The following is a 112,831-nucleotide window of genomic DNA, read 5'->3' as shown; positions in this document are numbered from 1 at the left end:
CAGCAGCATCGGCCGCCATGGCATCGCCGCCTGCTGCGCTGGCCGGCTCTCGTTCCCGCCGCAAGCCTCGCCTGCTCCGTGATGGTGGGCGTGTGGCTGGCGGGGGCGATTCCCTATGTTCATCCGTCGTCGGACCCCTTGTCCGTCGTGAGCGGCGTCTTCGACGTCTACGCAATCGGTTTTGGATCGGTGCAATGAAGTTCTGGCGAGAATCGTCCACTCCCTTGCGAGCGCTCGTGCTGCTGTCGCTCTGCCTCAACGTCATCCTGCTCACCTATGTCTCGGTGCAATGGCTGCAGCCCGGCGGCCTCGTGCCGGGCGCGGGCCTGCCGCTCCGGATGATCGAGCGTGTGGCCGAGAGATTGCCGAAGGAAGACGCAGAGATCCTGTGGAGCATCTATCAGGGCAAGGAGGCCGAACTGCTGCCTCTCCAGACCGAGTACCGGCATGCGCTGATGAAGGCCATGAAGACCGCGGCACAGACGAATCTGGACAGGGCCGAGCTGGAAGCGGCCGTGAAGGACGCCCGCGACAAGCGGCTGAAGATAGGTGACCTCGTCGTCGCAACCTTCGTCGAGATGCTGGAGCGAATTTCACCGAAAGGACGCCGCCAACTCGTCGGCGGCTATTTTCGCTGAGTCTGGCAGGGTGAACGAGGGATTCGGTCCGTCCAGACGTATCACCTACATCGATGTCTGCGAATTGGTGGAGATGACATGGTGCAACGATTTGGCAGGACGGCAAGCGGACCGGCGGTGAGTTTCTCGCGGCGAGCTCCCGTCTATGTGCGTGCGGCTCTTGCGGCCGCGAGCTTGATCGCACTTCTGGTGCTGTTTCTTTCGCAAGCTTCCGCGCAGGACGCGCGGAGCGAGGCAAAGCAGGCCTGCAAGGCGGACTATTCGCGCCTCTGCGCGGGAACGATGCCAGGCGGCGGCCGCATTCGCAAATGCCTCGGGGACAATTACGCGAGCTTGTCGGCGGCCTGCAAACAGGCGTTCGACGCGAACCCGCCAAAATAGGGTGGCGGGCTGAGCATGATCCGGAAGAGTGCGCAGCGGTCGTCCGAAAGGATCATGCTCGAACGACGACCCAAGGCGCGATCACGATCCGTCCCGATCGCATCGCGCTTCAGGCACGCGCCGGCACGCGCGTGATCCTCGCCCCAAGCGTGTTCAGCCGTTCCTCGATGCGCTCATAGCCGCGCTCGATCTGGTCGGCGTTGTTGATGGTCGAGGTGCCCTCGGCGCACACCGCGGCGAGCAGCATCGCCATGCCGGCGCGAATGTCCGGCGACGTCATCGTCGCGCCGTGCAGGCGGCTGGGGCCGGCGATGATGGCGCGGTGCGGGTCGCACAATACGATGCGGGCGCCCATCGCGATCAGCTTGTCGACGAAGAACATCCGCGATTCGAACATCTTCTCGAACATCAGGATCACGCCCTCGCATTGCGTGGCGGTGACGATCGCGATCGACATCAGATCGGCCGGGAACGCCGGCCAGGGCTGGTCCTCCAGCTTGGGCACATGGCCGCCGAAATCGTCCTGGATCTTCAGCGTCTGGTTCGAGGGCACGATGAGATCGTCGCCCTCGACGCGGCAGACGATGCCGAGCCGCTCGAAACCCATGCGGATCGAGCGCAGATGCTCGATGCCGGCGCGCGTGATGCGCAGCGGCGAGCGCGTCACCGCGGCAAGGCCGATCAGCGAGCCGACCTCGATGTGGTCGGGCTGGATCCGGTAAGTCGTTTCCCCCAGCGTCGCCGGCCCGTGCACGATCATGGTGTTGGTGCCGATGCCTTCGATCCTGGCGCCGAGCGCGACCAGGAAATTGGCGAGGTCCTGCACATGCGGCTCGGAGGCAGCGTTGCGCAAATAGGTGACGCCGTCGGCGGCGACCGCCGCGACCAGCGCATTCTCGGTCGCGGTGACGCTGGGCTCGTCAAGGAACACGTCCGCGCCAGCGAGCTTGGGCGCGCGGAATTCCAGCCGGTCGGTCGCGGTGACCTTTGCTCCCAGCTGCTCCAGCGCCAGCACATGGGTGTCGAGCCGGCGCCGGCCGATGACGTCGCCGCCGGGCGGCGGCAGCATCACTTCGCCGCAGCGCGCGAGCAGGGGCCCCGCGAGCAGGATCGAGGCGCGAATGCGCACGCAGAGCTCGGGGTCGAGATCGGCGGCGCGGATGCTCTTGGCGTGAATCACCAGCGTGTTGCGGGCGGTCCATTCCGCCGACGCGCCGACCGAGCGGATCAGCTCGACCAGCGTCTCGGTGTCGCGGATCCGCGGCACGTTGTGGAGCGTCACCGGATGCTCGGTGAGCAGCGCGGCAGCGATGATCGGCAGCGCCGAGTTCTTGTTGCCGGACGGCTCGATTGAGCCCGAGAGCCGGTGACCGCCCTCGACGATGTATTGGATGGGCGCCACTTGGTCTCTCGCTGTCCTGTCGTGGTGGGTGGGCTGCTTCGGGGGCGGAAACTACCGAGAATTGAGCAGGGTAGCAATTCTGCACTTGTCGCGGCCGTGGGTCGCTGCTGGGCCGAAGAGGCCCGCTGCACCGGCGTTTAGAACAAGCCGATGATATTCGCCACCACATAAAGGATCACGATCAGCATCAAGACGCCCATCGCCAGGAAGGAGATCTCGATGGCGATGGCGCCGGCCCCCAGTGCGGCTGCCACGCCGGGCAGCAGCCTCTCTTCGCGAAACACCAGGGCGAGAACCGAGAACAGGATGGCGAGCAGGCCGAGCGAGATCGCGCCGATGGAGGATGCCTCCCTCAACTGGCGCCCCGTCGATTTCTCGCGCGGCGGCGCTTGATATTCGACGCCTTTGACACGCGCGATCAGGCGGTCCTTCAGGCGGTGACCGGTGTCGACAATCACCTTGTCGGCCGGCGGCGGCGGATAGAGCACCGGCACGACCCAGTGCGGCAGGACGGCCGCGATCAGTGCCAGCATCCCGACGATGCTGCCGATCACGCCGAGACGGCGGGAGGCCGGGGTGGAGCTGGTCGCTGCGGAGATGGTCATGACGTGGCGCTTCCCGGCCGGAACTGGCGCTGCGGCTTCATGCCACTTCGTCGCGACGGCGGCGGGTGAGGTTCAGCCGAAGTGCACCCACATCGTCATGGCCGGGCTTGTCCCGGCCATCCACGCCTTGCCGCGCGGATTGAAGAACATGGATGCCCGGGACAAGCCCGGGCATGACGACCATCCAATTCCAAAGGCCTCAGATATCGATCGTCGCGCTGAGCGAATGCTCCTGGATGAAGTCGCGGCGCGGCTCGACCACGTCGCCCATCAGCTTGGTGAAGATGTCGTCGGCCTCGTCGACCTCCTTGACCTTCACCTGGAGCAGCGAACGCGCGTCGGTGTTGAGCGTGGTCTCCCAGAGCTGCTCCGGGTTCATCTCGCCGAGACCTTTGTAGCGCTGCAGCGTGACGCCCTTGCGGCCGGCGTCGGTGACGGCCTCGAACAGATCGACCGGACCGTAGACCATGTGCTCGACGTCCTTCCGCCGCAGCTTGCCGGGGCGGGCATAGACGTCCTGAAGCTTCACTGTGTACTCGTCGAGCTTGCGCGCCTCCGCGGACCCCAGGAAGGCGGCGTCGATGACGGCGGCTTCCTTGACCCCGCGCACGGTGCGTTCGAACTGGAAGCCCTGGCCTTCCACATATTGCCCGACCCAGCCGCGCTCGACCTCCTCCGCCTGGTTGTCCAGCCGGCCCGCGATGTATTGCGCGGCCGCCGCAGCCTTCTCCGGATCGCCGTAGATCGCCTTGTTCAGCACGCCGGTGATGGCGGCCTGCTCGATCACCTTGCGGTTGTAGCGGCTGTGCAGATTGCGCAAGACGCCGCGGACGGAGCGGGCATCGTCGACCAGCGAACGCAGGTCGCGGCCGGTGCGATCGCCGCCGGTGCCGGGAACGAAGACGCAGTCGTCAAGTCCGGTGTCGATCAGATAGTCTTCCAGTGCCCGTTCGTCCTTCAGGTACTGCTCGGACTTGCCTCTGCTGACCTTGTAGAGCGGCGGCTGGGCGATATAGAGATAGCCGCCGTCGATGATTTCGCGCATCTGGCGATAGAAGAAGGTGAGCAGCAGCGTGCGGATGTGGGCGCCGTCGACGTCGGCGTCCGTCATCACGATGATCTTGTGATAGCGCAGCTTCTCGATCGAGAATTCGTCGCTGATGCCGGTGCCGAGCGCGGTGATCAACGTGCCGATCTGCTCCGACGAGAGCATCTTGTCGGGACGGACGCGTTCGACGTTGAGGATCTTGCCGCGCAGCGGCAGCACCGCCTGGAATTCGCGGTTGCGGCCCTGCTTGGCGCTGCCGCCTGCCGAGTCGCCCTCGACGATGAAGAGTTCGGACTTGGCCGGATCCTTTTCCTGGCAGTCGGCGAGCTTGCCGGGCAGCGAGGAGACGGAAAGCGGGCTCTTGCGGGTCAGCTCGCGCGCTTTTCGCGCAGCTTCACGGGCCGCCGCCGCCTGGATCACCTTGCCGACGATCATCCTGGCTTCGCTCGGGTGCTCCTCGAACCAGGCCTGAAGCGCCTCGTTGAGGACGTTCTCGACCACGGGGCGCACTTCCGAGGACACCAGCTTGTCCTTGGTCTGCGACGAGAATTTCGGATCGGGCACCTTCACCGACAGAACGGCGGTGAGACCTTCGCGGCAGTCATCGCCGGTCAGCGCGATCTTTTCCTTCTTGGCGTTGGCCTCGGCATAGCCGTTGACCTGGCGCGTCAGCGCGCCGCGGAAGCCGGCGAGATGGGTGCCACCGTCGCGCTGCGGGATGTTGTTGGTGAAGCACAGCACGTTCTCGTGGTAGCTGTCGTTCCACCACAGCGCGGCCTCGACGCCGATGCCGTTGGCTTCCGAGCGCACCATGATCGGCGCCGGCACGATCGCCTTCTTGTTGCGGTCGAGATATTTGACGAACTCCTCGACGCCGCCGGAATAGTGCATCTCCTCGCGCTTCTCGACCGCATGACGCATGTCGGAGAGGACGATGTTGACGCCGGAATTGAGGAAGGCGAGCTCGCGCAGGCGGTGCTCGAGCGTGGCAAAATCGTATTCGATGTTCTTGAACGTCTCGGTCGAGGCCAGGAACGTCACCTCGGTGCCGCGCCTGCCCGGCGCGTCGCCGACCACCTTTAGCGGTGCGACGGCATCGCCATGGGCGAACTCGATATAGTGCTCCTTGTTGTCGCGCCAGATGCGCAGGCCGAGCTTGCTCGACAGCGCGTTGACGACGGAGACGCCGACGCCGTGCAGGCCGCCGGAGACCTTGTAGGAGTTCTGGTCGAACTTACCGCCGGCGTGCAGCTGGGTCATGATCACCTCGGCCGCCGAGATGCCTTCGCCCTTGTGGATGTCGACGGGAATGCCGCGGCCGTCATCGCGCACGGTGACGGAATTGTCGGAATTGAGGATCACTTCGACTCGCGTGGCATGGCCCGCGAGCGCTTCGTCGATCGCGTTGTCGACGACCTCGTAGACCATGTGGTGCAGGCCCGAGCCGTCATCGGTGTCGCCGATATACATGCCCGGGCGCTTGCGGACGGCGTCCAGACCCTTGAGCACGCGGATCGATTCCGCCCCGTATTCGCTCGCGGTAGAGGGCTCGTTTTCGGCAGCAGGCTGCCGAGCAGGTTCTGTCATGAGAGGCCTTCGAGATGTCGCCCGAATCAGCGGCGCAAAAGGCGCTGATTTGCGGGGCTATTTGTGCCACGAAAGACCGCTTGCGCCTAGCGCAAAGTATCTCCCGGCAACCCTTTGAACAGATGGGGTTTTTAGGCCGATTTTCAAGGCTTTTGAAGGGCGATTTCCGGCACTGCAAAAAGCGCGATTCGAGGGCTCGTTTCGGGTCTTGCAGGACGTGGATTTTGCGGGTCGGGAACGGTGGTTCCGGGGTCTTGGTGAAGTTGGTCGGGTCACCCGGCTCGGTGCTTCCTCTCCCGCCTGCCAGCGGGAGAGGGAGCGCGCCGGCTTGGTGCAGCCTCAGTACATCTGAAGCGGCAGCACGTCCCCGCTCGGCCCCACCAGGAGGCCCCAGGCCTCGCCGGCGGCGACGGTCAGCGCTTCGGTGCGGGCCGGCCGTCCAGGCAGGCGCAGCGCGTATTGGTACTTGCCGGGCGGCAGGTCGAGCATCGGGCCTTTCGGCGATTGCGGGCCGCCGGCGCCGGCCACGATCTTCACCGTCTGCTTGTTGATCGTCAGCGAGGCTTCGCTGGATCCCATGTTTCCGAGCATAAGCCGCGCCTGGCCTGCCTTCGGCATGATGTCGGCCTTGGCCGCGGCATCCGAATTCTTCTGCGCCAGATTGACCGTGGTCTCGCCTTTGGCGCGGCCGAGCTTGAGCACGGCCGGGCCTTGTGGCGAGGTGAAGTCGATCTGCGCGCGTTCTGCGGACACAGTCGCGCCGTCGGTCTTCTCCTGCCAGCCGAGCCTGGACAGCTCCGCACGGTAGAAGGCGAGGACGTCGCCGAGCGGTGCCGGGATGCTGGCCGTCAGCTCGCGGCGGAACGGCGCCTCGTTGCCCGGCATCTTTGTAGTGGCGAACGATTTCGACGAACGCTGTGTCGGCACGGGCAGTTGGGAGTCGGGATCGGGCTTGAGCGGCTCGGACGATTTGGCCTGCACCTCCACCTCTGCGCCGGGCGCAGGCTTGGCCGCTTCCGTCACCAGGCCCGATCCATTGGCGCGGACATTCACCTTCGGACCCATCTGCATCACGGTCATCGAGATCGACTTGCCGCCCCTGGAGAACGTCATCACCGCCATGTTGGGCTGGTTGATGACGGAGGGCTGCTCCTTCCAGCCCGAGCTCTTCAGCGTCGTGCGGTAGAACGTGCTGAGCGCCTTCACGGTCGACGTGGACGAGAATTCGAGCCGGCCGCCGCCGCCCTCGAACGTCACGCCCTCGGCGGTCTCGGGCAGCGGCACCGGCGTCTTGTTGTCGGCGCGCGCATTGGGCGGCGCATCGGACAGGGAGGTCGCCTGCGCCTTGCGCCGGGCCTCATCAGCGGCAATGAGCTGCTGGGCCGCGCCCAACGCATCGCCAAGGAATTTTTCGTCGGCCTCCTTCTTCGCCTTGGCGCGGGCGGCAAGCGCGGAGTCCTTCACCTGCGCGGTCAGGCTGATCATGGTGAAATCGTACTTGCGGCCGAGCCGCAGCACGGCGGTTTCCTCTGCCGAGGAAATCCTGATCGCGACCTCGTCGCCGGGTGCGAGCGGCGCGCTGCCATCCTCCTGCCAGCCACGCGCGGCGAGCTCGCGACGATAGAAGGCGAGCACGGCAGCCAGCTCCGCCATTGCGGACGCCGACATCTCGCGCTTGTCGGAGCTCGCGCTGCCGAGACTCCTTGCCGATTTGGTCGGCTTGGGCCGCGGCAGCCCGGCCATGTCGTCGTCGGCCTCGAGCTCTTGGGGCAGCGCGAACGGCGCCACCCTGATCTCGACATGGGTGCGGCCGTCGTCGCGGCGCATCAAGGTCAGCATCACCGGCTTTTGGTAGAGGTGCGTCGCGTCGCGATCGGGGTGGTCGTAGAACGCGCGCACGCCGTTCGGGATGGTTTCGCCGAGATCGGCGTTCGGCCAGCGCGCCGCCGTCGCGGGCGTGAGCTTGCGCCAGCCGATCGCCGCCATTTCCTTCGCGAAGAACTCCGACGTCGCATCGAGCGCGCCGGGCGCGATGCAGCCGAGATAGGGCCGGGTCTCGTCGAACACGAGGTCCGTCGCGCCGTCCGGAAAGGGTACGTTCGCATAGATCCGGTTCGGCGTGTAGAACACCGCGGATTGATCGGGGCGCCCGCGCTCCTGCGTGAAGGAGACGCGCAGCCCCTGCCGTCCCTTCTTGAAGGTCAACGCGGCGCTCTTCTCATCCAGCGGATACACATAGGGCACCCAGCCGTCCGCGCTCAGCAGCTTCTTCGTCGCTTCCGCCGCGGCGGCAACCCCGGTCGGCACGGTGTACGTCACACGGTAGGTGTCCGGGCGCGAGGTATCCTCCACCGCGCCGTCCAGCCGCGGCAGGGTATGGACGTCGACGATGCCTTCGTCGGCTGCGCTCGCGGGATGTGGGGCGCTCGCCATCGCGAGAACGCACGCGAGCAGCAGCCATCTTGCCGGGGCTTGCGCCCCGCGCCGGATCATCGGCATCGTCAAAGCTCCGGATTTGGGCGCGGCTTCATGTCCGCGCAATTGCAGGCGGCGACACCATCGGCGCGGCCTCGGACAAGAAGTCGCTGCAGGAACTGGCCAGGTTCAACGGGCGGCGCAGGAGCTGCGCGGTGTGCGCAGGCAGGTCTCAATACAGCTGGAGCGGCGGCCACGCCTCGCCGTCGCGTCCGACCGTGAGCTCCCAGGTATCGCCAGCCGTGACGGTGAGCATGTTCGTGGTGGCCGGACGGCCCGGCACGCTCAGTGCGTAGGGATATTTGCCGGGCACGAGGTCCAGCGCGACGGCGTTGGCGCCGGCGGGGCGCGGGATGGTCCGCTCGCTGATCTCGAGCACGGCTTCGTTCTCGCCGATGTTGCTGAACACCAGCTTCGCCTGGCCGGGTTCGGGCAGGACGTTTGCCCGGGTCGCGACATCGGAATTCTTCTGCACGAGATGCACCGCGGTGCTGCCGCCATTGCGATCGAGCTCCAGCGTTGCCGGCCCGATCGGGGAGACGAAGGCGAGGCGCGCGCGATCGGCGGTGACCATCGCGTCTTCCTGCCGTTCCTGCCAACCGAGCTTTCGAAGCTCGGTTCGATAGAAGGCGAGGACGTCGCCGAGCGCTGCGGGCACGCGGGCTTCGAGCCTGGTCCGGAGCGGCTCTTCAATGCCGGGCATCACGGTGGTGTGGATCCCGCGATAGCTGTAGCGGGTCGGCGCAGGCAGCCTGGCAGCGGGATCGAGCGTGAGCGCGGCCGAGAACAGCGGCGGCAGATTCGACACGAAGGCGCCGGCGCTGGCCGCGAGCAGGCAGCTCGCGAAGAGAGCGAGGCCGCACGCAACAAGCTGCCATCGTGCCGGAGCTTGCGCCCCACGCCCCACCGTCGCCATGCTCATGCTCCAAGGATATCGCGCGCGTCTGAAATCCTGCGCGATGGCCGCCTCTGGCAGCCACATGCAGCTAGTCGCGGCCTGAAACGGGCGGGTTCAATGTGGCGGCCTACCTTCGCGCCGAGACTCGTCCGCTCTCGACGTCAAAGACTTCGCCGCCCGCGCCGATCTCGGCGAACGCGGCAGGATCCGCACCGGTCAGCCACACCTGCGCGCCGAGCTTCTTCAGCTCCTCGAACAGCGCCGCACGGCGGCTCGGATCGAGATGCGCGACCACCTCGTCGAGCAGCAGCAGCGGCACGATGCCGGTCATCTCGGCGACCAGCGTCGCATGTGCCAGCACGAGGCCGATCAGGAGCGCCTTCTGCTCGCCGGTGGAGGCATCGCGCGCCGGCATGCTCTTGGGCGCATAGACGACCTGCAGGTCGGTGAGATGCGGGCCGTCGGTGGTGCGGCCGGCGATGGCATCGCGCGGGCGGTTGTCGCGCAGGATCTGGCGGTAGCGATCCTCGACCGAGGTCGCGGTCTCCGTCAGCAGTGCGTTCTCCATCCAGCCGTCGAGCGCGATCTGCGCCGAGGGAAAGGCGGATTCCTGCGCGCGCGCGTTGAGCATGCCGGTGAGCCTTGCCGCGGTCTGGCCGCGCGTTGCCGCCACCGCGACCGCGAGCTCCGCGGTCTCGCGCTCGATCGCGTCACACCAATGGTCGTCGTAATTGCGCGTCTCCAGCAGACGGTTGCGCGAGCGCAGCGAGCGCTCGAGTGCGTTGATGCGGCTGGAATGCTCGCTGTCGATCGCGAGCACGAGGCGGTCGAAGAAGCGCCGCCGTTCGGAGGCTGCGCCCATGAACAGCCCGTCCATCGACGGCGTCAGCCACACCATGCGGATGTGGTCGCCGAAGGCGCTGGCAGAACCCACTGGCTCGCGGTCGATGCGGCAGCGCCGGCTCACCGAGCTGTCAGCGCGCGGCGCGTCGATGCCGGTGCCGAGCGTCGCAAGCCCCAGCGCGCCCTCGACCTGCACCGACACCGCCCATGAGCCGTCGCCCTGGTTGTCGGCGACGTCTTCCAGCGTCGCGCGGCGCAGGCCCCGCCCCGGCGACAGGAACGAGATCGCCTCGATGCAATTGGTCTTGCCTGCCCCGTTCGGCCCGACCAGCGCCACCATGTCAGCCGCCGTCTCGAGCCCCGCCGCCCGATAATTGCGAAAATGCGTCAGCGTCAGGCGATGAATGCGGGAGGGGGTCATGGTCTCTTCGTCATGGACGCGACTCTTCCCCTCTCCCCTTGTGGGAGAGGGTGGCGCCTCACGCAGTGAGGCGACGGGTGAGGGGTATCTTACCGCGCGCCGAGCTTTGCAAGGATATCCTCCAATACAGAAGCGGGCTGTTGCAGCACGTCGTTGTTCCAATAGCGCAATGTCCAAAACCCGTCGGCAGCAAGCGTCGCTTCGCGCGTCGCATCTCGCTGCGATTCCGCATGTTGGCTTCCGTCGATCTCGATCACGAGGCGTCTCTCGAAGCAGACGAAATCGAGGATGTAGTTCTTGAACGGGACCTGTCGGCGAAACTTGAAAGTGGAGAGCCGACGATGCCTCAACACGCGCCACATCGCAGCTTCAGCATCCGTCGGCTCATGTCGCATGTTCTTCGCGAACTGGCGGAGACGCTTGGCGACTGGTCGATGGGATGGCTCCTGCGGCACGAACCCCTCACCCGATTGAGCTTGTATCCGCCAGCGGAGATGCCCTCTCCCACAAGGGGAGAGGGTACAACAACCTGCGTCGCGCTTGTTGCGACAGGGAAAGCTGTAGCTTCACCCTCTCCCCTTGTGGGAGAGGGTGGCTTCGCGTAGCGAAGCCGGGTGAGGGGTTGTCTCCGCGCGCAAGGTGTCGCGAGAGGAGCAACATGTTCCTCACACCCGCATCGGCATCAGCACGTACAGGGCGCTCTTGTCGTCGCGGTCCTGCACCAGGGTGGGCGAACCGGGGTCGGCGAGCCTCAAGGTTGCGACGTCGCCTTCGATCTGGGCGGCGATGTCGAGGAGGTAGCGAGAGTTGAAGCCGATATCGAGGGCGTCGGAGGCGTATTCGACCTCGAGCTCCTCGGTCGCGCTGCCGGAATCCGGGTTGGTCACCGACAGCACCAGCTTGCCCGGCGACAGCGACAGTTTCACCGCCCGCCCGCGCTCGCTGGAGATCGTGGAGACGCGGTCGACCGCGTTCTCGAAATCCTTCTTGTCGACGACGAGCTCCTTGTCGTTGTTCTGCGGGATGACGCGGCCGTAATCGGGGAAGGTGCCGTCGATCAGCTTCGAGGTCAGCACGACGTTACCGATGGTGAAGCGGATCTTGGCCTGCGACAGCTCGATCGTCATCTCGGCGTCGGTATCCTCGATCAGGCGCTGCACCTCGCCGACGGTCTTGCGCGGCACGATCACGCCGGGCATGCCCTCGGCGCCCTTGGGCTGCACCAGGTCGAGCTGGGCGAGGCGGTGGCCGTCGGTGGCGACGCCGCGCAGGGTGGCGGCCTTCGGCGTGCCGGCGGCGTGCAGATAGATGCCGTTGAGGTAGTAGCGTGTCTCCTCGGTGGAGATCGCGAACTGGGTGCGGTCGATCAGCCGCTTGACGTCCTTGGCGGCGAGCGAGAAGGAGTGCGACATGTCGCCTGCGGCCAGATCCGGGAAATCGTTCTCCGGCAGCGTCTGCAGCGTGAAGCGCGAGCGGCCGGCGCGGATCGCCAGCACGGCGCGGTCGCCGTCGGCTTCCAGCACGATCTGCGAGCCATCGGGCAGCTTGCGCACGATGTCGTAGAACATGTGGGCCGGCACGGTGGTGGAACCGGCGGTCGCGGTTTCCGCCGGCAGCGTCTCCGTCACCTCGAGGTCGAGGTCGGTCGCCTTCAGCGACAATTTCGCGTTCTCGGCGCGAACCAGCACGTTGCCGAGGATGGGAATCGTGTTGCGGCGCTCGACCACGCGGTGGACATGGCCCAGCGACTTCAGGAGTTGCGCGCGTTCGACCGTAACCTTCATTGCACTACTCGCCCGATCCCCAAGGAAAACACAGCGTTGAGACGGCCGGGCGGCAGGACGCGCGCCACGGCACCGAAGACCCCGAGAAGCCGGATCCAGCCGATATGACCAAAGCCTTCAGGGTCGCGCAAGGTGGCTCGGATGGCCCCCGGATTCAAGGGATCGGAGGCAGTTCCCCACGATTTACAGGCAGTTTCGGCTGTCTCAAGCCGTCATGCCCGGGCTTGTCCCGGGCATCCACGTTCTTGGTGCCGCAGGGAAGGGCGTGGATGGCCGGGACAAGCCCGGCCATGACGCTGGGGCCGCCGGTGTGCGCGAGCCTCCTCGACGATTGACCCGCCGCAGGCGGGGAGAGGCCAAAGAAGTAGGCCCTTACTCCTGGAGCTGGCGCTTCAGCGACTCGACCTCTTCCGACAGCGCGGTGTCCTTGGAGACCAGTGCCTCGATCTTGCGCACCGCGTGCAGCACGGTGGTGTGGTCGCGTCCGCCGAAGCGGCGGCCGATCTCGGGCAGCGAGCGCAAGGTCAGCGTCTTGGCGAGATACATCGCCACCTGGCGCGGGCGGACCACGTTGGCGGTGCGGCGCGAGGACAACAGGTCGGAGCGGCTGACATTGTACTGCCGCGCCACCACGCGCTGGATGTCCTCGATCTTGATCCGCTTCGGCTCCTGCGGCCGGACCAGATCGCGCACCTCGTGCTCCGCCATCTCCAGCGTCACCGGCCGGTTGTTGAGCTTGGAATGCGCGAGCAGACGGTTGATCGCCCCTTCGAGGTCGCGGCCGTTATGAGTGATGGTGCGCGCAAGATAGTGCAGCACCTCCTCGGGCACTTCGAACGTCGCATGATGGGCGCGGGCAGCTGCGACGCGCGACTTGAGGATGCCGTGGCGCAGCTCCTCGCCGAGCGAGCCCATCTCGACCACGAGCCCGCCTGCGAGACGCGAGCGCACGCGGTCATCGAGGCTTTCGAGGTCGGACGGCGGACGGTCGGCAGCGATCACGACCTGGCGGCCGGCGTCAATCAGCGCGTTCAGCGTGTGGCAGAATTCGGCCTGCGTCGACTTGCCCTGCAGGAACTGCAGATCGTCGATCACGAGCACGTCGATGCCGCGCAGCGCTTCCTTGAAGGCCAGCGCCGTCTGCGTCTTCAGCGCGGCGACGAAGCCGTACATGAATTTTTCGGCGGTGAGATAAAGCACCTTGCGCTCGTTGCCGGAATTGCCGGCCCAGGTTACCGCCTGGAGCAGGTGCGTCTTGCCGAGGCCGACGCCGGCATGGATGTAGAGCGGGTTGAACATCACGGGGTCGCCGCGGCGACCTTCGGCGACCTGGCGCGCGGCCGCATGCGCCAGCGTGTTGGAGCGGCCGACGACGAAGCTCGCAAAGGTCAGGCGCGGATCGAGCGGCGAGCCGCCGAGCGCGTCGTGATTGGCCGAGACCGGCGCGGTCGCGGTCGAGCGCAGCTCCGGCGTCGGCGCGCGGCGCGCCTCGACCGGCGCGGGCACTTCCTTCGTTTGCACCACCGGGCGCACGGCGGAGCGAACGGTGAGATCGATGCGATGCACCTCCGGCATCTCGGCCTGCCAGCACGACAGCACGCGCTCGGCATAGTGGGCCTGGATCCAGCTCTTCAGGAAACGCGTCGGCACCGAGAGCCGCACGCTCTCCTCCTGCACGCCCTCCAGATCCATGCGTGCAAACCAGCTCGTGTAAACGTCCTCGCCAACGCTCGAGCGCAGCCGACCCTTCACGCGTGACCAGCGATCCTGTTCCATTGTCATCGTCAGAAAACTTCTCTCGAGAGATATAGTTGCGTTGTGAGCGCCATGCAGGGTTCCTGCCACGGTCCCTGAAGTGGCGCGACCTCAAGCGAGTCCATCGTCAGGCACAGCTCGACCGTTCGGCGCGGACGCCGCAAGTCAGATCAGCGATGTCTGGGGATGGAGGGGTCGCGAGGTCAGCGCGTACTCGGCGCTTCGTCACACGCGGGAGGCTGGAGATCCGACGGAGCTGGAACGGCATCGTTGGAATAGAAAACGTGCTTCAATACCGCGTTGAGTCCGTAAGACATGATACCTCCCCGTCCTGCCGTGATCACTCACGACAAGGTCCTGCGTGTCCTTAAGACAACCGCGCCGTACTCCTGTCGCGGATGCCTGCCCAATGTTCTGGTCGTCCGCTCGACTTCGCCCCCTTGCGTGCCGGGGTAGCATTGCGATGTCTCTCATATTGTGCGCCGGGCGCGAGCGAGAAGATCCCGCTTGGAGACATTCAGACAAACAGCTACCATTCCCATACTGCTATGGGTTTTGAACCGACATCGCTTGTTGAAGCGTCGCCTACGTGCACACCGCCGCCGATTTGCACGTTCGCCCCGTTTCCTAAACCGCACTGGTCTGAAGATCGTGGGCGCCGCTGACGGCTTAAGGAATACACTAAGCGGAAAGACTCGCAACGAAATTGATTCACACTTGAGGCGTCAAAAAACTTGACCTCGGTTAACGCCGCGCGAGAGTTGTTCACAGGCTCCGAAGCAAGTTTTTGAATCCGTGCACAGAATCGAGAATGTCGCGCATCGTGTGACAATTTTCGGCCACCGCCAAAATTTTTTTACAAATTCGTCACGCGCCCGACGTGCGAGCGAATTTTCCAAATGCTTGTCGCTGCTATGTTGATAAGTGATTATTGGTGCATCGCTTTTCGAGACTGGTTTTGCAGGGTAACTCCAAGGCACACGCGGCCCAGTGAATCTACGGTGTGCAGAACTCTCGTTCGCGCCAATTCAATTCGAGCCCGCGGCGCAGGGGTTTTTTGCAACGCGGTGAAGCTTCCGCCGTTGCAACTCGTCGGCAAGATAACGCAGACGATGCGTCCACGGTCGAACTTCGCATGACCGCTTGCGTGAATATGACAGTCAACAAAAAAGCCCGGCGTGATGCCGGGCTGTTTGACGCGCTGACCGGATCGACCGATCAGATGATGTCGCGAGATTACTTCGCGAGCTTGGCGATCTGCGCGGTGAGGCGCGAGACTTTGCGGCTGGCGTTGTTCTTGTGAATGATGTTGCGCTGGGCGGCACGCATCAGAGCGGGCTCGGCAGACGCGAGTGCCTTCACGGCAGCGGCGCGGTCGCCGGTCTTGATGGCTTCCTCGACGGTGCGCACGGCGCCGCGCATCTGGGTGCGGCGCGACTTGTTGACGGCGGTGCGGCGGGCGATCTTGCGCGTCGCTTTCTTGGCGGAAGTGGTATTGGCCATGGTCTCAATGTCCTTTGCGGGTACCGGTCGCGTCTTGGTCGGGTAGCGCCGGCTTGCTTGACCGCGTAATCGACGCTCGGATTTAGGGTGTTCGGTTGCTGGGCCGTTCCCGGAACATGAGCGACGGCCTTGCGGCTGTCTCTGAGGCTCCAAAGAGTCTTCAAGCTCGAGAGAGTCTTCAAGCTCAAGGTGCCTGCAACTGCTCAAAGAACAGCGGCGGCAGGATTGCGCCCACCGCCAATTGGCGCCCTTATAGAGAGGGTCTTTGGCACCGTCAACGCTTTCGGGAGCTGGAAATCCGGCCTTTGGCGGCCTGGACGGAGCCGTAACGCCCTGAAGAGGTTGAATTTCTGCCGTCGTCCGGCTATTGGCTGGCAACGTTCCAGGAGGTCGTCCGATCGGACGACCATCGTAGGTGAGGCATGATCCGCGGCTTTTTCCGACTGATTGGGCTGTTGCTGCTCGCCGGCGGGTTCATCTTCATGGTCTATGACGGCGCCCGCTGGGTGGCCGACCAGACCCTCAGGTTCACCCGGTTCGGCCAGTTCTGGAACGATATCAATCAGGCCAGCCAGGCGGCGTTCCGCACCTGGGTCGAGGCCAAGGCGCCCTGGCTCTGGACCTCGGTGATCCGCCTCGTGCTGGATCAGCCGGTCTTCGCCGTGCTCGGCATTCTGGGCATTCTCCTGATGATCCTGTTCCGGCCGCGCAAGCCGTTGATCGGCTATTCCCGGGATTGATCTTCAATTCCCGTGGCGCAGGATTTCAGGTGCGTCGCTATCGCGAAGCCTCGGAATGATAGCGCGGCGGCCCTGCAACCAAAGCCCCCGTTCAACGCTTTATTAACCATAACCGGTGCATCACTGGGGCCGTCTCGTTTCGAGGGATAGGTCCGGTGCCGGTTGCACGCGCGTTTCGATGGTCGATCTTGGCAGCGTCCCTGGCCGCGTCCGCCGCGCTTGCCCTTGGCGGCTGCATGCAGACCGCCGGTCCCGTCGCGGTGATGCAGCCGCGCGCCGATCTCGACTCCATGGCCTATGGCCAGCCCTACAGCGCGCCGCAGCCGGTCGTCGTCGCCGACGGCGGCGGCGGCGCCATCGACGCGCTGCGCAACTCCTTTGCCTCGACGCCCGCACCCATGCCGGTCGGCTACGCCGCGCCGATGATGATGCGCAATGGCACTTCCTACCATCTCGACGCCGGCGACAAGCTTCGCGTCGTGGTCTACGGCCAGGAAGGCCTCACCAACAGCTATGCGATCGACGCCGGCGGCTCCATCACCATGCCGCTGATCGGCGCCGTGCCGGCGCGCGGCCGCACCACGGCAGGTCTCGCCGGCGAGATCGCCGCGCGCCTGCGCAACGGCTACATCCGCGAGCCGTCCGTGGCGGTCGAGATCGAGGCCTATCGTCCGTTCTTCATTCTCGGCGAGGTCCTCGCGCCCGGCCAATATCCTTACGTGCCGAACATGACGGTCGAGAGCGCCGTCGCCATTGCCGGCGGTTTCTCGCCGCGCGCCAAGCGCGACCTGGTCACCATCACGCACACCGAGAACGGCGGCGCCATGCGCGCCGTGGTGCCGCTCGGCACCCCCCTCAGCCCCGGCGATACCGTGTTCGTCGGCGAGCGCTGGTTCTAGCTCTCTCCCTCACTCCCGTCATTCCGGGGCGCGCCTCTTGGCGCGAGCCCGGAATCCATCGCGCCACCAACTCCGTCGCCGGATGGATTCCGGGCCTGCACCGCTTCGCGGCGCATCCCGGAATGACGCCCGAGACAGTCGCGCGATCTATCCCAAATGCTTCGCGAAGAACGCCATGCTGCGCGGCCATGCGATGTCGGCGCTGGCCTTGTCGTAGCTGGCGCGCTCGTCGCAATGGAAGCCGTGCTGGGCGCCCGGATAGATGAAGACCTCGACGTCCGGCCGCTTCGCCTTGATCGTCTCGACATCGGTGAGCGGAATGCCGGCATCCTTCTCGCCGAAATGCAACTGCGTCGGCACCTTCGGCGTCTCGTCGGCAAAGCGCACGACGGCGCCGCCGTAATAGCCCACCGCGGCCTTCAGCCCCGACAGCCGCGTCGCCGCGACGAAGGCGACGCTGCCGCCGAGACAGAAGCCGATGATGCCGACGGGGCCGACGCTCTTCACGGCATCGATCGCGGCTTGCGTGTCGCGCAGCATCGCGGCCCAATCCGGATTGGCGACGAACTTGCGCGCCTCCGCGATCTCGTCGGGCGAATAGCCCGACTGGAAGTTCGGCGACGTCCGGTCGAAGATCGACGGCGCGATCGCGACATAGCCTTCTTTGGCGAGGCGGTCGCAGACCGAGCGGATGTGGTGATTGACCCCGAAGATCTCCTGGATCACCACCACCGCGCCCTTCGGCGTGCCGGAGGGGTCAGCCCGATAGGCGCCGAGCTGGAAATTGTCGGAGGCGGTCAGTCTGATGTCCTGTCCCACGCGAATTGTCCTTCTTGATTGGTCGTTAGTTGGGAATTCTACTCGCGCCACAATCTCGTCATGCCCGGGCTTGTCCCGGGCATCCACGTTCTTGGCGCCGCACGAAAGATCGTGGATGGCCGGGACAAGCCCGGCCATGACGATGTGGCAACTTCAATGCGCGACAGCACGGATACGATTTCTCTGTGTCATGAAGGGCCGCCATCATTCCCACATCCAGTTCTCGCCGTAGTCCTCCTTCCATCCCGCCAGCCGTCCGTGACGGAATTGCAGGAACAGGCGGTGACGGTAGGGGATCAGGCCGCTGCCGCCGATGTTGCGAAGCGCGAGATAGATCTCGTTGCCCGGACGTCCCCGGACATATTGCAGCGGCTGGCCGAGGGCGCGCGCGGTCTGCTCGGCATCCATGCCGAAGGCGAGCGGCGTGTTGTTCGACAAGGTCGCGACGAAAGGCTGGCGCGGCGGAACCACGCCGAACGGCTCGGCCTGCGCAGATATCGACAGCAACATCGCGCCCGCAGCCAGCATCGCCCGCTTCATCGCCTACGTCCTTGCCTGATCGACCTGTGCCGGCAAGTTCTTCAGGAAAGGCTCGACCGCGTCAACAAAAGCCTCGGGCTGATCGATGTTGACCGCGTGTCCGGCCGCGGGGATCACGACCTTTTGTGCGCCGGGGATCTTTGCCGCCATGTAGTCGGACGCGGCGAGGAACGGCGTGTCGTCGGCGCCGACCACGATCAGCGTGGGCACCTTGATGTCGGGCAGCAGCTCGATAACACGCGCATCGCGCTGGGTCAGCATGCCGCGCGCGGCAAGCGCCAGCCCGCTGGCGTTGCGATGGCTGGCGGTGGCGCGCTCGCGCGTCGCCGATTTTAGCATCTCGAGGCCTTCGCGGTCGAGCCTGTCGGCGGTGGCAAGCGCCCGCGCGTTCCAGGCTTCGCGCGCGTCGTTCTTCTTGAAGCCAGGGCCAGTGTCGATGATCAGCAGCGCGCGGGTGCGCTTGGGATGCGCGCGATAGAACGCGAGCGACATATAACCCCCGAGCGAGAGACCGCCGATGATGGCGCGCTCGGCGCCGATCGCATCGAGGATCGCCGCCATGTCGCCGACGGTCAGCGCTTCGCTGTATGCGCTCGGATCGTCGGGATAGTCGGACTCGCCGTGGCCGCGCATGTCCCACAAGACCAGCTTGTGATCCCTCGCGAACGCTTCGACCTGCCCATGCCACATCGCCGAAGTCGAGGAATAGCCGTGGGTGAGCAGCAACGGGGGACCTTCGCCATGAACCTCGTAGTAGATCCCGACGCCGTCCCGATTGATCCTTGGCATGTCTTCCGCCTCTTCTTGTTTTCTCACTAAACCTAGCCCGCCGGTCTGTCTGGAGGAAACGACATCGCGGCGATGCCACGCGGCGGGGCGTCCTAAAAGCCCAAGTATTTACAATGGGATTCTACTTTGCATGGGGTTGTTTCGCTATTTCGGTTCTCAACCCTGCCAGGCGAATGCCTAAAATCCTATACATTCTCAGAAGGTTCCATTGAGCACGCCTCTTAAGGGCCAGAGAACCTGATCCGGCTTAGGCTGACGCCAAATTCCGTCCCGTGCCTTGGGGAAGTCATGAACGCCTCAGCGAAACCCGCCGCCAAACGTCGGCTCCTGCTCGCCTCCGATCGCAGCGACGAGAGCAGCGAGCTCGCCAGCATTCTGAAAGCGGTCGGCGACGTCTCGACAGTGACGACGGAGGCCATCCCCGCCCAGCCCGCGCGCGATCTCTCCGGCCTCGTGGTCGACATCAACCTGCGCTCGCCCGAGAGCGTGCAGCGGGTCCGCAACAAGCTGCGCGGCGATGCCTACCGTTCGATGCCGCGGCTGTTCGTGCTCGCGGATGCCCTGCATCACGGCACCATGCAGGCCTGGGCGTTGGGGGCCACCGACACCATCTCGCGGCCGCTTCAGCCCGAGGCCATCCTTCAGCGTATCCGCGCCGCCTTCCCGGACACTGCCGCCTATGATGCGACCGATCGCGGCAAGACGCTCAACCGCGGCGTCGAGGCGGCGCACGCGGTGCTGGCCAAGATGTTCGAGAAGATGCCGCTCGGCGTGCCCCTGACCTTCGACGACGTCATTGCGGCCGAGAGCAAGATTCTGAAGGCGATCAAGCATTCCTCGCTGCGCGAATGGCTGACCACGGTCGGCTGCCACCATGTCGGCAGCTATCGCCATTGCCTGTTCGTCACCGGCTTCGCCGTCGCCTTCGCCCAGCATCTCGGCATGCGCGAGGACGACCAGCGCCGCCTGACCCGCGCCGCGCTGTTGCACGACGTCGGCAAGGCCTTCGTTCCCGCCGCGCTGCTCGAGAAGCCCGGCAAGCTCACCGACGAGGAGATGGAAGAGGTGCGCCAGCATCCGCGTCGCGGCTATGAAGCGCTCGCCGCACAAGGCGGCTTCCCGCCGGAGATGCTGGACGTGGTGCTGCATCATCACGAATTCCTCGACGGCTCCGGCTATCCGAACGGCCTGTCGTCGAACCAGATCAGCGACATCGTGCGGCTGACGACGATCGTCGACATCTACGCCGCCCTGGTGGAGAAGCGCGCTTACCGCATGCCCTTCACCCACTCCCGCGCGTTCACGATGATGGAAGGCATGGGCGGCAAGCTCGACCAGCAGCTGCTGCAGGCATTCAGGCCGGTGGCGTTGGGATCGTTCTAGGGCGCCGATCGCTCCGACCTCGTCATTGCGAGGAGCTCGCGACAAAATTGCGTAGCAATCTTGCGCTGTAGCGACGAAGCAATCCAGACTGCCTCCGCGGAGAAAAATTGGATTGCTTCGCTTCGCTCGCAATGACGGGTCGAACAGTGTTTGCGCCTAACTCACCATCTTCCTCAACTCCGCCTTCGCCACCTTCTCCAGCGTCGAGCGCGGCATGTCGTCGACGAGCCTGAGCTCGCGCGGCACCTTGAAGTCGGCGAGGTCCTTGCGGCAGGCGGCCATCACCCTGTCATGCAGATCGGGCGCGGCGCCCGCGACGCCGCCCTGCGGGATGATGAAGACGACCGGCACCTCGTCCAGCATCGGATGCGTCTTCGCCACCACCGCCGCCTCGCGCACGCCGGGGACCAGCGCGATCACCTGCTCGATCTCGGAGGCCGCGACGTTCTCGCCGCCGACCTTCAGCATGTCCTTGGCGCGATCGCCGAACTTGATGTAGCCGTTCGCAAGCCGCTCGACGCGGTCGCCGGTGAGAAAGAAGCCGTGCTCGTCGAAACTCTCGCGCGTCGCCTTCTCGTTGTGCAGATATTCGGCGAACAACGACAGGCCGGGGATGCCCTTGATCGCGAGATTGCCGGTGCCGCCGACTTCCGTGGGCCGGCCATCGTCATCGGTGATGCGGATCCGGTATTCGGGCGCGGCGCGGCCGATCGACATCGGGATGTTGGGCTGATCGACCTCGCCGACGATGCCGTGGGTGATGGTCTCGGTCATGCCCCACCAGCCGATGACCTTGACCCCGAACGCGGCGAAGGCCGGCGGCTCGTTGATCGCCGTGCCCCACAGGCGGAATTTGTGGTCCTTCGGGATCTCCTGCTCGAGCAGGGCCTTCATGCAGAACGGAATGGTCGAGGTCCAGGTCGCGCCGTGCTCGCGCGCGACGCTCCAGAACCGGCTGGCGGAGAAGCGCGGCTGGATCACGCAGGAGCCGCCGACCCACAGCGTCGCCAGCATGGAGTAGGCCAGCGCATTGGTGTGGAACAGCGGCAGATAGGTCTGGTGCACGTCGCTTGCATGCAGATCCTCATGCGCGGCGTTGATCTTGGCGCCCCACAGCGCATTGGCATGGGTCCACAGCACCGCTTTCGGCCGCGACGTGGTGCCGGAGGTGTACTGCACGCTGCAAGGCGCCAGCGGATCGGCCGTCCGTTGCGGGCGGTCGGCGCTGTCGGCGAACACCGCCTCAAAACTGTCGCCGCGCGAGACGGCCTGCGCAGGCGCCGTGCCGGCGTCATGCGATGTCACCGCCATCCAGCGAATGTTGCGGCAGTTCTGCGCGACGACCGCCGCATAGGAGGGCTGCGTGATCGCGGCGACTGCGCCGCAATGATCGGCGAAATACTCGATCTCCGCCGGCGCCGAGCGGGTGTTGGTGGTGACCGCGATGGCGCCGAGCTCGACACAGGCAAACCAGGCCAGCATCGCCTCGATGCAATTGTCGAGATGGATGAGCACATATTCGCCGGGCTTGACGCCACGCTTGGCCAGCCCTGCCGCGAGCGCACCGACTCGCTCGTGAAATTCGCCATAGCTCCAGTGCCGCGCCGGCTCCTCGAACGGCGCCCAGATCAGGAACGGATGGGAGCTGCGCACCTCGGCGCGCATCCTCAAGAGCCAGGGCACGTCGAGCCCGTCGAAGGGGCTCACGATTCCGGCGGCGGTTTTCTGGATAGCCATGGGTCCTCCCGTGCAGCCTGCATCTTGCTGGCGGCTGCTTCTTGATGATTGCGTCTTCCTGCCATCCGGTGGCGCGGGAAGCAAATCTGGGGGCGTATGTCGTCCGCGCTCCCTCGGCCGTCATTGCGAGCGAAGCGAAGCAATCCGGACTGTCTCCGCCGAGCCAGTCCGGATTGCTTCGTCGCTACAGCGCAAAATTGCTACGCAATTTTGTCGCGCGCTCCTCGCAATGACGGTGTTTGGGGCGGGCGGTGCGGTCCTGTCGGCCTCAATCCTCGTACGACGAGATCTCGATCAAGCTGCCATCCGGGTCCCTGCAATAGACCGAGCGCAGCGTGCCGCGCGCGCCTTGCCTCGGGCCTGGGCCTGCTTCGATCGCGACGCCATGTGCCTGCAAATGCGCCACCACCTCGTCCGGTGTGGCCGAGGTGAGAAAGCACAGATCCTCGCTGCCGGCGGTCGGGTGGCTGGCGGTGAACCACTCCACTTTATCTGCATCGCGTTGCCGGACGTTGATCTTCTGGTTACCGAATTCAAGCAAAGTGCGGGGCGGCTTGCCGCCGCCAGGATCGAACAGCTTGACTTCCATGCCGAGAATCTTGCGATACCACTCCGCGGTCACCGCGACATCGCTGACATTGATCACGAGATGATCCAGGGCGTGAACCTTGACCGGCATGTCTCATCCTTTCGTCGTGATGCGCGCTGCGCACTTTCCGCCTGTGGCAAGCTTTGTTACAACCGACGCGACTTTCAAGCTATCCGACTTTCAAGAACAACACTGGGAGAACCCTTGAGATGATCACTCGCCGTACCGCGCTGGGCCTGCTCGCCGCCAGTCCGCTTGCAGCCACCCCGCTGTCGAAGGCCCTTGCCGCCGATTACCCCGCCCGTCCGGTGAAATGGGTGGTCGGCTATCCGCCGGGCGGTGCCACCGACATCCTGGCGCGGCTGCTCGGCCAGCGGCTTTCGGAAAAGCTCGGCCAGCAATTCGTGGTCGAGAACAAGCCGGGCGCCGGGAACAATATCGCCACCGAATCGGTCGTCAATGCCGAGCCCGACGGCTACACGCTGCAGCTGGTCAATCCGGCCAACTACATCAATGCCTCGCTCTACGCCAACCTGAAGTTCAACTTCGTGCGCGACATCGCGCCGGTCGCCTCGTTCCAGCGGGTGCCGAACGTGATGACCGTCAACAAGGACGTGCCGGCCAAGAACGTCGCCGAGTTCATCGAATATGTGAAGGCCAATCCCGGCAAGGTCAACATGGCCTCGTCAGGCAACGGCACCTCGGTGCATCTGTCCGGCGAGATGTTCATGGCCATGACCGGCTGCAAGATGCAGCACGTGCCCTATCGCGGCGCGGCGCCCGCGATCACCGACATGCTCGGCGGCCAGGTGCAGGTGATCTTCGACAACATGCCCTCGATCATCCAGCACATCCGCTCCGGCTCGCTTCGTGCGATCGGCGTCACCACGGCGGAGCGCTCGCCGCAATTGCCCGACGTGCAGACGGTCGCCGAGACCGTCAAGGGCTACGAGGCCAGCGCGCTGTTCGGGATGGGCGCGCCGAAGAACACGCCAAAGGAGATCATCGCCAAGCTCAACGCCGAGGTCAACGCGCTGATGAAGGAGCCCGACATGGCCAAGCGTCTGGTCGAGCTCGGCGGCGAGCCGAGGGTGCAGACGCCCGAGGCGTTCGGCGAAGAGATCAAGGCCGAGACCGAGAAGTGGAAGAAGGTCGTCGAGTTCGCCGGCCTGAAGGTCGAGTAGCGATCTTGTGATGATCGAGATGGAGCCCTGCCGTTCGGCAGGGCTTTTTTCTTGCGCGCTCAATGCCAGTTGATCTGGAATAAAAGGCTGCAACGAAACCTGATGATATGTGGGGCCGTATCTCGTGTCACAGAGAGAGGAATTGGTATCATGCGCATGATGCAATTGGCGCTGCCGGCGCTGGCCGCCATGGCTCTCGTCGGATTCGCCGCCAGCACCCCCGCCACCGCGCACGATTATCCCTGGTGCGCGCAGGGCGGCGAGTACGATTATCCCGGCGAATGCGCCTACAGCACCTATGAGCAGTGCCAGGCCAGCGTCTCCGGCCGCCTGCTGTTCTGCGATCGCAATCCTCGCTTTGCCTACGGCCAGCAACAGGTCCCTCAACCGCGGCCGCACCGGCGCGCGCGGCCTGTCACTCCGTACTGATCGCGCTTCGCACGCTCGCCCGATCACGCAGTCATGCGGACCCGTGCGAACGGGTTCCTGCTTGACGCCTTTCCGTTCGAGTCTATACTAAACCACATGGTTAAGTATAAGGACGAGACGCTGGACCGGACCTTTGCGGCGCTGTCCGACCCGACACGGCGTGCGCTGCTCGCACGCCTCGGCGAGCAGGACGGCCTGACGGTGAGCGAGCTGGCGGCCCCGTTTCCGGTCTCGCTGCCGGCGATCATGAAGCATCTCGACGTGCTCACGGATGCCGGCCTGATCATGCGGGAGAAGACCGGACGCACGGTCGCCTGCCGGCTCAGCGCGCAGCCGATGGAGCAGGCGATGAACTGGCTCAATCGCTATGCGCAGTTCTGGTCCCACAATTTCGATCGTCTCGCCGCCTTCGTGGAGGATGAGAAATGGCCAACCCAGCCGCCAACGTCGCCGAACGCCCGGCAGAACGTCCAAGCCTCACGCTCACGCGCCGGCTCCGCGCGCCGCCCGAAAAGGTCTACGCCGCCTGGACGCAAGGCCCCCAGCTAGCGCAATGGTTCGGGCCGCCGAACATGAAGCCGGCGACGCTTCAGGCCGAGCTCGACGTCCGCGTCGGCGGCCGCTACCGCATCAGCTTCATTCGCGACGACGGCGAATATTTCGAAGCCGGCGGCCTCTATCGCGAGGTGGTGCCGAACGAGCTGCTCGTCTTTACCTGGGCCTGGCACTCGACGCCGGAGCGTGAATCCCTGGTGACGATCTCGCTGAAGCCGGACGGTGCCGGCACCTTGATGGTCTTCCATCACGCCCAGTTCTTCGACGAGACCGCACGCAACAACCACCAGCGCGGCTGGAGCTCGTTCCTCGACAAGCTCGACGCCTTCGTCGCCTGACGCCAGGGAGAACGCCATGCAGCACCATCAGATCGTCTCGCGCGAGCAATGGATCATCGCGCGCAGGGCCCATCTGGCGCGCGAGAAGGAGCTCACGGCGGCCCGCGAGCGCCTCGCCGAGGAGCGCCGCGCCTTGCCCTGGGTCAAGGTCGACAAGGCCTATCAATTCGACGGGCCGAACGGCATCGTGTCGCTCGGCGACCTGTTCAGAGGCCGTCCGCAGCTCGTCGTGCAGCATGTGATGTTCGCACCCGACTGGGACGCGGCCTGCAAGAGCTGCTCGTTCTGGGCCGACGGTTTCGAACGCATGGTGCCGCATCTGGCCGCGCGCGACACGTCCATGGTTGCGGTCTCGCTGGCACCCAGCGCAAAGCTCGAGGCTTTCAGGAAGCGGATGGGCTGGACCTTTGACTGGGTCTCCTCAGGCGGCACCGACTTCAACCACGATTACGGCGTGACGTTCTCGCAGGAGGAGATTGCGAGCGGCGAGCCCACGTACAATTTCGGCACGACCGCGATCCACGGTCCGGAGCTGCCAGGCATCAGCGTGTTCTACCGCGACGAGGCCGGCGAGATCTTCCATACCTATTCCTGCTTCGCCCGCGGCCTCGACATGATGAACGCCGCCTATCAGTATCTCGACCTCACGCCGCTCGGTCGTCACGAGGAGGGGCTGCCCTATCCGATGGACTGGGTTCGCCTGCGCGACCAGTACGAGCCGCAGGCGAAGGCGGCGTGCTGTCAGGGGTGAGGGAGCACGCTGGAGCCCCATCAGAAAGTGCCATCGCCCGGCTTGACCGATCCAGTACTCCAAGACGGGCGTCGTTGAATCGCGAAGCCGCGGCGCACTGGATTCCCCGCCTTCGCGGGGAATGACGGCGGTGATTGAAGCGCAGCTCACGCTACCGCTTCGCGTCCGCCTGCTCTGTCCCGTTGCATGAGATCAGCATCGTATAGGGCCGGGCGTTGGCGGCGATGTCGGTGGTCTTGAGCTCGCCCTTTGGTTCGGCGGTCTGATAGGGCACCACGGAATTGTCCAGGAAGTCGCGCAGCACGCCGGTCTTGATGGCGAAGTTGATGTTCTCGGGAATGTTGCCGGTCGCAGCGGCAATACGCAATGCGGGGATCTTTCCGGTGACCACGCCCACGACATGGCCGGTGCTATCGAACAGCGGCCCGCCGCTATTGCCGGGCTGTACGGGTGCACTGATTTGCAGGAAGCGCGAGTCGTTGCGCATGCCGCTGAGCGAGCTCACGATGCCGGTCGTCACGGTGAAGTCCGAGGTCAGCAGTCCGTGGTAGGGAAAACCGATCGCGACCACGGAATCGCCGGAGCGGATGGAGCGGTCACGAATTCTGGCGAAGTCCTTGAATGTCGTCGCCGACGGTGCCTGCAACAGGGCGAGATCGTTGTTGGAGTCGCTCGACACGACGCGCAGCACCATTGCGGCCTCGCCGGTGAGATTGCCCTTGATGTCGCCGGCGCAGCCGTCGACCACATGGTGGTTGGTGACGATGTGCCCGCTCGCGCTCACCACGAAGCCGGTGCCGCTCTTGGACCGCGCAGGTTTGCCGCCAGCTGGCGGTGACGCCTGTCTCTCCGACGTCGCTGCCGGCTTGGCCGCACCTTTGGTGAAGTCGCCGGCCTTGTCGAGCCCGTCGGCTTTCACCTTGCTCACACAATTGGCCAATGCCGAGATGACCGGCCCGGTCGATGTCAGATCGAAATTCAGAACGGCGCGGCCGGCTGTTGCCACCATAAGGCTCGCCTTCTGAAACGTACGCACGACCTTGAGCGGCATGATGGCCGTGAGCATGTTGGACTGATACGCTGTAGCGTACAGCCTGGCTTGCTCCTGCCCGTCAAAGGTCACGTCGATCGCGGCGCTCTCGCCCTTGTTGAAGCGGTAGCTGGGACTCGCAAAGGCGAGCGACCAGGTGCCGGCGGCATTTTGGCTCACGACGAGGATGACACCGTTCGCATAGGGCGTTGTCGCGGCGCAATGGGAGAAGGCGCCCGTCTGATCGTTGCTGAAGGCGCCGCCGATCCAGTTGCCAACATTGACGCTACCGAACGGTCCCGCCGCATTCGCGCCGACAACACTCACATGCAATACAAACGCAACGACGAACGACCTCAGCCACATACCAGCCCCCTGGAACGCTTCCGGGTCCATCTTATCCGCCAGGGTATGTGGCGCGCAACCGCCAGTTGTCCGCTCGCGTCCGGTCGGGCCGCCGCGACATTCGGGCTTGCCTTTGCTTTGCGGCGCCATATACTTTGCAACACAAAGTAACGGGACATCACGTCCCGAAACGCCCCGGGTGGAACGAGGATTTACGTTGCCGATGCGCGATCTCGACAAGGCGCTGGCCGACATCGTGGCGATCCGCAGCCAGATTGCGGCGGGCACCGCCTTCCGCGGCTACGGCCCGGCGACGATGGTGGCGACCGGCGCTGTCGCGCTCATCACCGCGGTTCTGCAGTTCTGGCTGCTGGATGACCCCACCGGCGAGCCGCTCGGATTCTTCATCGGCTGGCTCAGTGCCGCCGTGCTGTCGGGGCTGATGATCGGCATCGAGATGCGGGCGCGTTCGCGCCGTCACCATTCGGGCCTGGCGGATGCCATGATCCACCAGGCCGTCGAGCAGTTCCTGCCGGCAGGCGTTGCCGGCGTGCTGCTCGCGGTGGTGATGTGGAAGTTCGCGAGCGAGACGCTGTGGCTGCTGCCGGGCCTGTGGCAGATCCTGGTGTCGCTCGGCATCTTTGCCTCGGTCCGCTCACTGCCGCGCACCGTCGCACTCGCCGGCGCCTGGTATTTCGTGTCCGGCTTTGCGGTGGTGGTGCTGGCAAGCCGAACCCATACGCTGTCGCCATGGACCATGGGGCTGCCCTTCGTGATCGGGCAATCGGTGATGGCGGCCATTCTGCATTTCGTGTCTGGAGACAATGATGTCGAAGACTGACAGCGCGCCCTTCTCCTATGAAGGACTCGACCGCGTGATCCACGAGAAGGCGAGGCTCGGGCTTCTGACCTCGCTGATGGCGCATCCCAAGGGGCTGGCATTCGGCGATCTCAAGCAGCTCTGCGGCCTCACCGACGGCAATCTCAGCCGGCACCTCGCCGTGCTCCAGGACGCGGGCCTCGTCGAGATGACCAAGGGCTACGAGGGCAACCGCCCGCACACGACCTGTCGCCTGACCAAGGCCGGCCGCCGCCGTTTCCTCGACTATCTCGCCGTGCTCGAGCGGCTGGTGCGCGACGCGGCGAAAGCCGCCGGCCGCGAGGCGCCGCCGCTCGGCCGCCTCGGTATCGCCTCGACCTGATTCTCCCCTTTTATTGACCGGAGACTTTGCAATGCAAAGCGAATCCACGTCGCGCAACGAGAAGCTTCATGTCGGCATCATCATGGACGGCAACGGCAGATGGGCGACGCGGCGCGGCCTGTCCCGCGTGCGCGGCCACGAGGCCGGCGTCGAGAGCATCCGCCGGATCGTCGAGGCCGCGCCCAAGCAGGGCATCGGCACGCTGACGCTTTACGCCTTCTCGGCCGACAATTGGCGGAGGCCGAGGGCGGAGGTCGCGGCGCTGATGACCTTGCTGCGCTTCTATCTCGCCAACGAGGTGCAGAGCCTGGTCAGGAACGGCGTGCGTCTCACCGTGATCGGCCGCCGCGACCGGCTGCCTGACGGCATCGCCACCGCGATCACGCGCGCCGAAGAGACGACCGCCCGCGGAAGCGCGCTGCATCTGCGCATCGCCGTGGATTACTCGGCTCGCGATGCGATCCTCAACGCGGCGGCCAAAGCGGCCGCGCTCACCAGCCTCACCCGCGAAGCGTTCTCGCAGCTCGTCACCGGCGAGGCTGGCCTTCGCGACGTAGATCTCATCATCCGCACCTCGGGCGAGAAGCGGCTGTCGGACTTCCTGCTGTGGGAGGGCGCCTATGCCGAGCTGCATTTCACCGAGCGGATGTGGCCCGAATTCGATGCCGGCGATCTCACCGAGGCGCTCGCCGCCTTCCACGGCCGCGAGCGCCGCTTCGGCGGGCTTCGGGCGATCGTGCCGGAGGAGGTACCCTCGCTCTCCCGGGTGTGACGCACGGCACGCGAGAACGCGCTGTTCGTTTTCAGCCGCAAGGTTGGCAGCATAGACGATGCGGCCGGTGCGCGGCCTCGGACATGCGAGGCCTGGCGACGGAGGCGGGTTTTGGGGATACCGGCCCTGGAGACTGGCGGTTGGTCCACCTCGCCAAGTGCCGCCGCGCCCGTCATAGGCGCGTTGATTTGTCGTGTGGCACGGATCATGCTCTGGTCTGGGGGGATAGGGTCCGCAGCGACGGGAGCTTCTGCGATGCGCGCAGTCCTGGACTATTGCACCGGCGGAACGGAGCGGCAGGTCGCCGCCGGCACGCTGATTGTCAGCGAGGGTGGCACCAGCGGCCACCTCTATGTGCTGATGCAAGGCAAGCTCGAGGTGCTCAAGGGTGAGATGGTGGTGGCTACCGTCACCGAACCCGGCGCCGTGCTCGGCGAGATGTCCGTGCTGCTGGGCCAGCCGCACACCGCCACCGTGCGGGCCTGCACCGACGCGATCGTCTATGAGTTCGAGGACGCCGCCTCGTTCCTCGAGAAGGAGCCGGGTGTGGCCCTGCTGATCGCAAAGATGCTGGCGCAGCGGCTCAATGTCGCCAACACCTATCTCGCCGATCTCAAGCGGCAATATGCCGGCCAGGGCACGCATCTGGCCATGGTCGGCGAGGTGCTCCAGAGCATGATCAACCTGCCGCCGCTTGAGGTCTCGCCAGGCTCGGATCGGAAATCCGATCCAAGAATGTGAGCCAGTCGGGCGGCGCCTCGATGGGGGCGGCGGGGCGCTTCAGCGGCGCATTCAGGTCGATCCACTGGGCTTCGCCGGCCGCGAGCCAGAACGCCTTGTCCGCGTCGAGGTCGAGGACGATGCAGGTCGGCGGCCGGCCGGGTTGCAGGCCGGTGTTGAAGACCCAGGTCTGGCCCAGCCGGTCGAACCACGAGCCGCCGGTGATGAACGGCGACTGGTGCACATGGCCCGAGATCACCATCGACGGCTGGTATTGCATGATCCATTGCACCAGCTCGACGTCGCCGAAGAAGCGCTTGCCGCCCCAGCTCGTCGGTGAATCGGCCGGCGGCGCGTGATGCGCCCAGATCCAGCGCCGCAGCCGGCCGGTGGCGGCATCGTGCAACTGTTCGACGATGCGCTGCTTCACCAGGGGCCCGTCCCACCACGGGCACACCGTGAACAGGGTGTCACCGATGACGAGGCTGTCGCCGTCGCAGGCGATGCCCAGCTCGCGCACCTCCGAAATCCAGCGTGCGACCTTCTCGCCTTCGGCGTTGCGCTCATCCAGGTCGTGATTGCCGGAGCAGAGGATCACGCGGGTCTGCGCGGCCAGCAGCGCGAGGTACTTCTTCACCACCACGATCTGGGCGCGGAAGTCCACGATCGAGCCGATGTCGAGCGCATCGCCGGCGAAGATCACGAGGTCGAATTGCGGCGCCGCGCTGACCAGCCAGTCGAGCTGGGGCAGCGAATAGTGCAGGTCGGCCACGACCAGGCAACGCATCGAAAATCCGTCGGCGAGAGCTCGATAATGTCTGGGAATTCCAGGCGTCATGAAGCAAGAAGCGGACCAGCAGGGCCGCCCCTGCGCGTCATCGTCGCGGGGCTGGACCGGTTGATCGAATTCTGGTGTCGTGGGCACCGTAACGCGGATGCCCGTATGACCCCCTTCAAGACCATTCGCGCGCGGGCCGAGAAGCGCAAGGGCGGGCCCAAGGCGCTGGAGAAACTGATGCCGGCCAAGCCGGACCTCGAGCGGCTGGCCGGGCTCGGCGATGACCGGATCCTCGCCGAGATGACCAGGCGGGTGTTCTGCGCCGGCTTCGCCTGGAGCGTGATCGATTCGAAATGGGACGGCTTTGAAGACGCCTTCCTGCATTTCCAGCCCGCCAAGCTCACGTTCCAGCCCGAGGACTATTGGGAGGGCCTGCTGCGCGACGCGCGCATCGTCCGCAACGGCGCCAAGATCATGTCGGTGCGCGACAACGCCGCCTTCGTGCAGGAGATCGCGAAGCAGCACGGCAGCTTCGGCAGGTTTCTGGCGAAGTGGCCGTCGTCCGACGAGATCGGCCTGCTCGATCTGCTCAACAAGCGCGGCAGCCGGTTAGGGGGCAACACCGGCCAGATGCTGCTGCGCTTCGTCGGCTGGGACGGTTTCGTGACGTCCAAGGACGTGGTGGTCTGCCTCCGCGATGCAGGTCTCGACATCGCCGAAGAGGTCAAGTCCAAGGGCGATCTCGCCAAGGTGCAGGCGCAGTTCAATGCCTGGGCCGAGGAGACCGGCCTGCCCTACACTTATCTGTCACGCATCTGCGCACTGTCGGTCGGCGAGAACCGCGGCGAGTAGCAATTCGCCCCAAACGTCAGGAGAAGCGATGGCCAAAGCCTACTGGGTTGCAACCTACCGAGCGATCAGGAATCCCGATGCCATGGCGGCCTACGCCAAGCTGTCGCGTCCGGCGATCGAAGCGGCCGGCGGCCGTGTGCTCGCACGCGGGATGCCGGCTGCGGCTTTCGAGCTCGGCCAGATGGAACGCGTCGTTCTCATCGAGTTCGACAGTGTGGAGCGCGCCAGGGCGGCGTATGCGAGCCCGGCCTATCAGGCCGCCCACGATCTGCTTGGCGACGGCGCCGACCGCGACATCCGGATCGTCGAAGCCGCCGACTAAAGCGGACAGATCGTGTGCATCCTGTGGCGAACTCGTGCCGCGAGCGCGGCAGATGCCGCGCGCGATCACGAAATACATTTTGCGGGAACATTTGTCCGCAGCGCCTGTTCGGGACTTTGAGCCAGGCGGACAAGGGCAGGGAACGCATGCTCCCGCCTGGGTCAATGAAACCGCAGACAAAAACGGAGCAGCTCATGAAGCTCACATCCGAACAGGTGAAGCAGACCGTCAACCAACTCGGCGCTCAGGTGCTGCCCGACGAACATCCCGCGATGCCGCAGCTCAACAGCATGTTTGGCGAGCACACCTTCTTCGTCGACGAGACGGGCCTCAAGGTCCTCGAGCCCACGCCGTCTCCCGGCGCCGATCGCCAGAGCGGCGAAGTCGTCAGTCTCGCCGATTGGGGCGATTCCGACCTGACGCGCCTGATGGCGCATGAGCCCGAACCGACCGGCGTGATCGTGGTGTTCGAGCACGTGAGGCATTGAGCGGCCCGAGCAGATCGACTTTCATCGGTGGCGGGCCTGAAAATCCGTCACCGACAGTCGCACTTGCCGGGCGCTCTGTTTTCGCCTTTCGAGGCGGCTCCAACATGGCCGCCGGAGTCATGTCTGGAGCGGAATCTCGATGGCGATCTGAGTCCCCGGACCCGTCCTGCTGTCGAGCCGAAGGCGCCCGTTCAGCGATGAGGCCACCAGATTAAAGGCGATGTGGAGCCCCAGGCCGGCATGGCCGCTCTCACGACGGGTCGTGACGAACGGATCGAAGATCTGCGCCTTTAGCTCTTCGGGAATTCCGACGCCCTCATCAGCGCAGACGAGGCGGACGGATGTCGGGTCCGGCTGGCTGACCGTGATGACGAACCGGCCGCCTCTCTTGTCCGGATAGGCATGGCCCGCGCTATTGAGAGCGAGATTGCTGATCACCTGAGCAAGCGCTCCGGGATAGCTGTTGAGCTTGATCCCCGCCGGGCATCGGACCTCGACCGTCAGGCCATGATGCGACAGCAAGGGCCCGAGCTTGGACATCAACTCCGACAGCCAGTCCTTGAGCTCGAAGGTCCGCCGGTCCTCGTCGGCCTGATGGACGGCGACCTGCCTGAAGCTGTGCACCATCTCGGATGCGCGGTGCAGATTGTCGAAGGTCAGATCGAGCCCCTGCTTGAGCCTGTCGATGCCCTTGGTCAGGTCGGAACGCCGGACCGAGGCTCCGCCCAATGCATCTGCCATCGTCTGCAGATCGGTCTGCATGGCGGTCGAGGTCGTCAGGGCGAGGCCGAGCGGGGTGCTGACCTCGTGCGCGACGCCAGCCACCAATTGGCCGAGCGAGGCGAGCTTTTCCGCCTGCACGAGCTGCTCCTGGGTTGCGCGCAGATCGCGCAGCGATTTTTCCGAGCGTTCCTTTTCCCGTTGCAGCGCCTCCGACGTCCGGAATTGTCTTCGCGCCCGGTACTCGCGCGCAGCCACGGCGTAGAGCGACAATGCGTAGGCGTTGCCGACGAGAGAATGATTGATGAAGCTCAGCCCGGTCGGCATCGTCGTCGCGAACGACTCGGCGACCAGCAGCGCCACCCATGAGAGCAGACAGAAAATCGCCAGCGAGCCGATCCGCAACGGCAGCATGGTCGAGACGAACAGGATGATCATCATCATGCCCGGCGCGGCAAAGGTGAAGCCCGACGGCAGCACGTGATAAATGCTGGGCAGGATGCAGCCGGGAATGACGCAATAGACGAGGAAGATCGTCTCTGCCCACGGCTTCATCCATCGTCGCGACAGCAGCGCTGTCAGCGGCAGCAGGATAAAGACGGCCGTGCCGCCGCGGATTGCGAGCGTGATCGGAACCACTTCGGGGTACAGCACCCAATCCCAGAGCGTGTAGCCGGCATAGGTGGCGGCGCCGAGCAGCATTGCGATCTGCGTCCATCCGAGGCTGCCCCGGACATATTGGTCGACAAATCGCCGCTCCTCGATGCGGTCTTCGAAGCGCAGTCCGAGGCGTATCAATAAGGCAAGCATTCCAACATCAATCGCGAAAAGACCTGTTTGACGTCTCTACGACAGGTTTTGCGGCGCGTCGCCGAAAAAGATGTCGCGTTCGCCGAAGCGGCCCTCCGGCCGGATTCAGATCCCGAGCGTCAACTGCGGCTCCGAATCGCCGCCGACCTGGAGCGAGGACAGCGACACCCCGAGCAGCCTGACGCGCTTGGGCAGCGGCATCTCGGCTTCGAGCAGGCCGCAGGCCAGCCGCTCCAGTTCGTCCCGTCCCGCAACGGCCGCAGCGACGGACCTGCTGCGCGTGATGATCTCGAAGTCGGCGAACTTGATCTTCAGGGTGACGGTGCGGCCACGATTGCCGGTCGCCTCGCAATGGCGCCAGACCTTGTCGACGAGAGGCCTGAGTTCGGCGGCCAGCGCATCGAATGCGTCGAGGTCGATCGAGAACGTGTTCTCCGCGCCGATCGACTTGCGGATCCGGTTGGCCCGCACCGGCCGCTCGTCGACGCCGCGTGAGATCCAATAGTAATAGGCGCCGGACTTGCCGAAATTCGCGTTCATGAACTCAAGCGCCTGGTTGCGGATATCGCGGCCGGTGAACAGGCCGAGCGCGTTCATCTTCGCAGCTGTCGCCGGGCCGATGCCGTGGAACTTGCCGACCGGCAGCGTCTCCACGAAAGCGGGCCCCATCTCCGGCGAGATCACGAACTGGCCGTTGGGCTTGCGATGGTCCGAGGCGAGCTTGGCCAGAAACTTGTTGTAGGAGATGCCGGCCGAAGCGTTGAGGCCCGTCTCGGCCTTGATCTTCTCGCGGATCTTCAGCGCGATATCCCGCGCCAGCGGGATGCCTTGCAGGTTCTCCGTCACGTCGAGATAGGCTTCATCCAGCGACAACGGCTCGACGATGGCCGTGTGCTCGGCGAAGATCTCGCGGATCTGCCTCGAGATCGCCTTGTAGACCTCGAAGCGCGGCTTGACGAAGATCAGCTCGGGACATTGCCGCTTTGCCGTCACCGATGGCATGGCGGAGCGAACGCCGAACTTGCGGGCCTCGTAACTGGCAGCCGCGACGACGCCGCGCTCCGCGGAGCCTCCGACCGCGACCGGCTTTCCGCGCAGCTGCGGATTGTCGCGTTGCTCCACCGACGCATAGAAGGCATCCATGTCGATATGGATGATCTTGCGCACCGGCGAGGCTGCGCCGGTCACCGTGTCGGATTCGCTCATGGAAAGATGATACAATCGGGCCAGGGGAAGCGCGAGGTGAGGGATGTTTCAGTTGTTGGCTTTCGTCGTCGCCGTGGTCGGCACCGGCTGGCTGATCGGCGCGACCAATCTCCCCGGAGACTGGTATGCGGGCCTGGCCAAGCCGGATTTCGTGCCGCCGAACTGGGCGTTTCCGGTGGCCTGGACCATCCTTTACGTCATGATCGCCGTTGCGGGCTGGCGGACCTTTCGTCGTGCTCCGTCGGGAAAGGCGATGCTGGCCTGGGCCGCGCAACTCGCGCTCAATTTCGCCTGGTCGCCGGTCATGTTCACGATGCACCAGATCGGCGCCGCGCTCGTCATCCTCGTCTGCCTGTTCGCCGCGATCGTGACCTACATCGGCCTCGAGATGTCACGAGACAGACTGGCGGCCGCATTGTTCGTGCCTTATGCGGCCTGGATCGCGTTTGCCGGCGTGCTCAATGCGGCGATCTGGCGTTTGAATTGAGACGATGCTTCTCAATCAATCTCAAACAGCAGTCCCGGGCTTGTGAGTGGCAGGCATGAGCCCGCGCTCTAATATGAGCCCGCGGAGGACATCCAATGCAATACAGCTCCGAGCTCATTCAGACGATGCGTCAGGCCCTGGAAACCGTGATGGCGAGCGTGCCGGCCCATCAATCCGTGTTCGGCCTGAAGGCGGCCGTCGCCGAATGCATCCTGAAGGCCGCCGCACACGGCCAAACGTCCTATGACGGACTGGTGACGTCCGCCTCCGATCAGGTCCAAGCGATCGTCGCGATGCTGACGTGAGGTCCGGCCGGAAAAACGGCTGGCAGCGCTGGCGCACCCGACACGATTCGAACGTGTGACCTTTGCCTTCGGAGGGCAACGCTCTATCCAGCTGAGCTACGGGTGCAGTGGGATTTCATTTAGCCGATTGGCGAGGGGCGGGCAACCGCTTCTCGCCGCATGCGCTCAAGCCGATTTGCGCCGGACAGGAGCCGGAACCGTCGCCGCTTCCCGGCCGAGGGCGGCGAATTCGGCCAGCACCCGTTCGGCGCACATGACGCGGTTGCGGCCGAGGCGTTTGGCCACATAGAGCGCCTCGTCGGCCGCGCCCAGCAGCCGGTCGGGGCCGCCGTCGGCACCGCCGGGGATGCGGCTGGCGACACCGACGCTGAGAGTGACGTGGTCGCCGGCGCCCGCGGCGCCGTGGGCGATCTGCAAGGCCGTGACCGCGCAGCGGATCTCCTCGGCCACTTTGCAGGCGGTGTCGCAATCCATGTCCGGCAGGATCAGCGCGAACTCCTCGCCGCCATAGCGGCCGGCGAGGTCGAGCGGGCGCACCGCGTGCCGGCTGACGACGGCGGCAACCGCGCGCAGGCACTCGTCGCCGCTCTGGTGGCCGTGGCGGTCGTTGAACAGCTTGAAATGGTCGACATCGACGAACAGCAGCGCCAGCGGCTTCTGCGTGCGCTGGGCGCGCGCCCATTCGTCCGACAGCATCTGGTCGAAGGAGCGGCGGTTCGCCAGCCCGGTCAGCCCGTCCTTGGTGGCGAGCTCCTTCAGCGCCATCTCGGCGCGCTTCTGGTCGGTGAGGTCGCGCAGCGTCTCCACCACCGCGATCAGCCGGCCGGCCTCGTCGTGGATCGGGCCGGCGTCGATGGCGAGATAGAGCTGGCTGCCGAGCTTCGGCATCACGCACCAGTTCTCCGCGGAAAAGCCGAGCCCGTTATGGCCGCGCGCGGCATATTCCGAATAGTATTCCGGCAGCTGCTCCGGCCGGTCGAGCGCGACGAGGTCGGCAAGGCAAGGGCGCCTGGTCTCGTAAAAGGCCTGCCAGTGCTTGCCGGTGCCAATCACCTCGGAAGCGGCGACGCCGGTCAATCGCTCGCAGGCCCTGTTCCAGATCACCACACGGCGCTTGGGGTCGATCACGAAGGTGGGCACCACCAGGTGCTGCATCAGCCGCACGGCGTAGGAATCCGCAACGTCGACGGCTGTGGCCGGAAGTGTCCTCGACTTCCCCATCAGGCCACCGCAGCCACGGGCGCGGAGTCGCCGGGGCCGAACAGCTTTCGCACCTCGCTGGCCGGCTTCGGGGCGCTGAACAGATAGCCCTGCATCTGGGTGCAGCCGAGCGCGCGCAGCATGTCGCGCTGTGCCTCGGTCTCGACGCCTTCGGCGACCGTGGTCATGCTGCTGGCGGCCGCAATGTTCACCACCGCCTGCACGATCACGGGCGAGCCGCTCGCCTCTGCGATGTCGACGACGAAGCAGCGGTCGATCTTGATCTTGTCGAACGGGAAGCGCTTCAGATAGCTCAGCGAGGAGTAGCCGGTGCCGAAATCGTCGAGTGCGATGCGCACGCCGATCGAGCGGAGCTGATGCAGGATCGAGAGCGCCGCCTCGTCGTCGCGGATCAGCACGGCCTCGGTGATCTCGAGCTCGAGCCGACGCGGGTTCAGGCCGGAGGCGGCGAGCGCGCCCGCAATCCGCAGCGCCAGCGTGTCGCATTTGAGCTGCACCGGCGAGACGTTGACCGCGACACGCACATGCGCCGGCCAGGTCGCGGCCTCGTTGCAGGCCATCCGCAATACCCAGTCGCCGATCTCGTTGATCATGCCGGTGTCCTCGGCGACCGGGATGAACTCCGCAGGCGACACCATTCCGCGCTCGGGATGCCGCCAGCGCAGCAGCGCCTCGCAGCCGGAGACTTCGTTGGTGCGCAGGTCGACCAGCGGCTGATAGTGAATCTCGAAGCCGCCATTCACGAGGGCCTGCCGCAAATCCAGCTCCATGCTCAGGCGTGCCTTGGCGCTCGCATCCATCTCCGGCTCGAAGAAGCGGTGGGTGCGGCGTCCATTGGCCTTGGCGCCGTACATCGCAAGGTCTGCGTTCTTGATCAGCTGATCGAGATCGGCGCCGTCCTGCGGTGCCAGCGCAATCCCGATGCTGGCATCGGTGGAGAGCTGATGGCCGAGACAATGATAGGGCTGCCGGATCGCCTGGTAGATCCGCGCCAGGAAGGACAGCACGTCGGCGGAGGATCCGATCCCGGTCTGGATCACCGCGAACTCGTCGCCGCCGAGCCGCGCGATCAAATCGCCCGGCCTGAGGCAGCCGCGGAGACGGTCCGCGATCGCCTTCAACAGCTCGTCGCCGACGTGGTGGCCGAGCGAGTCGTTGATGCCCTTGAATTCGTCGACGTCGATGTAGAGCAGCGCGAACTGCTTGCCGTTGGCGACCTTCGCCAGCTCGCATTCGATCTGCTCGCGGAACAGGGTTCGGTTCGGCAGGTCGGTCAGCGCATCGTAATGCGCCAGATGCGCGATCTGCTCGTCGGCGCGGCGGCGCTCGGTGACGTCCTCGATGACATGGATGAGATAGCGCGGTTCGCCGGCTTCATCGCGAATACCGATCCGGCTCGACGTGATGTAGCGCGGCCCGGTGCCCGGCATTTGCCAGGCGTGCTCGTCCTTGAACAATCCCCTGGCCGATTCCAGCGCGCTGCTGTCGTCTTGGGTGATGCGAGCGGCGAGCGCCTCGGGGAAGATGTCGAACGCCGTCTTGCCCACGACATCCTGACGAGACTTGCCGAACAGCTGTTCGGCGACACCGTTGAGCAGCAGATATTGCCGCGTGCGCGCATCCTTCACGGTGATCTGCGAGGGGATATGGTCGATGATCTCGCGCAGGAAGGTGTAGTTGCGGTCGCGCTCCTGTTCCAGGTTGCGGCGATCGGTGATGTCTTCGATCGTGGCGACCCATCCGCCCTGTGCGAGCGGCGTGTTGATGACCTGAAAGGCGCGGCCGTTGGCCAACTGATGAATTCTCGTCGAGACCGTGCCTTCGGCGACGATCCTCATCACGTCGGCGCAGAATGTCTCCACATTGCCGTCGAACGCGTTGCGCTCCTTGCGATGATACATCGCCTCGCGGATGTGGCAGCCCGGCTTGATGACGTCGTGGGAGAGGCCGAACATGTCGGCGTAGCGGCGGTTGCAGGTGACGATGGTGCCGCTCGCGTCGTACAGGATCAGCCCTTGCGACATGTTGTTGAGGGCGGTGTCGAGCTGAAGCCGCTTCGCTTCGATCCGCTCCTGCGCCTCACGGTTCTGCCGGTTGATCTGGCGGATGATCAGATACAGGATCAGCGCGATGACGGCGGCTGAAAGCGCGGCGGTCGTGACCATGAAGCCGGTCTGCTGCCGCCAGTCCGCAAGGGCCGCCGCCGTGGTGTTGGTGCCGACGATGACCAGCGGGAAATGCGTCAGCGACGCCGCCGAGCCGAGCCGCTCCTCGTCGTCGATGAGGCCCCTGACGCGGAGAGTCTGCTGGCCGCCATTGGTGAGCACCTTCCGCATCAGTGGCGCATCCCTGAAGTCGCGCCCGATCAGCTCTTCGACATGCGGATGGCGTGCCAGCATCTTGCCTTGGCGGTCGAACAGCGAGATGGCCGTGCCCTCAGCGAGTGCGACAGACGCGAAATACTGCCGGTAGCTGTCCGGGTCGATCCGGCGCACCATCGCGCCGAGGAAGGTGCCGTCGGCGCCGGTCAACCGGCGTGCGACGATCGTGGTCCATTTGTTGATGATGAAGCTGCGGACGGATTCCAGCAGCACCGTTTCGGACTGCGGATTCGTCTTGAACGTCTGAAAGTAGGCCCGGGACGAAACATTGATCTTGGGCAGCGGGTGGGCCCGCGACCAGTTGATCAGCTCGCCGTCGGCATCATAGATCGCGATATCGCCCAGATGGGACACGGAGCTGATCTTGCTGCGCAGCATCTGGTTCGTGGCGGGACCGGACATGCGCTCGCGGAACATTGCCGGGGAGCTGATGTCGGCCAGGTTCATCTGCCCGATCAGATCGGCGGCGACGACATCGGAATCGTCGAATTGCTGATCGAAATGCCGCGCGATCAGCTGCACCGTATTTTCCAGCTCGCGTTCGCGGTTGGTGAGGGTCCGCTCGCGGAATTCGCCGACGGCCATGGCCGTGACGGCGAAGATTCCGGCGACCAGCAGCACGCCGCAGAGCGTCAACCATAGGACGGGACTACGTCGCGCCAATCCCTCCCAGCCGTTCCTTGCGGCTAGAGACATTCCGGCTGCCACGTTGGAAAAGACCTGGCGCATTCCCCCTCCTCGTGGGAACAGGATTACACCACACAAATGGCGCAAACCTTAGGAAAGCCAGTTACCTAAGCATTAATCCGGTTGCGTGATTGCGTCCGTATGTGCTGCTGCGGGAATCGCGTGCCGGTTGTGCGGTGCGCGTAGCAAACGCCGCGCTGCATCATTACTAACGGCTTAATGCGAGCTGCCGGCGCTCTTGTCGCCGCCGGCCTTGCGCAGCCGCCCGACCACGCCGGTCGGGAAGAAGTAGACGCTGGCGATGAACAGCAGCCCGAGCCACAGCAGCCAGCGATCGGGATGCAGCAGCCCCGGCAGCAGCGGCAGGCCGGCTTCGCCCGCCGCGTTGGAGGCAACGCCCATCAGCGATTGCAGATAGTTCTGGGCGAGGATGAAGATGGTGGCGCCAATGAGCGCGCCGTAGATCGTGCCCATGCCGCCGATCACGACCATCAGCAGGATGTCCAGCATGATCGAGAAGCTCAGCGAGGTATCGGGGCCGGCATAGCGCAGCCACAGCGCGTTCAGGATGCCGGCGCTGGCGGCAACCAGCGCCGCTAGGCAGTTGGCGTAGGTCAGGTGGAACACGGTGCGGAAGCCGAGTGCCTCGGCGCGAAACCGGTTCTCGCGGATCGCCTGCAGCACGCGGCCGAACGGCGAGTTCACGACGCGCAGCAAGGCGAGGATCATCAGCGCCGAAACGGCGAACACCAGATAGAAGGTCAGGATCCGGCCGTTGATCTCGAAGCCGAACAGGCTCTTGGAGATCAGCACGGTGCCGGGGCGCAGCAGCTCCGGCAGCTGGAAGCTGCGTCCGTCCTCGCCCCCTGTGAGCCAGGACAGCTGCGAGGCCAGCACCTGGAAGGCGGACGCCACGGCCAGCGTGATCATGGCGAAGAAGATCGCCGCGACGCGCAGCGAGAAGAGCCCGATGGCCAGCGCGAGCAGAGCTGCGAGCGGCAGGCCGGTGACGATCCCGGTTGCGACCGCGGCCCAGTTCGGGCCCATCCCGTACAGCGCGATCGCGATGGCGTAGCTGCCGATGCCGTAGAACATGGTGTGGGCGAACGAGACCGAGCCGGTATAGCCGAGCAGGAGGTCGTAGGAGGCGACCAGCGCGGCGAAGACGCAGATCTTGGCCGCGACGTTCAGCGCCTTGGCCCCCGGAAACAGGAACGGCGTCGCCGCCAGCGCCAGGATGATGACGACGAGAAGGAGCGTGAGCACGCGGCTCTTCGGCGGATCGCCTGAGAGGATCATCATCGGCTGGTCACCGCATAGAGGCCGCGCGGCCGCCACATCAGAATGGCGACCATCAGCAGGATGTTGGACACGAGGGCGAGCTTTGGCACCAGGAAGCCGCCGTAATTGGCGACCATGGCGACCAGGATCGCGCCGATGAAGCAGCCGCCGATCGACCCCAGGCCGCCGATGATGACCACGATGAAAATCAGCACCGTGAGGTCGTCGCTCATGGAGGCGTGCACCTGTTCGCGATAGAGCGCCCACATCACGCCGCCGAGGCCGGCCAGCGCCGATCCCGTCATGAACACGCCGAGGAACAGGCGGCGGATGCGATAGCCGAGCGCCTCCACCATCTCGCGGTTCTCGACCCCGGCGCGGATCAGAAGGCCGACCTTGCTGCGGTTGAGCACGAGCTGGATCGCGATGAAGATGGCGAGGCCGATCAGCATCGCCAGCACGCGGTACTTGGCGATCGCGACGTCGCCGAGGATGAACGAGCCGCGCAGCGACGTCGGAAGCGGCATCGGGATGATCTGCGGCCCCCACAGCGCATAGAGCGTCTGCTCGGCGACGATCAGGCCGCCGGTCGTCATCAGGATCTGCTTCAGATGCTGGCCGTAGACGGGCAGGATCAGCACGCGCTCGACCACCAGGCCGAGCGCGCCGGAGACCGCCATCGACAACAGCGCGGCCGGCGCCAGCACCGCGAGGTTCATCCAGAGCGAATCCGCCTGGATGGACGCCGCGAACGGCGCCAGCACCAGGGTGGCGACATAGGCGCCGACGGCGATGAAGGCGCCGTGGCCGAAATTGAGTACGTCCATCAGGCCGAACACCAGCGTCAGCCCGGAGGCCATGATGAAGATCATCATGCCCATGGCGAGGCTCGCGGCGGTCAAGGTCAGCCAGGAGGAGGTCGAGCCGATCAGCGGGATCATCAGAAGGGCGAGCGCGACCGGCAGCAGGATCGGTGCGAGATCGCGCTTCGGCTTCGGCAGCGGATCGGTTGCGGCAATGTCACTCACTGATGCGCCTCCAGACTCAGGCCGAGCAGCCGCTCCTGCAGCGACACGTCGGCGGCGAGCGCCGCCATCTCGCCGCGATGGACGATGGTGCCGTTGTCCATGACCAGCACGTTGTCGCCGAGCTCGCGGGCGGCGAAGAAATTCTGTTCGACCAGCAGGATGGTGGCGCCCTTGCGCTTGATCTCCTTCAGGCACTCGATCAGCGCCATCACGATGGCGGGCGCGAGCCCCTTGGTCGGCTCGTCGACCAGCAGCAGCTTGCGCGGCTCGATGATGGCGCGCGCGATCGACAGCATCTGCTTCTGCCCGCCCGAGAGGCTTCCCGCGCGCGACAGCCAGAAGCGGCGCAGCGCCGGAAAGAAGCCGAAGATCCAGTCGAGCTGGGTGTCGTCGAGCGGCCCGTCGCGGGCCGCGAGCACGAGGTTCTCCTTCACCGTGAGATCGGAGAACACCGCCATGCTCTCCGGCACGTAACCGACGCCGCGCCGCGCGATGTCGGGCGTGGCAAGGCTCTCGATGCGCTCGCCGTCGAGGGTGATCTCGCCCTTCGAGGCCTGCCACAGGCCCATGATGGTGCGCAGCGTCGTGGTCTTGCCGGCGCCGTTGCGGCCGAGCAGCATCGTGACCTGTCCTTGCGGGACTGCGAGATCGATGCCCTGGAGGATGTGATAGCGGCCGATGTGAGTGTGCACGCCGGAGAGCTTCAGGAGATCGGTCATGCTGCACTCTCTGCAGCGTTCTTGGGGGCGACGCCGAGATAGGCTTCCTGCACGATCGGCGAGGCGATCACTTCCGCGGGCGGGCCGTCGGCGACGAGCTGGCCGTTATGCAGCACGATGATGCGGTCGGCGAGCGAACGCACCACGTCCATCTTGTGCTCGACGAGAAGGATGATCTTGCTCCTGTCCTGCTTGAGCTGCGCGATCAGGTTGAGGACGACGGGCACTTCGTCGATGCTCATGCCGGCGGTCGGCTCGTCGAACATGAACACCTTCGGCTCCAGCGCGATCATCAGCGCGACTTCGAGCTTGCGCTGGTCGCCATGGGACAGCGCGGTCGCGGCGACGCCGCGGCGGCTGCCGAGCGCGACCTGGTCGAGGATGGCGTCGGCGCGCGCGATCAAATCGCGGCGCACCATCCAGGGCCGCAGCATGTCGTAATGGGTGCCGCTCGCGGCCTGCACTGCGAGGCGGACGTTCTCTTCCACCGACAGGTTCGGGAACAGATTGGTGAGCTGGAAGGCGCGGCCGAGGCCCGCGCGGGTGCGCATCGGCGCGGACTGCCCCGTGATGTCGGTGCCGTCGAACAGGATGCTGCCGTGTGAAGCGCGGAGCTGGCCCGAGATCAGGTTGAAATAGGTGGTCTTGCCGGCGCCGTTCGGCCCGACGATGGCGGTGAGCTCGCCCGGGCGAAACGTACAGGAGACGTTGTTGACCGCGACATGGCCGCCGAAGCGAATGGTGAGGTCGCGGGTTTCGAGGGTGAGCGGCATTGGGTATCTGGCAATCGATGAAACGAGATGTATCCGCGGCTACGCTGTGCCCCCTCCCCCGCTTGCGGGGGAGGGCCGGGGAGAGGGTGTTTCCGCAAGCGAGAACCCCTGAGAGGATAGAGCCCTTTCCCGGCCTCTCCCGCATCCGCCTTCGCCAAGGCTTCGGCGGACAAGAGCGGGAGAGGTGAAGCAAGAAAACCTCAGCGCTTGTTGCGGATGGGAACGTCCATGTCCTCGATCTTCAGCTCGCGCACCGGCTCGAGCACGGCCCAGGCGACGTTCGGATCGACCTTGACCTTGAAGTGATACATGCTCTGCAGCGCCTGATGATCTTCCTTGCGGAACACCATCTTGCCCTTCGGCGTGTCGAACTCCAGGCCTTCCATCGCCGTGATCAGCTTCTCGGTGTCGGTCGACTTCGCCTTGGTGACGGCGGCGACGACGGACATCGCGGCGGCGAAGCCACCTGCGGTGAAGAAGTCCGGCGGCGCGTTGAAGCGCTTCTGGTGCTCGGCGACCAGCCAGTCGTTCACCGGGTTCTTCGGGATGTCGTAGAAGTAGTAGGTCGCGCCTTCCATCCCGGGCAGGCCCTTGTAGGCGGCGAGCGCCGGCAGGATGTTGCCGCCGGTGGAGAGCTCGATGCCGAAGCGCTTCGGGTCCATGTCCTGCAGCTTGGAGGGTGGGTTGCCGGCACCGGCCCAGATGATCCAGATGATCTTGCGACCCGGCTTGTCCTTCAGCGCGTCGAACAAGCGCTGGCCGACGGCAGTGAAATCGGTGGTGTTGGCCGGCGCATATTCCTCCGCGACCAGCGTCGCGCCGGTCTTGGCGAGCGCCTCCTTGAAGGCGGCGACGCCGTCGCGGCCGAACGCATAGTCCTGCGCCAGCGTCGCCACGGTGACGCCCTGCTTGCCGATCGCGACCGCGTTCGAGATCGCGTCCTGCGACGAGTTGCGCCCGGTGCGGAAGATGTAGCGATTCCACTTCTCGCCGGTAATCTGGTCCGCGACCGCGGGCTCGACGATCAGGATCTTCTTGTTCTCCTCGGCGACGGGGAGCATCGCAAGCGCTGCCGCCGACGAGGTCGTGCCGATCGCAATGTCGGCCTTGTCGTCCTGATAGGCCTCCGCGAGCGCGGTCTTGGCAAGGTCCGGCTTGCCCTGGTCGTCCTTGGTGATGACGACGATCTTGCGACCGTCGAGCGTCATGGTGCCCTTGGTGGCGTATTCAAAGCCCATCTTCAGGCCGGTCTCGGTCTGCTTGGCGTAGGCCTCGAGCGGACCGGTCTTGCCGTAGATCAGCGCGATCTTGAGATCGTCGGCCTGGGCGGAGGCGCCCGCGGCGAGCGCGACAATGGTTGTTGTTATGATGAGTGATCGACGCACGATGGTCCCTCCTGATTTGAAGTTTCTCGGTAACAGCGATTTGCACAAGCTTGCGAACATTGCAATTGAACCTTCCGCTGGAGCGGGCTGGCCTTTGCGGGCATGCATCATTTTTGGGCCTGCCTCGCTGCGCCGGCCTCGACCTGGCGCCAGTCCGACTGCGCCTCCTCCGCGCTTTCGAAGATGTGCGGCGCGACGCCGCGTTTCTCCAGGGCCTCACCAAGCTTGATGCGCAGGAAGCCCGACGTGGTGTAGCGCGACACGCCGGAATAGAAGCGGTCGACGAGGCTGCGCACCATCGCTGAATAATCGTCCATCAGCTCCGGCAGGATGGAAAAATTGTCATAATTGACGATGGCGTAGACCCGGCGGCCGAGCGGCGCCAGACGGGCCTCGACGAGGGACGCGATGGTGTCGATCTCGGCCTTGCTGCGCAGCGGGTAGCGCTCCAGATTGACGAAGAACAGGTTCTGCTGCTCGTCCAGCGTGAAGCGCTGATCGAGCGGGATGGTGAGCAGGCGCTCGCGCAGATCCATCAGACCCTCGCCGAAGATGCGCGCGTCCATCAGCGCCGGGTCGCGCGGGATCAGCGGCTTGAAATCCATCAGGCGCAGGATGTCGCGCTCGATGTCGATGCCGGGCGCGACCTCGGTGAGCTCGAGCCCCTCGCCCCTGAGCTCGAACACGCAGCGCTCGGTGACGTACAGCGTGCGTTGCCGCCGCGCGGCGGCAAACGGGCCGCTGAAGGTGACGTGCTCGACGCGATCGACGAACTTGCGCGACTTGGCTTCATCGAGGATGACGAGTCTCCCGTCGCGCACGGCGACGCGCTGCTTGCCCGCGCCGAACGTGCCGACGAAGACGACTTCCTTGGCATTCTGGCTGATGTTGATGAAGCCGCCGGCGCCGGCAAGCTTCGGCCCGAACTTGCTGACATTGAGGTTGCCGGCGCGGTCGACCTGGGCAAGCCCGAGGAAAGCGGCATCGAGACCGCCGCCATCGTAGAAGTCGAACTGGTACGGCTGGTCGATCACGGCCTGGGTGTTGATCGCGGCGCCGAAATCGATGCCGCTCGCCGGGATGCCGCCGATCACGCCCGGCTCCGCCGTCAGCGTGATGAGATCGATGATCCGCTCCTCATTGGCGACCGAGGCGATTCCCTCGGGCATGCCGATGCCGAGATTGACGACGCTGTTGGCTTTCAGCTCCAGCGCGGCGCGCCGGGCGATGATCTTGCGCTCGCTGATCGGCATCACCGGCAGAGAGGCGGCGCGGACCCGGATCTCGCTCGAAAAGGCCGGATTGTATTGCGTGCCGAAAGTCTGCCAGTGGTTCTCCGGCCTTGCCACGACGACGCAGTCGACGAGGATGCCGGGAATCTTGACCTGGCGCGGATTGAGGCTGCCGGCCTCGGCGACGCGCTCGACCTGGGCGATGACGATGCCGCCGGAATTATGCGCCGCCATGGCGATGGCGAGCGCCTCGAGCGTCAGCGCCTCCTTCTCCATGGTGAGGTTGCCGTCGGGATCGCCGGTGGTGGCGCGGATGATCCCGACCTGAATCGGAAACGTTCTGTAGAGCAGGCAGTCCTCGCCGCGCAGAGTGATCAGCTCCACCATGTCCTCGGTGGTGCGCGCGTTCAGCTTGCCGCCGCCGTGCCTGGGGTCGACGAAGGTGCTCAATCCGACGCGGGTGATGTGGCCGGGCCGGTGCGCGGCGATGTCGCGGAACAGATGCGTGATCACGCCCTGCGGCAGGTTATAGGCCTCGATCCGGTTCGCGATCGCAAGCTGCTGCAGTTTCGGCGCAAGGCCCCAGTGTCCGCCGATCACGCGCCGGACCAGCCCTTCATGCGCGAAATGATTGAGGCCGCGCTGCTTGCCATCACCTTGTCCGGCCGCATAGACCAGCGTCAGATTGCGCGGCTTGCCCTGCGTGTAGGGCGCATCGCCCTCATGGGACAGGTAGAGCTGCTCCAGCGCGATCGCGATCTCCTCGGCAAAGCCGATGCCGACGAAGCCACCGGTCGCCACGGTGTCGCCGTCGCGGATCAGCATGACGGCCTCAGTCGCCGAGACGACCTTGCCCTTCTCCGAATTGCGCAAGTAGGGCAGAGCTGGGTGCTGGCTCACGGCGTTCCTCCCGATCCCTTCGACCGCATGCCGTTATTGTTTTGCGTTGATCTTATCGCGGGGATCGGCCCTGGAACAGCTTGCTCCCCACGAGAGAAGGCAGACGAGAGCAAGGTCCGCGCCAGAGGCCGTCAATTCGCGGAAAGTGGCCAAAGCTGCGGTATTTCCCGCATGTCTGCAGCCGAAGAGTAGCCGGGCACCGTGTCCGGAATCCGAGACTCCGGACACGGGGAGTCTCGAAACTCAGACGGCAGCGGGTCCCGTGGCGAGACCGAACTTGGCGAGCTTCTTGTAGAAGGTTGCGCGCGAGATCCGCAGCATCCTGGCGGCCTCGGTGATCTGGCCGTTGCTGGCGGCGAGTGCCTGTTCGATCGTGTGCTTCTCGAACTCCGCCTCGGCTTCGGCATAGGGCACCACCGCTCCGGCCGGGCGCGCGGGCGGCGCAAGCCTGACCTCGGTGTCGACCGGGAGGATGCGCGCGACGTCCTCGCCGGTCAGCCGCCCGGAATCGCTGAGGATCAGCGCGCGCTCGAGGATGTTGCGGAGCTCGCGGACATTGCCCGGCCAGTCATAGCGTGCGAGCGCGGCGAGTGCGCTCGGCGTGATCTTCGCCTTGACGTAGTCGCCCGATCCGCTGATGTCGTCGAGCAGCCTGGCGCAGATGTCCGGGAGATCGTCGAGGCAATGGCGCAGCGGCGGCAGCTCGATCGAGAGCACGTTGAGCCGATAATAGAGATCGGGCCGGAACGCGCCGTCGCTGACGCGCTTGCGCAAGTCCACATTGGTGGCGGCGATCACGCGCACGTCCACCTTCGAGATCTTGTCCGAGCCGAGCGGCTCGATCTCGCGCTCCTGCAGCACGCGCAACAGCTTGGCCTGCAATTGCAGCGGCATCTCGCCGATCTCGTCGAGGAACAACGTGCCGCCGTCGGCAATACGGAATTTGCCCTCGCGCCCCCTGCGGTCGGCGCCGGTATAGGCGCCCGGCGCAGTGCCGAAGAACTCCGACTCGATCAACGTTTCCGGGATCGCCGCGACGTTGACGCTGACGAACGGCTTCTCCGCACGCGAGGAGGCGTTGTGAATCGCCTGCGCCAGCATCTCCTTTCCCGTTCCGGTCTCGCCGGTGAGCAGCACGGTGACGCTCTGACGCGCGGCGCGGCTTGCGAGCTCCTTGACCTGCGCCATTCCCGGCGTGTTGCCGACGAAATCGGCGAAGGTGAAGCGCGCGGCGCGGGCGTTGGACAATTGCCGCCGCGCCAGCCGCAGATCGCTCTCGAGCTGGGTGACGCGGGCGAGCAACGGCTTCAGGCTTTCGAGATGATCATAGAGGACGAATCCGATCGCGCCGATCACCGTCCCGTTCTCGTCCTCGATCGGCATGCGGGTGACGACGAGCTGCTCGCCGCCGAGCTCCATGATGTCGAGCAGGATCGGCTCGCCGGTCTCGGCCACCTTCCGCATCAGGCTGTTCGGGATGACCTCCTCGATCGGCCGGCCGATCGCCTCGCTCGTATGCTCGAGACCGAGCGCGGCGAGATATTTTTCGTTGACGTAGACGACGTGCCCGCCGCGGTCGATCGCGATGGCGCCCTCGCAAAGCTTTTCCAGCCGTTCGAACAGCGTCTCCATCGCGCGTGCGCGGAGATAGGCAGGGTCGCGGATCGAGGCGGAAGCGGACATGACATATCCCAGCGGAAGTCCGCCTGTGTATTAGCAAAAGGCCAGCAATTTCAAAGGGGGAAATGGCGGGGCGAATCTATGTCACCCTGAGGTGGCCGCTTCTTCAGCGGCCCTCGAAGGGCGACGGCCCGGTTGCATCTCGGCCGTGCATCCTTCGAGGCTCCCGGCGCGCTGCGTTGCATCGCGCCGCTCGCACCTCAGGATGACGGAATAGGGAATTCGTTGGGCGCGAGGAATGCAGCCCTACCGCCGATACCCGCTCGCGCGCGAATAGCCCTGGCGGTTCTGCTGCATCGGGCGGCTCGCCACGCTGACCCGCGCCTCGCTGGAGGCGGGTGTTGCGAGCTTCAGCTCTTCCAGGAAGATCGGCCGCGAGAAGTAGTAGCCCTGCGCGTAGCGGATCTTCGTTGCCGCCTGGAGATAGGCGAGTTCCTCGTAGGATTCGAGGCCTTCGGCGACCACCGTCATGCCGAGCGCTTCGCTCAAGGATTCGATCGCGCGCAGGATGCCCTGGCTGCGCGGGCGCTTATGGATGTCGGTGATGAAGGAGCGGTCGATCTTGATCTCGTCCGCGGTGATGTCGGCCAGCGCCGAGAGCGAGGAATAGCCGGTGCCGAAATCGTCGATGGAGATGCCGACGCCGAGCTTGCGGAACATCGGCAGGATCTCGGCTTGGAAATGATTCTTGGCGACGAAGGCGTCTTCCGTCACCTCCATCATGAAGCGCTGGGGAAAGCCGGTGTCGTCCAGCGCCCGCGCGAAGCTGCGCATGAATTCGGGATTGCCGGCCTGCTTGGCGGCAACGTTGATGCTGATGGTCCCATCCGCGCCGAACGTGTCGTTGATCAGGTCGATCGACTTGACGATCTCGGCGAGCACGAGATGGGTCAGCTCATCGATCAGCCCGAGCTCGCCGGCAAGATTGATGAACGAGCCGGGGGCCTGGATCACGCCTTCGTCGTCGCGCAGGCGGACCAGGGCCTCGATGCCCTTCACCGCCTGTGTGCGGATGTCGACCTTGGACTGGAAGGCGCAGCAGAAGCGCTTTTCCAGGATAGCCAGCCGCAGCGACTGCTCGACCTTCATCCGCGCCTGCGCCTCGCGCTCCATGCTGGTGTCGAAGAAGGTCGCCAATCCCTTGCCGTTGTTCTTGATGCGGTACATCGCGATGTCGGCGTTCTGCCGCAGCGTCTCGAAGCTGCTTCCGTGGTCGGGATAGAGACTGATGCCGACCGAGGTCGAGGCGAAGACTTCCGAATTGTCGATGAAGAACGGTGCAGTCAGCCGCTCCAGCGTCGATTGCATGAACTCGGCGACTTCCTCCTGGCTCTGGATCGGGGAGAGCAGCAGCAGGAATTCGTCGCCGGAGATGCGCGACAGTATGTCGGAATCGCGCAGGTCGCGCCCGAGCCGCTTCGACAGCTCGACCAGCAGCGCGTCTCCCACGGAGTGGCCGTAATAGTCGTTGATGTGCTTGAAATTGTCGACGTCGAGAAAGGCCAGCGCGAAACGCTCGCCGCCATGACCCGCCGCGAGCAGACTGTTGGCGCGGTGCTCGATCACGCGCCGCGAGGGCAATCCGGTCAGCTCGTCGAAATAGGCCGAGCGGAACAGCTGGTCCTCGAAATTCTTCTGTTCGGTGATGTCGGAGGATGCCGAGATCAGGAGCTCGCGCCCGGCGAGGCGAACGGGACGATGCGTGGTGAGCAGCACCTGGCGCGCGGCTCCGACGTGAAGCGCCTCCTCGGTCACGACCGCCTGGCCGGCGCTCAGCGCCTGCCGGCAGGCTTCCTGTCGCGGGGCCAGATCGGGTGAGGGACGGCTGCCGTCCATGCCGAGCTGGGCGGCGGCGGTATCGTTGACCAGCAGAAGCTCGCCATGCGCGTCCTGCACGGTGAGGCCGGCAGGTAGCATTCTAACGATTTCCTTGAGAAAACTGAGCTCGGCTTCAGTCGCGCCGGAATATGTATTGTCGTTCATACAAGTCATGAATCTTGTTGTTTCGGCGCGCCTTTGCAATGGGCGCGATCTTGCGCAGTTCCCTCTTAAGTTTGGTTAAGGGGCCAGGAGAAATACGGGGGTGTTTTGGAGAAAACTTGCGACGATGCGACGCGCGCTGACGATCGTCATTAACAGAGGGTCAACGCGCAAAGTGAAACTGCGAGAAGGGCGTGGCTGCGCTTTCGCTTCTATCGAGTCCGGCTGCGTTTAGGCCTCGGTCGAACGGTGCGAACTGCAGTCGACACTTTTCTTTGCCCCGGAGAAGTGATGCGCGAGCGGAGCTGGTTCATCATTCTCTATTCGCTTCGCGGGATTCGGCACTGCATGATGCAATGCAGCCCGGTCTTCAGATACGAGATCTCGGTCCTGCCATCGAAGGACGACAATGCCGATTTCAGCAGCTTGGTGCCGAAGCCGGGCTCGGACACCTTGTCCACGCTCGGCCCTTCGGTTTCGTCCCAGGTGATGGTCAGGCGGTCGTCGCTGATGGTCCAGGACACCTGCAACAGGCCGCGCGGTGAGGAGAATGCGCCATACTTGCCCGCATTGGTGGCAAGCTCGTGAAACATCAATGACAGCGTGACCGCGAGCTTCGGCGGCAGGAACAATCGGTCGCCATTGAGGGTGAAGCGGACATGGCCATAGGGGCCGAGCTCCGAGATCAGGAGGTCGCGGATATCGCAGCCGCCCTTGTCGATCCGCGAGATCAAATCGTCCGTTGCGGCCAGCGAGCGCAGCCGGGGATCGACCCGGGCCCAGACCTGCGGGTGATCGTGCAGCACCTGATGCAGCACGGCATGCACCGTCGACAGCTTGTTCTTCAGCCGGTGCTGGAGCTCCTCGACCAGCAGCTTGCGATACTCTTCCTCCTCGATCAGGCGTTTGGAGATCCGGCGCTGCTCTGCCAGCATGGTGCGATAGTGTTCGACACCCCAGATGGTTATCGCGCAGACGGCCCAGTAAAGGGCCAGCAGGGCAAAGCGCGCGCGGTCGGCAAAGGCATCGCCGAAGTTCAGGACGACTCCAAGCACGCCGCCGATCAGCGCCGTGACCACGCCGATCCGGAATCCTCCCAGGGCAGCTGCAAAGAACACGGCCGGAAAGTACGGCGTGAAGTAGATGTCGGGGCGAACCTGAGCGAGGCCCCAGCGGACCAGGGTCGCGGCCAACAGGCAGACTATCGCAAACGAGATGCTCAGACCGAGCGAGGGCGGCGCCGCGCCCTGCCAGCCCTTGCGGAACTCGTCGATCAGCTTCCCCATGCGCAGCCCAGTTGCGATATGCGTTCGAACATCGAGCGGCCCGTGAGAACGTTACGCATGCCGCCCGCACAAGCATAGCTTGCCTTGTCGGAAGCGGGCAGGGATAGTGGCCGCTCCGGCGACGGCGGCGGCCGACATTCGCCATTTGGCATCAAATCACTCGAAAACAGGAACATTCCATGGGCAGGCTGGACGGCAAGGTTGCGGTGATTACGGGGGCAACGAGCGGGATCGGATTGCGCACTGCGGAAGTCTTCGTTGCCGAAGGTGCCAAAATTGTGATCGCGGGGCGACGCGTAGCGGAAGGCGAGGCGCTGGCAAAGCAACTCGGGGCCAACTGCATCTTCCGCCAGACCGACGTGACGGTCGAAGCGCAGATGCAGGCGCTGATCGCGCTCGCGGTCGAGAAATTCGGCAGGATCGATTGCCTATTCAACAATGCCGGCGGGCCGGCGCAGACCGGCGGCATCGAGGGCCTCGAGGCCGAGCGGTTCGATGCGGCGATGGCGACGCTGGTGCGCAGCGTCATGCTCGGCATGAAACACGCCGCGCCACACATGAAGAAGCAGGGGGCGGGCAGCATCATCAACAACGGCAGCATCGCCGGCCGCCTCGCCGGATTCTCGTCGTCGATGGTCTATAGCGCGGCCAAGGCGGCGGTGATCCATCTCACCAAATGCGTGGCGATGGAGCTCGGCGAATCCAACGTCCGCGTCAACTCGATCTCGCCCGGCGCGATCGCAACGGGCATCTTCGGCAAGGCGCTGGGGCTCTCGACCGACGCAGCGGAGAAGACGCCGGCGGTGATGCGCGAGGTCTACAAGACCGCGCAGCCGATCCCGCGTGCCGGCCTTCCCGACGACATCGCCCATGCCGCGGTGTTCCTGGCCAGCGACGAATCCAGCTTCGTCAACGGTCACGACCTCGTCGTCGACGGCGCCATCACCGGCGGCCGCAACTGGAGCCAGCAGCAGCAGGGCTACGTGGCTCTGCGCAAGGCGTTCGATCAGGCGTAGCGGATAGGTCTCGTGCCCGGACGCGGTGCGGCGCGAAGTGCCGCTCCGCAGAGCCGGGGCCCATCTCTCCTGGTTGAATGTGACTCTCGATTCTGGGTCCCGGCTCGCGCTGCGCGCGTCCGGGACAAGAGAGGCTAAACCGCCTTCACCGTCACCCGCAGCCCGTCCCGCGGCTTCGGGATCGGCCACATCTGCCAGTCCGGCTTGTAGCCGGGCGCCAGCGTCACCTCGATGTTCTGCAAAAAGTGCCGCGCGAAACATTTCGCCTGCATGTAGGCGAAGTGCAGACCGAGGCACATATGCGCGCCGCCGCCGAACGGCACGAAGGCGAAGCGGTGGCGGTTGCGCTGCGCTTCCTCGGTGAAGCGCAGCGGATCGAAGCGGTCCGGCTCCGGCCAGATGTCCTTCATGTGGTGCGTATAGAGCGGATTGATGCCGACGGCCGTGCCGGCGGGGATCGCAAAGCCCTTGAAGCTGAAATCGCGCATCGCGCGGCGCGGCATCGACGGCACCGGCGGCCTGATCCGCAGCGCTTCCTTGAACGCCATCTCCGACAGTGGCATCTTTTCGAGATCGTCGAAGCTGCTCGGCGCCCCCGGGGCAAGCCCGAGCGCGAGCACCTCCGCGCGCAGCCTGTCTTGCCAGCCCGGATTGGCGGCGAGCTCGCCGATGAAGGACGTCAGCGACGAGGTCAGCGTGTCGTGCGCCGCCATCATCAGGAAGCTCATGTGGTCGATGATGTCCTGCTCCGAGAGCAACGCGCCGTTCTCATGGGTGGCGCGGCAGAGCTGCGAGAACAGATCGTCGCCGCCATGATTGCCGCGGCGGAGCGGAATCTGCTCCCGGAAATAGGCGACGATGCGCTTGCGTCCCTTCACCCCTCGCGCCATCTGGGTGCCGGGCAGGGGGCGGCGGACCGGCGAGACGGAGGCGGCGACCATATCGACGAAGGCGCGGTTGATCTCGTCGACCTCAGGCCCGATATCGGCGCCGAGGAACGAGGCCGCAGCAAGATCGAGCGTGAGCTGCTTCATCGCCGGATAGAGCTGCATCTCGCCGGGTTTTGCCTTCCATTGCGCGACGCGCGCAGAAATGCCGCGGTCGAGATCGCCGAGATAGGACTTCATCGGCCCGGACTTGAAGGCGACCGACAGCGCCTTGCGATGCAGGCGATGCTCGTCGAAATCGAGCAGCATCAATCCGCGCGGAAACAGCAGGCCCAGAACCTTGTTCCAGCCATGCGTCGAGGAGAACAGCTTTTGCTGGTCGAACAGCACGAGCTCGTTGGCCTCGGGCCCGAGCAGCACGACATTGGTTTCGCCGAAAAAATGCGTACGGTAGACCAGGCCGTATTTGGCGCCGTTGGCTTCGATATGGCCCTTGGGATCGGCGAGCACCTGAAACGTCTTGCCGATGATTGGCCAGCCTTCGTCGCCGGGGATGTGGGTCAGCTCGTTGCGTCTGGGCGGGGTGAACTGAAACGCGGGGGCGGCCACATTCTGCATCGACATGACGATTGCTCCGGTTGGCTGACCGACAGAATCTGCGCGACCGACGGCAATATTGCGGCCCGCGCCAGGCTGATGCGATCAGCTTAGCACGGGCCGATATCACCTGCTTGAGATCGTGGCCGCAGGTACTGCGCAACGCGCCCCTACCGCTTCGCGGCTTCCTTCTGCAGATCCGGGGCGTTGACGGCGGGAATGGCGACGCGGCCGGGGCCGGTGACCTTCAGCGCCTCGGCGGCCTTTTCGTTCTCCATGATCTTGGCCATCACGGCCTGTCCCGCGCGCTCGAAGATCGCGCGGTTCTCGATCACGAACTTTTGCGATTTGCGCAGGCCGTCGATATAGCCGTTGATCTCCGGCACGACGTAGCGCGCCACCATGTCCCAGCTCCGCCGCGTCGCTTCCGGATTGGCCCAGTCGTGCACGAAGCCGATGATGGCGCCGACGCCGCCGGAGACCTGCATCACGTTCTTGATGGTTTTGACGAGATCGTCGGGCGTGCCGATGGTGGACGCGGCTCCCTCGACGAAGGCGGTCTTGTCGACAGCCTCGTCGGGTGAGGAGAATGCGGTGAGGCCCGGCCGCTGCAACGTGCCGACATTATATTCGTTGTGCCAGCGCATCAGCCCGGCGCCCGCTTCGCGGCGCGCCTGCTCACGGGTCTCCGCGATGTGGAAGGTCAGCAGCACGCGCCAGTCGGCACGGTTCACCTTGGTACCGTGCTTCTTGGCGGCATCCTCGGCGAACTGCCATTGCTGCTGCAGCGACATCAGTCCCTGCGTCGTCATCGAGCCCAGCGAGATGATGCCGATGCCGTATTTGCCGGCGAGCGTCATGCCGGAGGGCGAGATCTGCGAGGCCACCACGAACGGCATCTCCTCCTGCAAGGGCAGGATCTGCAGCGCGGCGTCGTTCATCGTGAACCAGTCGCTCTTGGCGGTGACGCGCTCGCCGTTGAAGAGGCGGCGGATGACGCCGATCGCCTCGTCCTGGCGGTCGCGCTGCGTCATCGGGTCGATGCCGAGCGTGTGCGCGTCCGAGGCGAGCGCGCCCGGGCCGGAGCCGAAGATGGCGCGGCCGCCGGTCATATGGTCGAGCTGCACCATGCGCTGGGCGACATTGAAGGGATGGTGATAGGGCAGCGACACCACGCCGGTGCCGAGCTTGATCCGCTTGGTGCGCTCGCCGGCCGCGGCCAGGAACATCTCGGGCGAGGCGATCATCTCCCAGCCGGACGAATGATGCTCGCCGCACCAGAACTCGTCATAGCCGAGTGCATCCAGCTGCTCGACGAGGTCCAGATCGCGCCGGAACTGCAGCATCGGATGCTCCCCGATCGGGTGATGCGGGGCAAGGAAGGCTCCGAACTTCAGGCGCGCCATGGCGGTCTCTCCGGCTTTGATTTTCTGCTTGTTGAGACGGCAAGGCTACGTGCCTGATGGCGCGAACGCAATCGCGCGATGTCCCGCGCAGCGGAATGCAGGCATGCGAGGTGAGGCGAGGTGGGCATCGCGGCGCCGTGTTGCTGATCGAGCGCTGCGCGATCGCAGGCCTTGCTGCGCTCACGCTCGTTACATTCCATGTCGATGCGCCGACGTCGTCCGCGCCTGCGCTCATCATGATCATCTTCGATGAGGGGCGGGACTCCTCATGGCGCGGTGTTGTCCACCGCCCGAGCCGTGCAATCAGCGCGCGCAGGATCTGTCGTCTCGCTCAGGCCGTTTGTGACATCATCATGATTTGCGCCGCATTTCCGGCGTGCATGCCCGCGCATCTGCACGATGTTGAGGCATTGCGGTTAATACGTGGGATTCCTGCAGGAATCCGGGGCCTTTTCGCGAGATTGACAGCGCACGGTCTTTTTATTTTGCAATGCAGCAACTATCTGGTTGGACTGGACGTTGAACGTCGCCCACCAGGAAGTTGCCGTGTCGCTAGCCAAAAATATCGATCTGTTGAGACGTCTGCCGAGGCTGGACGGACTGCGCTTTGCCGAGCTCGGCCGCAGCGCTGATTCATCCAGCCCCTTGGAGGAGGTCCTTGGTTTCGGCGACAATCGCGGAGCCTTGCGCATGTTCGCGTTCGTGCCGGCGCAATTGCAGAAACCGCGCGCGCTCGTCGTCGTGCTGCATGGCTGCGGCCAGACGGCAGCCGCTTACGATCTCGGCGCGGGTTGGTCGACACTGGCACGGCACTATGGCTTCGCGCTGTTGATGCCCGAGCAGCAGCGCGTCAACAACGGCAACACCTGTTTCAACTGGTTCAGTCCGGAAGACACCGTGCGCGGCAGCGGCGAGGCGCATTCGATCCGCGAGATGATCGCGCACATGGTCGACACGCACCGCATCGATTCCAGGCGCATCTTCATCACCGGCCTGTCGGCCGGCGGCGGCATGACGTCGGTGATGCTCGCGACCTATCCGGAAGTCTTCGCGGCCGGCGCGGTGATTGCCGGGCTGCCCTATGGCATCGCCTCGAATCTGCGCGAGGCGCTCGAGGGCATGTTTCATTCCCCAGCGCGTCCCGCGCGCGAGCTCGGCGATCTCGTGCGCAGCGCCTCGGATCATCGCGGGCCCTGGCCGAAGGTCTCGGTGTGGCACGGCAGCGCCGACCGCACCGTCAATCCCGGCAATGCCAACGAGATCGTCAAGCAATGGCTCGACCTGCACGACCTTCCTGACGCGCCGATGGCGGAGACGGTCGTCGACGGCCATCCGCGCCAGGCCTGGTGGAACAAGGACGGCGAGACGCTGGTCGAATCCTACGCCATCACCGACATGGCGCATGGCACGCCGCTCGGGCTGGCCGACAACGATCAGCGCTACGGCATCGAAGGCGCATTCCTGATCGAGGCCGGCATTTCCTCGTCCTACCACATCGCAAAGTTCTTCGGCCTCACCGGCTGGATTCCGGACGCCGCGACGAGGAAGGCGGAAGCCAAGCCTGCCATGAAGCCTGCAACGAAGCCGGCGCTCTCGCCCGCGCCGCATCTCGCGCGCTCGATCCGTGCAGCAATTGCCGAAGAGCAGGCCGAGCCGCAGCCCGAGAAGGCTCGCCGCTTAGATCTCGGCCAGATCATCACGCGCGCGCTCACGGCCGCGGGGTTGATGAAGTAGCCGGGCTCGCAGAATGCGCTGGCCGGAAGGCCACAGAATAAACCAGCTACATCTCGCCGGTGATGAATGGATTGGTCATGCGCTCCTGGCCGATGCTCGAGCCGGCGCCATGGCCGCAGATGAAGCCGACATCATCGCCGAGCGGCAGCAGCTTTGTCTTGATCGAACTGATCAGCGTGGCGTGACTGCCGCCGGGCAGATCGGTGCGGCCGACCGAGCCCGCGAACAGGACGTCGCCGACATGGGCAAAACGTAACGCCTTGTTGAAGAACACCACGCTGCCGGGCGAATGGCCCGGGCAGTGCAGGATGTCGAACTTGAGATCGCCGATCGACACGGTGTCGCCCTCATTGAGCCAGCGGTCGGGCGCGAAGTTGCGTACGCCGGTCATGCCGAAGCGCGCGCCGCTTTCGACCACGTTGTCGAGCAGGAATTTGTCCGCTTCATGCGGGCCCTCGATCGGCACCTTCAGCGCATCACGCAAATCGGCCGCGCCGCCGACATGGTCGATATGGCCGTGGGTCAGCCAGATCTTCTCCACGGTGACGCCGGTCTGCTTGATCGCGTCCAGAATCTTCGGCACGTCCCCGCCGGGATCGATCACCACCGCTTTCTTGGCGGGCTCGTCCCAGATGATGGTGCAGTTCTGCTCGAACAGCGTCACGGGAACGATGATCGCGCCCGCCTTGGGTGGCGAGGAGTCCTGGGTGTCGGTTTGCTCAGTCATGGCGCCACAATGCCGATTTTTGTCAGTCCGCCAAGCAAAAGATTCGGGCGAGAGCTTCGGGAACAGGAGCGGCCCTCGTCACACGGCCGTCCCAATTGGTCTGCCAATTTGAACCGGGGCGATGCTGTCGCGTTCTCCCGCGCGAGGCGCAGATTTGGGTGGTCTTCGGCATGGCTCGAGGCAACGAGAATTGGTGGCGCGACGGCATCTTCTATCAGATCTATCCGCGCTCGTTTCAGGACTCCGATGGCGACGGCGTCGGCGATCTCGCCGGCATCCTCAGGCGGCTGCCTTACGTGAGATCGCTCGGCGTCGACGCGATCTGGCTGTCGCCGATCTTTCCCTCGCCGATGGCGGATTTCGGCTACGACATCTCGGATTATGTCGGCATCGAGCCGCTGTTCGGCACGATGGCCGATTTCGACGCGTTGCTCGCGGCCGCCCACGACAACGGCCTGAAGCTGATCCTCGATCTCGTGCCGAACCACACATCGGACCAGCATCCCTGGTTCATCGAGAGCCGGTCGTCGCGCGACAATCCCAAGCGCGACTGGTACATCTGGCGCGATCCGGCCCCCGATGGCGGCGCGCCCAACAACTGGCTGTCCGAGTTCGGCGGCAGCGCGTGGCAATTCGACGAGACCACGGGTCAATATTACTACCACGCCTTCCTCGCCCGGCAGCCGGACCTGAACTGGCGCAATCCGGATGTCCGGGCCGCCATCTATGATGTGATGCGGTTCTGGCTCGACAAGGGTGTCGATGGCTTTCGTGTCGACGTGATCTGGCACCTGATCAAGGACGCCGAATTCCGCGACAACCCGCCCAACCCGCATTATGTCGAGGGCCGGCCGCCGAACGAGAAGATCCTGACGCAGTACTCGACCGATCAGCCGGAGGTGCACGGTGTCATCGCCGAGATGCGACGCGTCACCGATTCCTACGGCGCCCGCGTCCTGATCGGCGAGATCTATCTGCCGCTGCATCGCCTGATGGCCTATTACGGCAACGATCTCACCGGCGCGCAGATGCCGTTCAATTTCGCGCTGCTCTCGACCTTCTGGAGCGCGCGCTCGATCGAGAAGATCGTCGAGGACTACGAGAAGGCGCTGCCGAAGGGCGCCTGGCCGAACTGGGTGCTCGGCAATCATGATCGGCCGCGCGTGGCGAGCCGCGTCGGCCCCGAGCAGGCCCGCGTCGCGGCCATGCTGCTGCTGACGTTGCGCGGCACGCCGACGCTTTACTACGGCGACGAGATCGGCATGCATCAGCTCGCGATCGCGCCGGAGGACGTGCGCGATCCATTCGAGAAGAACGTGCCCGGCATCGGCGTCGGCCGCGACGGCTGCCGCACGCCGATGCAGTGGGATTCGTCGAACTTCGCCGGCTTCTCGGAGGCGAGGCCGTGGCTTCCGCTGCCGGAGGATCATATCCGCGAGAATGTCGCCAATCTCGAAGCCGATCCGCGCTCGATCCTCAATCTCTACAAGGGCCTGATCGCCCTGCGGAAGAGCTGTCTCCCGTTGGTCGCCGGTGACTACCACCCGATCTCGGCGCAGGGCGATCTCCTGATCTACCGCCGCGACGCCGGCGGCAGGGCGGTGATCGTGGCGCTCAATCTCGGCCCCGAGCCGGTCGCCGTGACTACCAGCGCCATCCGGTTCGGCAGCGAGATATTGCTGTCGACGTTCCTCGATCGCGAGGGCGAGCGGCTGGAAGGCGTGCTGGATCTGCGCGCCAATGAGGGCGTGGTGGTGGCGCCGCCCGCCTGACTGTCGTCCCCGCAAACGCGGCACGGCAGTGGAAAATGCAGCCGCGACTGACCTCAACGGGCCGTGTGCACACGACCGGAATCGGCTAAGCTCGGGCCATGGACAACACCGCCCGCAACATCGCCCTCGTGCCGCCGCCGGACCGTCGCCAGTCTGAGACCGCGCTCGCCATCGCGCGCGGCACGGCGCGGCTGCTGCGTTCGCTCGGCTTCTCCTGCATCAGCGAATTGCCGCTGCCCTCGGGCCGCCGTGCCGATCTGGTGGCCCTCAATGAGCGCGGCGAGATCTGGATCGTCGAGATCAAGTCGTCGGTGGAGGATCTGCGCGCCGACCAGAAATGGCACGAATACCGCGCCCATTGCGACCGGCTGTTCTTCGCCTTCACGCAGGATCTGCCGTGCGAGATCTTCCCTGATGACACCGGCCTGATCATCGCCGATGCCTATGGCGCGCACATGCATTGCGAGGCGCCCGAGCACAAATTGCCGGCACCGACGCGCAAGCAGATGACGGTGCGCTTTGCAATGGCGGCAGCCTTGCGGATCAACCGGCTGGTCGACCCGCAGGGCCACGCGGATTTCTGGGAATAGGCGGGCCGGGCGAAGCGCGGCGTGATCCGGTCTCCTCGTGATGCGAGGTCGCCGGTTTTCCTTCCGTCCCAATTACTTTTTGGCGTGCGCCGCCCGGATCGGACCAAAAGGTCCGTACATATGCTGCTGCTGATCGAAGCCATCGGCGTACGGTCCGTAAGGCGCATCGACCGGCTTGGTCGAAAGGTCTGGATAGTCCTTGTCGAGACCGGCCTTTTTCGGACGCGGTTGAGAGATCATATAGGCCGCCACGTCCCATGCCTGCTCGGCCGTGAGCTGCGGATTCAGGTAGTCCGTCCCGTGCGGCATGTTGAAGTGCACGAAGTTCGCCGCGGTAATCAACCGCGCCATGCCGGCGCCATCATTGAAACTATCCGGGCCCCAGAGCGGCGGCACCATGTAGCCGAGATCGACGCTCGGAACGCTGCGGCGTATTCCGGAGCCGTCCTCATTGTGACAGGAAAGACAGGCCTTCGCGTAGATCGCCTTGCCGCGAACCGGGTCGGCTGCCCGATCGAGCTCAGGCATCGATCCGGTGCCGAGTCCTGACAATGCCTTGCCGGCCGGCACGCCGGACGACAGAAACCTGATGTAAGCCACGAGGGCTTGCATTTCCGGACTCTCGAGTGGCAGCGCGCGGCCATTCATGCTGCGCGTCATGCACGAGTTCACACGGTCCTCGATCGTGATCTCGGCGCCGAGCCGGGCGCTGTATTGCGGGAAGAGCTCGACCAATCCGAAGATCGGCAAGCCGAACTTCTTCGTGCCGGCTTCGAGATGGCAGTTGCTGCAGGCGAGATTGTTGCCGGCATAACGCTTGGCTGAATCCGGCACCTCCGGCCCGATATGGGCGTAGGTCGCAGTGATGAGGTCGCGCCCGCGCCGCACGAGCCGGCCATGAGCGTCATCAGGCAGCGCGCCGACTTCCGGCACCGTCCAGACCGGAGAGGATATCTGCTGAGCTCGCACCGCGGCCGGCGCGGCTACGGCGATGACACCGACGGCCACCGCGCGCATCGTCCAGAGGCCAAGCAATGCAAGAAGCGGCGTAGGGTGAACCATCGATCTCTCGACATCAGGTGGATATTGAACGCGCCAGGTGGGCTCGATGATGCGCCGTCTGAGGTTAACGTCGGGTTCAACGAACTCGCGAGGCCAACACTTGGGCTTACCGACACGACGCCGGGACGTCAGGCCAGGGCACGTTCAGGGCCGACCGACCTTGGGCATGTTGAGCTATGGGAGCGCGCCCGTCGAGTTGTGAAATCCGCAGCTGACCCGGCTTTCGCTGTCGCCGTTCCCTCCGCGGAAACGGCGATCCCGGGTCAACGTCAACGCTTCGACCACGCCAAGCATCTCCGCCTCAAAGGCCGAAGATCTGCATGCTCATGAGTGAACGCCGAGACTACCGCGGCGCGCGCTTGGCCAGAATGCGCTGCAGCGTGCGGCGGTGCATGTTGAGTCGGCGCGCCGTTTCCGAGACGTTGCGGTTGCACATCTCGTAGATGCGCTGGATGTGCTCCCAGCGCACGCGGTCGGCCGACATCGGGTTGGTCGGCAGCTCGGATTTCTCCGCGCTGGTCGACAGCAGTGCCGCGACGACGTCGTCGGCATCCGCCGGCTTGGAGAGATAATCGATCGCGCCCATCTTCACCGCGGTGACGGCGGTTGCGATGTTGCCATAGCCGGTCAGCACGATCGCGCGTGCATCTGGGCGCTTCTTCTTCAGCGCCGAGACCACGTCGAGGCCGTTGCCGTCGCCGAGCCGCAGATCCACCACCGCGAATGCCGGTGCCGACTTGCCGATCTGCGCAAGTCCGTCCGAGACGGTGTCGCACGATGTCACCGAGAAGCCCCGCGTTTCCATGGCGCGCGACAGCCGCTCCAGAAACGGCTTGTCGTCTTCCACGATGAGAAGCGAGCGGTCGCTCTGTTCGTTCAGTTCGGCAATGGCGTTCAAGGTTTTGTCCTCTCTCCAGCGCACCGACATATGGCCTCGCAATCACGCGGTGCCAAGGCCGCCGATCGTCGATCGGCCCTGTTGTGCGACGCAAGGTCGCGGCTATCCTATGGTTTCTTCGTGCGTCTCGATAGCCTCAAAACGCTGCCTGGGCCATGTGATCTGGACCACCGCGCCGTGTTCCGGAAAGGTCCGATTGGTAAACGAGACCTTGGCGCCGGTGCGTTCCAGCAAGGTACGCGCGATGAACACGCCGAGGCCGAGGCCGCGTCGTCCGCCGCCGCCATCGTCCTGGGTACGGCGCCGCGACAGATAGGGCTCGCCGATCCGGTTGAGGATGTCGGGCGGAATGCCCGGTCCGTCGTCGGAGATCACGAGTTCGATAGTGTCCTTGTTCCACCATGCGTTCACCTCGACGGTGGTGCGGGCGAAATCGACCGCGTTCTCGACGATGTTACCGATGCCGTAAAGGATCGCCGGATTGCGCGAGCCGACCGGCTCGGCCGCCGCGGCCACCGCGATCCGCACCTTGATCTCGACGCCGAAATCGCGGTGCGGCGCCACCACCTCCTCGATCAGCTCCGACATCTTCATGCGGTCGAACGGCGCGCCGGTGGAGGAGAGCTGGGTGATCTTGCTCAGGATATCGCGGCAGCGCTGGGTCTGCTCGCGCAAGGTCTTCAGGTCGGCGGCAAAGCTTGGGTCCTTCACCGTCTTTTCCAGTTCGCGCGAGATCAGGAAAATCGTCGCGAGCGGCGTGCCGAGCTCGTGCGCGGCGGCGGCGGCTAGTCCGTCGAGCTGGGTCAGATGCTGCTCGCGCGTCAGCACCAGCTCGGTCGCGGCCAGTGCGTCCGCAAGCTTGCGCGCCTCCTCGGTGACCTGGAACGAGTAGAGGCTGGTGACGCCGATCGCGAGTGCGATCGAGAGCCAGACGCCGACGAGATAGACCGGCGGCAGCACCAGCGGATCGTCGGAATCCCACGGCAGCGGAAAATGGAAGAAGAACAGGAGCGAAGCGCAGGCAACCGCGAGCAGGCCGAGGCCGAAGGTGAAACGGGCCGGCAGCGCGGTGGCCGAGATCAGCACGGGCGCGAGGAACAGGAACGAGAACGGGTTCTGCAGGCCGCCGGTGAAGAACAACAGGCCGGCCAGCTCCACGATGTTCAGCGCGAGCAGCCCGGCCGCCTGCATCGGCTCCAGCCGCTGCATCGGATTGGCCGCGGTCTGGAGCGCCAGATTGAGTGCGGCCGACAAAGCGATGATGCTGACACAGGGGATGATCTCGACGTTGAACTCCAGCCCCTGTGCCACGATGAAGATCGCGGCGAGCTGGCCCAGCACCGCGAGCCAGCGCAGCCGCAGGATCGTGTCCAGCCGGATGTGCCGCTGCGCGTGGCGGAAGTCGGAAGCGGCAATTTCGGTCATATCGGACAATGTGGCGGTGCTTTCTCGATCACAACGCTGGGCTCGCGGAACCACGCAGGCATTACAAGCCTTGCGCTCTTCGCTGCAATAGCAGAAGAACGGCCAGCATGACCGAGAATGACAAGGCTTCAAGTCGGCCGACTGTCGCGGATCGCAGCTCGTCCGCGGCAATCGCGGTCGAGCACCTCGTCAAGGTCTACAAGCAGACCCGCGCCGTCGACGATATCTCCTTCACGCTTCCGCGCGGCAGCATCACCGGCCTTCTGGGCGGCAACGGCGCCGGCAAGACCACGACCATCGCGATGATCATGGGCCTGGTGCTGCCGACCTCCGGCCGCGTGCAGGTGCTGGGGCATCGCATGCCCGAGGAGAGCGCGGCCGTGCTGGGCCGGATGAATTTCGAGAGCCCCTATGTCGACATGCCGATGCGGCTCACGGTGCGGCAGAACCTCACCGTGTTCGGCAAGCTCTATGCGGTGAAGAATCTCTCGGACCGCATCGCGAAGCTCGCCGAGGATCTCGACCTCACCGAATTCATCGACCGCGCCAACGGCAAGCTATCGGCCGGTCAGAAGACCCGCGTGGCGCTGGCGAAGGCGCTGATCAACCAGCCCGAGCTGCTGCTCCTCGACGAGCCGACCGCCTCGCTCGACCCGGATACCGCCGACTGGGTGCGCGCGCATCTGGAACGCTACCGCCGGGACAACAGCGCCACCATTCTCCTGGCCTCGCACAACATGCTCGAGGTCGAACGGCTCTGCGACCGCGTCATCATCATGAAGCGCGGCCGTATCGAGGACGACGACGCGCCGGAAGCGATCATGGCCCGCTACAACCGCACCACCTTGGAAGAGGTGTTTCTGGACGTCGCGCGCGGCCGGGCGAATGGCGCACGGGAGGCAGCAAGATGAGAGACGCGGCCTTGTGTGACTGTCGTAGCCCGGGTGAGCGGAGCGATACCCGGGACCGCGGCAAGCAAAGTCCCGGATGTCGCTTCGCTCATCCAGGCTACAGGGGGGCGCGATGACCGAGCTCTCCCTCCATCGCGGCATCTCCGTTCATCGTATCGGCGCGATGATCCTGCGCTACTGGTATCTCTTGCTGTCGTCCTGGCCGCGGCTGCTCGAGCTGCTGTACTGGCCGGCGCTGCAGGTCATCACCTGGGGCTTCCTCCAGCTTTACATCGCCGAGAACGCCAGTTTCTTCGCGCGCGCAGGGGGCACGCTGATCGGCGCCGTCATCCTCTGGGACATCCTGTTCCGCGGACAGCTCGGCTTCTCCATCTCGTTCCTGGAAGAGATGTGGGCGCGCAACCTCGGCAACCTCATGATGAGCCCGCTGAAGCCGATCGAGTTTCTGCTGTCGCTGATGGTCATGAGCCTGATCCGGCTCGCGATCGGCGTCATCCCGATGACGTTGCTCGCGCTGTTTCTGTTTCACTTCAACGTCTATGCCCTCGGCCTGCCGCTGATCGCCTTCTTCTGCAATCTGATCTTCACGAGCTGGTCGGTCGGCATCTTCGTCTCGGGTCTGGTGCTGCGAAACGGCCTTGGCGCCGAAAGCATCGTCTGGACCCTGATGTTCGCGATCCTGCCGCTCGCCTGCGTCTACTATCCCGTCAGCGTGTTGCCGGTCTGGCTGCAATACGTCGCCTGGGCATTGCCGCCGACCTACGCCTTCGAGGGCATGCGCGCGCTCCTGATCGAGCACACCTTCAGGACCGATCTGATGCTGCAGGCATTGGCCATCAACGCCCTGCTTCTGGCTGCATCTTTTTGGGCATTCCTTGCCCTTTTGCGCAGCGCCCGGGAGCATGGCTCACTGCTGTCGGGTGGCGAATAGGGTCACTTTCCCGTGGATTCATGGTGATTTGGCCGCTTCGGCTACGTAGATGTACGGAACCATGCATTGACGCAATATTACGCATTCGGCAGTATGCTGCGATGCGAAGAGGAATATAGCAATGCCCATTGGTGAGTTTGGCGGCGCGCCGCCGCTGGCGGCAGAAGGCAGTCCGGTCCTGACGACGCCGATGTACTGGATGTACGAGATGGCTCATGCCTCTCTCAATCCGGCACGTGCGGTCACCGACGCGACCAAGCTGCTGTTTCAGAATCCCCTCAACCCCTGGGCGCGCACCGAGGTCGGCAAGTCGGTCGCCGCGGCCTGCGAATTGTTCGAGCGCACCACGCGCCGCTACGGCAAGCCGGAATGGGGTCTCAACGACACCGAGGTCAACGGCATCCGCGTTCCCGTCGAGGTCCGCTCGGTCTGGGAAAAGCCGTTCTGCAAGCTGCTCTATTTCGATCGCAAGTTCGCCCGCCCGCTGCGCAGTCCGCAGCCGCGCGTTTTGATCGTGGCCCCGATGTCCGGCCATTATGCGACGCTGCTGCGCGGCACGGTCGAGGCTTTCCTGCCGGCGCATGAGGTCTACATCACCGATTGGGCCGATGCCCGCATGGTCCCCTTGAGCGAAGGCCGCTTCGATCTCGACGACTACATCGACTATGTCATCGAGATGCTGCACGTCCTCGGCGGCAACACCCATGTCATGGCGGTGTGCCAGCCTTCCGTGCCCGTCGTCGCGGCCGTCTCCATCATGGAAGCGCGGCGCGATCCGTTCGTGCCGACCTCGATGACGTTGATGGGCGGCCCGATCGACACCCGCCGCAATCCGACCGCGGTGAACAACCTCGCCCAGGAGCGCGGTATCGATTGGTTCCGCAACCACGTCATCACCAAGGTGCCGTTCCCGCATCCGGGCATGATGCGCGACGTCTATCCGGGATTCCTGCAGCTGAACGGCTTCATCAGCATGAATCTCGATCGGCACATGGATGCGCACAAGCAGCTGTTTGCCAATCTGGTGAAAGGCGACGGCGATCTCGTCGACAAGCATCGCGACTTCTATGACGAATATCTCGCGGTAATGGATCTCTCGGCCGAGTATTACCTGCAGACCGTCGACACCGTGTTCGTGAAGCACTCGCTGCCGAAGGGCGAGATGACTCATCGTGGAACCCGCGTCGAACCCTCCAAGGTCAAGCGCGTCGCGTTGATGACGGTCGAAGGCGAGAACGACGACATCTCCGGCCTCGGTCAGACGGAAGCAACGCACGGTTTGTGCAGCTCGATCCCCGATCATCGTCGCGTTCATTACGTCCAGAAGGGCGTCGGACATTACGGCGTGTTCAACGGATCGCGTTTCAAGTCGGAGATCGTGCCTCGGATTCACGACTTCATGGTTTCGGCTGCGAATCCGAGTTCGTTGCAGGCTCTCGCGGCTGAATAAAGCGTTTTCGAGCGAAGTGGTGGCCGGTTCGCGTAAAGAAAACGCGTCAGAATAAGAATCTGGAGCCGTCCGATGTTCATCGGAACGGCTGCAGCCGCGGATTTCGGCTTTCCCGTCGAAATTCCGGCGCCTGTCGGGGCCTCCGACGGGGATAAGTTCCCGCCGGATTCGCGGTATTTAGGTAGCTTTATAGGAGTGAGTCTTTCCTCACCCCTTGGGGGTGTCGCATGCATCCAGCGGGGGCGAAAAAAACGGGTTCCAACCCCAGTCTATAGGGTCTCCCGGGCGCCTGACCGCTGTATATTGGGCAAATGATTTGTTTTTGCGCCGAGCGCTTTCCCTGGCGGCGGTTATGGCAGAATCCGGGCGAACTCCTGCTCCCCGGACTGACAGACATGGCCACTCGCGCACTCCTTTATCGTCGGCCCCACGAACCGAAGACCCTCGTCATCACCCACGGATCGCAATTTTTTGCCATCCGATTGCGTCGGCATCGCCGTGCGCGCCGCTACACGCTCAGAATTCATCCGAGCGACCGCGAAGCCATCCTCACCATGCCGCCGCGGGGCACGCTCGCCGAAGCGAAGGACTTCGCGCAGCGTCACGGTGCGTGGATCGCCGCGCGTCTCGGTCGCTTGCCGAAGGCCGCGCCGTTCCAGCCTGGCACGGTGATACCGCTCCGCGGCACGCCGCATCGCATCGTTCATCGCGCCGGCACGCGCGGCACGGTGTGGACCGAGATGCGAGATAGCGGTGAACGCATCCTCTGCGTCGCCGGTGGGCTCGAACATGTCGACCGCCGCGTCGGCGACTTCCTCAAGCGCGAGGCGCGCCGCGATCTTCAGCGCTCGGCGGAAGCCTATGCGGCCGAACTCGGTGTCAGGGTCAAGCGGCTCTCGATCCGCGATCAGTCCAGCCGCTGGGGCTCCTGCACCTCGGCCGGCTCGCTGTCGTTCTCCTGGCGCCTGATCCTCGCACCGCCCTTCGTGCTCGACTATCTCGCCGCCCACGAAGTCGCTCATCTCGTCGAGATGAACCACTCGGCGCGGTTCTGGCGCGTGTGCGGCAAGGTCTGCCCGTCGATGGAGCGCGCCAAGAAGTGGCTCGACACCTACGGCAACGATCTGCACCGGTACGGCGTCGAGGAGTAGGCTCTCACTACCCGCCTAACACTCGCTGTCGTCGTCCGGCTTGACCGGACGACCCAGTATTAAAGAGACCGTTGTTGTTGAGCCGGGGCGTGCTGTACTAGATGCCTCGCTTTCGCGGTAAGTGACAGCAGAGAGCGGGGCAGCTTCAAACCACCCTCATGCACTGAAATCCGCACTCGTTCCCGCCTGCGCGCGTGAGGCCAGATAGGCTGATTGCTGCTGCGCGCCAGCCGTCTGCCCCTCCGCCACCATCGCCTGGAACGCCGCGTCGAGTTGCTCGCGACTATATGTCGTGGGCCTGCTCTCGCGCGGCGTCCATTGCAATTGCGTGATGGCCGTGGAGGCCTTCTCGACGGTGCCGCCAAGCAGCTCGGCGTATCTGTCGGCCCGCCATTGCGCCAGGTCCGGCCCGCTCAAGCCGGGAGGATCCTCGAGCTTGCCGACCTTCGCCGCGGCCTGGTTGGTCATCACCGAGGACCCGCCATTGTACAGCGTGGCCACCACCTTGCCGTCAACCTTGACCTGAGCGTAGGTGTTCTCCGGTGCGTTGTCTGCGGCGACCGGTTGCGTCGCACTCGCGTCGTGAGTCCTCAGCCAGTTCGTTGCCAGGAGGTCGCGCAGGTGGGGATTGTCCGCCGCCGATATCACCTTCGCACCTGACAGCGGCTTGACTTGCGAGACGTCAATCCGGAAGCTGCTGGTCGCAGCGTCAGTCGCGTCCGGTACCACCGGTTGGAGACCCGATGCCGCATTCGACGCGGGAGTTGATGCGGGCCGCAGATGAGGCAACGCCGCACCGGATACATTTGAAATCATCGAACGCTCCCAGGTCCCTGCTCGACCTATGAGAGCAAATCCCGGGCCGAAGACGGGTGCTTGAAGAGATTGGTGTTTTTCCCATCAGCCATGCGTGGGTCGCGGTCGATCTTGCCGCGCTGGGCAGGAATTGCCGAAGTGATGAAGCGCGCGCTTCAGGCTCTGCGCTGCCTGCGCAAGCCGTTGATTTCATTATCCTCGGCTACTGTGCATGGGGTTGTTTTCGCAGTTCTTGTTTCGAGGTCATCGAAACCTCGGGCAGAACCTATCGATTCCCGCCAAACAGCCGCTCCATCAGCCAGCCATCGAGTCCTGCCGCCGCTTCCGGCCGCACATTGGCGCGCGTGGGAGGCGGCGGGCGATAGCCGCCGGCGTTCGCCGGTGCGGGTCCGGGTGCTGCCGCTGTCGGCGGCGACACCTGCGAGGCCGCCTGCGCGAGGTTCGACAGGCCCCAGGTGGCTTGCGAGTTCGGCAAGTTCGCCACCGGCACGCCCTCGTGCGCCGCGCGCATGAAGCGCGTCCAGACTTCCACCGGCAGGCCGCCACCGGTCGCCTTCTTGGTCGGCGAGTTGTCGTCATTGCCGAGCCAGACGCCGGTGACGAGGTTGGCGGTGTAGCCGATGAACCAGGCGTCGCGATAATCCTGGCTGGTGCCGGTCTTGCCGGCGGCCGGCCATCCGGGAATCTCGGCCTTCTTGGCGGTGCCTGATATCAGCGTCTCCCGCATCATCGCGTTCATCATGCCGACATAGCGGGGCTCGATGACCTGGTTGCGCTCCTCCGGCTGGCGCATGTAGAGCAGCTTGCCGCTGAGCGTCCTGATCCGCGTCACGACATGCGGCGCCACCGCGAGGCCGCCGTTGGCGAAGGGCGCATAGGCGCCGACCAGCTCGACCACGGAGACCTCGGAGGTGCCGAGCGCGATCGAGGCATTGGGTTCGAGCTTGGAGGAGATGCCGAGCCGGTGCGCGGTGCGCACCACGTTCTTCGGCCCGACCTCGAGGCCGAGGCGGATCGCGACCGTGTTGAGCGACATCGCCAGCGCCTGCGTCAGCGTCACCGCGCCGAAATATTCGTGGGTGTAGTTCTCGGGTCTCCAGCCCTTGACCTCGATCGGCGCGTCCTGGCGCATCGTGTCGGGCGTCAGCCCCTGCTCGAGCGCGGTGAGGTACACGAACGGCTTGAACGAGGAGCCCGGCTGGCGCTTGGCGGTCACCGCCCGGTTGTACTGGCTGTCGGAATAGTTCCGCCCGCCGACCATGGCGCGCACCGCGCCGTCTGGCGTCATCGCCACCAGCGCGCCCTGGCTGACATTGAACTTGACGCTCTTGGCCGCGAGCTCGTCGATGATCGCGGCTTCCGCCACGCTCTGCAGTTTCGGATCGATCGTGGTCTCGACCTTGATGCTCTCGTCGATCTGGCCGACCAGGTCGTCCAGCACCTCGCCGATCCAGTCCGCGACGTAATTGACCGTGCCGGCGCCGGCCGGCTTCACGTTGTAGGAGGGATGGCCGATCGAGGCCTTGGCCTGCGCGTCGGTGATGAATTTCGCGTCCGCCATCGCCGCGAGCACGATCTGCGCGCGCGCCTCGGCGCCTTCCGGATTGCGGTTCGGCGCAAGGCGCGACGGCGACTTGACGAGGCCGGCCAGCATCGCGGCTTCGGCGATCGTGACGTTCTTCGCCGACTTGCCGAAATATTTCTGCGCGGCGGCTTCGACGCCGTAGGCGCCGGAGCCGAAATAGACGCGATTGAGATAGAGTTCCAGGATGTCGTCCTTGGAGTGCTTGCGCTCCAGCCAGATCGCGAGCTCTGCCTCCTGCAGCTTGCGCTGTATGGTGCGCTCCTGGGTCAGGAACAGGTTCTTGGCGAGCTGCTGCGTCAGCGTCGAACCGCCCTGCGACACGCCGCGATGGAGCACGTTGGTGACGAGGGCCCGCAGGATCCCGACGGGATCGATGCCGAAATGCGAATAGAAGCGGCGGTCCTCGATGGCGATGAACGCCTTGGGCAGATAGGGCGGCAGGTCCTTCAGCGCGATATTGGCGCCGGCCATCTCGCCGCGCTGCGCCAGCATGCTGCCGTCGATGCCGACGATCTGGATCGTCGGCGGCCGCTTGGGAATCTCCAGCGACTGGATCGGAGGCAGATGGGCGCCGACATAGACCACGACGGCGATCACGGCGATGACGCCCCACAGGCTCAGCACCGCGCCCCAATAGACGAGGCGGCCGAGGCTGAAGCCGCCGCGCGACTTCGAGCGGCGCTTGGCGCCGCTGCGGCTGGCAGGTGCCTTCCGTTCGCGGGGCGGCTCGTCGCCGGCATTCTCGCTCTTGCGCCTGGCGGATGTCTTCGCAGATTTCTTTGGCTTGTCGTCGCCGCCGGGAACGCGGTCCGCAGCGGTCAGGCGCAGATCGGCGAGCGCCGCGGGCAAGCCGAACAGCGGCTCCTTCCGCGCACCCTTTTTCTTTCCCCACGCCATACGCAATACGCCCGGTCAGTCCGCCCCGCCGCACGCTAGCGGTCGCTGTTTAAGGCCCGGTTACCCCGGCGTTAACGCGTGATTAGGAGGTGGGGCATTCGCCCGCCGCAGTTCCGCTTCCCTGGCGCAGGGGCTAGGATTACCCGCATAAATAAAGAGGGAACTCGCATGGGCCACATCGATCCGACCAAGGAGATCTTCGCGGAATTCCGGGAGAATGACCGCCCGGGTCCGATCCACATGCTCAATCTGGTGCGCCTGCGGAAAGAGGCGGCCTATCCGGACGGCCGCAAGGCGAGCGGCGCGGAGGCCTATGCGGCCTATGGCCGCGAGAGCGGCCCGGTGTTCGAACGTCTCGGCGGCCGCATCGTCTGGCAGGGCAGGTTCGAGCTGATGCTGATCGGCCCGCAGGAGGAACGCTGGGACCATTGCTTCATCGCCGAATATCCCAGCGTCGCGGCCTTCGTCGAGATGATCCGCGATCCCGTCTATCGCGAGGCGGTGAAGCACCGCCAGGCCGCGGTGGAGGATTCGCGGCTGATCCGGCATGCCGTGCTGCCGGTGGGAAAGAACTTTGGGGAGATACCGACCTGAACGCCCAGTAGGAGGCTCTCTCGATCGTCATGGCCGGGCTTGACCCGGCCATCCACGGCTTCCTTGACGCCCCAAGAACGTGGATGCCCGGGACAAGCCCGGGCATGACGTCGCAGAAGCAGATGCGTTCTAACCCGAGGGGCCGGTGTCCTCGATGATCGGTCCGAACAGCTCCCAGCGTTCGCCGTTGAACTTCATCATCTGCATCTGCTTGTTGACGCGGTAGTCATTGGGGCCGGTGGTGATCTTGATCCCGGGCAGCGCCAGGCTCGGCGTGTAGCCCTTGATGTTGGCGACCTGCTTCATGACGTTCTCGCGCGTCAGGTCGTCGCCGCATTGCTTCAAGACCTGCACCAGCAGCTCGGCCACCGAATAGGCATAGGTGTTGATGGTGTTGAGCTTGTCGCCCTCCGGGAAATACTTGTCCATGAAGGCGAAGAAGGCCTTCACGCCCGGATCGTCCTTCCACTGGGGATCGCCGGGGTCCTTGCCGTAATTGGTCGAGATGATGCCCTTGGAGATGTCGAGGCCGGCCGGCTTCAGCGTTGCCGACACCGGGCTCGCATTGATGTCGAGGATGTGCACCGGGGTCCAGCCGAGATCGGCAAGCTTCTTGATCGCCTGCGCCGCGAATTTCGGCGTCGAGGCGTCGAAGAACAGATCAACCCCCATCGACTTCAGCTTGACCACCTGGGAATCGACGGTGGGGTCGGTGACCTCGTAGGAGACCTCGCCGACGATCATGCTGGCGGCCTTGTCGCCGAGGCCGCTCTTGAGCCCCGCCAGATAGTCGCGGCCCATGTCGTCGTTCTGGTAGAGCACGCCGATCTTGGCGTTGGGATGCTCCTTGAGAATGTACTTGGCGTAGATCCGTCCCTCGGACACGTAGTTGGGATTGTAGGCGATGGTCCAGGGATAGTTCTGCGGATCGTTGAAGCGCGCGGCGCCGGTCGAGGCGAGGAGTTGCGGGACCTTCTTGCCGTTGAGGTACTTCTGCACGGCGGCATTCGCGGCGGTGCCGATCAGCTGGAAGGTGAACAGCACTTCGTCGCCTTCGACGAGCTTGCGCACCTGCTCGACGGTCTTCGGTGGCGAATAGGCGTCGTCATACTGGATCAGGTTGATCTTGCGGCCGTTGATGCCGCCCTGATCGTTGATCATCTTGAAGTAGGCGGCCTGGGTCTTACCGATATTGGCGTAGACGGAATAGGCGCCGGAGAACGGCACGGTCTGGCCGATCTTGATCTCGGTGTCGCTTGCGCCGGTGTCGTATTTCTTCTGGGCGAGGGCCTGGCTGGCGGAGACCGCGAAGGCGATCGCCGCCGTGGCAGCTATGAAGGCTCTGCGATTGTTCATCTTGGGTTGTTCCTCCTGACGGAATTTTCGGCCGACGGTCTTTCTCCGTTGATTGCAACGGTCGCCATCGCTGCCGAAGATTGTGGAGGAAGGTTCGCCGCGGCGCAAGGATCGCCGCGCTGCGCCGTAGCGTCTCAGGCCAGAAACTAAGCCAAGAACAACGCAACCAGCGCGACCGCCGCCGGCAGCGCCTGCACCATCAGAATCCGCGTGCTGACGGTCGCTGCGCCGTAGACGCCGGCGACGATCACGCAAAGCAGGAAGAACGCCTTGATCTGGAGCGCGAAGGCGGGGTTACCGTGCACGAGGCCCCAGAGCAGGCCGGCAGCGAGGAAGCCGTTATAGAGGCCCTGATTGGCGGCCAGCACTTTCGTGATCTCGGCCTTCTCCGGCGAATTCCGAAACACTTTGAGGCCCAGCGGCCTGTCCCAGAGAAACATCTCCAGGATCAGGAAGAAAACGTGCAGTGCCGCGACCAGCGCCACCAGCACATTGGCGATCAGGATCAAGGTCAGCTCCCCCAAAAGCGTCAGCTTTCGGGTGGACGCTAGCATGGCCGGCATGGCAAGTGCGATGGGTGTGTTTCGATTGCCTGGTGCCGCGATGCCCGCTCGATCAATCAAGACGCCTGAACGCTTCGGCCTCGACCGCCTGACGACGCCGATCGGGATCGCGCTGCTCGTCACCGATGCTGATGGTGACTTGCGCGCGCTCGACTGGGAGGATTACGAGCACCGCATGCGCGGGCTGTTGCGCCTGCATTACGGTGCCGTGGATCTGAGCAACCAGCCTGCGCCCGCGGATATGCGGACGGCGCTGTCCGGCTATTTCGAAGGCGAACTCGGCCAGCTCTCCGCCATCGCGTGGCGCATCGCCGGCACGCCGTTCCAGCAAAAGGTCTGGAGCGCGCTTGCGCAAATCCCGGCGGGTACCACGCTGAGCTACGGCGCGCTCGCCGCAAGGATCGGCGTGCCCAAGGCCGTTCGTGCGGTCGGCCATGCCAACGGCTCCAACCCGATCAGCGTGGTGCTGCCCTGTCACCGCCTGATCGGCGCGGATGGCTCGCTGGTGAAGTACGGCGGCGGACTGGAGCGCAAGCGCTGGCTGCTGCGTCATGAGGGGGTGGAGGTGTGAAAAACTCGGTCGTTCCGGGGCGCCCGAAGGGCGAACCCGGAACCTCGAGATTCTCAGGTGCGCAAGTGCGCACCGGAGTTCGATGCTGCGCATCGCCCCGGAATGACGAGAGACCTCACGCCGCCGGCTGCACCGCCTTGTCACCGGCCATCACATGGGTCAGCGCGCTCTTGATCGCGGCCTGCCGCGTCGGCGCGTTGATCTGCGCGCCCAGGAGGTCGGTGACGTAGAACACGTCGCGCGCGCGCTCGCCGAAGGTCGCGACATGGGCCGAGGCGATGTTGAGATTGAGCTTGGAGATGGCCGTGGTCAGCTCGTAGAGCAGGCCGGGCCGGTCGAGGCCCGAGACCTCGATCACCGTGTAACGGTCGGACCACTGGTTGTTGATGGTCACTTCCGGCTCGATCACGAACGGCTTCGCCTTGCTGCGTACGGTGCGCCGCGCCACGGCTTCGGGCAGGCGCAGCTTGCCCTCCAGCACGTCTTCGATCATCTCGCCGATGCGCGTGGCGCGCCGACCCTCGTCCTCGTCGCGGTCGTATTCCCGGGAGATCGAGATCGTGTCGAGCGCGCGGCCGTCGGTCGTGGTGTAGATCTGGGCATCGACGATGTTGGCGCCGGCCGAGGCACAGGCGCCCGCGATGATCGATAGCAGCCAGGGATGGTCGGCGGCAAAGATCGTCAGCTCGGTGACGCCGCGCACCTCGTCGAAGCCGACATTGATCGCCAGCTTGTGGCCGGCCTGCTCGCTGGAGCGGACGAAGCGGGCGTGGCGGATCTTGCGCGGCAGCTCGACCTTGAGCCAGTAGGCGGGATAGTGCCGGGCGATATAGGCGTCGAGCTCGTCCTTCGGCCATTCGGCGAAGGCCATGCGGAATTCGGCATGCGCGGCCGCAAGACGTTTTCCCCGGTCGACCTCCGAGAAACCGCCTGTGAGCACCGGTTCGGTCTCATAGTACAGGGAGCGCAAGAGCTGCGCCTTCCAGCCGTTCCACACGCCCGGGCCGACGCCGCGGATGTCGGCCGTGGTCAGGATGGTCAGGAGCTTCATCTGCTCGACCGACTGCACCACGGCGGCGAAATTCTCGATGGTCTTGCGATCCGAGAGGTCGCGCGACTGCGCGACCGTGGACATCGTCAGATGTTCCTCGATCAGCCACGCCACGAGCTCGGTGTCGGCAGGACTGAAGCCGAGCCGCGGGCACAGCCGCCGGGCGACCTTCGCACCGGCGATCGAGTGATCCTCGGGCCTGCCCTTGGCGACGTCGTGCAGCAATGTCGCGATGTAGATCACCGCGCGGTGCTCGGGCCGGCTCTTGCGCATGAGGTCGCTGGCGAGGGCGAACTCCTCGATGCCGCCGCGCTCGATGTCCTGGAGGAAGCCGATGCAGCGGATCAGGTGCTCGTCGACGGTGTAGTGATGATACATATTGAACTGCATCATCGAGACGATCTTGCCGAAAGCGCGGATGAAGTGGCCGAGCACGCCGGTCTCGTTCATCCGCCGCAGCACGATCTCCGCGTTGTCGGAGGTCAGGATCTCCATGAACAACCGGTTGGCCTCGGGATTTTCGCGCAAGCCCGCGTTGATCAGGCCGAGCGAGCGCGTCACGTCGCGCATCGCATCCGGGTGGAAGGCGAGGTTGTTCTTCTGCGCGAGGCGGAAGATGCGGATCAGGTTGACCGGATCGTGCTTGAACACGTCCGGCGCGGCGACGTTGATGCGATTGTTGTCGACGATGAAGTCGTCGCTGTCAGGGACGCGCCGTTTCGCCGCGGTCGGTCGCAAGCGCGCCATCATCCGGCTCAGCACCGGGGCGGGCTTGGCCTGCTGGTCCTCGAGCTTGGCGCAGAGGATGGCGGTGAGGTTGCCGACTTCCTTGGCGACCAGGAAGTAATGCTTCATGAAGCGCTCGACGTCCTGCATGCCGGGATGCGAGGTATAGCCGAGCCGGATCGCGATCTCGCGCTGGAGGTCGAAGGAGAGGCGCTCTTCGGCGCGGTTGCAATAGAAATGCAGATTGCAGCGGACTGACCAGAGGAAATCGGCGCAGCGGCGGAAGCTGCGATATTCCTGTGCGTCGAACACGCCGCGCGCGACCAGCTCGTGGGTATCGCGCACCCGGTAGACGTATTTGGCGATCCAGAACAGCGTGTGCAGGTCGCGCAAGGCTCCCTTGCCGTCCTTGACGTTGGGCTCGACCAGATAGCGCGACTGGCCGCCGCGGCGGTGCCGCTCCTCGCGCTCGGCGAGCTTTGCGGTGACGAATTCCGACGCGGTGCCCTGCACGACTTCCTTGTCGAAGCGCTCGACCAGCTCCTCATAGAGCGGCTTGTCGCCGGTGAGGAAGCGCGTCTCCAGGATCGCAGTGCGGATCGTCATGTCGCCGCGCGCCTGCCGGATCGATTCGTCGACCGAGCGGGTGGCGTGACCGACCTTCAGCCCCATGTCCCAGAGGCAATAGAGGATCGCCTCGGCGACCTGCTCGCCCCAGGCGGTCTGCTTGTAGGGCAGGATGAAGAGCAGATCGATGTCCGATTCCGGCGCCATCAGGCCGCGGCCATAGCCGCCGGTGGCCACGACCGCCATGCGCTCGGCGCCGCTCGGGATCGGCGAGCGGTAGAGATGGCGCGTCGCCGCCGAATACAGGATGCGGATGATCTCGTCCTGCACGTGGCACAGCCGCTCGGCGCAGCGCCTGCCGTGGCGGTCCTTCAAGAGGATCGCCTGCGCGGCGGCGCGCGCCGCGATAAGTTCCGCCTTGAGCAATTGCGCCATCGCCGTACGGAACGCGTCCTCGCGTCCCTGATACTGTTCGGCGAGCGCATCGACCGCGGCGGTGATCCGCGCGGTGTCGAAACGATCGTCCACCCCGGCCTTCTGCTCAGTTGCGATGCTGTCCATGTCTCTCCGGATATAAGAGGTGACAGGCGCTGTCACGAGACATTCGCAAGCCAGCGACCGATGAGCTCGGTCATGCAGATCGGACAGTCTGTGGCGCTGCTCGTGATTTAAGCGTAACGTCATGAAAATACGTTTGTTTTTGGCTCGATTCCGGTCGCTCATGGCAGATCCCATCAATCATGAGCTGACACGAAACCGGCCGCCTTCTATACCGCTCGTGAGGAACGACATGCCGGGAGAGAACAAGATGGACGCTGTCCAACTGCGCCAGATGCAGGCCCCGATCAAGGAGCGCTACAAGAACGATCCCAAGGCCGCGCTGATCACGCTGAAGGCCAAGGGCTCCACCGACAGCGAAGGCATCGCCTGCAAGGTCGAGACGGGCCGCGCCATCGCAATGGCCGGTCTGCATCCGGGCACCGGCGGCTCCGGCCTCGAGCTCTGCTCCGGCGACATGCTTCTTGAAGCGCTGGTCGCCTGTGCCGGCGTCACGCTGAAGTCGGTCGCGACCGCGATCGAGGTGCCGCTCAAGACCGGCAACGTCTACGCCGAGGGCGATCTCGACTTCCGCGGCACGCTCGGCATCGACAAGGAGACTCCGGTCGGTTTCGCCGAGATCCGCCTGCGCTTCGAGGTCGACACCGACGCGCCGCAGGACAAGCTCGACCTGCTGCTCAAGCTCACCGAGCGTTATTGCGTGGTCTATCAGACCATCAAGAACGGCCCCAAGGTGTCGGTGTCGATGCAGCGGATGTAAGGCGAAGGTCGCTACTCCACAATCGGTGTCGTCCCGGCGAACGCCGGGACCCAGAATCCCTAGCGCCGATTGTATCGCCGAACTGACCACTAAAACTGCTTAACACAGCGAAGCCTGTGAGTATGGGTCCCGGATCTGCGCTGCGCTTGTCCGGGACGACAAAACAAATGTCCCTCGACCTCCACTTCATCCTCTTCCTCTTCCTGCGCATGGCGATCGCGGCGGCGTTCGTGGTGTCGGCGTCGATCATCACCGAACGCGCCGGGCCTGTGATCGGCGCGCTGGTTGCGACCCTGCCGGTATCGGCCGGTCCATCCTACGTCTTCCTCGCGATCGATCATGACGCCGCCTTCATCGCGCAGGGTGCGCTGGCGAGCCTGCCGGTCAATGCGGCGACGATTTTCATGTGTCTCACCTATGTCGTGCTGTCGCAGCGGCACAATCTCGTGGTGAGCTGTGGAAGCGCAGTCGCGGTCTGGATCGTGCTTGCATCGATCATCCGCCAGTTCGACTGGTCGCTCGCCGCAGGGCTTGCTGCCAACCTGGTCGCTTTCGGCATCTGCATCCCGCTCCTGGCGGGCTATCGCCATGTGAAAATGCCGCTGGTGACGCGCCGCTGGTACGACATCCCGATGCGGGCGGCGCTGGTTGCGACCCTCGTCGCGATCGTGGTCTCCACATCGAGCTGGGTCGGCCCTCGCATCAGCGGCATCATCGCGCTCTATCCCGTGGTGTTCTCCAGCATCATGGTGATCCTGCATCCGCGCATTGGTGGACCGCCGACCGCCGCCGTGCTTGCCAACTCCGCCTGGGGGCTGCTCGGATTTGGCATGGCGATCGCAGTTTTGCACGTTGCAGTCGTGGGGTTCGGCTCCGCCGTCGGCTTGTGCCTCGCGCTTGGGACCTGCGTGGTGTGGAACCTGACGCTGTGGGGAATTGGCCGGCGCGCGGTGCGCAAGGCGCGGCCGATTCCGTGAGACTACGGATATGCGCGACGCGACGTCGCGAAAAGCCAATGCGGCATGCTCGTCTCACGCTCACAAGTGACGAGGCGTCTCCGCAAGCCGTTGAATGAGAAGCAGCATTTCAAGCTTCGTGGTGCGTTTCAGGTCGGAGCACCGGCACCCCTCGCTTGGACACGCTCATCCGCCCCCGTCGAATTCCCGTCAGTAAAATTAGAACTTTATTCGAGCTTTTCCCGTACAGAATCAGGCTGCGCATTCGCTTCCGTTGCTGTCCGCGCGAATTCTCGACGGACCTGCACGCAAGTCATCGGATCTGCGGGGGCGCCGGTTTTGAATACGGCAGCGCTGCCGCACGGCCAGTTCCTTTGATCCCGACGGGCACAAGCCCCATCGGCGCCATTTCGAGATGGAGATTTTCTGATGTTTGGTCGCAAGTCCCGCGGTGATGCCGACGCAATGCTCGCGGCCATTGGTCGTTCGCAAGCCATGATCGAATTCGCCATGGATGGCACGATCCTGGCGGCGAACCAGAACTTCCTGACGGCGCTCGGCTACTCCCTCGACGAGATCAAGGGGAAGAAGCACGCCATGTTCGTGCCGGCCGATCAGCGTGATAGTGACGCTTACAACGCGTTCTGGGCACAGCTGGGTCGCGGCGAGTTTCAGGCCGCCGAATTCAAGCGGATCGCCAAGGGCGGCCGCGAGGTCTGGATCGAGGCGTCGTACAATCCGGTGCTCGACGACGCCGGTAAGCCCGTCAAGGTCGTGAAGATCGCGACCGACATCACCGCGAAGAAGATTCGCGGCATGACCGAAGCCTCCAAGATCGCCGCCATCAGCCGCGCCCAGGCCGTCATCGAATTCAAGCTCGACGGCACCGTCATCACCGCCAACGAGAATTTCTGCAAGGCGCTCGGCTATTCGCTGGCGGAGATCGAGGGCAAGCATCACAGCCTGTTCGTGGCCGAGGCCGAGCGGGGCAGCGCGGGCTATCGAGAGTTCTGGGCCGCGCTCAACCGCGGCGACTATCAGGCCGGCGAGTTCAAGCGCATCGGCAAGGACGGCCGCGAGGTGTGGATCCTGGCTTCCTACAATCCGCAGCTCGACGAAAGCGGCAAGCCGTTCGGCGTCGTCAAGTTCGCCACCGACATCACTGCGGACAAGCTGAAGAATGCCGATCTTGCCGGCCAGATCGCGGCGATCGACAAGGCCCAGGCCGTGATCGAGTTCAACATGGACGGCACGATCATCACCGCCAATGCCAACTTCCTCGGCGCGCTCGGCTATTCGCTGGCCGAGATCAAGGGCCAGCATCACAGCATGTTCGTCGATCCCAGCGAGCGCGACAGCGCCGGCTATCGCGAGTTCTGGGCCGCGCTCAATCGCGGCGAATACCAGGCGGCCGAATACAAGCGCATCGGCAAGGGCGGCAAGGAAGTCTATATCCAGGCCTCGTACAATCCGATCCTCGATCTCAACGGCAGGCCGTTCAAGGTGGTGAAATACGCCACCGACACCACCAAGCAGGTGCTGGTCCGCATGGGCAATGAGCGCGTCCGCGGCATGATGGAATCGGTCGCCGCCGGCTCGGAGGAGCTCAACGCCTCGGTGCGGGAGATCTCCGAGGCGATGACCAAATCCCGCGAAACCGCGATGAGCGCGGTTGAACAGGTCTCCTCCGCCGACGCGCAGGCCCAGCGCCTCACCGAAGCTGCGCAGGCGATGAGCGGCATCGTCGAGATGATCAACAACATCACCGGGCAGATCAACCTGCTCGCGCTCAACGCCACGATCGAGTCGGCCCGCGCCGGCGAGGCCGGCCGCGGCTTCGCGGTGGTCGCCTCCGAGGTCAAGAGCCTCGCCAACCAGGCCAAGCAGGCCACCGACAAGATCGGCGAGGAGATCGGCAGCCTCAACAGCATTTCGGGCGACGTTGTCAGCGCGCTCGGTTCGATCAAGCAGGCGATCAACAATGTCAGCGAGTACGTCACCTCGACCGCCGCTGCGATCGAGGAGCAGAGCACGGTGACGAACGAGATGTCGACCAGCATGCAGCGCGCGGCCGCCGAGGCCGCGGCGATCGCGTCGAGGGCGTAGGCTATCCAGCCTGCATTTGTAGCCCGCATGAGCGCAGCGATATGCGGGACATACGTCCCCGGATGTCGCTTCGCTCATCCGGGCTACGATACCACTATTGCTTCGGCAGCCTGGCCTTCAACGCATAGAGCGCGTCCAGCGCTTCGCGCGGCGACATCTCGTCGGGGTGCAGCGCTTTGACCGCCTCCATCAGCAACTCGGCCTCGCTTGGCGGCGCGGCTTCCGCGGCGGCGCGCGAGGGCACGGCGAACAGCGGCAGGTCGTCCACCAAGGCTCGCGCGGTCTGGCCGCGGTCCTGCGCCTCCAGCTTGGAGAGCACGGATTTGGCGCGTGTGATCACCGCCGGCGGCAGGCCGGCGAGTTTCGCCACCTGGATGCCGTAGGAGCGGTCGGCCGAGCCCGGCAGCACCTCGTGCAGGAATACGACGTTGCCCTGCCATTCCTTCACCCGCACCGTCGCATTGAACATCCGCGGCAGCTTGGCCGAGAGTGCGGTCAGCTCGTGATAATGCGTCGCGAACAACGTACGGCAGCGATTGCTCTCGTGCAGATGCTCGATCGCGGCCCAGGCGATCGAGAGGCCGTCGAAGGTCGCGGTGCCGCGCCCGATCTCGTCCAGAATCACCAGCGCGCGCTCGCCGGCCTGGTTCAGGATCGCGGCGGTCTCGACCATCTCCACCATGAAGGTGGAGCGGCCGCGGGCGAGGTCGTCGGCGGCGCCGACGCGGGAGAACAGGCGGTCGACGATGCCGATCCGCGCGCGCGTGGCCGGCACGAAGCTGCCGATCTGCGCCATCAAGGCAATCAGCGCATTCTGGCGCAGGAAGGTCGACTTACCCGCCATGTTCGGGCCGGTCAGCAGCCAGAGCTGGCCGGACTTCTGCGCTGGCGCAGGCGACAGATCGCAGGCATTGGCGATGAACGGCTCGCCGTTGCGCTTCAGGGCCTGCTCCACCACCGGATGGCGTCCGGCCTCGATCGCAAAGCTGAGCGAGCCATCGACCTCGGGCCGCACATAGTTCTCGTCGACCGCGAGCTTGGCCAGCGCCGTCGCGACGTCCAGCAGCGCAAAACCTTGTGCCGCGGCGCGCAGATCGTCGCTGATCTCGAGCGCTTTCGCACAGAGCCGCTCGAAGATATCGAGCTCGAGCCCGAGCGCGCGGTCGCCGGCATTGGCGATCTTGGCTTCGATCTCGCCGAGCTCGGCGGTGGTGAAGCGCACCTGTCCGGCCAGCGTCTGGCGATGGATGAAGGTGGCGTTCAGCGGCGGCGACATCAGCTTGTCGCCGTGCTGGGCCGTGACCTCGACGAAATAGCCGAGTATGTTGTTGTGCCGGATCTTCAGAGCCTTGACGCCGGTGTCGTCGGCGTAGCGCGCCTGCATCGAGGCCACCACGAGGCGTGAGGCGTCGCGCAGGTTCCGCGCCTCGTCGAGGGCGGGCTCATAGCCCGGGCGAACGAAGCCGCCGTCGCGCTTGATCAGGGGCAGCTGCTCGTCGAGCGCACGGGCAAATTCGGATGCGAGCTCGCGCGACGGCCTTTGCAGCGCCGCCATCACCGCCGTGATCTCCTGCGGCGGCGCATCCAGTTCGGAGAGCCGCGTCAGCACCTGGTCGGCGGCGATGATGCCGTCGCGGATGCCGGCGAGGTCGCGCGGTCCGCCGCGGCCGACCGAGAGCCGAGCCAATGCGCGCGACATGTCGGGCGCGCCGCGCAAAATGCTGCGAATGTCCTCGCGTGCCGCGGAATCGGCAACGAAGGTGCTGACCGCGTCGAGCCGGCGGGCGATCGCCGGGGCATCCGTGAGCGGCGCCGCCAGGCGCTGTGCGAGCAGACGCGAACCCGCCGAGGTGACCGTGCAGTCGATCGCGTCGAGCAGCGAGCCGCGGCGCTCGCCGGCCAGCGTCCGCGTCAGCTCGAGATTTGCGCGGGTGGCCGGATCGATCGCCATGGTCGCGCCGGAAGCCTCGCGCGCGGGCGGCGACAGCGGCGGATGCTTGCCGACCTGGGTGCGGTCGACATAGGTGACGGCGGCGGCCGCGGCGGTGGCCTCCAGGCGGGTGAGCTGGGAGAGCCCGTCCATGGTCGCGACGGCGAAGTAGTCGCACAGCCGCTTCTCGGCGGTCGCGCCGTCGAACACGTCGCGGGTCAGTGGCGTCACCGCCGGCAGCTCGCGCAGGGTCTGTCCGAGCTCGCTGTCGTTGTAGAGCGCGTCGGTGACGATCGCCTCGTTCGGATTGATCCGCGCCAGCGTCGCGGGGAGCTCGCCGCTGGAGCATTCCGTCACCATGAACTCGGCGGTCGAGATGTCGATCCAGGCGAGGCCGAAGCGGTCGCCGCCAGCGGAGGAGCGGGCACGCGCGATCGCCAGCAGGTAATTGTTGGCGCGCGCGTCGAGCAGCGTGTCCTCGGTCAGCGTGCCCGGCGTCACCAGCCGCACCACGCCGCGGCGCACCACGCTCTTGTTGCCGCGCGCCTTGGCCGCAGCGGGATCCTCGGTCTGCTCGCAGACCGCGACGCGGTGGCCGGCCGAGATCAGACGATGCAGATAGTCCTCGGAGCGCTCGACCGGCACGCCGCACATCGGGATATCCGCACCCTGATGCTTGCCGCGCTTGGTCAAGACGATGCCGAGCGTCCTGGAAGCGATCTCGGCGTCCTCGAAGAACAGCTCGTAGAAGTCGCCCATCCGGTAGAACAGCAGGAGGCCCTGATGCGCCGCCTTGATCTCGAGGTACTGTTCCATCATCGGCGTGACGCGCGCGGCGGCTTCGGCCTGCGGCGCGGGCGTGTCCTCGGGGGGCGGGACAGGTATCGGCTGTTGCATCGTCATGGGCGGCGCAACCTACAAAATTTCGGCACCTGCTCCTATCGCTTTGGCCGGAGCGGCGAGGTTTTCCACGTTGTCCGCACGGTGGCATGCGCTTGCGGCGTGCGGCCCCCTCGGAACACGCGCGCATCAGTCAATTGACCTGCCGCGGGCGCCCTCCTAAAACTCCGCCGACATTGAAGAATTTGGCCGGACCGCGGCATTCAGGGAGAACAACGATGCGTGACGTCTTTATCTGCGATGCCGTGCGGACCCCGATCGGCCGTTTCGGCGGGTCGCTCGCCAAGGTGCGCGCCGACGATCTGGCCGCCGCCCCCATCAAGGCGCTGATGGCAAAACACCCCAATCTCGACTGGGCGCAGGTGGATGAAGTGTTCTTCGGCTGCGCCAACCAGGCCGGCGAGGACAACCGCAACGTCGCGCGCATGGCGCTGCTGCTGGCGGGCCTGCCGGATTCGGTTCCCGGCCAGACCCTGAACCGGCTCTGCGCCTCGGGCCTTGATGCAGTCGGCGCCGCGGGCCGCGCCATCCGCGCCGGCGAGATCGAGCTCGCCATCGCAGGCGGCGTCGAGTCGATGACGCGCGCACCCTTCGTGATGGGCAAGGCGCAGGAAGCCTTCTCGCGCTCCGCCGAAATCTTCGACACCACCATCGGCTGGCGCTTCATCAATCCGCTGCTGAAGGCGCAGTACGGCGTCGATGCCATGCCGGAGACCGGCGAAAACGTCGCCGAGGAATTCCAGGTTTCGCGCGCCGATCAGGACGCCTTCGCCATCCGCTCGCAGCAGCGTGCGGGTGCGGCGATCGCGGCAGGCTATTTCGCCGAGGAGATCACGCCGATCACCATTCCCGGCGGCAAGGCTGGCCCCATCACGGTCGACAAGGACGAGCATCCGCGTCCCGAGACCACGCTGGAAGGTCTCGCCAAGCTGAAGCCGATCGTGCGCAATCCCGGCACGGTGACGGCCGGCAACGCCTCCGGCGTCAATGACGGCGCCGCCGCCATGATCCTGGCCTCGGAAGCCGCGGTGAAGAAGCACGGCCTGACGCCGCGGGCCCGCATCCTCGGGCTCGCCTCGGCCGGCGTGCCGCCGCGCATCATGGGCATCGGCCCGGTGCCGGCCACCCGCAAGCTGATGGAGCGGCTCGGCAAGAAGATCAGCGATTTCGACCTGATCGAGCTGAACGAAGCCTTCGCCTCGCAGGGTATCGCCTGCCTGCGCCAGCTCGGCGTCAAGGACGATGCCGATTTCGTCAATCCGCATGGCGGCGCCATCGCGCTCGGCCATCCGCTAGGCATGAGCGGCGCCCGCCTCGCGCTCACCGCGGTGCACGGCATGGAAAAGCGCGGCGGCAAGCTCGCGCTCGCCACCATGTGCGTCGGCGTCGGTCAGGGCGTCGCGGTCGCGATCGAGAAGCTGAACTGACGGGACGCGCAGCGTCCCGTCATCCCGGGCGGTGCACTTGCACCGACCCGGGATCTCGAGATTCCGGGTTCAGCCCTGCGGGATACCCCGGAATGACAGCTTCGAGAAGCCGCGAAACCCGCTTCCCCAAATTAGTTATATCCTATAATGATCGGCGAAGCGTTGACCGGCCAGACCACAATGGCCGGGGAGGAGTTCGCCATGGCATTCATCTATCCCACTGATAGCAACAAGGCGCATCCGCTGCCGCTGTCGCCCGACTACAAGAGCTCGATCAAGCGCGCGCCGAGCAAGCCCTTGATTCCGATGCGCCACACGTTGTCGGAGCTGACCGGTCCGGTCTACGGGCACGAGACCGTGCGCGAGGGCGACAACGATCTCACCACCCAGCACAGCGGCGAGCCGCTCGGCGAGCGCATCATCGTGCACGGCCATGTGCGCGACGAGGACGGCCGTGGCGTGCCGAATTCATTGATCGAGATCTGGCAGGCCAATTCCTGCGGCCGCTACGTGCATGTCCGCGACCAGCATCCGGCGCCGCTGGATCCGAATTTCACCGGCGCGGGCCGCACCGTGAGCGATGCTTCCGGCTATTATCGCTTCGTCACCATCAAGCCCGGCGCCTACCCCTGGGGCAATCACCACAATGCCTGGCGCCCCGCGCACATCCACCTTTCGGTCTTCGGCTATTCCTTCGTCACCCGCCTCGTGACGCAGATGTACTTCCCGAACGATCCCTTGTTCCCGTTCGACCCGATCTTCAACTCGGTGCCGGACGAGAAGGCGCGCGCGCGGATGGTCTCGTCGTTCGATCTCGAGAACACGAAGCCCGAATGGGCGCTGTGCTACCGCTTCGACATCGTGCTGCGCGGCAAGAACGCCACACCCATGGAGAGCCATTAAGTGCAAGAGTCTGTGAAATCCAACGGGATCACCCCCTCGCAGACGGTCGGTCCGTTCTTCAAATACGGCCTGACGCCGAACGGCGAATACGCCTGGAACGACGCGTTCACCAACTCGACCCTGACCCCCGACGTGTCGGGCGCCCGCATCCGCATCGAGGGTCGCGTGTTCGATGGCGACGGCGTTGCCGTGCCGGATTGCATGCTGGAGATCTGGCAGCCGGATGCGCAGGGACGCTTCGCCGACCCGCAGGACAAGCGTGCGCTGCCGAATGCGAGTTTCCGCGGCTTTGCCCGCTGCGGCACCGACAAGGACGGCAACTACGCCTTCGACACCATCAAGCCGGGCGTGGTGCCGGATCCCGACGGCAAGCCGCAGGCGCCGCACATCCTGCTTGCGGTGTTCGGCCGCGGCATGCTGCGGCATCTCTACACCCGCATCTATTTCAGCGACGAGGCCGGCAACGCGGCCGATCCCGTGCTGGCGCTGGTGCCGACTGACCGCCGCGCCACGCTGACCGCGGTGCGCGAGGCCGGCAAGGCGGTTTACCGGCTCGACCTGCGGCTCCAGGGCGACGACGAGACAGTGTTCTTCGAGGTCTGAGCGAATCGAATATGTGCCGACGGCGCCAGGTCGTCGGCACCACGTTTCTTATCCAGCGCAACCGCGGTCGGCGCTGCCTTGCATCGGGCCTGATCGTCTCCATGGTCGCCTGTGCGTCAGTCCCACTGACCCAAATCCGATTGATCGACGCTCAATTCCCGCAGCGTTTCGGAGGCTTTCTTTCGGAGACTTTCCCGCAGGGCAATCCCGTATTTACCATATTGATCTAGGCTCCTCGCGGTTTCAGCGCGCGCCCTGGATTATTTCATGAAGATTCGTCTGTCATTGTCGGCCGCGATCGTCGCTTTCGGGATCGTCCTTGCCATCGGCTTTACTGCGGTTGTTTCCACCAGCCTCTATGCGCTGCGCGAGCTCAAGGTCGGCGGCCCGCTCTATTCCGGCATCAAGCTCGGCAACGACCTGATCGCCGACATCCTGCCGCCGCCGGAATATGTCATCGAGGCCTATCTCGAGGCGACGCTGGCCATGCGCGAGCCGGACCAGCTGGCCGCCCATGGCGAGCGCCTGGTCCAGCTCCGAAAGGACTACGACGAGCGCAAGGCGTTCTGGGTCTCCTCCAGCCTCTCGGCCGACCTCAAGACCGCGCTGGTGTCGAAGTCCGATGCGGAGGTGCAGAAATTCTGGAAGGCGTCCGACCAGCTCATGCCGGCCCTCAAGGCCAGGGACGCAGCTGCGTCCGAGCGCGCTTATGCGCAGCTCAAGGATGCCTATACCGCGCATCGCGCCGTCATCGACAGCATCGTCGAGAACGCCAACAAGCAGAATGCCGCCATGGAGAAGCTGGCCGCGGACCGCGACAGCTCCATCCTCTATATCCTCCTCGGCGTCTCCGCCGCCGTTCTCGCCTTCATCGCTGCGGGCCTGCTCGGTGTTGCCCTCGGGGTGGTCCGTCCGATCGTGCGCATGACGGACACGATGCAGAAGCTCGCGACCGGCGATCTCGCCGCCGACATTCCGTTTGCGCACCGCCAGGACGAGGTCGGCTCGATGGCGGGTGCGCTTCTGGTGTTCAAGCAGGCGGCGGTCGAGAATTCCCGTCTGCGCGAGGAACAGTTGCGGCAGGAGCAGGAGGCGGCGTTTGCCAAGCGCTCCGCCCTGCACCAGATGGCCGAAACCGTCGAGCGCGAGACCGGCCGCTCGGTCGACACCGCGACCGCGGCGACGCAAGGCGTCGAGCGGGCCGCCTCCGGCCTGTCGGAGATCGCGAAATCGCTCTCTGCGCAGTCGCAGGCGGTCGCGGCGGCCTCCACGCAGGCCCTCGGCAGCTCGCAGGCCGTCTCGGCCGCAGCCGAAGAATTGAGCACCTCGATCCGCGAGATCGCAAGCCAGGTCGCACGCACCAGCACCGTCACCAAATCGGCGGTCGCCGGCCGCGAGCAGGCGCGTTCGACCATCCAGGCGCTGGCCGGGTCGGTGAAGAAGATCGCCGAGGTCTCCGATCTCATCGGCGGCATCGCGGGCCAGACCAACCTCCTCGCGCTCAACGCGACGATCGAGGCGGCGCGCGCCGGCGAAGCCGGCCGCGGCTTCGCGGTGGTCGCCGCCGAGGTGAAATCCCTGTCCGACCAGACCGCCAAATCCACCGAGGAGATCGGGCGGCTGATTGCGGAGATCCAGGCCTCGACGCAGGCCGCGGTCGATTCCGTCGAGGCCATGGGGGGCCACATCATCGAGATCGACGGCGTGGCGACCTCGGTCGCCGCCGCGATGGAAGAGCAGGACGCCGCGACGCGGGAGATCACGCGGTCGATTTCCGAATCCGCCTCCGCGGCGAAGGAGGTCTCGGCCAAGATCGGCGATGTCAGCCGCGACGCCGCCTCCGTCAACCAGCGCGCCGCGGACGTCAGGCAGGCGATCGCCGGGATGGCGGCCAATCTCGAACAGCTGCGGTCGGTCGTGGTGCGCACCGTGCGCGACTCGACGGCGGCGGCTTGAGCCCGGCATCAGCTCCGCCGCTGGTGCCCGGCAGTGTGATCGTGCAGTATGGCGCGGGACAGGGGCATCGTGGTTCATGACACCTCCACAATTGCCGGCGGTCGTTGAGCCCGCCCGACTGACGGCCGCGCTGCGCCGGGGCGGCGTGCTGGACGCCGGCGCGGTGCGCGAAGTGAAGGTGCTGCATCAGCGCGACACCGTCGTGTCGCATATCATCCGTCTCGGCCTGCGTTATGTCGGCGAATCCGCCGGCGCCCCGCAGTCGCTGATCCTCAAGATGCCCAATTCCGCCTTCGCCGAGCGCCTCGCCAATGGCGGCCGGCGCGAGGTGGACTACTACATGCAGCTCGCACCGAGAATGCCGCCGGGACTCGTGCCACGATGCTTCGACGGACATTTCGACGAGCAGAGCCTTGCCTGGCATCTTCTGCTCGAAGATCTCACCGACAGCCATGCGACCGCGACCCAATGGCCGCTGCCGCCGTCGCGCGGTCAGGCGGTCGCGATCGTCACGACGCTCGCGCGTTGGCATGCGGCATGGTGGGACCATCCCGATCTTGGTGACACCGTCGGCACGCTGGCGAGCGCCGAGGACAGCGCGCAGCGTATGGAGACCTTTGCCGGCCATTACGATCGTTTCGCCGATCTGCTCGGTGATCGGCTCAGCGAACAACGGCGCATTCTCTACCGCCGTCTCATCGATCAGTCGGAACCGCTATCCCAGCGCTACCATTCGCGCCGTCATCTCAGCATCACCCATGACGACGCTCATATCTGGAATTTCCTGCTGCCGCGCGCGGGCGTTGCCGATACCGTGCGCATCTTCGATTTCGATCTTTGGAGCATCAACGTTCCGACTCACGACCTCGCCTATATGATGGCCATGCATTGGTATCCGGAACGCCGGCAGGCACTCGAACGCCCGCTGCTCAATGTCTACCACGATACGTTGATCGAAAGCGGCATCACCGGCTATACGCGCGGCGCGCTCGATCGCGACTATCGCTGGGCGGTGCTCTGGCAGATCACGAGGCCGGTCTGGCAGTGGAGCATCGACATCCCGCGGGTAATCTGGTGGAACAATCTGGAGCGGGTGTTTGCGGCGGTGGACGATTTGGGCTGCGAGGAGCTGTTGGGGTGATCTCTCGTGCCCCGGACGCAGCGCATCGCTATGCGCTGCGTCCGGGACACGAGATCGCGCGAAGTCGACTCTACTCCATCACCGCGTGCTCCGGCCCGGCCGCCTGCTTGCGCAGCGTGGCCTTGGTCGAGCCGATCAGGAAAGCGAGCGGGATGGTGCAGAGGATGAAGACCATCACCAGCTGGTAGTCGTGCGCGAAGGCAATGATCTGCGCCTGCACGCTGACCATCCTGTCGGCCATGGCGCGGCCGACGTCGGTGGACAGATTGATCATGCCGCTGACGCTGGGCATCTGCAGCGCGTGGTTGAACGGATTGACGTGCTCGGAGAGGATCGCATAGGTCCGCCGCGTGCCCTGCGTCAGCTCGGCGATGACGACGGAAATGCCGACCGAGCTCGCGACGTTGCGCAAGAGGGTCAGCATCGCAGTGCCGTCGGTGCGCAGCTCGTTCGACAGCGTCAGGAACGCCACGGTCGAGAGCGGCACGAAGACGAGGCCGAAGCCGAAGCCCTGGATGACGCTGACGGTGACGATCTCCGGCACCTGGGTCAGGTCGGTCCAGCCGGTCATCTGGAACAGCGAGCCCGCCGTCAGCGTCAGGCCGGAGATGATCAGCGTGCGCGCCTCGAAATAACGCATCATGCGGCCGACCAGCATCATCGCGAAGAAGGTGCCGATGCCGCGGCTCGCCAACAGCAAGCCGGCGGTGATGATGGGATAGCCGATCACGTTCTGCATGTAGGGCGAGGCCAGCGCCATGGTCGAGAACAGCACGAGCCCCATCACGATCATGAACACGCAGCCGGTGACGAAGTTGCGATCCCGAAACAGCGCGAAGCGGATGAACGGGGTCGAAGTCGTGAAGGAGTGCGCGAGGAAGAAATAGAAGGCGACGGCCGAGACGATGAACTCCGCCAGGATCTCGCCCGATTCGAGCCAGCCCAGTTGCTCGCCGCGGTCGAGCGCGAGCTGCAGCGACCCGATCGCGATCGCCAGCGCGGCGAAGCCGAACCAGTCGAATTTGAGGCTGAGGTCCTTCCTGGTCTCGTCCATGAAGAGGATCAGCCCGAGCACGGTGATCGCGCCGAACGGCAGATTGACGAAGAACACCCAGTGCCAGGAATAGGTCTCGGTGAGCCAGGCACCCAGGGACGGCCCCATGATCGGGCCCATCATCACGCCCATGCCCCAGATCGACATCGCCTTGGCGCGCTCCTGGAGCGTGTAATAGTCGAGCATGACCGATTGTGACAACGGCACCAAAGCGGCCCCGAACACGCCTTGCAGCAGGCGGAACAGCACCATCTGGTTGATGTCCTGCGCGAGGCCGCACAGCACCGAGGCCATGGTGAAGCCGGCCGAGCAGATGATGAAGATGCGCTTGCGGCCGAAACGGTTGGCGATCCAGCCCACCGGCGCCGTCATGATCGCCGCGGCAACGATGTAGGAGGTCAGCACCCAGTTGATCTGGTCCTGCGAGGCCGACAGCGTGCCCTGCATGTATGGCAGGGCGACGTTGGCGATGGTGGTGTCCAGCGCCTGCATGACGGTCGCGGTCATCGCGCAGATCGTCACCATGTTCCGGCGCAGGCCGGGGACCATCAGGCTGGCATTGGCGTCGGACATCGGATCAGGCCTTGTCGCAGTCTCTTAGTCTTGGTCGTTGTCGTGGTCTTTGTCCTGGCCCGCGGTCGCCGACAGGCCGAACAGGCTGGCCAGCGAGCGCTTGTGGCCGGTGTCGATGGTGGCATAGACGCTCATGCCGGCTTTCAGCTTCCGCACATATTTGTCGGTTTCGTCGAAATAGATCCGGATCGGCACACGCTGCACCACCTTGACGAAGTTGCCGGTGGCATTCTGTGGCGGCAGGATCGCGAATTGCGCGCCGGTGCCCGGCGAGAGCGAGCCGATCTTGCCCTTGAAGACGTGGTTCGGGAACGCGTCGACCTCGAGCGTCACGGGTTGTCCTTCGGTGACGTAGGTGAGGTCGCTCTCCTTCGGGTTGGCGTCGACCCAGGGATGGGCGACGTCGATGATGGTGAATACCGGCGTGCCGGCGGCGACGTAGCGGCCGAGCTGGATCTGCTCGACCTGCGTCGCCACGCCGCCCATCGAGGCGCGCACCACGGCGTGGTCGAGATTGCGTTCGGCATTGTCGAGCTTGGCCTTGGCCTCCGCATAGGCCGGGAATTTTTCCAGCGGCAGGTCGGGATCGCCGAGTAGCTGGGTCTTCGCCGTCGAGAGCTGCTGCCTGACATATTGCGCGATGGACCCGGACGTGACCAGCGCGTTCGCTGCGTTGTCGAGGTCGAGCTGCGAGCCGTAATTGTTCTTCACCAGCGCCTGCTTGCGCTCGACGTCGCGCTGCTTCAGGTCGACGCCCTGCTGGGCGAGGTTGAGCATGTCGCCGTAGATCTTGATGTTGGCGCGGAGATTGTCATAAGTCGTCTGCGCCTGCGTCAGCTGTGCTCTGGCCTCGTCCACCGCGAGGCGGAACGGCACGGGGTCGATCTCGAACAGCACGTCGCCCTGCTTGACGAGCTGGCCCTCCTTCACGACCACCTTCTGGATCTTGCCGGAGATGTCCGGCGTCACCAGCACCTTCTGCGCGCCGACATAGGCGTCGTCAGTGCCGACATAGCGTCCGCCATTGAGATAGAGGGTGAGGCCGCCGATGGCGACGACGACCGGCAGCACGACCAGCAGCAGGAAACGGCGATAGCGGCGCAGGCCCGCCACCAGGCGGCGGCGCGGATCGGCGCCGGCCTTCTTCGTCGGCTTGCCGCCCTCGCTCTTCTGCTCGGGCTGGAACTTGAGAACCTGATCAGCCATAGCGCTGCTCCTTACGCGCTTGTTCCGCGCCGCTGGCCTGGATCGCGGTCCGCACGTTTTCCTTGATGGTTTCGAGCTGGGTGAGGAGACGGTGGGCCTCCGCCGGATTGATGCCGTCGAGCGCGTTGGCGGTGATCTCGGACCTGAGCCCGGTCATCCGGCCGAGCAGCTGCCGGCCGGCCTTCTTCAGGTAGAGGCGCTTGACGCGGCGGTCCGAGGCGTCGTTGCGCCGTTCGAGCCAGTCGTTGTCGCAGAGCTTGTCGATCATGCGCGTCAGCGTGATCGGCTGCACCTCGAGCAGTTCGGCGAGCTCCGACTGCTTCATGCCCTCGCTGCGTTCCACCTTCGCCAGCACGGCCCATTGCGCGCGGGTGATGCCGAACCGCGAGGCCTCCTTGTCGGCATAGACGCGCAGCAGGCGGTAGAGCTCTGCGAGCGTGAACAGGAAGTTCTGGTCGACAGACCCACGGGTCATGAGCTTGGTCTCCAATAAGCAGGACATATCATAAGCAAGCTTATGATTATTTCATGGCGGATTAGCGGGTGGCTGTCCCGCAGCGCGGGCATGGCTGGCAGCCGTTTGCAGTGTCGTGCTTTGGGTTCCCGGGCCGAAATGCTAAAAGGTCGGCCGCATGACCCTCGCAAACCCGGTATTTCCCGCGCCCGATCACGATCACCGCCGCTGCACCGCGGATGCGCTCGCGCATGCCGAGGCGGTGTGCGAGCAGCGCGCGCAGAAATTCACGCCAATTCGCCGTCAGGTGCTGGGCGCGCTGCTCTCCAGCCATCGCCCGCTCGGCGCCTATGAGGTGATCGACGAGCTCGCCAAGTCGATGGCGCGGCCGGCCCCGATCACGGTCTATCGCGCCCTCGATTTCCTGATGGCCAACGGCCTCGTGCATCGCATCGAGAGCCGCAATGCCTATCTCGCCTGCGCCGCCCATGATCACGATGCGACATCGGCTGTGGCGTTCCTGATCTGCGAGCGCTGTGGCCTCGTCGGCGAGATCCCGTCGGCGTCCTTTGCCGGGGATCTCAACGCGGCCGCGCGCGCCTCGGGCTTCGCTCCCAAATTGTCCGTGGTGGAGATCACGGGCGTCTGCACCCATTGTCAGAAGACTGCATAGACCAACAACGGCGCAAAGCCGGTATTCGGGAAGAAATGTCCTCAGCTCAAATCGTGCCCTCCGCCGCACGCCCCCTCAGTGCCGGCGCCATTGCCCTGATGCTCATGCTGTGCCTGACTTGGGGGTTCAACCAGATCGCGGTGAAGCTGGTGCTGCCGGACATTCCGCCGATGCTCCAGGCCACCATCCGCTCGATGGGCGCGCTGCCGGTGCTGTTCATCATCGGCACCCTGCGTGGCGTCAATTTCTTCGAACGCGACGGCACCTGGAAGCCCGGCCTGATCGCCGGGCTGATGTTCGGCATCGAGTTCATACTGATCTTCCAGGGGCTGCGCTTCACGTCTGCTTCGCGTGCGGTGGTGTTCCTCTACACGGCGCCGTTCTTCGTCGCGCTCGGCTCCTACCAAGTGCTTGGCGAGCGTCTTGGCGGCTCGCAATGGCTGGGATTGGCCATCAGCTTTGCCGGCGTCGCCCTCGCGATCGGCGTGCCGCAGCCCAATGTCGATTCGCATGTTCTGCTCGGCGATCTCATGATCGTCGGTGGCGCCGCGCTGTGGGCCGCGACGACGCTGGTCGCCAAGGGCACGCGGCTGCGCTTCGCCGCGCCCGAGAAGGCGCTGGGCTATCAGGTCGCCACCTCGATCCCGATCCTGGGGATGGCGGCCTGGCTGTTTGGCGAATCGATCACGCACATGCCGGCGCCGCTATCGCTCGGCTTGATGGCGTTCCAGGCGATCTGGGTGGTGGGAACCACGTTCACGCTTTGGTTTGCGCTGGTGAAGGCCTATTCGGCCAGCAAATTGTCGGCTTTTACCTTCATCACCCCTTTGTTTGGCGTGGTCGGTAGCTATTTCATCATGCACGACACCTTGAGCCTGACGTTCGGGGCCGCCGCGGTCCTTGTAATTGCTGGGCTTTTTCTGGTTAACCGTCCGAGCCAAGCGGCTGCGGCGCCGCGTGATGCATTGCTGAACGTCACCAAAACCTGATATTTGGACCCCATGAACAAGCTCGAAAATCCCCTCGATTCCGACGTCGCGGGCCCGGCGCCCCGGCACCGGACCACCCAGGTCAAGGTCGGCAACGTCGCCGTTGGCGGCGGTGCGCCGATCGTCGTGCAGTCGATGACCAACACCGACACCGCCGACATCGACGGTACCATCGCCCAGGTCGCAGCGCTCGCGCGCGCCGGCTCCGAAATGGTCCGCATCACCGTGGACCGTGAGGAGGCCGCTGCCGCCGTTCCGCACATCCGCGACGGCCTCGCCAAGCGCGGCATCACGACGCCCCTGATCGGCGACTTCCATTATATCGGCCACAAGCTACTCGCGGCCTATCCGGCCTGCGCCGAGGCGCTGGCGAAATACCGCATCAATCCCGGCAATGTCGGCTTCAAGGATAAGCGCGACACCCAGTTCGCCGACATCATCGAGATCGCAAACAAGAACAACAAGCCGGTCCGCATCGGTGCCAATTGGGGCTCGCTCGACCAGGAGCTTTTGACCAAGCTGATGGACGAGAATGCCGCGTCGGCCAACCCGCGCGACGTGCGCGCGGTGACGCGCGAGGCCATGGTGCAGTCCGCACTGCTCTCGGCCGCGCGCGCCGAAGAACTCGGCATGCCCAAGGACCGCATCATCCTCTCCGCAAAGGTCTCGGCGGTGCAGGATCTCATCGCGGTCTACCAGGATCTCGCCTCGCGCTCCGACTACGCCATCCATCTCGGCCTGACCGAGGCCGGCATGGGCTCGAAGGGCATCGTGGCGTCCTCGGCCGCGCTCGGCATCCTGCTGCAGCAGGGCATCGGCGACACCATCCGCATCTCGCTGACGCCGGAGCCCGGCGGCGACCGTACCCGCGAGGTGCAGGTCGGCCAGGAGCTCTTGCAGACCATGGGCTTCCGCACCTTCGTGCCGCTGGTTGCGGCCTGCCCCGGCTGCGGCCGCACCACCTCGACCACATTCCAGGAACTGGCGCGCTCGATCCAGGATTTCATCCGCGACGAGATGCCGACCTGGAAGACGAAGTACCCTGGTGTCGAGGAGCTCAACGTCGCGGTGATGGGCTGCATCGTCAACGGCCCCGGCGAGTCCAAGCATGCCAATATCGGCATCTCCTTGCCGGGCACCGGCGAAGCCCCGGCCGCGCCTGTCTTCGTCGACGGCAAGAAGTTCCGCACGCTGCGCGGGCCGACCATCTCTGCCGACTTCAAGGCGCTGGTGATCGACTACATCGACCAGCGCTACGGGCAGGGCACCAAGGTGCCGGCGCCCGCGGCGGAGTGATTTCGCTCCGCTAGCGCCCCATGCTCCGCTGTCGTTCCGCCTTCGCTGGAACGACGGTTGTGTTTGCAGTGCAGATTGCACATCCATCACTGCACGCTACCATGCTCCCAATCAACAACGATCGGGAGACACGCCATGAGCTCACTCGCCGGCAAGCAGGGTCCGCGCTATCGCCACACGGCTGAAGACGGCGCACCATACGAGACGCTTCAGGTCGAAAAGCTCACCCCCATCATCGGCGCGGAAATCTCGGGCGTCGATATCGGCGCGCTCGTCGAGGGAGATGGCCGCTCCAACCGGCAGATGGACGAAATTCACCGCGCGCTTGCCGAAAACCTCGTCATCTTCTTCCGCGACCAGCACATCACGCCTCAGCAGCATCTCGCCTTCGGACGCAAGTTCGGCGAGCTGCATTTTCATCCCGCCGCGCCGCACGAGGATGAAGACCCCGCCTTGATGAAAATCTACGCCGACAAGAATTCGCCGCGCGCCAATGGCGAGGGTTGGCATTCCGACGTGTCCTGCGATCTCGAGCCGCCGATGGGCTCGATCCTTTACATCAGGCAATGCCCGCCACGCGGCGGCGACACGCTGTTCGCCAACATGTACGCGGCCTACGACGCGCTGTCGGACCGCATGAAGGCCTATCTCGACGGGCTCACCGCGCTGCACGATGGCGAGCCCATCTATCGCGGGCTCTACGCCAATTACGGTGTCGCCGATCGTCCGTCCTATCCGCATGCCGAGCATCCTGTGGTGCGCACGCATCCGGTCACGGGCAGGAAGGCGCTCTACGTCAACCGCGGCTTCACCCGCCACATCAACGGCATCCCGCGCGACGAGAGCGATGCGATGCTGGCTTATCTCTACCAGCACGCCGAGAACCCGCTGTTCCAGTGCCGCTTCCGCTGGACCGAGAACGCCATCGCCTTCTGGGACAACCGCTGCACCCAGCACCGCGCGATGTGGGACTACTGGCCGCACACGCGCTCGGGCACGCGCGTGACGGTGAAGGGAGAGCGGCCGGTTTGATCCGCTGCGTCCGGGACACGAGATCATCCTCGCGTTGACGTTCTCCCGCTCTCGCGCCAATCTTCCCGAAAACAAATCAGGGGGATTTCCATGCTCCGCGCAGAGGACAATAAATTCCTGACCGAGTCCGGCCCAGGGGCCGGCATGGGTGAATTGTTGCTCCGCTTCTGGATGCCTGTCCTGCTCTCGAAAGATCTCCCCGAGCAGGGCAAGCCGCCGCAAGCTGCGCATCAGGACCGCTATGCGCGCGCTCCGGTGCCTGCATGAAGGACCTGCCGGCCGTGATGTTGGAACGGTTCGGCGACGTTGCTGGCTTCGCCGGCCGTCCCGGGATCGCAGCAGTGGAGTAGCACTTGGGTCGGCCGCGGAGCTTCATCGTCGGGCTGGTCGCGTCGATCTTGCTGTCGCCGCTGGCGACTGTTGCGAGCAGCGAGGCCGTCGCCGCGCGAAGGGTTGCAAGCCCCAAGGCCAAGCCGAAGTTGTCGGCAAAGTGCGAGATGCCGAGGTTTCGGATCGTCGTGGACGTCGGGCACACCCCGGACTCCTACGGCGCGCTGAGCGCGCGCAATGATCCTGAGTTCGGCTTCAACTTCCGCCTCGCCAGGCTGATCACGGCGAAGCTCAGGTCCGAAGGCTTTGCCGAAACCCGCCTGCTCGTCACGGACGGCAAGGCGCGGCCGAGCCTGTTCAAGCGCGTCGGCGCTGCCAACGAAGGCCGGACCGATCTATTCCTGTCGGTCCATCACGATTCGGTGCCGGACAAGCTGCTCGAGACCTGGGAGTTCGACGGCGCAAAGAGCTATTTCAGCGACCGTTTTTCGGGGCACTCGCTGTTCGTGTCGCGGCAGAATCCGTACTTCGCCACCAGCCTGATGCTGGCCCGGATGATCGGCAGGCAGTTGAAGGAGCAGGGGCTGCGCTATGCCAGCCAGTACACCCTGCCGGTGATGGGCCGCTACCGGCGCCAGCTGCTCGACAAGGACGTCGGCGTCTATCGCTATGACGGGCTCATCGTGCTGTCGCGGACGAGGAGCGCCGCCGTGCTGATCGAGGCCGGCTCGATCATCAATCGCGACGAGGAAATGGAGATGAACTCGGCGGAGCGGCACGAAGCGGTCGCTGGAGCCGTGGCAGTTGCGATGAGGGAGTTTTGCGAGAGGCGGTAGCGAGTTCGGCTATTTCGCGTTGGCCATTGCGGGCGCAGCCAAGCAATCCAGGCTCTTCGCGGAAGGACTCTCGATTGCATCGCTGCGCTCGTAATGACGAAAAGCTACAGCGGCATTCTCCGATACTCCCGGTTCGCCAGACTTGCCTCCTCCAGATCCAAATCACGTTCGATTCGCCGCCGCGTTTCGTCGGTGATCTGGCCCTCGCGCAGGAGGTTGTGGATGAATTTTCTTTCGGCGGCGATCAGCTCGCGGGTCAGCGCGGTACCGGCGGCGGAGACGTCGTGGTGGTTGGGATCGAGCGAGTCCGGGAGCTGGTTGACGCGGATATCGTGTCGTGCGCGCATCAGCCGCATTACTTCTTCGGATACTTCCTTCTGCGCGGTGAGTACGTCGAGCGATTTCAGCGCGGCATCGAGCGCCTGGCGCCGGGCGGCGATCTCGGCCTCGTGCTCGGCGGCATGCTCGTGGCGGCCGGCCTCGGCGACGCCGAGCCAGCGCACGACCGGCGGCAGCGTCAGGCCGACGCCGATCAACGTGACGAAGATGACACCGAAGGCGACGAACAGGATCAGGTCGCGATACGGAAAGGCCTCGCCATCAGGCAGCGTGAACGGCAGCGCCAGCGCGGCCGCCAGCGACACGGCGCCACGCACGCCGGTGAAGGCGAGCACGAACGGCCATTGCCACGGCGGCGACGGGTCGCGCTTGCGCAGCGACTTGCTGAGCATCCGCGGCAGGTAGGTCGCGGGGTAGAGCCAGGCGAAGCGCGCGATCACGACGATGACCAGGACCACTGCCGTCGCGATGAGAATGTCGTCGAGCGGGAAGGACTTCGACTTCTCGTAGAGCGCGCGCATCTGGAAGCCGGTGAGCAGGAACAGCATGCCCTCGATCAGATAGATCACCAGATCCCAGAAGAAGATGCCTTGCAGGCGCGTTGCCGACGAGATCAGCAGCGGCCCGTTCCAGCTCACGTAGAGGCCGCAGGCGACGGTCGCGATCACGCCGGAGCCGCCGACATGCTCGGGCAGCCAGTAGGAGACGTAGGGTGTGATCAGCGACAATGTCAGCTCGACCTGCGGGTCCCCCGACCATTTGCGGAAGCGTAAGGAGAGCCAGCCGACGCCGATGCCGAAGGCGATCTCGCTGGCGACGATCAGGAGGAACTCGCCGGCCGCGAGCGGCAGCGAGAAATGTCCGACCATGATCGCGGCGAGCGCAAAGCGGTAGAGGATCAGCGCAGTGGCGTCATTGGCCAGCCCTTCACCCTCGAGGATGACCAGGAGCCGGCGCGGCATGTTGAGCCGGCGCGCGATCGCGAGCGGCGCCACCACGTCGGGCGGCGCAACGATGGCTCCCAGCAGGAAGGCGACGGTCCAGGGCAGGCCGATCATGTAGTGCGTGGCAGCCGCCACCATCGCCGCGGTGAAGATCACCGCGCCGACCGCGAGCAGCACGATCGGGCGTAAATTGTTCCTGAACTCGCGCCAGCTCATGGCGACGCTCGCCGAGTAGATCAGCGGCGGCAGGACCATCAAGAGAACCAGTTCCGGCGGCAGCTCGACCGGCGGCATGCCCGGCACGAAGGCCAGGCCGACGCCGGCCAGCATCAGCAGAATGGCCGGGGCGACGTTGAAGCGGCGCGCGGCCAGCGCCACGCCCGCCAGCACGGCAAGCAGGATGAGAAAAGTCTGAAATTTCGCTTCCATGATGGCCTGTCTTGACCCGGAAGCGCGCGCGAGGTCAATGCGGCAATGCTCACGTCAGCTGGCCGGCGACCATCCGTCCAATCTGCGCAAATAAAGTCGCGATCTGCGCCGCATTCGGCGCGCCGCCCTGGGTATAGGCCGCGATCAGGATCGGCGCGTCCGGCTTCGGCCAGACGACCGCGATATCGCCCGACGCATCCTTGCCGTTATTGCCCGTCTTGTCGCCGATCTTCCAGCTCGCCGGCAGGCCACCACGCAGCCGGTTTGCACCGGTCTTGCAATTCACCATCCAGTCGGTGAGCTGGAGGCGCGATTGCGCCGACAAGGCCTCGCCCAGCACCAGCCGCCGCAGATTGCCCGCCATCGCCGCGGGTGTCGTGGTGTCGCGGGGATCGCCGGGCCGTGAGCGGTTGAGCTCTGGCTCGTTGTGGTCGAGCCGCGAGGTGGTATCTCCGAGCGATCGCCAGAATGCAGTCAGCGCGGCGGGCCCGCCGATCCGCGCCAGCAGCAGATTGGCGCAGGTGTTGTCGCTGAGCTCGACGATCGCCTTGCACATCTCGCCGACCGACATCTTGCCGGCCGCGAGATTTTGCCTGGCGACCGGGGCGTAATCAAGCAGGTCGGCCTTGCCGTAAGGGATCATGGCCGCAAGCTGCTCCTCGCCGCGATCGACCCGCGCCAGCACGCAGGCCGCAAGCGAGGCCTTGAATGTCGAGCACATGACGAAGCGCTCGTCGGCGCGCCAGGCGAGTTTCTTGCCGGTCGCAAGATTCTCCGCATAGAGCCCGATGCGCCCGCCACTGCCGCGCTCATAGGCTTCGAGTTCGGCCGGCGCCTCCGCGGCGAGCGCGGGAGAAGCGGCGATCCAGCACAGGGAGGCGAGCAGGGAGCGGCGATCGATAAGCATGAAAGACCTTTGGCGTGGGTCAGACGGGTAGGGATGTAGCGGACGCTTTATCCGCACAGTCATTGCGAGCGGAGCGAAGCAATCCAGTCGGCCTCCCCGGCGAGATTCTGGATTGCTTCGCTTCGCTCGCAATGACGAATGGAGAACGAGTGCGACAGATTTCGGGCAGCGGAAGATCGGGAGGGCTCACTCCCTCAGGTCGTACCTGTACGATTTCGACACGATCTGCCAGCCGTCGGCGAGCTTCATCGCCACCAGATAGTCGGTGAAATAGCGCGGTGGCAGCTGGCAGCGCACCTTGATGAAGGCGGTCTTGTCGTCGGACCGGTCGATGGTGACGACGAAATCCTCGCGCGGCTTGCCCTCGGCTCTGGCCGAGGCGCGCTTGCGGACGCGATCGAGCCAGTCGGGTACGGTCAGAACCTGGAGTTCGCCCTTCTCGACCCAGCGCAGATCGGCGGAGGGATGGAAGATGGCGCCGAGCTTTTCGGCGTCGCCCTCATAGAGCCCGTCAAAATAGGATTGCACGACGGCTTCGACGCTCGACCGGTCCTGGTTCATTGGTCATTCCTCTGCATGATGGCGCGGGGCGAACTTAGTCGTATAAGTCAAAATGCGCTATGGGTCTGTGAGCCGTTTGCGCGAAGGCAATCGTCATGACCGGATCAGACAATTCGAACGCTCGTATCCTCGCCGGCGAATGCTATTGCCGCGCTGTGCGCTTTGAAGTGGCGGATGCGTTCTCCTATGCGATGAACTGCCACTGCTCGAACTGCCGTCGCACCACCGGAGCCGCCTTCAAGCCGTTCGCGGGCATCGCGCAAGACAAGCTCCGCATCGTCCGGGGAGAGGACCAGCGGATGATTTTCGGCGACGATACTACCCATGATGCGCATTGTGCCCGCTGCGGCTCGCTGCTCTATTCCAGGGTGCGTGAAGGACAATGGGTTCATGTCGCCATGGGCACTCTGGTCGACGCCCCCTCGATCCGGCCAAGCGCCCATATTTTCGTCGGCTCGAAGGCACCGTGGCACGAGATTACGGACAATCTGCCGCAATATCGGGGGCACATCGGGGTTGTCTGAGGGAGCCCCGGACCGCGCCTCCGTCGACGAACCGCGACCGCGAAGCGCGACGAGCGTCCCGCACGGCAGCGTCGTCAGTCCGGCGGGGCGGCGGGCGGCTATGGTGCCGCTGCCGGCATTGCTGCTGCTGGCGCCGGCCGCGCGACGAGTGGCGGGCAGGTCTACTGCAACAACACCGGTTGTCGTCCGGTCCATCGCGGTTGCCGTCTCGAATATCGCGGCGGCGGCGGCCCCGGCAACGACCCCAACGCCGAGGTGTGTTACTGACCGCTACTTTCTGGATCGTCCCGGCGAGGGCCGGGACGATGGATTATTTCGAGATCGCGCTCGCCGCGATGTTCACCGTCAGCGCCAGCAACGCCGTGTTGTAGATAAAGGACACGATGCCGTGCGCCGTCGCGGTGCGGCGAATGGTCTTGTCGGTGATGCCGACGTCGGAGACCTGCGCAGTCATGCCGATCACGAAGGAGAAATAGACGAAATCCCAATAGTCGGCATGGTCTTCCTTGTCGCCGCTCGGAAACTGAAGGCCACCTGCCGTACCGTCGCGATAATAATCATGCGCGTAGTGCAGCGCGAAGGTCGTGTGCACCGCAGCCCATGACAGCACGATGGTGATGATCGCGATCGTCAGATCCAGGCCGCCGCGCTGCGGCGTGCCCAGCTCGGAGACGATTGCCGCGATGCTGGCGAAGGCACCGGTGGCGGTGACGAGCAGGATCACGAACCGGCCGTCGTCCTGCATCGCAGCGGCGCGACGGATGTGCTGGTGGTCGTTGCAGAGCATCATCGCATAGACCAGCACGAGATAGACCGCGATCAGCGCGTCCCATCCGAACAGGAGCCGCGTCACCAGCCGGGGCGTGCCCGGCACAAGCAGGCAGACGAGGATGCCGACAACGAGCGCAATGAACGTCCGCGGCCGTGCATAGAGCAGCCGCATCGGCCGCGACATCTGGCGGAAGCGGACAAGAGCGGGATCCTCTTTGCCGCGGGCCGCCATCGGCGCGCGTCAGTTCTTCCGCTCGGCGACGAATCGCGCGGCGGCCTGCAGCACGACGGCGCGGTCGCCGAAGATCGACACTGCGTTGTCCGCGCGCGCGAGCAAGTCGCGTACGCGCTGCTTGGCGCCTTCGATGCCGAGCTGGGTGACGAAGGTGGTCTTGCCGAGCGCTGCGTCCTGGCCGGAAGGCTTGCCGAGCGCGGCCGCATCGCCTTCGACATCGAGCAGATCGTCGGCGATCTGGAAGGCTTCGCCGAGCGCGCGCCCGTAATCGTCGAGCGCCTGATATTCCTTTTGCGAGGCCTGGCCGAGGATCGCGCCGGCGATGCAGCCGTAGCGCAGCAGCGCGCCGGTCTTCATCTGCTGAATGCGGGCGACATCGATCGGCTCGTTGCCGCCGAAGCGGCCTTCGCCGGCGAGGTCGAGGATCTGGCCGCCGACCATGCCGCCGATGCCGGCGCAGCGCGCCAAAGCGCGCGTCAGCAGCAGCCGCACATTGGCGTCGCGATGGATCTCGTCGCGGGTGATGATGTCGAAGGCGAGCGTCAGCAGGCCGTCGCCGGCGAGGATCGCGGTCGCGTCATCGGTCTTCTTGTGCAGGGTGGGGCGGCCGCGGCGCAGGTCCGAATTGTCCATCGCCGGCAGGTCGTCATGGATGAGCGAATAGCAGTGGATGCATTCGAGCGCCGCGCCGGCGAGCAGGGCCGCCTCGCGCGGCACGCCAAACACGGCGGCGCTTTCGACCACCAGGAACGGCCGCAGACGCTTGCCGCCATTCAGGCTCGAATAGCGCATTGCGTCCATCAGTCGCTTGGGCCGGGCGATCTCGTCGTGCAGGATGTCGTCCGACAATAGCCGCCCGAGCAGGGCCTCGGTGTCATCAGCGGTCTTGTCCAGACGTTTGGCGAAATCGGACGGGGACGTGCCGGTCATCAAGAAGGGCTCCAGAACTAAAATTCGGCCGGACAATCCTTTATGCGCCCGCGCCAGTCAATCGTTTGGAAGGGCTAAAAAGTGCTGGAAAAGGCCCGAATTATCACAGACTTAATGGCTCAGCCGTGGGCCTCGTTTCATTTTGCGCCGGAAAGGTCGACTTGCGCATCGTCAAAATCCTTCTCCTGGTGCTCGTGGTCGCGGCTCTCGCGCCCTATGTGATCGCGCCGTTCTACCGCACCGGCCATCCGGTTTCGACGCTGATGGCCTGGCGTTCGCTCCGGGGCGCGCCGATGCAGCGGACGTGGATCGATCTGGCTGACATGTCGCCCTATCTGCCGCGCGCCGTGGTGGCGGCCGAGGATGCCCATTTCTGCAAGCATCACGGCATCGATTGGGGCGCGTTGCGCGAGGCGATCGACGATGCGCAGGAGGATGGCACGCCGTTCCGGGGCGCCTCCACGATCACCCAGCAGGTGGCGAAAAACCTGTTCCTCTGGCAGGGACGGGATTTCGTTCGCAAGGCGCTGGAATTCCCGCTGGCGCTTTGGATCGATCTCGTCCTGCCCAAGCCGCGGATCCTGGAGATTTACCTCAACATCGCCGAGTTCGGTCCGCAGGGCCAGTTTGGCGTCGAGGCGGGCAGCGCCTATGCCTTTGGCAAATCGGCCGCCAGCCTCTCCCCGCGGGAGGCAGCCCTTCTGGCCTCGATCCTGCCGAATCCGGTCAAACGCAGCGCCAGGACCCCCGGGCCGGGCGTCCGGCGGCTGGCGGCAACCTATATGGCGCGGGGGCAGGCGAGCTCGCTTGCGACCTGCTGGCCCGAAAATCGCTGATTCTTGGCCCATTCCGGGCGCATTTTCCGGCCCAAGAGCCTAGCTTTACGGCCAGCCTTCCTCTATAAGCGCGGCCTTGATCGGCATTCAGCTCGCCTCGTATTGCGGGTGCTGAGCCGTCCCTCCGCGGACGATGCCCTGATGACACCAATCCCTAGAGGATATTGAAATGGCCGTTCCGAGAAGAAAAACCTCGCCGTCGCGCCGTGGCATGCGCCGCTCGGCTGACGCCATCAAGAAGCCGACCTATGTGGAAGACAAGGACTCCGGCGAACTCCGTCGTCCGCACCATCTCGACCTCAAGACCGGCATGTACAAGGGCCGTCAGGTCCTGAAGAAGAAAGAGTCCTGAAGGCAGGACCTTTCCTCAGGCGGGATGATTGAACCCGCGTGATTTCGGCCACCCCATGAGCTAGACGGTGACGGCGGCGGAGCAAATGCTTCGCCGCTGCATTGTTCTGTCCGGATATCTTGATCGAGAAGGCATCTCGCCGATGGTCGGTTTCCCGCTGCTTCTGATTCCGCTCGCGGTCTACAACATCATCGCCTTCCTGATGCCCAGCGTGTCCTTCTCGGACGTGCTGTTCAATGTGCCGATGATCACGGGCGAGAGCTGGCCGGTCACGCTCGCCGATCTGCTGCTCGCGCTCGGCGTGGTTCTGCTGCTGCTCGAGGTGGTCAAGGGCGCGCGGCCGGGCTCGAAATTCCTGATGGATCATTTGCTGTCGCTGATCGTCTTCGGGGCGGCCGCAGCCGAATTCGTGATGTGGCCCAAATTCGGCAACTCCACCTTTTTCCTGCTGGTGCTGCTGGCGATGGCCGACTTCCTTGCCGGCATTGCCCAGCGCACGCGTCACCGCGTCACCTATGTCGCCGAGACGACGGTGCCGGCGCCACGCAAGGCCAAGCGCAGGGGTGAAGCGCCGGCGGATGACGCGGAGGCCGCCTCCAGGTTCGAGCCGGTGATTGCGCCACAGCCGGCGCCGGTGGCGCCGCCCGCACCCTCGGCGCAATCCGTCGCCGAATCCGTGCTGATGGATCATCCTGCGCCAAAGCCGGTGCAGGGCTCACCCTCGCCGGAAATTTCCTCGCCCCATCTTCAGCCGGGCAACGGCTCGCCGTCGTCCCCTGACGCGCCGCCACGCTGACCGAGCGCGTCGACCTCTTCCGCAGACGGGGAGAGGCGCAGCGCAGGTGAGGCGACAATTGTCCTTAGGCTGGGTTACGCCACCTGCCGCGTCCGTGCGCTGACGCTTCCCAATGGCCGCTTGCTGCCATAGGCCGTCCTCGCGTCTTCGGAAGAGGCCCGGCGGAGCCGGCTGGTCTGGGACAGATGTTCGGCGTTGGCGATGAGCTGGGTGACGAAGCTCGGATCGGGGCGGGGCAGCGGTGCCTTGTGGACCCACTGCAACGTCGGCATCAGCGGCACCAGGGCTGTGCCTGCGCCGTTCTCAGCCGCGTCCGATCGATCGGTACTCAACATCGCAATCACCGTTGATCCGGCGAGATTGTCGCGTTTCGGGACGCAGGCGCCGGTGCGAGTCCTGTACTCGCAAGGCCTATGCCGCCCGGGCCGGTTTGGTTCCCCACGTCCGGGAAACGTGGTTTCCAAATTGTTTATCAACTTTGCCTAGGGTCGGGGGCGAATCTGGCTCTATCCTGTGCCGGATCAGGACTTCTCCACTGTCCCAGAACGAGGCGATTTTGACTCCCGCATTGCCGCAAGCCTCCGACATCCTCGCCGCGCTCGGCCAGGCCGTGTTCGCCTGGGACATCGCCAGCGATGCCATCGTCTGGGGTGAGCAGGTCGCCAGCATTTTTCCCGGCATCCCGGCCGAGCAGCTCGCGACCGGCGCCGAATTCGCCAAGCTGATCGAGCCCGCGCAAACGCTGCGGACCGCAGCCCTGGCGCAGACCTCCGCCGTGCACGGCGCCGGCGGTACGCCTTACCGGGTCGAGTACGGCGTGCGCATGAGCGCCTCCGATCCGGTGATCTGGGTCGAGGAGACCGGCCGCTGGTTCGCGGGCCCCGATGGTCGCCCCACACGTGCGATCGGCTCCGTCCGCATCAACAATGAGCGCCACGCCCGCGACGAGGAACTGGCCAAGCTGGCCCGGCTCGATCCCCTGACCGGCGAGCTCAACCGCTCCCATCTGCTGGCGGCACTGGCCGAGGCAATCGAGGAGACGACCCGCTTTCGCTCGACCGCGGCCTTCATGCTGGTCGGCATCGATCATCTCGCCCGCGTCAACGACGCCTTCGGCTTCGACGTCGCCGACGCCGTGATCCTGGATGTCGCCAGGCGCATTCGCTCGCGCCTGCGCGGCGGCGACGTGCTCGGGCGCTTCTCCGGCAACAAGTTCGGCCTGATCCTGAAGAACTGTACCGTGGACGACATGAACGTCGCCGCCGAGCGTTTCCTCACCGGCATCCGCGACGAGGTGGTGCCGACGAAATCCGGCCCGGTCTCGGTCACCGCCTCGATCGGCGCGGTCAGCCTGCCGCGCTACGCCCGCAATACCGATGAAGCGGTCAACCGCGCCCATGAAACGCTGGATGCCGCCAAGCGCCGCCGCGCCGGCTCGTTCGCCGCGTGGCGCCCGGATGCCGCGCGCGACGCGCAGCGCCGGGTCAACATCCGCGTCACCGACGAGATCGTCACCGCGCTGAACGAACGCCGTATCAAGCTTGCCTATGAGCCGGTGGTCTCCGCCAGCTCGCGCGAACGCGCCTTCCACGAGTGCCTGGTGCGGATGGACCAGGGCGATGGCCAGGTGCTGCTCGCGCCCGATATCGTGCCGGTCGCCGAGCGGCTCGGCCTGATCCGCCTGGTGGACCACCGCGTGCTCGAGCTCGTGGTCGCCGAGCTCGCCGCTGCGCCCAACATCTGCCTCAGCCTCAACATCTCGCCTGATACGACGATGGATCCGGACTGGTGGGCCGGGATCGAGTCGCTGATGCTGGCGCATCCCGGTGTTGCCGAGCGCCTGATCGTCGAGATCACGGAGACGGTCGCGATCCAGGACATCGACGACGTCCGCGGCTTCGTCACGCGGCTGAAGAATTTCGGCAGCCGCATCGCCATCGACGATTTCGGCGCCGGCTACACCTCGTTCCGAAACCTGCGCAAGCTCGGCGTCGACATCGTGAAGATCGACGGCGCCTTCGTGCAGAACGTCACCCGCTCGGCCGACGACCGCGCCTTCGTGCAGACCCTGATCGACCTCGCCCGCCGCCTCGACATCAAGACGGTCGCCGAATGGGTGCAGGACGAGGAAGCCGCAGGTATGCTGCGTGAGTGGGGCTGCGACTACATCCAGGGCCGCCTGATCGGGCTCGCCTCAGCCGAGCGTCCCTGGGGTACGTCCCCGGACAGCGCACTGCCTGCTGCGAGCTGAGCCGCCGTAGGGTGGGCAAAGGCGCACTTGCGCCGTGCCCACCATCTCTTGAAGCGTCGACGACAGACGTGGGCACGCTTCCGCCTTCGCTCTTCGAGCTACGGCGGACAAGTCGCTTTGGTTTGCCCACCCTAGGAAGCCAAGGCTTCCTCACGCCCCCTCATCCAGCGCCACCAGCTCGCGCTTCTTGCGCAGAGACGGCAGCAGCGGCGCGATCAGCAGCACGAGCGCCAGCGTCAGGCACACTCCCGAGATCGGCCGCTGCACGAAGGTCCAGAGATCGCCCTGCGACAGGATCAGCGACTTGCGCAAGTTGTTCTCCATCATCGGCCCCAGCACGAAGGCGAGCACCAGCGGCGCCGGCTCATAGCCGAGTTTGCGCATGAAATAGCCGATGATCCCGAACGCGATCATCACATGGACGTCGAACACGTTGTTGCTCGAGCAATAGACGCCGAGGATCGTGAACAGGATGATCAGGGGAAACAGGATGTTGTAGGGCAGCTTGAGCAGCTGCACCCACATGCCGATCATCGGCAGGTTCAGGATCAGCAGCATGACGTTGCCGATATACATGCTGGCGACGATGCCCCAGAACAGGCCGGGGTTTTGCGTGATCAGCAGTGGCCCCGGCTGCAGGCCGTGAATGACGAAGGCCCCGAGCAGCAGCGCCATCACGACATTCGGCGGGATGCCGAGCGTCATCAGCGGAATGAATGCCCCGCCCGCCGCGGCATTGTTCGCCGATTCCGGTCCCGCGACGCCTTCGATCGCGCCATGCCCGAAACGCTCGGGCGTCTTCGACAGCCGCTTCTCCAGCGCGTAGGAGGCGAAGGACGCCACCACCGCGCCGCCGCCCGGCAGGATGCCGAGGAAGAAGCCGAGGATCGTGCCGCGGCCGACCGGACCTGCGCTCGCCTTCCAGTCCTCTTTGCTGGGCAGGAGATGGGTGATCTTGGTGTTGATGATGTCGCGCTTGATGGCCTGCTCAGTGTTGAGCAGCACCTCGGCGACGCCGAACAGGCCCATCACGACGGGCACGAGGCCGATGCCGTCGATCAGTTCCATGCGGCCGAAGGTCAGCCGCGGCTGCGCGGTGATGCTGTCGAGCCCGACCAGCCCGAGCACGACACCGATGCACGCCATCAGCAGTGCCTTCGGCATCGATCCCTGGGTGAGGAAAGTGAGCACGACGAGGCCGAGCACCATCAGGCTGAAATACTCGGCCGGGCCGAAGGCGATGGCAATGCTGGCAAGCTTCGGCGCCACCAGCATCAGGGCGATCAGCGCAAACGTGCCCGCGGCGAAGGAGCCGAAAGCGGAGATGCCGAGGGCAGGGCCCGCACGGCCCTGCTTCGCCATCTGGTGGCCGTCGATGCAGGTGACGACTGAGGCTGCCTCGCCCGGGATGTTGACCAGGATCGAGGTGGTCGAGCCGCCATACATCGAGCCGTAATAGATGCCGGCCATCATGATGATGCCGGATTCCGGCGTCCCCGACAGCGTCACAGGCAGCAGCAGCGACATGGCCGAGATCGGCCCGATGCCCGGCAGCACGCCGACCAGCGTGCCGATGAAGACGCCGATGAAACAGTAGAGCAGGTTGATCGGCAGCAGCGCGACGCCGAATCCATGGGCCACATTGACAAGCGTATCCATGCGATCAACCGATCCCGAACAGGCCTGAGGGCAACTGGATCAACAGCAGCCGCTTGAGCACCCACCACATGCCTGATGGCACCAGCACGGCGATCGGGATCGCCAAAGTCCAGCGCACCGGATCGATCAGCCGCAACAGCAGCAGCATCAGCGGGATCGACGACAACAGGAACCCGAGCGGCTCCAGCGCGAACGAGAATGCGGTGAGGCAGGCGATGACGAGAAGCGGCTTGCTCCAGCGCACATTCTCCCAGCGCGAGGCCAGTGTCGGACCGCCCTCGGTGACCGCCGAGACGATGATGGTGCCTGCGAACACGCACATCAGGATGCCCGTATAGAACAGCACGTAGCCGGAGCCGGGATCGTTGATGGTGCCGAGCCTGAGCTTCAAGCCCGACCAGATCACGAAGCCGCCAAGCGCAAGCCCGATCACCCCGCCCCAGAGCTCGGAATTGCTGAGGCGGAGCTTGACGTTGGTTTGGTCGTTCATCGCTTCCCTATCGTGCCCCGGACGCAGCGTAGCGCCATAGGTGCGTTCATGCACGTCTTCGACGCGCTATGGCGGTGCGCTGCAGAGCCGGGGCCCATGAGTGTGAACGAAAAAAGTGGTCCAGGCTCTGCGGTGCATCGCTGAAGAAGCGCCGCACCGCGTCCGGGACACGCGGGTGGCTTGGCTCTACTTCTTCGTGAGCCCGAGCGTGCCGATCACCTTGCGTTCGGATTCCGTGACCTCGACGACGAACTTCTTGTAGTCCTCAGTGTTCTTGTAGTTCGGCACCATGTCGTATTTGGCGAGCGTCGCGATCACCGCGGGGTCCTCGAGCGCCTTCTTGAAGGCATCGTGCAACTTGGCGACGATCTTGGGATCCATCCCCTTCGGGCCGGCGATGCCGAACGGAGAATCATAGACCATGGGATAGCCGAGTTCCTTCAGTGTCGGCACATCAGGGTAATTCGGCGAGCGGGCGCCGGTCCATACCATCAGGAGCCGGAGCTTGCCGGCATCGACCAGCGGCCGCCATCCCGTGGAATCCGCCTGAAGCATGGTGTGCTGTCCCAGCACGGCGGCATTGGTCTCTGCACCTCCCTTGAACGGCACCTGCGTCAGCTTGATGCCGGCCATTCCCGCGATCTGCTCCATCCCGATATGCAGCGAAGTGCCGGCACCCGGCGTGGCGTAGGTCACCTTACCCGGGTTCGCCTTGGCGAACTCCACCACGTCCTTCCAGCTCTTGAACTGCGACTCGGCACTGGTCGTGACGCCGAAAGTGTAGCCGGTGAGATGGACGATGTAGCTGAAGTCCTTCGCCGGATCCCACGACACCTCCTGCATCAGCGGCAGGCGGAACACCGTGATCGGGATCTGCGAGATGGTATAGCCGTCAGGCTTCGCGGCCGCCGCCATGGTCGCCGGTCCCACCGTGCCGCCGCCGCCGGCCTTGTTGTCGATCACGATCGGCTGACCCAGGATCTTCGAGGCGCTGTCGGCGATCGCGCGCATCGAGATATCGGTCGATCCGCCGGCCGGCCACGGCACGATCAACGTGATCGGCTTGCTCGGATAGTCCTGCGCACCGGCGGCAGTGGGGAACAATGCGCCCATAACAGCGTACGCCGCGGCAAATGCGATCGTCTTCAGCCCGTATCC

Annotated in this window: 102 protein-coding genes, 1 tRNA gene and 1 pseudogene (2 of these 104 only partly in view); 49 read left to right on the top strand and 55 right to left on the bottom strand. The window is 65.0% G+C overall.

The annotated features are described in order from the left end of the window. The 3 genes from FJV43_RS15840 to FJV43_RS15830 all read left to right on the top strand — a co-directional run. Nucleotides 1-198, top strand: the 3' portion of a protein-coding gene (locus tag FJV43_RS15840) for a hypothetical protein (protein ID WP_239628344.1). 231 nt of this gene lie to the left of the window's left edge; the window shows 198 of its 429 coding nt (coding positions 232-429); the start codon falls outside the window, past its left edge; its stop codon occupies nucleotides 196-198. Beyond that, the gene (locus tag FJV43_RS15835; RefSeq protein ID WP_239628342.1) at nucleotides 195-638 is read left to right on the top strand and encodes a periplasmic heavy metal sensor; all 444 of its coding nucleotides are present in this window, start codon (nucleotides 195-197) and stop codon (nucleotides 636-638) included. Before FJV43_RS15840 ends, FJV43_RS15835 begins: the two co-directional genes overlap by 4 nt. Before the next feature lie 78 nt (nucleotides 639-716). After that, entirely contained in the window at nucleotides 717-1,019 is a 303-nt protein-coding gene (locus FJV43_RS15830) for a hypothetical protein (protein WP_239628339.1), read from the top strand. 109 nt (nucleotides 1,020-1,128) lie between these two features. On the opposite strand, the gene murA is transcribed toward FJV43_RS15830, so the two are convergent. The 10 genes from murA to rpsT all read right to left on the bottom strand — a co-directional run bounded on the left by murA (nucleotide 1,129) and on the right by rpsT (nucleotide 15,340). After that, a complete protein-coding gene (gene murA / locus FJV43_RS15825; RefSeq protein ID WP_239628335.1) occupies nucleotides 1,129-2,421 on the bottom strand; it encodes a UDP-N-acetylglucosamine 1-carboxyvinyltransferase in 1,293 nt (430 codons plus the stop codon). Nucleotides 2,422-2,558: 137 nt separating this feature from the next. Next, a complete protein-coding gene (locus FJV43_RS15820) occupies nucleotides 2,559-3,026 on the bottom strand; it encodes a hypothetical protein (protein ID WP_239628333.1) in 468 nt (155 codons plus the stop codon). Nucleotides 3,027-3,225: 199 nt separating this feature from the next. After that, nucleotides 3,226-5,661, bottom strand: coding sequence for a DNA topoisomerase (ATP-hydrolyzing) subunit B (gyrB, locus tag FJV43_RS15815; protein ID WP_239628332.1), 2,436 nt, complete (start codon nucleotides 5,659-5,661; stop codon nucleotides 3,226-3,228). 339 nt (nucleotides 5,662-6,000) lie between these two features. After that, entirely contained in the window at nucleotides 6,001-8,160 is a 2,160-nt protein-coding gene (locus FJV43_RS15810; RefSeq protein WP_239628330.1) for a hypothetical protein, read from the bottom strand. 148 nt (nucleotides 8,161-8,308) lie between these two features. Continuing rightward, nucleotides 8,309-9,052, bottom strand: coding sequence for a hypothetical protein (locus FJV43_RS15805; protein ID WP_239628329.1), 744 nt, complete (start codon nucleotides 9,050-9,052; stop codon nucleotides 8,309-8,311). A gap of 109 nt (nucleotides 9,053-9,161) precedes the next feature. Further along, nucleotides 9,162-10,298, bottom strand: a complete 1,137-nt coding sequence (gene recF / locus FJV43_RS15800; protein ID WP_239628327.1) for a DNA replication/repair protein RecF — start codon at nucleotides 10,296-10,298, stop codon at nucleotides 9,162-9,164. 89 nt (nucleotides 10,299-10,387) lie between these two features. Further along, nucleotides 10,388-10,753, bottom strand: a complete 366-nt coding sequence (locus FJV43_RS15795) for a DUF559 domain-containing protein (protein WP_239628326.1) — start codon at nucleotides 10,751-10,753, stop codon at nucleotides 10,388-10,390. A gap of 210 nt (nucleotides 10,754-10,963) precedes the next feature. Beyond that, on the bottom strand, nucleotides 10,964-12,082 hold the full coding sequence (gene dnaN / locus FJV43_RS15790) for a DNA polymerase III subunit beta (protein WP_028178123.1): 1,119 nt from the start codon (nucleotides 12,080-12,082) through the stop codon (nucleotides 10,964-10,966). A 372-nt stretch (nucleotides 12,083-12,454) separates the two neighbouring features. Next, nucleotides 12,455-13,864 (bottom strand): chromosomal replication initiator protein DnaA, encoded by a 1,410-nt coding sequence (dnaA, locus tag FJV43_RS15785; RefSeq protein ID WP_239628324.1) that lies wholly within the window; start codon nucleotides 13,862-13,864, stop codon nucleotides 12,455-12,457. Nucleotides 13,865-15,073: 1,209 nt separating this feature from the next. Then, nucleotides 15,074-15,340, bottom strand: coding sequence for a 30S ribosomal protein S20 (gene rpsT, locus FJV43_RS15780; RefSeq protein ID WP_028178125.1), 267 nt, complete (start codon nucleotides 15,338-15,340; stop codon nucleotides 15,074-15,076). A gap of 422 nt (nucleotides 15,341-15,762) precedes the next feature. On the opposite strand from rpsT, the gene FJV43_RS15775 reads away from it, so the two are divergent. Together FJV43_RS15775 and FJV43_RS15770 are read left to right on the top strand one after the other, a co-directional pair. Continuing rightward, a complete protein-coding gene (locus FJV43_RS15775) occupies nucleotides 15,763-16,080 on the top strand; it encodes a hypothetical protein (RefSeq protein WP_028178126.1) in 318 nt (105 codons plus the stop codon). A gap of 155 nt (nucleotides 16,081-16,235) precedes the next feature. After that, the gene (locus tag FJV43_RS15770) at nucleotides 16,236-16,979 is read left to right on the top strand and encodes a polysaccharide biosynthesis/export family protein (RefSeq protein ID WP_239628323.1); all 744 of its coding nucleotides are present in this window, start codon (nucleotides 16,236-16,238) and stop codon (nucleotides 16,977-16,979) included. Nucleotides 16,980-17,126: 147 nt separating this feature from the next. On the opposite strand, the gene FJV43_RS15765 is transcribed toward FJV43_RS15770, so the two are convergent. The 3 genes from FJV43_RS15765 to FJV43_RS15755 all read right to left on the bottom strand — a co-directional run bounded on the left by FJV43_RS15765 (nucleotide 17,127) and on the right by FJV43_RS15755 (nucleotide 19,127). Further along, nucleotides 17,127-17,798: a dienelactone hydrolase family protein gene (locus FJV43_RS15765; RefSeq protein ID WP_239628321.1), complete on the bottom strand. Its 672-nt coding sequence runs from the start codon at nucleotides 17,796-17,798 to the stop codon at nucleotides 17,127-17,129. Nucleotides 17,799-18,002: 204 nt separating this feature from the next. Further along, nucleotides 18,003-18,338, bottom strand: coding sequence for a hypothetical protein (locus FJV43_RS15760; RefSeq protein WP_239628319.1), 336 nt, complete (start codon nucleotides 18,336-18,338; stop codon nucleotides 18,003-18,005). A gap of 3 nt (nucleotides 18,339-18,341) precedes the next feature. Then, nucleotides 18,342-19,127: an alpha/beta fold hydrolase gene (locus tag FJV43_RS15755; RefSeq protein ID WP_239628318.1), complete on the bottom strand. Its 786-nt coding sequence runs from the start codon at nucleotides 19,125-19,127 to the stop codon at nucleotides 18,342-18,344. Between the two features lie 288 nt (nucleotides 19,128-19,415). Between FJV43_RS15755 and FJV43_RS15750 the strand changes: the two genes are divergently transcribed. Next, nucleotides 19,416-20,510: an HD domain-containing phosphohydrolase gene (locus tag FJV43_RS15750; RefSeq protein ID WP_239628316.1), complete on the top strand. Its 1,095-nt coding sequence runs from the start codon at nucleotides 19,416-19,418 to the stop codon at nucleotides 20,508-20,510. 156 nt (nucleotides 20,511-20,666) lie between these two features. On the opposite strand, the gene FJV43_RS15745 is transcribed toward FJV43_RS15750, so the two are convergent. Together FJV43_RS15745 and FJV43_RS15740 are read right to left on the bottom strand one after the other, a co-directional pair. Next, nucleotides 20,667-22,247 carry an AMP-binding protein gene (locus FJV43_RS15745; protein WP_239628314.1) on the bottom strand — a complete coding sequence of 527 codons (1,581 nt, stop codon included), beginning with the start codon at nucleotides 22,245-22,247 and terminating at the stop codon, nucleotides 20,667-20,669. Nucleotides 22,248-22,515: 268 nt separating this feature from the next. Beyond that, a complete protein-coding gene (locus tag FJV43_RS15740; protein WP_239628312.1) occupies nucleotides 22,516-22,926 on the bottom strand; it encodes a VOC family protein in 411 nt (136 codons plus the stop codon). A 119-nt stretch (nucleotides 22,927-23,045) separates the two neighbouring features. Between FJV43_RS15740 and FJV43_RS15735 the strand changes: the two genes are divergently transcribed. From FJV43_RS15735 to FJV43_RS15715, 5 genes and pseudogenes are all read left to right on the top strand, one after another. Next, nucleotides 23,046-24,020, top strand: a complete 975-nt coding sequence (locus tag FJV43_RS15735) for a tripartite tricarboxylate transporter substrate binding protein (protein ID WP_239628311.1) — start codon at nucleotides 23,046-23,048, stop codon at nucleotides 24,018-24,020. Between the two features lie 150 nt (nucleotides 24,021-24,170). Next, nucleotides 24,171-24,449 (top strand): DUF3551 domain-containing protein, encoded by a 279-nt coding sequence (locus FJV43_RS15730; RefSeq protein ID WP_239628309.1) that lies wholly within the window; start codon nucleotides 24,171-24,173, stop codon nucleotides 24,447-24,449. Between the two features lie 96 nt (nucleotides 24,450-24,545). After that, nucleotides 24,546-24,998, top strand: a complete 453-nt coding sequence (locus FJV43_RS15725; RefSeq protein ID WP_239628308.1) for a metalloregulator ArsR/SmtB family transcription factor — start codon at nucleotides 24,546-24,548, stop codon at nucleotides 24,996-24,998. A gap of 8 nt (nucleotides 24,999-25,006) precedes the next feature. After that, nucleotides 25,007-25,342: pseudogene (locus FJV43_RS15720) on the top strand (SRPBCC domain-containing protein); the annotation flags it as partial. A gap of 16 nt (nucleotides 25,343-25,358) precedes the next feature. Further along, entirely contained in the window at nucleotides 25,359-26,093 is a 735-nt protein-coding gene (locus FJV43_RS15715) for a thioredoxin family protein (protein WP_239628306.1), read from the top strand. Between the two features lie 151 nt (nucleotides 26,094-26,244). Here FJV43_RS15715 and FJV43_RS15710 read toward each other — a convergent pair whose 3' ends face one another. After that, a complete protein-coding gene (locus tag FJV43_RS15710; RefSeq protein ID WP_239629434.1) occupies nucleotides 26,245-27,489 on the bottom strand; it encodes a trypsin-like peptidase domain-containing protein in 1,245 nt (414 codons plus the stop codon). A gap of 202 nt (nucleotides 27,490-27,691) precedes the next feature. Here FJV43_RS15710 and FJV43_RS15705 point away from each other — a divergent pair, with 202 nt between their 5' ends. From FJV43_RS15705 to FJV43_RS15690, 4 genes are all read left to right on the top strand, one after another. After that, on the top strand, nucleotides 27,692-28,309 hold the full coding sequence (locus FJV43_RS15705; RefSeq protein WP_239628304.1) for a hypothetical protein: 618 nt from the start codon (nucleotides 27,692-27,694) through the stop codon (nucleotides 28,307-28,309). Next, nucleotides 28,296-28,670: a transcriptional regulator gene (locus FJV43_RS15700; protein ID WP_239628303.1), complete on the top strand. Its 375-nt coding sequence runs from the start codon at nucleotides 28,296-28,298 to the stop codon at nucleotides 28,668-28,670. Before FJV43_RS15705 ends, FJV43_RS15700 begins: the two co-directional genes overlap by 14 nt. A gap of 31 nt (nucleotides 28,671-28,701) precedes the next feature. Then, nucleotides 28,702-29,442 carry a di-trans,poly-cis-decaprenylcistransferase gene (locus FJV43_RS15695; RefSeq protein ID WP_239628301.1) on the top strand — a complete coding sequence of 247 codons (741 nt, stop codon included), beginning with the start codon at nucleotides 28,702-28,704 and terminating at the stop codon, nucleotides 29,440-29,442. 255 nt (nucleotides 29,443-29,697) lie between these two features. After that, nucleotides 29,698-30,183, top strand: coding sequence for a cyclic nucleotide-binding domain-containing protein (locus FJV43_RS15690; protein ID WP_239628299.1), 486 nt, complete (start codon nucleotides 29,698-29,700; stop codon nucleotides 30,181-30,183). On the opposite strand, the gene FJV43_RS15685 is transcribed toward FJV43_RS15690, so the two are convergent. Beyond that, nucleotides 30,122-30,949: a metallophosphoesterase family protein gene (locus tag FJV43_RS15685; protein ID WP_239628297.1), complete on the bottom strand. Its 828-nt coding sequence runs from the start codon at nucleotides 30,947-30,949 to the stop codon at nucleotides 30,122-30,124. The genes FJV43_RS15690 and FJV43_RS15685 overlap by 62 nt on opposite strands. Nucleotides 30,950-31,105: 156 nt before the next feature. Between FJV43_RS15685 and FJV43_RS15680 the strand changes: the two genes are divergently transcribed. The 3 genes from FJV43_RS15680 (at nucleotide 31,106) to FJV43_RS15670 (ending at nucleotide 32,602) form a co-directional block, all read left to right on the top strand. Continuing rightward, nucleotides 31,106-31,792, top strand: coding sequence for a DNA-3-methyladenine glycosylase I (locus FJV43_RS15680; protein WP_239628296.1), 687 nt, complete (start codon nucleotides 31,106-31,108; stop codon nucleotides 31,790-31,792). A 28-nt stretch (nucleotides 31,793-31,820) separates the two neighbouring features. Then, nucleotides 31,821-32,114, top strand: a complete 294-nt coding sequence (locus tag FJV43_RS15675) for a DUF1330 domain-containing protein (protein WP_239628294.1) — start codon at nucleotides 31,821-31,823, stop codon at nucleotides 32,112-32,114. A gap of 194 nt (nucleotides 32,115-32,308) precedes the next feature. Further along, complete coding sequence (locus FJV43_RS15670; protein ID WP_239628292.1) at nucleotides 32,309-32,602, top strand: hypothetical protein; 294 nt, start codon at nucleotides 32,309-32,311, stop codon at nucleotides 32,600-32,602. Nucleotides 32,603-32,719: 117 nt separating this feature from the next. Here FJV43_RS15670 and FJV43_RS15665 read toward each other — a convergent pair whose 3' ends face one another. Together FJV43_RS15665 and dinB are read right to left on the bottom strand one after the other, a co-directional pair. Beyond that, on the bottom strand, nucleotides 32,720-34,132 hold the full coding sequence (locus FJV43_RS15665) for a HAMP domain-containing sensor histidine kinase (RefSeq protein ID WP_239628290.1): 1,413 nt from the start codon (nucleotides 34,130-34,132) through the stop codon (nucleotides 32,720-32,722). A gap of 105 nt (nucleotides 34,133-34,237) precedes the next feature. Beyond that, entirely contained in the window at nucleotides 34,238-35,338 is a 1,101-nt protein-coding gene (dinB, locus tag FJV43_RS15660) for a DNA polymerase IV (protein ID WP_239628289.1), read from the bottom strand. 43 nt (nucleotides 35,339-35,381) lie between these two features. Between dinB and FJV43_RS15655 the strand changes: the two genes are divergently transcribed. Together FJV43_RS15655 and FJV43_RS15650 are read left to right on the top strand one after the other, a co-directional pair. After that, nucleotides 35,382-35,825, top strand: coding sequence for a TspO/MBR family protein (locus tag FJV43_RS15655; RefSeq protein WP_239628287.1), 444 nt, complete (start codon nucleotides 35,382-35,384; stop codon nucleotides 35,823-35,825). 95 nt (nucleotides 35,826-35,920) lie between these two features. Continuing rightward, nucleotides 35,921-36,130 (top strand): hypothetical protein, encoded by a 210-nt coding sequence (locus tag FJV43_RS15650; RefSeq protein ID WP_239628285.1) that lies wholly within the window; start codon nucleotides 35,921-35,923, stop codon nucleotides 36,128-36,130. A 29-nt stretch (nucleotides 36,131-36,159) separates the two neighbouring features. Here the strand turns inward: FJV43_RS15650 and FJV43_RS15645 are convergent. The 12 genes from FJV43_RS15645 to FJV43_RS15590 all read right to left on the bottom strand — a co-directional run bounded on the left by FJV43_RS15645 (nucleotide 36,160) and on the right by FJV43_RS15590 (nucleotide 52,683). Further along, nucleotides 36,160-36,236: transfer RNA gene (locus tag FJV43_RS15645), tRNA-Arg, on the bottom strand. 59 nt (nucleotides 36,237-36,295) lie between these two features. Beyond that, nucleotides 36,296-37,351: a diguanylate cyclase gene (locus FJV43_RS15640; RefSeq protein ID WP_239628284.1), complete on the bottom strand. Its 1,056-nt coding sequence runs from the start codon at nucleotides 37,349-37,351 to the stop codon at nucleotides 36,296-36,298. Then, nucleotides 37,351-40,461: an EAL domain-containing protein gene (locus tag FJV43_RS15635; RefSeq protein ID WP_239628282.1), complete on the bottom strand. Its 3,111-nt coding sequence runs from the start codon at nucleotides 40,459-40,461 to the stop codon at nucleotides 37,351-37,353. Before FJV43_RS15635 ends, FJV43_RS15640 begins: the two co-directional genes overlap by 1 nt. Nucleotides 40,462-40,635: 174 nt before the next feature. After that, nucleotides 40,636-41,721 (bottom strand): branched-chain amino acid ABC transporter permease, encoded by a 1,086-nt coding sequence (locus tag FJV43_RS15630; RefSeq protein WP_239628281.1) that lies wholly within the window; start codon nucleotides 41,719-41,721, stop codon nucleotides 40,636-40,638. Further along, nucleotides 41,718-42,728, bottom strand: coding sequence for a branched-chain amino acid ABC transporter permease (locus FJV43_RS15625; RefSeq protein ID WP_239628279.1), 1,011 nt, complete (start codon nucleotides 42,726-42,728; stop codon nucleotides 41,718-41,720). The genes FJV43_RS15630 and FJV43_RS15625 overlap by 4 nt, the downstream gene beginning before the upstream one ends. Next, nucleotides 42,725-43,447: an ABC transporter ATP-binding protein gene (locus FJV43_RS15620; RefSeq protein ID WP_239628277.1), complete on the bottom strand. Its 723-nt coding sequence runs from the start codon at nucleotides 43,445-43,447 to the stop codon at nucleotides 42,725-42,727. Before FJV43_RS15620 ends, FJV43_RS15625 begins: the two co-directional genes overlap by 4 nt. Next, nucleotides 43,444-44,220 (bottom strand): ABC transporter ATP-binding protein, encoded by a 777-nt coding sequence (locus FJV43_RS15615; protein WP_239628275.1) that lies wholly within the window; start codon nucleotides 44,218-44,220, stop codon nucleotides 43,444-43,446. Before FJV43_RS15615 ends, FJV43_RS15620 begins: the two co-directional genes overlap by 4 nt. Nucleotides 44,221-44,420: 200 nt before the next feature. Continuing rightward, on the bottom strand, nucleotides 44,421-45,605 hold the full coding sequence (locus tag FJV43_RS15610) for a substrate-binding domain-containing protein (protein WP_239628274.1): 1,185 nt from the start codon (nucleotides 45,603-45,605) through the stop codon (nucleotides 44,421-44,423). Between the two features lie 107 nt (nucleotides 45,606-45,712). Next, nucleotides 45,713-47,737: an acyl CoA:acetate/3-ketoacid CoA transferase gene (locus FJV43_RS15605; RefSeq protein WP_275973719.1), complete on the bottom strand. Its 2,025-nt coding sequence runs from the start codon at nucleotides 47,735-47,737 to the stop codon at nucleotides 45,713-45,715. Nucleotides 47,738-47,980: 243 nt separating this feature from the next. After that, entirely contained in the window at nucleotides 47,981-49,420 is a 1,440-nt protein-coding gene (locus tag FJV43_RS15600) for a sigma 54-interacting transcriptional regulator (RefSeq protein ID WP_239628272.1), read from the bottom strand. A 243-nt stretch (nucleotides 49,421-49,663) separates the two neighbouring features. Then, nucleotides 49,664-51,400, bottom strand: coding sequence for an EAL domain-containing protein (locus FJV43_RS15595; protein WP_239628271.1), 1,737 nt, complete (start codon nucleotides 51,398-51,400; stop codon nucleotides 49,664-49,666). A 317-nt stretch (nucleotides 51,401-51,717) separates the two neighbouring features. Continuing rightward, nucleotides 51,718-52,683: an HWE histidine kinase domain-containing protein gene (locus FJV43_RS15590; protein WP_028176853.1), complete on the bottom strand. Its 966-nt coding sequence runs from the start codon at nucleotides 52,681-52,683 to the stop codon at nucleotides 51,718-51,720. A gap of 179 nt (nucleotides 52,684-52,862) precedes the next feature. On the opposite strand from FJV43_RS15590, the gene FJV43_RS15585 reads away from it, so the two are divergent. Next, the gene (locus FJV43_RS15585; RefSeq protein ID WP_239628269.1) at nucleotides 52,863-53,699 is read left to right on the top strand and encodes a glucose 1-dehydrogenase; all 837 of its coding nucleotides are present in this window, start codon (nucleotides 52,863-52,865) and stop codon (nucleotides 53,697-53,699) included. 134 nt (nucleotides 53,700-53,833) lie between these two features. On the opposite strand, the gene FJV43_RS15580 is transcribed toward FJV43_RS15585, so the two are convergent. Together FJV43_RS15580 and FJV43_RS15575 are read right to left on the bottom strand one after the other, a co-directional pair. Next, the gene (locus tag FJV43_RS15580; protein WP_239628268.1) at nucleotides 53,834-55,210 is read right to left on the bottom strand and encodes a cytochrome P450; all 1,377 of its coding nucleotides are present in this window, start codon (nucleotides 55,208-55,210) and stop codon (nucleotides 53,834-53,836) included. 143 nt (nucleotides 55,211-55,353) lie between these two features. Beyond that, a complete protein-coding gene (locus FJV43_RS15575) occupies nucleotides 55,354-56,589 on the bottom strand; it encodes an LLM class flavin-dependent oxidoreductase (protein ID WP_239628266.1) in 1,236 nt (411 codons plus the stop codon). A gap of 546 nt (nucleotides 56,590-57,135) precedes the next feature. Here FJV43_RS15575 and FJV43_RS15570 point away from each other — a divergent pair. Further along, nucleotides 57,136-58,323, top strand: coding sequence for a PHB depolymerase family esterase (locus tag FJV43_RS15570; protein ID WP_239628264.1), 1,188 nt, complete (start codon nucleotides 57,136-57,138; stop codon nucleotides 58,321-58,323). A 46-nt stretch (nucleotides 58,324-58,369) separates the two neighbouring features. Here the strand turns inward: FJV43_RS15570 and FJV43_RS15565 are convergent, their stop codons facing one another. Then, a complete protein-coding gene (locus FJV43_RS15565) occupies nucleotides 58,370-59,050 on the bottom strand; it encodes an MBL fold metallo-hydrolase (RefSeq protein ID WP_239628263.1) in 681 nt (226 codons plus the stop codon). Between the two features lie 170 nt (nucleotides 59,051-59,220). Here FJV43_RS15565 and FJV43_RS15560 point away from each other — a divergent pair, with 170 nt between their 5' ends. Further along, entirely contained in the window at nucleotides 59,221-60,822 is a 1,602-nt protein-coding gene (locus FJV43_RS15560) for an alpha-amylase family glycosyl hydrolase (RefSeq protein ID WP_239628261.1), read from the top strand. 98 nt (nucleotides 60,823-60,920) lie between these two features. Further along, nucleotides 60,921-61,412: an MmcB family DNA repair protein gene (locus FJV43_RS15555; RefSeq protein ID WP_239628260.1), complete on the top strand. Its 492-nt coding sequence runs from the start codon at nucleotides 60,921-60,923 to the stop codon at nucleotides 61,410-61,412. Nucleotides 61,413-61,484: 72 nt separating this feature from the next. On the opposite strand, the gene FJV43_RS15550 is transcribed toward FJV43_RS15555, so the two are convergent. The 3 genes from FJV43_RS15550 to FJV43_RS15540 form a co-directional block, all read right to left on the bottom strand. Beyond that, on the bottom strand, nucleotides 61,485-62,474 hold the full coding sequence (locus FJV43_RS15550; protein ID WP_239628258.1) for a c-type cytochrome: 990 nt from the start codon (nucleotides 62,472-62,474) through the stop codon (nucleotides 61,485-61,487). Nucleotides 62,475-62,817: 343 nt separating this feature from the next. Further along, nucleotides 62,818-63,372, bottom strand: coding sequence for an ActR/PrrA/RegA family redox response regulator transcription factor (locus FJV43_RS15545; protein WP_028176842.1), 555 nt, complete (start codon nucleotides 63,370-63,372; stop codon nucleotides 62,818-62,820). 102 nt (nucleotides 63,373-63,474) lie between these two features. Continuing rightward, nucleotides 63,475-64,797, bottom strand: coding sequence for an ActS/PrrB/RegB family redox-sensitive histidine kinase (locus tag FJV43_RS15540; protein ID WP_197965395.1), 1,323 nt, complete (start codon nucleotides 64,795-64,797; stop codon nucleotides 63,475-63,477). Nucleotides 64,798-64,904: 107 nt separating this feature from the next. On the opposite strand from FJV43_RS15540, the gene FJV43_RS15535 reads away from it, so the two are divergent. The 4 genes from FJV43_RS15535 (at nucleotide 64,905) to FJV43_RS15520 (ending at nucleotide 69,240) form a co-directional block, all read left to right on the top strand. Further along, nucleotides 64,905-65,708: an ABC transporter ATP-binding protein gene (locus tag FJV43_RS15535; protein ID WP_239628255.1), complete on the top strand. Its 804-nt coding sequence runs from the start codon at nucleotides 64,905-64,907 to the stop codon at nucleotides 65,706-65,708. Nucleotides 65,709-65,820: 112 nt separating this feature from the next. After that, nucleotides 65,821-66,639, top strand: a complete 819-nt coding sequence (locus tag FJV43_RS15530) for an ABC transporter permease (protein WP_239628254.1) — start codon at nucleotides 65,821-65,823, stop codon at nucleotides 66,637-66,639. Between the two features lie 121 nt (nucleotides 66,640-66,760). Next, nucleotides 66,761-68,089 carry a polyhydroxyalkanoate depolymerase gene (gene phaZ / locus FJV43_RS15525; protein ID WP_239628252.1) on the top strand — a complete coding sequence of 443 codons (1,329 nt, stop codon included), beginning with the start codon at nucleotides 66,761-66,763 and terminating at the stop codon, nucleotides 68,087-68,089. Between the two features lie 311 nt (nucleotides 68,090-68,400). Continuing rightward, entirely contained in the window at nucleotides 68,401-69,240 is an 840-nt protein-coding gene (locus FJV43_RS15520; RefSeq protein WP_239628250.1) for a SprT family zinc-dependent metalloprotease, read from the top strand. 156 nt (nucleotides 69,241-69,396) lie between these two features. Here FJV43_RS15520 and FJV43_RS15515 read toward each other — a convergent pair whose 3' ends face one another. After that, nucleotides 69,397-70,056 (bottom strand): hypothetical protein, encoded by a 660-nt coding sequence (locus FJV43_RS15515; protein WP_239628249.1) that lies wholly within the window; start codon nucleotides 70,054-70,056, stop codon nucleotides 69,397-69,399. Between the two features lie 265 nt (nucleotides 70,057-70,321). Further along, nucleotides 70,322-72,538 (bottom strand): penicillin-binding protein 1A, encoded by a 2,217-nt coding sequence (locus FJV43_RS15510; protein ID WP_239628247.1) that lies wholly within the window; start codon nucleotides 72,536-72,538, stop codon nucleotides 70,322-70,324. 168 nt (nucleotides 72,539-72,706) lie between these two features. Here FJV43_RS15510 and FJV43_RS15505 point away from each other — a divergent pair, with 168 nt between their 5' ends. Then, complete coding sequence (locus FJV43_RS15505) at nucleotides 72,707-73,132, top strand: DUF1330 domain-containing protein (protein WP_239628245.1); 426 nt, start codon at nucleotides 72,707-72,709, stop codon at nucleotides 73,130-73,132. A 129-nt stretch (nucleotides 73,133-73,261) separates the two neighbouring features. On the opposite strand, the gene FJV43_RS15500 is transcribed toward FJV43_RS15505, so the two are convergent. Both FJV43_RS15500 and FJV43_RS15495 read right to left on the bottom strand, forming a co-directional pair. Further along, nucleotides 73,262-74,488: an ABC transporter substrate-binding protein gene (locus FJV43_RS15500; protein WP_239628243.1), complete on the bottom strand. Its 1,227-nt coding sequence runs from the start codon at nucleotides 74,486-74,488 to the stop codon at nucleotides 73,262-73,264. Between the two features lie 146 nt (nucleotides 74,489-74,634). Continuing rightward, a complete protein-coding gene (locus tag FJV43_RS15495; protein WP_239628241.1) occupies nucleotides 74,635-75,042 on the bottom strand; it encodes a DUF1304 domain-containing protein in 408 nt (135 codons plus the stop codon). A gap of 49 nt (nucleotides 75,043-75,091) precedes the next feature. Between FJV43_RS15495 and FJV43_RS15490 the strand changes: the two genes are divergently transcribed. Continuing rightward, the gene (locus FJV43_RS15490; RefSeq protein WP_239628240.1) at nucleotides 75,092-75,622 is read left to right on the top strand and encodes a methylated-DNA--[protein]-cysteine S-methyltransferase; all 531 of its coding nucleotides are present in this window, start codon (nucleotides 75,092-75,094) and stop codon (nucleotides 75,620-75,622) included. A gap of 115 nt (nucleotides 75,623-75,737) precedes the next feature. On the opposite strand, the gene FJV43_RS15485 is transcribed toward FJV43_RS15490, so the two are convergent. Next, nucleotides 75,738-78,527 (bottom strand): [protein-PII] uridylyltransferase, encoded by a 2,790-nt coding sequence (locus tag FJV43_RS15485; RefSeq protein ID WP_239628238.1) that lies wholly within the window; start codon nucleotides 78,525-78,527, stop codon nucleotides 75,738-75,740. Nucleotides 78,528-78,774: 247 nt separating this feature from the next. On the opposite strand from FJV43_RS15485, the gene FJV43_RS15480 reads away from it, so the two are divergent. The 3 genes from FJV43_RS15480 (at nucleotide 78,775) to FJV43_RS15470 (ending at nucleotide 82,346) form a co-directional block, all read left to right on the top strand. Beyond that, nucleotides 78,775-79,284, top strand: coding sequence for an OsmC family protein (locus FJV43_RS15480; protein WP_239628237.1), 510 nt, complete (start codon nucleotides 78,775-78,777; stop codon nucleotides 79,282-79,284). Nucleotides 79,285-79,451: 167 nt separating this feature from the next. Beyond that, nucleotides 79,452-80,261 carry a hypothetical protein gene (locus FJV43_RS15475; RefSeq protein ID WP_239628235.1) on the top strand — a complete coding sequence of 270 codons (810 nt, stop codon included), beginning with the start codon at nucleotides 79,452-79,454 and terminating at the stop codon, nucleotides 80,259-80,261. A gap of 408 nt (nucleotides 80,262-80,669) precedes the next feature. After that, nucleotides 80,670-82,346, top strand: coding sequence for a PAS domain-containing methyl-accepting chemotaxis protein (locus tag FJV43_RS15470; RefSeq protein ID WP_239628233.1), 1,677 nt, complete (start codon nucleotides 80,670-80,672; stop codon nucleotides 82,344-82,346). Between the two features lie 94 nt (nucleotides 82,347-82,440). On the opposite strand, the gene mutS is transcribed toward FJV43_RS15470, so the two are convergent. After that, nucleotides 82,441-85,179 carry a DNA mismatch repair protein MutS gene (mutS, locus tag FJV43_RS15465; RefSeq protein WP_239628231.1) on the bottom strand — a complete coding sequence of 913 codons (2,739 nt, stop codon included), beginning with the start codon at nucleotides 85,177-85,179 and terminating at the stop codon, nucleotides 82,441-82,443. Between the two features lie 215 nt (nucleotides 85,180-85,394). Here mutS and pcaF point away from each other — a divergent pair, with 215 nt between their 5' ends. The 5 genes from pcaF (at nucleotide 85,395) to FJV43_RS15440 (ending at nucleotide 91,206) form a co-directional block, all read left to right on the top strand. Next, the gene (gene pcaF / locus FJV43_RS15460) at nucleotides 85,395-86,603 is read left to right on the top strand and encodes a 3-oxoadipyl-CoA thiolase (RefSeq protein WP_197965409.1); all 1,209 of its coding nucleotides are present in this window, start codon (nucleotides 85,395-85,397) and stop codon (nucleotides 86,601-86,603) included. 201 nt (nucleotides 86,604-86,804) lie between these two features. Next, nucleotides 86,805-87,506: a protocatechuate 3,4-dioxygenase subunit beta gene (gene pcaH, locus FJV43_RS15455; RefSeq protein WP_239628230.1), complete on the top strand. Its 702-nt coding sequence runs from the start codon at nucleotides 86,805-86,807 to the stop codon at nucleotides 87,504-87,506. Further along, nucleotides 87,507-88,109 (top strand): protocatechuate 3,4-dioxygenase subunit alpha, encoded by a 603-nt coding sequence (gene pcaG, locus FJV43_RS15450; RefSeq protein ID WP_239628228.1) that lies wholly within the window; start codon nucleotides 87,507-87,509, stop codon nucleotides 88,107-88,109. Between the two features lie 267 nt (nucleotides 88,110-88,376). Next, entirely contained in the window at nucleotides 88,377-90,065 is a 1,689-nt protein-coding gene (locus FJV43_RS15445) for a methyl-accepting chemotaxis protein (RefSeq protein WP_239628226.1), read from the top strand. A gap of 76 nt (nucleotides 90,066-90,141) precedes the next feature. Continuing rightward, nucleotides 90,142-91,206: an ecdysteroid 22-kinase family protein gene (locus FJV43_RS15440; RefSeq protein ID WP_239628224.1), complete on the top strand. Its 1,065-nt coding sequence runs from the start codon at nucleotides 90,142-90,144 to the stop codon at nucleotides 91,204-91,206. A gap of 70 nt (nucleotides 91,207-91,276) precedes the next feature. Here FJV43_RS15440 and FJV43_RS15435 read toward each other — a convergent pair whose 3' ends face one another. The 3 genes from FJV43_RS15435 to FJV43_RS15425 are packed head-to-tail and all read right to left on the bottom strand — an operon-like array spanning nucleotide 91,277 to nucleotide 94,514. After that, nucleotides 91,277-92,833 carry an MDR family MFS transporter gene (locus FJV43_RS15435; protein ID WP_239628218.1) on the bottom strand — a complete coding sequence of 519 codons (1,557 nt, stop codon included), beginning with the start codon at nucleotides 92,831-92,833 and terminating at the stop codon, nucleotides 91,277-91,279. Between the two features lie 24 nt (nucleotides 92,834-92,857). Continuing rightward, nucleotides 92,858-94,039, bottom strand: coding sequence for an HlyD family secretion protein (locus FJV43_RS15430; protein ID WP_239628216.1), 1,182 nt, complete (start codon nucleotides 94,037-94,039; stop codon nucleotides 92,858-92,860). Continuing rightward, complete coding sequence (locus tag FJV43_RS15425) at nucleotides 94,032-94,514, bottom strand: MarR family transcriptional regulator (RefSeq protein WP_239628215.1); 483 nt, start codon at nucleotides 94,512-94,514, stop codon at nucleotides 94,032-94,034. Before FJV43_RS15425 ends, FJV43_RS15430 begins: the two co-directional genes overlap by 8 nt. 157 nt (nucleotides 94,515-94,671) lie before the next feature. Here FJV43_RS15425 and FJV43_RS15420 point away from each other — a divergent pair, with 157 nt between their 5' ends. The 6 genes from FJV43_RS15420 (at nucleotide 94,672) to FJV43_RS15395 (ending at nucleotide 99,649) form a co-directional block, all read left to right on the top strand. Further along, the gene (locus FJV43_RS15420; RefSeq protein WP_028176819.1) at nucleotides 94,672-95,166 is read left to right on the top strand and encodes a transcriptional repressor; all 495 of its coding nucleotides are present in this window, start codon (nucleotides 94,672-94,674) and stop codon (nucleotides 95,164-95,166) included. Nucleotides 95,167-95,201: 35 nt separating this feature from the next. Further along, nucleotides 95,202-96,155: a DMT family transporter gene (locus FJV43_RS15415; protein ID WP_239628213.1), complete on the top strand. Its 954-nt coding sequence runs from the start codon at nucleotides 95,202-95,204 to the stop codon at nucleotides 96,153-96,155. 12 nt (nucleotides 96,156-96,167) lie between these two features. Beyond that, a complete protein-coding gene (ispG, locus tag FJV43_RS15410; protein ID WP_239628212.1) occupies nucleotides 96,168-97,451 on the top strand; it encodes a flavodoxin-dependent (E)-4-hydroxy-3-methylbut-2-enyl-diphosphate synthase in 1,284 nt (427 codons plus the stop codon). Between the two features lie 135 nt (nucleotides 97,452-97,586). Beyond that, entirely contained in the window at nucleotides 97,587-98,483 is an 897-nt protein-coding gene (locus FJV43_RS15405; RefSeq protein WP_239628210.1) for a TauD/TfdA family dioxygenase, read from the top strand. A gap of 90 nt (nucleotides 98,484-98,573) precedes the next feature. Further along, nucleotides 98,574-98,750: a hypothetical protein gene (locus FJV43_RS15400; RefSeq protein WP_239628209.1), complete on the top strand. Its 177-nt coding sequence runs from the start codon at nucleotides 98,574-98,576 to the stop codon at nucleotides 98,748-98,750. An 86-nt stretch (nucleotides 98,751-98,836) separates the two neighbouring features. Then, a complete protein-coding gene (locus FJV43_RS15395) occupies nucleotides 98,837-99,649 on the top strand; it encodes an N-acetylmuramoyl-L-alanine amidase (protein ID WP_239628207.1) in 813 nt (270 codons plus the stop codon). A 104-nt stretch (nucleotides 99,650-99,753) separates the two neighbouring features. Here FJV43_RS15395 and FJV43_RS15390 read toward each other — a convergent pair whose 3' ends face one another. From FJV43_RS15390 to FJV43_RS15380, 3 genes are all read right to left on the bottom strand, one after another. Continuing rightward, on the bottom strand, nucleotides 99,754-101,361 hold the full coding sequence (locus tag FJV43_RS15390; protein ID WP_239628206.1) for a Na+/H+ antiporter: 1,608 nt from the start codon (nucleotides 101,359-101,361) through the stop codon (nucleotides 99,754-99,756). 49 nt (nucleotides 101,362-101,410) lie between these two features. After that, a complete protein-coding gene (gene bla, locus FJV43_RS15385; protein ID WP_239628204.1) occupies nucleotides 101,411-102,268 on the bottom strand; it encodes a class A beta-lactamase in 858 nt (285 codons plus the stop codon). Between the two features lie 186 nt (nucleotides 102,269-102,454). Continuing rightward, a complete protein-coding gene (locus tag FJV43_RS15380; RefSeq protein ID WP_239628203.1) occupies nucleotides 102,455-102,829 on the bottom strand; it encodes a nuclear transport factor 2 family protein in 375 nt (124 codons plus the stop codon). Nucleotides 102,830-102,924: 95 nt separating this feature from the next. Here FJV43_RS15380 and FJV43_RS15375 point away from each other — a divergent pair, with 95 nt between their 5' ends. Next, nucleotides 102,925-103,353 (top strand): GFA family protein, encoded by a 429-nt coding sequence (locus FJV43_RS15375; protein ID WP_239628201.1) that lies wholly within the window; start codon nucleotides 102,925-102,927, stop codon nucleotides 103,351-103,353. Between the two features lie 310 nt (nucleotides 103,354-103,663). Here the strand turns inward: FJV43_RS15375 and FJV43_RS15365 are convergent, their stop codons facing one another. Beyond that, entirely contained in the window at nucleotides 103,664-104,356 is a 693-nt protein-coding gene (locus FJV43_RS15365; RefSeq protein ID WP_239628199.1) for a DUF1345 domain-containing protein, read from the bottom strand. A gap of 9 nt (nucleotides 104,357-104,365) precedes the next feature. Then, entirely contained in the window at nucleotides 104,366-105,289 is a 924-nt protein-coding gene (locus FJV43_RS15360) for a polyprenyl synthetase family protein (RefSeq protein WP_239628198.1), read from the bottom strand. A 161-nt stretch (nucleotides 105,290-105,450) separates the two neighbouring features. Here FJV43_RS15360 and mtgA point away from each other — a divergent pair, with 161 nt between their 5' ends. From mtgA to FJV43_RS15345, 3 genes are all read left to right on the top strand, one after another. Beyond that, on the top strand, nucleotides 105,451-106,125 hold the full coding sequence (gene mtgA, locus FJV43_RS15355; RefSeq protein ID WP_239628196.1) for a monofunctional biosynthetic peptidoglycan transglycosylase: 675 nt from the start codon (nucleotides 105,451-105,453) through the stop codon (nucleotides 106,123-106,125). Nucleotides 106,126-106,294: 169 nt separating this feature from the next. Further along, nucleotides 106,295-106,477, top strand: coding sequence for a 50S ribosomal protein L32 (gene rpmF, locus FJV43_RS15350; RefSeq protein WP_007598106.1), 183 nt, complete (start codon nucleotides 106,295-106,297; stop codon nucleotides 106,475-106,477). A gap of 142 nt (nucleotides 106,478-106,619) precedes the next feature. Next, nucleotides 106,620-107,273 (top strand): hypothetical protein, encoded by a 654-nt coding sequence (locus FJV43_RS15345; RefSeq protein WP_239628194.1) that lies wholly within the window; start codon nucleotides 106,620-106,622, stop codon nucleotides 107,271-107,273. Between the two features lie 74 nt (nucleotides 107,274-107,347). On the opposite strand, the gene FJV43_RS15340 is transcribed toward FJV43_RS15345, so the two are convergent. Continuing rightward, complete coding sequence (locus FJV43_RS15340; protein WP_194390444.1) at nucleotides 107,348-107,608, bottom strand: hypothetical protein; 261 nt, start codon at nucleotides 107,606-107,608, stop codon at nucleotides 107,348-107,350. A 221-nt stretch (nucleotides 107,609-107,829) separates the two neighbouring features. Here FJV43_RS15340 and FJV43_RS15335 point away from each other — a divergent pair, with 221 nt between their 5' ends. Beyond that, entirely contained in the window at nucleotides 107,830-109,524 is a 1,695-nt protein-coding gene (locus FJV43_RS15335; protein WP_239628190.1) for a bifunctional diguanylate cyclase/phosphodiesterase, read from the top strand. Between the two features lie 150 nt (nucleotides 109,525-109,674). Here the strand turns inward: FJV43_RS15335 and FJV43_RS15330 are convergent, their stop codons facing one another. From FJV43_RS15330 to FJV43_RS15320, 3 genes are all read right to left on the bottom strand, one after another. Further along, complete coding sequence (locus tag FJV43_RS15330) at nucleotides 109,675-111,183, bottom strand: tripartite tricarboxylate transporter permease (RefSeq protein WP_239628188.1); 1,509 nt, start codon at nucleotides 111,181-111,183, stop codon at nucleotides 109,675-109,677. Between the two features lie 4 nt (nucleotides 111,184-111,187). Continuing rightward, on the bottom strand, nucleotides 111,188-111,673 hold the full coding sequence (locus tag FJV43_RS15325) for a tripartite tricarboxylate transporter TctB family protein (RefSeq protein WP_239628185.1): 486 nt from the start codon (nucleotides 111,671-111,673) through the stop codon (nucleotides 111,188-111,190). A 186-nt stretch (nucleotides 111,674-111,859) separates the two neighbouring features. Continuing rightward, a protein-coding gene (locus FJV43_RS15320) for a tripartite tricarboxylate transporter substrate binding protein (protein WP_239628184.1) crosses the window boundary here: on the bottom strand, nucleotides 111,860-112,831 show its 3' portion. 6 nt of this gene lie beyond the right edge of the window; only the last 972 of its 978 coding nucleotides appear in the window; its start codon lies off the right edge, out of view; its stop codon occupies nucleotides 111,860-111,862.

Source organism: Bradyrhizobium sp. I71, assembly GCF_022354745.1.
Classification (GTDB): Bacteria; Pseudomonadota; Alphaproteobacteria; order Rhizobiales; family Xanthobacteraceae; genus Bradyrhizobium; species Bradyrhizobium liaoningense.
The sequence above is the reverse complement of the archived record's forward strand: the minus strand, read 5'-3'. Positions and strand labels throughout refer to the sequence as shown.

Bases quoted from the DNA above. Each gene is read 5' to 3' on its own strand.
- FJV43_RS15835 (WP_239628342.1), top strand. From the start codon at position 195: ATGAAGTTCTGGCGAGAATCGTCCACTCCCTTGCGAGCGCTCGTGCTG.
- FJV43_RS15830 (WP_239628339.1), top strand. From the start codon at position 717: ATGGTGCAACGATTTGGCAGGACGGCAAGCGGACCGGCGGTGAGTTTC.
- FJV43_RS15820 (WP_239628333.1), bottom strand. From the start codon at position 3,026: ATGACCATCTCCGCAGCGACCAGCTCCACCCCGGCCTCCCGCCGTCTC.
- gyrB (WP_239628332.1), bottom strand. From the start codon at position 5,661: ATGACAGAACCTGCTCGGCAGCCTGCTGCCGAAAACGAGCCCTCTACC.
- FJV43_RS15810 (WP_239628330.1), bottom strand. From the start codon at position 8,160: ATGCCGATGATCCGGCGCGGGGCGCAAGCCCCGGCAAGATGGCTGCTG.
- FJV43_RS15805 (WP_239628329.1), bottom strand. From the start codon at position 9,052: ATGGCGACGGTGGGGCGTGGGGCGCAAGCTCCGGCACGATGGCAGCTT.
- recF (WP_239628327.1), bottom strand. From the start codon at position 10,298: ATGACCCCCTCCCGCATTCATCGCCTGACGCTGACGCATTTTCGCAAT.
- dnaN (WP_028178123.1), bottom strand. From the start codon at position 12,082: ATGAAGGTTACGGTCGAACGCGCGCAACTCCTGAAGTCGCTGGGCCAT.
- dnaA (WP_239628324.1), bottom strand. From the start codon at position 13,864: ATGACAATGGAACAGGATCGCTGGTCACGCGTGAAGGGTCGGCTGCGC.
- rpsT (WP_028178125.1), bottom strand. From the start codon at position 15,340: ATGGCCAATACCACTTCCGCCAAGAAAGCGACGCGCAAGATCGCCCGC.
- FJV43_RS15775 (WP_028178126.1), top strand. From the start codon at position 15,763: ATGATCCGCGGCTTTTTCCGACTGATTGGGCTGTTGCTGCTCGCCGGC.
- FJV43_RS15760 (WP_239628319.1), bottom strand. From the start codon at position 18,338: ATGAAGCGGGCGATGCTGGCTGCGGGCGCGATGTTGCTGTCGATATCT.
- FJV43_RS15755 (WP_239628318.1), bottom strand. From the start codon at position 19,127: ATGCCAAGGATCAATCGGGACGGCGTCGGGATCTACTACGAGGTTCAT.
- FJV43_RS15750 (WP_239628316.1), top strand. From the start codon at position 19,416: ATGAACGCCTCAGCGAAACCCGCCGCCAAACGTCGGCTCCTGCTCGCC.
- FJV43_RS15745 (WP_239628314.1), bottom strand. From the start codon at position 22,247: ATGGCTATCCAGAAAACCGCCGCCGGAATCGTGAGCCCCTTCGACGGG.
- FJV43_RS15740 (WP_239628312.1), bottom strand. From the start codon at position 22,926: ATGCCGGTCAAGGTTCACGCCCTGGATCATCTCGTGATCAATGTCAGC.
- FJV43_RS15735 (WP_239628311.1), top strand. From the start codon at position 23,046: ATGATCACTCGCCGTACCGCGCTGGGCCTGCTCGCCGCCAGTCCGCTT.
- FJV43_RS15730 (WP_239628309.1), top strand. From the start codon at position 24,171: ATGCGCATGATGCAATTGGCGCTGCCGGCGCTGGCCGCCATGGCTCTC.
- FJV43_RS15725 (WP_239628308.1), top strand. From the start codon at position 24,546: ATGGTTAAGTATAAGGACGAGACGCTGGACCGGACCTTTGCGGCGCTG.
- FJV43_RS15715 (WP_239628306.1), top strand. From the start codon at position 25,359: ATGCAGCACCATCAGATCGTCTCGCGCGAGCAATGGATCATCGCGCGC.
- FJV43_RS15710 (WP_239629434.1), bottom strand. From the start codon at position 27,489: ATGTGGCTGAGGTCGTTCGTCGTTGCGTTTGTATTGCATGTGAGTGTT.
- FJV43_RS15705 (WP_239628304.1), top strand. From the start codon at position 27,692: ATGCGCGATCTCGACAAGGCGCTGGCCGACATCGTGGCGATCCGCAGC.
- FJV43_RS15700 (WP_239628303.1), top strand. From the start codon at position 28,296: ATGTCGAAGACTGACAGCGCGCCCTTCTCCTATGAAGGACTCGACCGC.
- FJV43_RS15695 (WP_239628301.1), top strand. From the start codon at position 28,702: ATGCAAAGCGAATCCACGTCGCGCAACGAGAAGCTTCATGTCGGCATC.
- FJV43_RS15690 (WP_239628299.1), top strand. From the start codon at position 29,698: ATGCGCGCAGTCCTGGACTATTGCACCGGCGGAACGGAGCGGCAGGTC.
- FJV43_RS15685 (WP_239628297.1), bottom strand. From the start codon at position 30,949: ATGCGTTGCCTGGTCGTGGCCGACCTGCACTATTCGCTGCCCCAGCTC.
- FJV43_RS15680 (WP_239628296.1), top strand. From the start codon at position 31,106: ATGACCCCCTTCAAGACCATTCGCGCGCGGGCCGAGAAGCGCAAGGGC.
- FJV43_RS15675 (WP_239628294.1), top strand. From the start codon at position 31,821: ATGGCCAAAGCCTACTGGGTTGCAACCTACCGAGCGATCAGGAATCCC.
- FJV43_RS15670 (WP_239628292.1), top strand. From the start codon at position 32,309: ATGAAGCTCACATCCGAACAGGTGAAGCAGACCGTCAACCAACTCGGC.
- FJV43_RS15665 (WP_239628290.1), bottom strand. From the start codon at position 34,132: ATGCTTGCCTTATTGATACGCCTCGGACTGCGCTTCGAAGACCGCATC.
- dinB (WP_239628289.1), bottom strand. From the start codon at position 35,338: ATGAGCGAATCCGACACGGTGACCGGCGCAGCCTCGCCGGTGCGCAAG.
- FJV43_RS15655 (WP_239628287.1), top strand. From the start codon at position 35,382: ATGTTTCAGTTGTTGGCTTTCGTCGTCGCCGTGGTCGGCACCGGCTGG.
- FJV43_RS15650 (WP_239628285.1), top strand. From the start codon at position 35,921: ATGCAATACAGCTCCGAGCTCATTCAGACGATGCGTCAGGCCCTGGAA.
- FJV43_RS15640 (WP_239628284.1), bottom strand. From the start codon at position 37,351: ATGGGGAAGTCGAGGACACTTCCGGCCACAGCCGTCGACGTTGCGGAT.
- FJV43_RS15635 (WP_239628282.1), bottom strand. From the start codon at position 40,461: ATGCGCCAGGTCTTTTCCAACGTGGCAGCCGGAATGTCTCTAGCCGCA.
- FJV43_RS15630 (WP_239628281.1), bottom strand. From the start codon at position 41,721: ATGATGATCCTCTCAGGCGATCCGCCGAAGAGCCGCGTGCTCACGCTC.
- FJV43_RS15620 (WP_239628277.1), bottom strand. From the start codon at position 43,447: ATGACCGATCTCCTGAAGCTCTCCGGCGTGCACACTCACATCGGCCGC.
- FJV43_RS15615 (WP_239628275.1), bottom strand. From the start codon at position 44,220: ATGCCGCTCACCCTCGAAACCCGCGACCTCACCATTCGCTTCGGCGGC.
- FJV43_RS15600 (WP_239628272.1), bottom strand. From the start codon at position 49,420: ATGTCCGCTTCCGCCTCGATCCGCGACCCTGCCTATCTCCGCGCACGC.
- FJV43_RS15595 (WP_239628271.1), bottom strand. From the start codon at position 51,400: ATGAACGACAATACATATTCCGGCGCGACTGAAGCCGAGCTCAGTTTT.
- FJV43_RS15590 (WP_028176853.1), bottom strand. From the start codon at position 52,683: ATGGGGAAGCTGATCGACGAGTTCCGCAAGGGCTGGCAGGGCGCGGCG.
- FJV43_RS15585 (WP_239628269.1), top strand. From the start codon at position 52,863: ATGGGCAGGCTGGACGGCAAGGTTGCGGTGATTACGGGGGCAACGAGC.
- FJV43_RS15580 (WP_239628268.1), bottom strand. From the start codon at position 55,210: ATGTCGATGCAGAATGTGGCCGCCCCCGCGTTTCAGTTCACCCCGCCC.
- FJV43_RS15575 (WP_239628266.1), bottom strand. From the start codon at position 56,589: ATGGCGCGCCTGAAGTTCGGAGCCTTCCTTGCCCCGCATCACCCGATC.
- FJV43_RS15565 (WP_239628263.1), bottom strand. From the start codon at position 59,050: ATGACTGAGCAAACCGACACCCAGGACTCCTCGCCACCCAAGGCGGGC.
- FJV43_RS15560 (WP_239628261.1), top strand. From the start codon at position 59,221: ATGGCTCGAGGCAACGAGAATTGGTGGCGCGACGGCATCTTCTATCAG.
- FJV43_RS15555 (WP_239628260.1), top strand. From the start codon at position 60,921: ATGGACAACACCGCCCGCAACATCGCCCTCGTGCCGCCGCCGGACCGT.
- FJV43_RS15550 (WP_239628258.1), bottom strand. From the start codon at position 62,474: ATGGTTCACCCTACGCCGCTTCTTGCATTGCTTGGCCTCTGGACGATG.
- FJV43_RS15540 (WP_197965395.1), bottom strand. From the start codon at position 64,797: ATGACCGAAATTGCCGCTTCCGACTTCCGCCACGCGCAGCGGCACATC.
- FJV43_RS15535 (WP_239628255.1), top strand. From the start codon at position 64,905: ATGACCGAGAATGACAAGGCTTCAAGTCGGCCGACTGTCGCGGATCGC.
- FJV43_RS15530 (WP_239628254.1), top strand. From the start codon at position 65,821: ATGACCGAGCTCTCCCTCCATCGCGGCATCTCCGTTCATCGTATCGGC.
- phaZ (WP_239628252.1), top strand. From the start codon at position 66,761: ATGCCCATTGGTGAGTTTGGCGGCGCGCCGCCGCTGGCGGCAGAAGGC.
- FJV43_RS15520 (WP_239628250.1), top strand. From the start codon at position 68,401: ATGATTTGTTTTTGCGCCGAGCGCTTTCCCTGGCGGCGGTTATGGCAG.
- FJV43_RS15515 (WP_239628249.1), bottom strand. From the start codon at position 70,056: ATGATTTCAAATGTATCCGGTGCGGCGTTGCCTCATCTGCGGCCCGCA.
- FJV43_RS15510 (WP_239628247.1), bottom strand. From the start codon at position 72,538: ATGGCGTGGGGAAAGAAAAAGGGTGCGCGGAAGGAGCCGCTGTTCGGC.
- FJV43_RS15505 (WP_239628245.1), top strand. From the start codon at position 72,707: ATGGGCCACATCGATCCGACCAAGGAGATCTTCGCGGAATTCCGGGAG.
- FJV43_RS15500 (WP_239628243.1), bottom strand. From the start codon at position 74,488: ATGAACAATCGCAGAGCCTTCATAGCTGCCACGGCGGCGATCGCCTTC.
- FJV43_RS15495 (WP_239628241.1), bottom strand. From the start codon at position 75,042: ATGCTAGCGTCCACCCGAAAGCTGACGCTTTTGGGGGAGCTGACCTTG.
- FJV43_RS15490 (WP_239628240.1), top strand. From the start codon at position 75,092: ATGCCCGCTCGATCAATCAAGACGCCTGAACGCTTCGGCCTCGACCGC.
- FJV43_RS15485 (WP_239628238.1), bottom strand. From the start codon at position 78,527: ATGGACAGCATCGCAACTGAGCAGAAGGCCGGGGTGGACGATCGTTTC.
- FJV43_RS15480 (WP_239628237.1), top strand. From the start codon at position 78,775: ATGGACGCTGTCCAACTGCGCCAGATGCAGGCCCCGATCAAGGAGCGC.
- FJV43_RS15475 (WP_239628235.1), top strand. From the start codon at position 79,452: ATGTCCCTCGACCTCCACTTCATCCTCTTCCTCTTCCTGCGCATGGCG.
- FJV43_RS15470 (WP_239628233.1), top strand. From the start codon at position 80,670: ATGTTTGGTCGCAAGTCCCGCGGTGATGCCGACGCAATGCTCGCGGCC.
- mutS (WP_239628231.1), bottom strand. From the start codon at position 85,179: ATGACGATGCAACAGCCGATACCTGTCCCGCCCCCCGAGGACACGCCC.
- pcaF (WP_197965409.1), top strand. From the start codon at position 85,395: ATGCGTGACGTCTTTATCTGCGATGCCGTGCGGACCCCGATCGGCCGT.
- pcaH (WP_239628230.1), top strand. From the start codon at position 86,805: ATGGCATTCATCTATCCCACTGATAGCAACAAGGCGCATCCGCTGCCG.
- FJV43_RS15445 (WP_239628226.1), top strand. From the start codon at position 88,377: ATGAAGATTCGTCTGTCATTGTCGGCCGCGATCGTCGCTTTCGGGATC.
- FJV43_RS15440 (WP_239628224.1), top strand. From the start codon at position 90,142: ATGACACCTCCACAATTGCCGGCGGTCGTTGAGCCCGCCCGACTGACG.
- FJV43_RS15435 (WP_239628218.1), bottom strand. From the start codon at position 92,833: ATGTCCGACGCCAATGCCAGCCTGATGGTCCCCGGCCTGCGCCGGAAC.
- FJV43_RS15430 (WP_239628216.1), bottom strand. From the start codon at position 94,039: ATGGCTGATCAGGTTCTCAAGTTCCAGCCCGAGCAGAAGAGCGAGGGC.
- FJV43_RS15425 (WP_239628215.1), bottom strand. From the start codon at position 94,514: ATGACCCGTGGGTCTGTCGACCAGAACTTCCTGTTCACGCTCGCAGAG.
- FJV43_RS15420 (WP_028176819.1), top strand. From the start codon at position 94,672: ATGACCCTCGCAAACCCGGTATTTCCCGCGCCCGATCACGATCACCGC.
- FJV43_RS15415 (WP_239628213.1), top strand. From the start codon at position 95,202: ATGTCCTCAGCTCAAATCGTGCCCTCCGCCGCACGCCCCCTCAGTGCC.
- ispG (WP_239628212.1), top strand. From the start codon at position 96,168: ATGAACAAGCTCGAAAATCCCCTCGATTCCGACGTCGCGGGCCCGGCG.
- FJV43_RS15405 (WP_239628210.1), top strand. From the start codon at position 97,587: ATGAGCTCACTCGCCGGCAAGCAGGGTCCGCGCTATCGCCACACGGCT.
- FJV43_RS15400 (WP_239628209.1), top strand. From the start codon at position 98,574: ATGCTCCGCGCAGAGGACAATAAATTCCTGACCGAGTCCGGCCCAGGG.
- FJV43_RS15390 (WP_239628206.1), bottom strand. From the start codon at position 101,361: ATGGAAGCGAAATTTCAGACTTTTCTCATCCTGCTTGCCGTGCTGGCG.
- bla (WP_239628204.1), bottom strand. From the start codon at position 102,268: ATGCTTATCGATCGCCGCTCCCTGCTCGCCTCCCTGTGCTGGATCGCC.
- FJV43_RS15380 (WP_239628203.1), bottom strand. From the start codon at position 102,829: ATGAACCAGGACCGGTCGAGCGTCGAAGCCGTCGTGCAATCCTATTTT.
- FJV43_RS15375 (WP_239628201.1), top strand. From the start codon at position 102,925: ATGACCGGATCAGACAATTCGAACGCTCGTATCCTCGCCGGCGAATGC.
- FJV43_RS15365 (WP_239628199.1), bottom strand. From the start codon at position 104,356: ATGGCGGCCCGCGGCAAAGAGGATCCCGCTCTTGTCCGCTTCCGCCAG.
- FJV43_RS15360 (WP_239628198.1), bottom strand. From the start codon at position 105,289: ATGACCGGCACGTCCCCGTCCGATTTCGCCAAACGTCTGGACAAGACC.
- rpmF (WP_007598106.1), top strand. From the start codon at position 106,295: ATGGCCGTTCCGAGAAGAAAAACCTCGCCGTCGCGCCGTGGCATGCGC.
- FJV43_RS15345 (WP_239628194.1), top strand. From the start codon at position 106,620: ATGGTCGGTTTCCCGCTGCTTCTGATTCCGCTCGCGGTCTACAACATC.
- FJV43_RS15340 (WP_194390444.1), bottom strand. From the start codon at position 107,608: ATGTTGAGTACCGATCGATCGGACGCGGCTGAGAACGGCGCAGGCACA.
- FJV43_RS15330 (WP_239628188.1), bottom strand. From the start codon at position 111,183: ATGGATACGCTTGTCAATGTGGCCCATGGATTCGGCGTCGCGCTGCTG.
- FJV43_RS15325 (WP_239628185.1), bottom strand. From the start codon at position 111,673: ATGAACGACCAAACCAACGTCAAGCTCCGCCTCAGCAATTCCGAGCTC.